This is a genomic window from Kutzneria buriramensis, assembly GCF_003387475.1.
Taxonomy (GTDB): Bacteria; Actinomycetota; Actinomycetes; order Mycobacteriales; family Pseudonocardiaceae; genus Kutzneria; species Kutzneria buriramensis.
The window spans coordinates 627,379-740,902 of record NZ_QUNO01000002.1 but is presented as its reverse complement, the minus strand read 5'-3'; the positions used below and the strand labels follow the sequence as shown (position 1 = coordinate 740,902).

Annotated in this window: 105 protein-coding genes (2 of these 105 running past the window's edge); 49 read left to right on the top strand and 56 right to left on the bottom strand. The window is 70.3% G+C overall.

Features of this window, described 5'->3' with window-relative positions; translation table 11 throughout:
* From BCF44_RS08025 to BCF44_RS54685, 3 genes are all read right to left on the bottom strand, one after another.
* A protein-coding gene (locus BCF44_RS08025; RefSeq protein WP_116173471.1) for a HelD family protein crosses the window boundary here: on the bottom strand, positions 1-1,924 show its 5' portion. Its footprint begins 56 nt before the window's first position; 1,924 of the gene's 1,980 nt are visible here — the first part of the coding sequence; its start codon is at positions 1,922-1,924; its stop codon lies beyond the left edge, outside the window.
* A gap of 205 nt (positions 1,925-2,129) precedes the next feature.
* Positions 2,130-2,681 (bottom strand): hypothetical protein, encoded by a 552-nt coding sequence (locus BCF44_RS08020; RefSeq protein ID WP_116173470.1) that lies wholly within the window; start codon positions 2,679-2,681, stop codon positions 2,130-2,132.
* A gap of 164 nt (positions 2,682-2,845) precedes the next feature.
* A complete protein-coding gene (locus BCF44_RS54685; RefSeq protein ID WP_170217390.1) occupies positions 2,846-3,418 on the bottom strand; it encodes a TetR/AcrR family transcriptional regulator in 573 nt (190 codons plus the stop codon).
* A gap of 61 nt (positions 3,419-3,479) precedes the next feature.
* Here BCF44_RS54685 and BCF44_RS08005 point away from each other — a divergent pair, with 61 nt between their 5' ends.
* From BCF44_RS08005 to BCF44_RS07990, 4 genes are all read left to right on the top strand, one after another.
* Complete coding sequence (locus BCF44_RS08005; RefSeq protein WP_116173469.1) at positions 3,480-4,622, top strand: MalY/PatB family protein; 1,143 nt, start codon at positions 3,480-3,482, stop codon at positions 4,620-4,622.
* Positions 4,612-5,514: an RNA polymerase sigma factor gene (locus BCF44_RS08000; RefSeq protein ID WP_211352929.1), complete on the top strand. Its 903-nt coding sequence runs from the start codon at positions 4,612-4,614 to the stop codon at positions 5,512-5,514. Before BCF44_RS08005 ends, BCF44_RS08000 begins: the two co-directional genes overlap by 11 nt.
* Before the next feature lie 54 nt (positions 5,515-5,568).
* Positions 5,569-6,375, top strand: coding sequence for an alpha/beta fold hydrolase (locus tag BCF44_RS07995; RefSeq protein WP_116173468.1), 807 nt, complete (start codon positions 5,569-5,571; stop codon positions 6,373-6,375).
* Positions 6,376-6,495: 120 nt separating this feature from the next.
* The gene (locus BCF44_RS07990) at positions 6,496-7,869 is read left to right on the top strand and encodes a PI-PLC domain-containing protein (RefSeq protein WP_116173467.1); all 1,374 of its coding nucleotides are present in this window, start codon (positions 6,496-6,498) and stop codon (positions 7,867-7,869) included.
* A gap of 133 nt (positions 7,870-8,002) precedes the next feature.
* Here BCF44_RS07990 and BCF44_RS07985 read toward each other — a convergent pair whose 3' ends face one another.
* From BCF44_RS07985 to BCF44_RS07970, 4 genes are all read right to left on the bottom strand, one after another.
* Positions 8,003-8,971, bottom strand: coding sequence for a hypothetical protein (locus BCF44_RS07985; RefSeq protein ID WP_147328428.1), 969 nt, complete (start codon positions 8,969-8,971; stop codon positions 8,003-8,005).
* A gap of 145 nt (positions 8,972-9,116) precedes the next feature.
* Positions 9,117-10,103, bottom strand: coding sequence for a non-homologous end-joining DNA ligase (ligD, locus tag BCF44_RS07980; RefSeq protein ID WP_116173465.1), 987 nt, complete (start codon positions 10,101-10,103; stop codon positions 9,117-9,119).
* The gene (locus BCF44_RS07975) at positions 10,100-11,167 is read right to left on the bottom strand and encodes an ATP-dependent DNA ligase (RefSeq protein ID WP_211352928.1); all 1,068 of its coding nucleotides are present in this window, start codon (positions 11,165-11,167) and stop codon (positions 10,100-10,102) included. Before BCF44_RS07975 ends, ligD begins: the two co-directional genes overlap by 4 nt.
* Positions 11,168-11,217: 50 nt before the next feature.
* The gene (locus BCF44_RS07970) at positions 11,218-12,771 is read right to left on the bottom strand and encodes a rhamnogalacturonidase (protein ID WP_116173464.1); all 1,554 of its coding nucleotides are present in this window, start codon (positions 12,769-12,771) and stop codon (positions 11,218-11,220) included.
* A 149-nt stretch (positions 12,772-12,920) separates the two neighbouring features.
* Between BCF44_RS07970 and BCF44_RS07965 the strand changes: the two genes are divergently transcribed.
* The 4 genes from BCF44_RS07965 (at position 12,921) to BCF44_RS07950 (ending at position 17,355) form a co-directional block, all read left to right on the top strand.
* A complete protein-coding gene (locus BCF44_RS07965) occupies positions 12,921-13,706 on the top strand; it encodes a polysaccharide lyase family 7 protein (RefSeq protein ID WP_170217389.1) in 786 nt (261 codons plus the stop codon).
* Positions 13,707-13,764: 58 nt separating this feature from the next.
* Positions 13,765-15,804, top strand: coding sequence for a WD40 repeat domain-containing protein (locus BCF44_RS07960; protein ID WP_170217388.1), 2,040 nt, complete (start codon positions 13,765-13,767; stop codon positions 15,802-15,804).
* On the top strand, positions 15,801-16,451 hold the full coding sequence (locus BCF44_RS07955; RefSeq protein ID WP_246014882.1) for a class I SAM-dependent methyltransferase: 651 nt from the start codon (positions 15,801-15,803) through the stop codon (positions 16,449-16,451). Before BCF44_RS07960 ends, BCF44_RS07955 begins: the two co-directional genes overlap by 4 nt.
* Before the next feature lie 154 nt (positions 16,452-16,605).
* Entirely contained in the window at positions 16,606-17,355 is a 750-nt protein-coding gene (locus tag BCF44_RS07950; protein ID WP_170217387.1) for a phosphotransferase, read from the top strand.
* On the opposite strand, the gene BCF44_RS07945 is transcribed toward BCF44_RS07950, so the two are convergent.
* Positions 17,322-18,479, bottom strand: coding sequence for a cytochrome P450 (locus BCF44_RS07945; RefSeq protein ID WP_116173460.1), 1,158 nt, complete (start codon positions 18,477-18,479; stop codon positions 17,322-17,324). The genes BCF44_RS07950 and BCF44_RS07945 overlap by 34 nt on opposite strands.
* A 103-nt stretch (positions 18,480-18,582) precedes the next feature.
* Between BCF44_RS07945 and BCF44_RS07940 the strand changes: the two genes are divergently transcribed.
* Positions 18,583-20,724, top strand: a complete 2,142-nt coding sequence (locus BCF44_RS07940; RefSeq protein WP_116173459.1) for an FUSC family protein — start codon at positions 18,583-18,585, stop codon at positions 20,722-20,724.
* 3 nt (positions 20,725-20,727) lie between these two features.
* Here BCF44_RS07940 and BCF44_RS07935 read toward each other — a convergent pair whose 3' ends face one another.
* Both BCF44_RS07935 and BCF44_RS07930 read right to left on the bottom strand, forming a co-directional pair.
* On the bottom strand, positions 20,728-22,533 hold the full coding sequence (locus tag BCF44_RS07935) for a transglycosylase domain-containing protein (protein WP_116173458.1): 1,806 nt from the start codon (positions 22,531-22,533) through the stop codon (positions 20,728-20,730).
* A gap of 39 nt (positions 22,534-22,572) precedes the next feature.
* The gene (locus BCF44_RS07930) at positions 22,573-23,550 is read right to left on the bottom strand and encodes a sigma-70 family RNA polymerase sigma factor (protein WP_116173457.1); all 978 of its coding nucleotides are present in this window, start codon (positions 23,548-23,550) and stop codon (positions 22,573-22,575) included.
* 66 nt (positions 23,551-23,616) lie between these two features.
* On the opposite strand from BCF44_RS07930, the gene BCF44_RS07925 reads away from it, so the two are divergent.
* On the top strand, positions 23,617-24,177 hold the full coding sequence (locus BCF44_RS07925; RefSeq protein ID WP_116173456.1) for a DinB family protein: 561 nt from the start codon (positions 23,617-23,619) through the stop codon (positions 24,175-24,177).
* A gap of 59 nt (positions 24,178-24,236) precedes the next feature.
* On the opposite strand, the gene BCF44_RS07920 is transcribed toward BCF44_RS07925, so the two are convergent.
* Both BCF44_RS07920 and BCF44_RS07915 read right to left on the bottom strand, forming a co-directional pair.
* Complete coding sequence (locus BCF44_RS07920; protein ID WP_170217386.1) at positions 24,237-24,977, bottom strand: S1 family peptidase; 741 nt, start codon at positions 24,975-24,977, stop codon at positions 24,237-24,239.
* A gap of 162 nt (positions 24,978-25,139) precedes the next feature.
* Positions 25,140-25,595, bottom strand: coding sequence for a group II truncated hemoglobin (locus tag BCF44_RS07915; protein WP_116173454.1), 456 nt, complete (start codon positions 25,593-25,595; stop codon positions 25,140-25,142).
* A gap of 162 nt (positions 25,596-25,757) precedes the next feature.
* Between BCF44_RS07915 and BCF44_RS07910 the strand changes: the two genes are divergently transcribed.
* Both BCF44_RS07910 and lpxA read left to right on the top strand, forming a co-directional pair.
* Positions 25,758-26,390, top strand: a complete 633-nt coding sequence (locus BCF44_RS07910; RefSeq protein ID WP_211352927.1) for a TetR/AcrR family transcriptional regulator — start codon at positions 25,758-25,760, stop codon at positions 26,388-26,390.
* Between the two features lie 53 nt (positions 26,391-26,443).
* Positions 26,444-27,154, top strand: coding sequence for an acyl-ACP--UDP-N-acetylglucosamine O-acyltransferase (gene lpxA / locus BCF44_RS07905; RefSeq protein ID WP_211352926.1), 711 nt, complete (start codon positions 26,444-26,446; stop codon positions 27,152-27,154).
* An 18-nt stretch (positions 27,155-27,172) separates the two neighbouring features.
* Here lpxA and BCF44_RS07900 read toward each other — a convergent pair whose 3' ends face one another.
* Complete coding sequence (locus tag BCF44_RS07900; RefSeq protein WP_116173610.1) at positions 27,173-29,065, bottom strand: Na+/H+ antiporter; 1,893 nt, start codon at positions 29,063-29,065, stop codon at positions 27,173-27,175.
* An 82-nt stretch (positions 29,066-29,147) separates the two neighbouring features.
* Here BCF44_RS07900 and BCF44_RS07895 point away from each other — a divergent pair, with 82 nt between their 5' ends.
* Entirely contained in the window at positions 29,148-29,915 is a 768-nt protein-coding gene (locus BCF44_RS07895) for an alpha/beta fold hydrolase (RefSeq protein ID WP_116173452.1), read from the top strand.
* Here the strand turns inward: BCF44_RS07895 and BCF44_RS07890 are convergent.
* Positions 29,912-30,370 carry a cupin domain-containing protein gene (locus tag BCF44_RS07890; protein WP_116173451.1) on the bottom strand — a complete coding sequence of 153 codons (459 nt, stop codon included), beginning with the start codon at positions 30,368-30,370 and terminating at the stop codon, positions 29,912-29,914. The genes BCF44_RS07895 and BCF44_RS07890 overlap by 4 nt on opposite strands.
* 93 nt (positions 30,371-30,463) lie before the next feature.
* On the opposite strand from BCF44_RS07890, the gene BCF44_RS07885 reads away from it, so the two are divergent.
* On the top strand, positions 30,464-31,054 hold the full coding sequence (locus tag BCF44_RS07885) for a TetR/AcrR family transcriptional regulator (RefSeq protein ID WP_116173450.1): 591 nt from the start codon (positions 30,464-30,466) through the stop codon (positions 31,052-31,054).
* Positions 31,055-31,190: 136 nt separating this feature from the next.
* Here the strand turns inward: BCF44_RS07885 and BCF44_RS07880 are convergent, their stop codons facing one another.
* Positions 31,191-31,703, bottom strand: coding sequence for a GNAT family N-acetyltransferase (locus BCF44_RS07880; protein ID WP_116173449.1), 513 nt, complete (start codon positions 31,701-31,703; stop codon positions 31,191-31,193).
* 175 nt (positions 31,704-31,878) lie between these two features.
* Between BCF44_RS07880 and BCF44_RS07875 the strand changes: the two genes are divergently transcribed.
* Positions 31,879-33,525, top strand: a complete 1,647-nt coding sequence (locus BCF44_RS07875; RefSeq protein WP_116173448.1) for a GMC oxidoreductase — start codon at positions 31,879-31,881, stop codon at positions 33,523-33,525.
* A 37-nt stretch (positions 33,526-33,562) separates the two neighbouring features.
* Here the strand turns inward: BCF44_RS07875 and BCF44_RS07870 are convergent, their stop codons facing one another.
* From BCF44_RS07870 to BCF44_RS07855, 4 genes are all read right to left on the bottom strand, one after another.
* Positions 33,563-34,042 carry a carboxymuconolactone decarboxylase family protein gene (locus BCF44_RS07870; protein ID WP_116173447.1) on the bottom strand — a complete coding sequence of 160 codons (480 nt, stop codon included), beginning with the start codon at positions 34,040-34,042 and terminating at the stop codon, positions 33,563-33,565.
* Positions 34,043-34,064: 22 nt separating this feature from the next.
* The gene (locus BCF44_RS07865) at positions 34,065-35,150 is read right to left on the bottom strand and encodes an NAD(P)H-dependent amine dehydrogenase family protein (RefSeq protein ID WP_116173446.1); all 1,086 of its coding nucleotides are present in this window, start codon (positions 35,148-35,150) and stop codon (positions 34,065-34,067) included.
* Positions 35,151-35,250: 100 nt separating this feature from the next.
* Complete coding sequence (locus tag BCF44_RS07860; protein WP_116173445.1) at positions 35,251-36,819, bottom strand: solute symporter family protein; 1,569 nt, start codon at positions 36,817-36,819, stop codon at positions 35,251-35,253.
* A 17-nt stretch (positions 36,820-36,836) separates the two neighbouring features.
* Entirely contained in the window at positions 36,837-37,235 is a 399-nt protein-coding gene (locus BCF44_RS07855) for a DUF485 domain-containing protein (RefSeq protein ID WP_116173444.1), read from the bottom strand.
* Positions 37,236-37,582: 347 nt separating this feature from the next.
* Here BCF44_RS07855 and BCF44_RS07850 point away from each other — a divergent pair, with 347 nt between their 5' ends.
* The 3 genes from BCF44_RS07850 to BCF44_RS07840 are packed head-to-tail and all read left to right on the top strand — an operon-like array spanning position 37,583 to position 41,453.
* On the top strand, positions 37,583-40,480 hold the full coding sequence (locus BCF44_RS07850; RefSeq protein ID WP_170217385.1) for a nitrate- and nitrite sensing domain-containing protein: 2,898 nt from the start codon (positions 37,583-37,585) through the stop codon (positions 40,478-40,480).
* On the top strand, positions 40,477-40,920 hold the full coding sequence (locus BCF44_RS07845) for a roadblock/LC7 domain-containing protein (RefSeq protein WP_116173442.1): 444 nt from the start codon (positions 40,477-40,479) through the stop codon (positions 40,918-40,920). The genes BCF44_RS07850 and BCF44_RS07845 overlap by 4 nt, the downstream gene beginning before the upstream one ends.
* An 8-nt stretch (positions 40,921-40,928) precedes the next feature.
* Complete coding sequence (locus tag BCF44_RS07840) at positions 40,929-41,453, top strand: DUF742 domain-containing protein (RefSeq protein WP_246014881.1); 525 nt, start codon at positions 40,929-40,931, stop codon at positions 41,451-41,453.
* Here BCF44_RS07840 and BCF44_RS07835 read toward each other — a convergent pair.
* The gene (locus BCF44_RS07835) at positions 41,431-42,126 is read right to left on the bottom strand and encodes a siderophore-interacting protein (protein WP_116173441.1); all 696 of its coding nucleotides are present in this window, start codon (positions 42,124-42,126) and stop codon (positions 41,431-41,433) included. The genes BCF44_RS07840 and BCF44_RS07835 overlap by 23 nt on opposite strands.
* A gap of 71 nt (positions 42,127-42,197) precedes the next feature.
* On the opposite strand from BCF44_RS07835, the gene BCF44_RS07830 reads away from it, so the two are divergent.
* Together BCF44_RS07830 and BCF44_RS07825 are read left to right on the top strand one after the other, a co-directional pair.
* Entirely contained in the window at positions 42,198-42,695 is a 498-nt protein-coding gene (locus BCF44_RS07830) for a phosphoribosyltransferase (protein ID WP_116173440.1), read from the top strand.
* Entirely contained in the window at positions 42,692-43,207 is a 516-nt protein-coding gene (locus BCF44_RS07825; RefSeq protein ID WP_116173439.1) for an O-acetyl-ADP-ribose deacetylase, read from the top strand. Before BCF44_RS07830 ends, BCF44_RS07825 begins: the two co-directional genes overlap by 4 nt.
* An 81-nt stretch (positions 43,208-43,288) precedes the next feature.
* On the opposite strand, the gene BCF44_RS07820 is transcribed toward BCF44_RS07825, so the two are convergent.
* A complete protein-coding gene (locus BCF44_RS07820; protein ID WP_246014880.1) occupies positions 43,289-44,878 on the bottom strand; it encodes a helix-turn-helix domain-containing protein in 1,590 nt (529 codons plus the stop codon).
* 90 nt (positions 44,879-44,968) lie between these two features.
* On the opposite strand from BCF44_RS07820, the gene pruA reads away from it, so the two are divergent.
* Both pruA and BCF44_RS07810 read left to right on the top strand, forming a co-directional pair.
* The gene (gene pruA / locus BCF44_RS07815; RefSeq protein ID WP_116173438.1) at positions 44,969-46,594 is read left to right on the top strand and encodes an L-glutamate gamma-semialdehyde dehydrogenase; all 1,626 of its coding nucleotides are present in this window, start codon (positions 44,969-44,971) and stop codon (positions 46,592-46,594) included.
* A 25-nt stretch (positions 46,595-46,619) separates the two neighbouring features.
* Complete coding sequence (locus BCF44_RS07810; RefSeq protein WP_116173437.1) at positions 46,620-47,543, top strand: proline dehydrogenase family protein; 924 nt, start codon at positions 46,620-46,622, stop codon at positions 47,541-47,543.
* A 44-nt stretch (positions 47,544-47,587) separates the two neighbouring features.
* Here the strand turns inward: BCF44_RS07810 and BCF44_RS07805 are convergent, their stop codons facing one another.
* Positions 47,588-48,565: an ArsR/SmtB family transcription factor gene (locus tag BCF44_RS07805; RefSeq protein ID WP_116173436.1), complete on the bottom strand. Its 978-nt coding sequence runs from the start codon at positions 48,563-48,565 to the stop codon at positions 47,588-47,590.
* A gap of 109 nt (positions 48,566-48,674) precedes the next feature.
* Between BCF44_RS07805 and BCF44_RS07800 the strand changes: the two genes are divergently transcribed.
* Complete coding sequence (locus tag BCF44_RS07800) at positions 48,675-49,076, top strand: hypothetical protein (RefSeq protein ID WP_147328427.1); 402 nt, start codon at positions 48,675-48,677, stop codon at positions 49,074-49,076.
* 67 nt (positions 49,077-49,143) lie between these two features.
* Here BCF44_RS07800 and BCF44_RS07795 read toward each other — a convergent pair whose 3' ends face one another.
* Positions 49,144-49,968 carry an oxidoreductase gene (locus tag BCF44_RS07795; RefSeq protein WP_116173434.1) on the bottom strand — a complete coding sequence of 275 codons (825 nt, stop codon included), beginning with the start codon at positions 49,966-49,968 and terminating at the stop codon, positions 49,144-49,146.
* A 109-nt stretch (positions 49,969-50,077) separates the two neighbouring features.
* On the opposite strand from BCF44_RS07795, the gene BCF44_RS07790 reads away from it, so the two are divergent.
* Entirely contained in the window at positions 50,078-51,493 is a 1,416-nt protein-coding gene (locus BCF44_RS07790; protein WP_116173433.1) for an ArnT family glycosyltransferase, read from the top strand.
* Positions 51,494-51,497: 4 nt separating this feature from the next.
* On the opposite strand, the gene BCF44_RS07785 is transcribed toward BCF44_RS07790, so the two are convergent.
* Positions 51,498-51,953: an Lrp/AsnC family transcriptional regulator gene (locus BCF44_RS07785; protein WP_211352925.1), complete on the bottom strand. Its 456-nt coding sequence runs from the start codon at positions 51,951-51,953 to the stop codon at positions 51,498-51,500.
* A 114-nt stretch (positions 51,954-52,067) separates the two neighbouring features.
* Between BCF44_RS07785 and BCF44_RS07780 the strand changes: the two genes are divergently transcribed.
* The 3 genes from BCF44_RS07780 to BCF44_RS07770 are packed head-to-tail and all read left to right on the top strand — an operon-like array spanning position 52,068 to position 54,698.
* Positions 52,068-52,877, top strand: a complete 810-nt coding sequence (locus BCF44_RS07780; RefSeq protein WP_116173432.1) for a tryptophan 2,3-dioxygenase — start codon at positions 52,068-52,070, stop codon at positions 52,875-52,877.
* The gene (kynU, locus tag BCF44_RS07775; protein WP_116173431.1) at positions 52,870-54,045 is read left to right on the top strand and encodes a kynureninase; all 1,176 of its coding nucleotides are present in this window, start codon (positions 52,870-52,872) and stop codon (positions 54,043-54,045) included. Before BCF44_RS07780 ends, kynU begins: the two co-directional genes overlap by 8 nt.
* On the top strand, positions 54,042-54,698 hold the full coding sequence (locus tag BCF44_RS07770; RefSeq protein WP_116173430.1) for an alpha/beta hydrolase family protein: 657 nt from the start codon (positions 54,042-54,044) through the stop codon (positions 54,696-54,698). Before kynU ends, BCF44_RS07770 begins: the two co-directional genes overlap by 4 nt.
* A 3-nt stretch (positions 54,699-54,701) precedes the next feature.
* Here BCF44_RS07770 and BCF44_RS07765 read toward each other — a convergent pair whose 3' ends face one another.
* On the bottom strand, positions 54,702-55,568 hold the full coding sequence (locus tag BCF44_RS07765; RefSeq protein ID WP_147328426.1) for a hypothetical protein: 867 nt from the start codon (positions 55,566-55,568) through the stop codon (positions 54,702-54,704).
* A gap of 329 nt (positions 55,569-55,897) precedes the next feature.
* On the opposite strand from BCF44_RS07765, the gene BCF44_RS07760 reads away from it, so the two are divergent.
* Both BCF44_RS07760 and BCF44_RS07755 read left to right on the top strand, forming a co-directional pair.
* Positions 55,898-58,732 carry an AfsR/SARP family transcriptional regulator gene (locus tag BCF44_RS07760; RefSeq protein ID WP_116173428.1) on the top strand — a complete coding sequence of 945 codons (2,835 nt, stop codon included), beginning with the start codon at positions 55,898-55,900 and terminating at the stop codon, positions 58,730-58,732.
* Positions 58,733-58,923: 191 nt separating this feature from the next.
* A complete protein-coding gene (locus BCF44_RS07755) occupies positions 58,924-59,307 on the top strand; it encodes a VOC family protein (protein WP_246014879.1) in 384 nt (127 codons plus the stop codon).
* A 111-nt stretch (positions 59,308-59,418) separates the two neighbouring features.
* Here the strand turns inward: BCF44_RS07755 and metH are convergent, their stop codons facing one another.
* Positions 59,419-63,021 (bottom strand): methionine synthase, encoded by a 3,603-nt coding sequence (metH, locus tag BCF44_RS07750; protein WP_116173426.1) that lies wholly within the window; start codon positions 63,019-63,021, stop codon positions 59,419-59,421.
* Between the two features lie 234 nt (positions 63,022-63,255).
* Positions 63,256-63,918, bottom strand: coding sequence for a GntR family transcriptional regulator (locus BCF44_RS07745; RefSeq protein ID WP_116173425.1), 663 nt, complete (start codon positions 63,916-63,918; stop codon positions 63,256-63,258).
* 39 nt (positions 63,919-63,957) lie between these two features.
* Between BCF44_RS07745 and BCF44_RS07740 the strand changes: the two genes are divergently transcribed.
* Both BCF44_RS07740 and BCF44_RS07735 read left to right on the top strand, forming a co-directional pair.
* Positions 63,958-64,974 (top strand): LLM class F420-dependent oxidoreductase, encoded by a 1,017-nt coding sequence (locus tag BCF44_RS07740; protein WP_116173424.1) that lies wholly within the window; start codon positions 63,958-63,960, stop codon positions 64,972-64,974.
* Between the two features lie 4 nt (positions 64,975-64,978).
* Positions 64,979-65,881, top strand: a complete 903-nt coding sequence (locus BCF44_RS07735; protein ID WP_116173423.1) for an oxygenase MpaB family protein — start codon at positions 64,979-64,981, stop codon at positions 65,879-65,881.
* On the opposite strand, the gene BCF44_RS07730 is transcribed toward BCF44_RS07735, so the two are convergent.
* From BCF44_RS07730 to BCF44_RS55360, 5 genes are all read right to left on the bottom strand, one after another.
* Positions 65,867-67,414 (bottom strand): AMP-binding protein, encoded by a 1,548-nt coding sequence (locus BCF44_RS07730; protein WP_116173422.1) that lies wholly within the window; start codon positions 67,412-67,414, stop codon positions 65,867-65,869. The two genes, BCF44_RS07735 and BCF44_RS07730, sit on opposite strands and share 15 nt — an antisense overlap.
* Positions 67,411-68,337 carry an NAD(P)H-dependent flavin oxidoreductase gene (locus tag BCF44_RS07725; RefSeq protein WP_246014878.1) on the bottom strand — a complete coding sequence of 309 codons (927 nt, stop codon included), beginning with the start codon at positions 68,335-68,337 and terminating at the stop codon, positions 67,411-67,413. Before BCF44_RS07725 ends, BCF44_RS07730 begins: the two co-directional genes overlap by 4 nt.
* Before the next feature lie 82 nt (positions 68,338-68,419).
* Positions 68,420-69,022: an ATP-dependent Clp protease proteolytic subunit gene (locus BCF44_RS07720; protein ID WP_116173421.1), complete on the bottom strand. Its 603-nt coding sequence runs from the start codon at positions 69,020-69,022 to the stop codon at positions 68,420-68,422.
* A 218-nt stretch (positions 69,023-69,240) separates the two neighbouring features.
* Entirely contained in the window at positions 69,241-70,101 is an 861-nt protein-coding gene (locus BCF44_RS55365) for a phosphotransferase family protein (RefSeq protein ID WP_170217384.1), read from the bottom strand.
* Positions 70,098-70,724: an SRPBCC family protein gene (locus BCF44_RS55360; protein WP_116173420.1), complete on the bottom strand. Its 627-nt coding sequence runs from the start codon at positions 70,722-70,724 to the stop codon at positions 70,098-70,100. The genes BCF44_RS55365 and BCF44_RS55360 overlap by 4 nt, the downstream gene beginning before the upstream one ends.
* Before the next feature lie 314 nt (positions 70,725-71,038).
* On the opposite strand from BCF44_RS55360, the gene BCF44_RS07705 reads away from it, so the two are divergent.
* From BCF44_RS07705 to BCF44_RS07695, 3 genes are all read left to right on the top strand, one after another.
* Positions 71,039-71,371 carry a transglycosylase family protein gene (locus tag BCF44_RS07705; RefSeq protein ID WP_116173419.1) on the top strand — a complete coding sequence of 111 codons (333 nt, stop codon included), beginning with the start codon at positions 71,039-71,041 and terminating at the stop codon, positions 71,369-71,371.
* A gap of 65 nt (positions 71,372-71,436) precedes the next feature.
* The gene (locus BCF44_RS07700) at positions 71,437-71,805 is read left to right on the top strand and encodes a DoxX family protein (protein ID WP_116173418.1); all 369 of its coding nucleotides are present in this window, start codon (positions 71,437-71,439) and stop codon (positions 71,803-71,805) included.
* Complete coding sequence (locus BCF44_RS07695; RefSeq protein WP_116173417.1) at positions 71,802-72,404, top strand: UdgX family uracil-DNA binding protein; 603 nt, start codon at positions 71,802-71,804, stop codon at positions 72,402-72,404. The genes BCF44_RS07700 and BCF44_RS07695 overlap by 4 nt, the downstream gene beginning before the upstream one ends.
* Here the strand turns inward: BCF44_RS07695 and BCF44_RS07690 are convergent.
* The 3 genes from BCF44_RS07690 to BCF44_RS07680 form a co-directional block, all read right to left on the bottom strand.
* Complete coding sequence (locus BCF44_RS07690) at positions 72,392-73,363, bottom strand: aldo/keto reductase (RefSeq protein ID WP_116173604.1); 972 nt, start codon at positions 73,361-73,363, stop codon at positions 72,392-72,394. The genes BCF44_RS07695 and BCF44_RS07690 overlap by 13 nt on opposite strands.
* A 1,213-nt stretch (positions 73,364-74,576) precedes the next feature.
* Entirely contained in the window at positions 74,577-75,743 is a 1,167-nt protein-coding gene (locus BCF44_RS07685; RefSeq protein WP_147328424.1) for an HNH endonuclease signature motif containing protein, read from the bottom strand.
* Between the two features lie 290 nt (positions 75,744-76,033).
* Positions 76,034-76,744: a FadR/GntR family transcriptional regulator gene (locus BCF44_RS07680; protein WP_116173415.1), complete on the bottom strand. Its 711-nt coding sequence runs from the start codon at positions 76,742-76,744 to the stop codon at positions 76,034-76,036.
* Positions 76,745-76,841: 97 nt separating this feature from the next.
* Here BCF44_RS07680 and BCF44_RS07675 point away from each other — a divergent pair, with 97 nt between their 5' ends.
* The 3 genes from BCF44_RS07675 to BCF44_RS07665 are packed head-to-tail and all read left to right on the top strand — an operon-like array spanning position 76,842 to position 79,528.
* Positions 76,842-77,696: a carbon-nitrogen hydrolase family protein gene (locus BCF44_RS07675; RefSeq protein ID WP_246014877.1), complete on the top strand. Its 855-nt coding sequence runs from the start codon at positions 76,842-76,844 to the stop codon at positions 77,694-77,696.
* On the top strand, positions 77,693-79,018 hold the full coding sequence (locus BCF44_RS07670) for an APC family permease (protein WP_116173414.1): 1,326 nt from the start codon (positions 77,693-77,695) through the stop codon (positions 79,016-79,018). The genes BCF44_RS07675 and BCF44_RS07670 overlap by 4 nt, the downstream gene beginning before the upstream one ends.
* A 45-nt stretch (positions 79,019-79,063) precedes the next feature.
* The gene (locus BCF44_RS07665; RefSeq protein WP_116173413.1) at positions 79,064-79,528 is read left to right on the top strand and encodes a GNAT family N-acetyltransferase; all 465 of its coding nucleotides are present in this window, start codon (positions 79,064-79,066) and stop codon (positions 79,526-79,528) included.
* Here BCF44_RS07665 and BCF44_RS07660 read toward each other — a convergent pair.
* Complete coding sequence (locus BCF44_RS07660) at positions 79,525-79,878, bottom strand: DUF488 domain-containing protein (protein ID WP_116173412.1); 354 nt, start codon at positions 79,876-79,878, stop codon at positions 79,525-79,527. The genes BCF44_RS07665 and BCF44_RS07660 overlap by 4 nt on opposite strands.
* Positions 79,879-79,971: 93 nt before the next feature.
* Here BCF44_RS07660 and BCF44_RS07655 point away from each other — a divergent pair, with 93 nt between their 5' ends.
* The 5 genes from BCF44_RS07655 to BCF44_RS07635 all read left to right on the top strand — a co-directional run bounded on the left by BCF44_RS07655 (position 79,972) and on the right by BCF44_RS07635 (position 86,737).
* Complete coding sequence (locus tag BCF44_RS07655) at positions 79,972-84,240, top strand: nSTAND1 domain-containing NTPase (RefSeq protein ID WP_116173411.1); 4,269 nt, start codon at positions 79,972-79,974, stop codon at positions 84,238-84,240.
* Positions 84,241-84,306: 66 nt separating this feature from the next.
* On the top strand, positions 84,307-85,383 hold the full coding sequence (locus BCF44_RS07650; protein ID WP_116173410.1) for an LLM class flavin-dependent oxidoreductase: 1,077 nt from the start codon (positions 84,307-84,309) through the stop codon (positions 85,381-85,383).
* A complete protein-coding gene (locus BCF44_RS07645) occupies positions 85,380-85,988 on the top strand; it encodes an FMN reductase (protein WP_116173409.1) in 609 nt (202 codons plus the stop codon). The genes BCF44_RS07650 and BCF44_RS07645 overlap by 4 nt, the downstream gene beginning before the upstream one ends.
* 4 nt (positions 85,989-85,992) lie before the next feature.
* Entirely contained in the window at positions 85,993-86,433 is a 441-nt protein-coding gene (locus tag BCF44_RS07640) for a GNAT family N-acetyltransferase (RefSeq protein ID WP_116173408.1), read from the top strand.
* A 61-nt stretch (positions 86,434-86,494) separates the two neighbouring features.
* Positions 86,495-86,737 carry a PLD nuclease N-terminal domain-containing protein gene (locus BCF44_RS07635; RefSeq protein ID WP_116173407.1) on the top strand — a complete coding sequence of 81 codons (243 nt, stop codon included), beginning with the start codon at positions 86,495-86,497 and terminating at the stop codon, positions 86,735-86,737.
* A 6-nt stretch (positions 86,738-86,743) separates the two neighbouring features.
* Here BCF44_RS07635 and BCF44_RS07630 read toward each other — a convergent pair whose 3' ends face one another.
* From BCF44_RS07630 to BCF44_RS07615, 4 genes are all read right to left on the bottom strand, one after another.
* Positions 86,744-87,076: a hypothetical protein gene (locus BCF44_RS07630; protein ID WP_116173406.1), complete on the bottom strand. Its 333-nt coding sequence runs from the start codon at positions 87,074-87,076 to the stop codon at positions 86,744-86,746.
* A gap of 24 nt (positions 87,077-87,100) precedes the next feature.
* The gene (locus tag BCF44_RS07625) at positions 87,101-88,045 is read right to left on the bottom strand and encodes an RIP homotypic interaction motif-containing protein (RefSeq protein WP_116173405.1); all 945 of its coding nucleotides are present in this window, start codon (positions 88,043-88,045) and stop codon (positions 87,101-87,103) included.
* Positions 88,046-88,154: 109 nt separating this feature from the next.
* Positions 88,155-89,696, bottom strand: coding sequence for an LCP family protein (locus BCF44_RS07620; RefSeq protein WP_116173404.1), 1,542 nt, complete (start codon positions 89,694-89,696; stop codon positions 88,155-88,157).
* A 176-nt stretch (positions 89,697-89,872) separates the two neighbouring features.
* Positions 89,873-90,583 (bottom strand): YqjF family protein, encoded by a 711-nt coding sequence (locus BCF44_RS07615; protein WP_116173403.1) that lies wholly within the window; start codon positions 90,581-90,583, stop codon positions 89,873-89,875.
* Between the two features lie 187 nt (positions 90,584-90,770).
* On the opposite strand from BCF44_RS07615, the gene BCF44_RS07610 reads away from it, so the two are divergent.
* The 3 genes from BCF44_RS07610 to BCF44_RS07600 all read left to right on the top strand — a co-directional run bounded on the left by BCF44_RS07610 (position 90,771) and on the right by BCF44_RS07600 (position 94,539).
* Positions 90,771-92,141, top strand: a complete 1,371-nt coding sequence (locus tag BCF44_RS07610; protein WP_170217383.1) for a radical SAM/SPASM domain-containing protein — start codon at positions 90,771-90,773, stop codon at positions 92,139-92,141.
* 158 nt (positions 92,142-92,299) lie between these two features.
* On the top strand, positions 92,300-93,184 hold the full coding sequence (locus BCF44_RS07605) for a proline iminopeptidase-family hydrolase (protein ID WP_116173401.1): 885 nt from the start codon (positions 92,300-92,302) through the stop codon (positions 93,182-93,184).
* Positions 93,181-94,539: an APC family permease gene (locus tag BCF44_RS07600; protein WP_116173400.1), complete on the top strand. Its 1,359-nt coding sequence runs from the start codon at positions 93,181-93,183 to the stop codon at positions 94,537-94,539. The genes BCF44_RS07605 and BCF44_RS07600 overlap by 4 nt, the downstream gene beginning before the upstream one ends.
* Here the strand turns inward: BCF44_RS07600 and BCF44_RS07595 are convergent.
* The 12 genes from BCF44_RS07595 to BCF44_RS07540 form a co-directional block, all read right to left on the bottom strand.
* Positions 94,536-94,856, bottom strand: coding sequence for a putative quinol monooxygenase (locus BCF44_RS07595; RefSeq protein ID WP_116173399.1), 321 nt, complete (start codon positions 94,854-94,856; stop codon positions 94,536-94,538). The genes BCF44_RS07600 and BCF44_RS07595 overlap by 4 nt on opposite strands.
* Entirely contained in the window at positions 94,853-95,056 is a 204-nt protein-coding gene (locus BCF44_RS07590) for a hypothetical protein (protein ID WP_116173398.1), read from the bottom strand. Before BCF44_RS07590 ends, BCF44_RS07595 begins: the two co-directional genes overlap by 4 nt.
* The gene (locus BCF44_RS07585) at positions 95,053-96,297 is read right to left on the bottom strand and encodes an Nramp family divalent metal transporter (protein WP_342775577.1); all 1,245 of its coding nucleotides are present in this window, start codon (positions 96,295-96,297) and stop codon (positions 95,053-95,055) included. Before BCF44_RS07585 ends, BCF44_RS07590 begins: the two co-directional genes overlap by 4 nt.
* A gap of 74 nt (positions 96,298-96,371) precedes the next feature.
* Positions 96,372-98,063, bottom strand: coding sequence for a chaperonin GroEL (gene groL / locus BCF44_RS07580; protein WP_116173397.1), 1,692 nt, complete (start codon positions 98,061-98,063; stop codon positions 96,372-96,374).
* Positions 98,064-98,078: 15 nt separating this feature from the next.
* Positions 98,079-99,104, bottom strand: a complete 1,026-nt coding sequence (locus BCF44_RS07575) for an NAD(P)-dependent alcohol dehydrogenase (RefSeq protein ID WP_116173396.1) — start codon at positions 99,102-99,104, stop codon at positions 98,079-98,081.
* On the bottom strand, positions 99,101-99,814 hold the full coding sequence (locus BCF44_RS07570; protein WP_116173395.1) for an iron-sulfur cluster assembly protein: 714 nt from the start codon (positions 99,812-99,814) through the stop codon (positions 99,101-99,103). The genes BCF44_RS07575 and BCF44_RS07570 overlap by 4 nt, the downstream gene beginning before the upstream one ends.
* Positions 99,811-100,845 (bottom strand): amidohydrolase family protein, encoded by a 1,035-nt coding sequence (locus BCF44_RS07565; protein ID WP_116173394.1) that lies wholly within the window; start codon positions 100,843-100,845, stop codon positions 99,811-99,813. Before BCF44_RS07565 ends, BCF44_RS07570 begins: the two co-directional genes overlap by 4 nt.
* An 8-nt stretch (positions 100,846-100,853) precedes the next feature.
* Positions 100,854-101,225, bottom strand: coding sequence for a propane 2-monooxygenase effector subunit MimD (gene mimD / locus BCF44_RS07560; protein ID WP_116173393.1), 372 nt, complete (start codon positions 101,223-101,225; stop codon positions 100,854-100,856).
* Positions 101,222-102,403 carry a ferritin family protein gene (locus BCF44_RS07555; RefSeq protein WP_116173392.1) on the bottom strand — a complete coding sequence of 394 codons (1,182 nt, stop codon included), beginning with the start codon at positions 102,401-102,403 and terminating at the stop codon, positions 101,222-101,224. The genes mimD and BCF44_RS07555 overlap by 4 nt, the downstream gene beginning before the upstream one ends.
* Before the next feature lie 12 nt (positions 102,404-102,415).
* The gene (locus BCF44_RS07550) at positions 102,416-103,444 is read right to left on the bottom strand and encodes an FAD-binding oxidoreductase (RefSeq protein ID WP_116173391.1); all 1,029 of its coding nucleotides are present in this window, start codon (positions 103,442-103,444) and stop codon (positions 102,416-102,418) included.
* A gap of 60 nt (positions 103,445-103,504) precedes the next feature.
* Positions 103,505-105,157, bottom strand: a complete 1,653-nt coding sequence (locus BCF44_RS07545) for a ferritin family protein (protein ID WP_116173601.1) — start codon at positions 105,155-105,157, stop codon at positions 103,505-103,507.
* A 65-nt stretch (positions 105,158-105,222) separates the two neighbouring features.
* The gene (locus BCF44_RS07540; RefSeq protein ID WP_116173390.1) at positions 105,223-105,504 is read right to left on the bottom strand and encodes a hypothetical protein; all 282 of its coding nucleotides are present in this window, start codon (positions 105,502-105,504) and stop codon (positions 105,223-105,225) included.
* Positions 105,505-105,676: 172 nt separating this feature from the next.
* Between BCF44_RS07540 and BCF44_RS07535 the strand changes: the two genes are divergently transcribed.
* Positions 105,677-107,446: a sigma-54-dependent Fis family transcriptional regulator gene (locus tag BCF44_RS07535; RefSeq protein ID WP_116173600.1), complete on the top strand. Its 1,770-nt coding sequence runs from the start codon at positions 105,677-105,679 to the stop codon at positions 107,444-107,446.
* On the opposite strand, the gene BCF44_RS07530 is transcribed toward BCF44_RS07535, so the two are convergent.
* Both BCF44_RS07530 and BCF44_RS07525 read right to left on the bottom strand, forming a co-directional pair.
* A complete protein-coding gene (locus BCF44_RS07530; RefSeq protein ID WP_116173389.1) occupies positions 107,443-107,778 on the bottom strand; it encodes a putative quinol monooxygenase in 336 nt (111 codons plus the stop codon). The two genes, BCF44_RS07535 and BCF44_RS07530, sit on opposite strands and share 4 nt — an antisense overlap.
* A gap of 28 nt (positions 107,779-107,806) precedes the next feature.
* Positions 107,807-108,463: a TetR/AcrR family transcriptional regulator gene (locus BCF44_RS07525; protein WP_246014876.1), complete on the bottom strand. Its 657-nt coding sequence runs from the start codon at positions 108,461-108,463 to the stop codon at positions 107,807-107,809.
* A 100-nt stretch (positions 108,464-108,563) separates the two neighbouring features.
* Between BCF44_RS07525 and BCF44_RS07520 the strand changes: the two genes are divergently transcribed.
* A complete protein-coding gene (locus BCF44_RS07520; protein ID WP_170217382.1) occupies positions 108,564-109,085 on the top strand; it encodes a dihydrofolate reductase family protein in 522 nt (173 codons plus the stop codon).
* Between the two features lie 60 nt (positions 109,086-109,145).
* Here the strand turns inward: BCF44_RS07520 and BCF44_RS07515 are convergent, their stop codons facing one another.
* Positions 109,146-110,210, bottom strand: coding sequence for a glycoside hydrolase family 18 protein (locus BCF44_RS07515; RefSeq protein ID WP_116173388.1), 1,065 nt, complete (start codon positions 110,208-110,210; stop codon positions 109,146-109,148).
* A 194-nt stretch (positions 110,211-110,404) separates the two neighbouring features.
* Here BCF44_RS07515 and BCF44_RS07510 point away from each other — a divergent pair, with 194 nt between their 5' ends.
* Positions 110,405-111,592, top strand: coding sequence for a glycoside hydrolase family 64 protein (locus BCF44_RS07510; RefSeq protein WP_116173387.1), 1,188 nt, complete (start codon positions 110,405-110,407; stop codon positions 111,590-111,592).
* A 4-nt stretch (positions 111,593-111,596) separates the two neighbouring features.
* Positions 111,597-112,151, top strand: a complete 555-nt coding sequence (gene mug, locus BCF44_RS07505) for a G/U mismatch-specific DNA glycosylase (protein WP_116173386.1) — start codon at positions 111,597-111,599, stop codon at positions 112,149-112,151.
* On the opposite strand, the gene BCF44_RS07500 is transcribed toward mug, so the two are convergent.
* A protein-coding gene (locus BCF44_RS07500) for a PEP/pyruvate-binding domain-containing protein (protein ID WP_116173385.1) crosses the window boundary here: on the bottom strand, positions 112,138-113,524 show its 3' portion. It continues 1,223 nt past the right edge of the window; 1,387 of the gene's 2,610 nt are visible here — the last part of the coding sequence; the start codon falls outside the window, past its right edge; its stop codon occupies positions 112,138-112,140. The two genes, mug and BCF44_RS07500, sit on opposite strands and share 14 nt — an antisense overlap.

Genomic DNA, 113,524 nt, shown 5'->3' with positions numbered 1-113,524 from the left:
TCGCCCGGGTCAGGGCGATGTAGAGCAGGCGCCGGCCGTCGGGGCCGGAGCCGGTGATCTCGGCCGGTTCGATCAGCACGACGTGGTCGAACTCGAGGCCCTTGGCGAGGCTGACGGGCACGAGGGAGATCTTGTGGTCGGAGCCGTCCTCGTGCGGTAGGCCGGTCTCGATGCCCTCCTTGGCCAGGTGCTTGCGGACGGCGGCGAAGCGGTCGTCGTCGAGCACGATGCCGACGCTGTCGGGATGGTGTTCCGTGGCGCGAAGGACGTGCACGAGTTCGGCGGGCACGTCGTCGCAGGCGACGGTGGTCAGGGCGCCCGGCACGTGCCGGCCGGAGACGGTCGGCGGCAGGTCGGGGGAGATGGTCGGCAGGAGGGCGTTGGCCACGGCGATGATCTCACGCGGCACCCGGAAGCTCGTGGTCAGCCGAACCAGATCGGTCGTCACGCCGAGATGCGCCGCCACCGCCTCCCAGCTGCCGGCCGCCCACGCCGTGGTCCGCTGGGCCATGTCGCCGAGCAGGGTGGCGGAGCCGGCGCAGCGGCGCATGATCGCCCGCAGCTGGATGGGGGAGAGGTCCTGCGCCTCGTCGATCACCACGTGGCCGTAGCGGTCGGGCGGGGCCATCAGGCCGGCGATCTCGTCGATCAGGAACCGGTCGGCCACCGACCACTTGGCCCGGCCGACCGACACCGGCGCCGTCGGCCACGACAGGATCGCCTGCTCGTCGGCGGTCAGGATGCCGTCGGCGGCGCGGCGCAGGACATCGGCGTCGGTGAGCAGGGCGAACAGCACCTGTGCCGGCGTGGCGTTGGGGAAGATGCCGCTTGCCAAGTCCCGCAACGACTTCGCGCGGATCAGCCGCCGGGCCTCGCCGTCGGTGAGGGCGTGGCCGCGTTCCTCCAGGTTGCGGCGGACGTGGCTGACCGCGCGTTCGATCAGGTGCTCGCGGGCCCTGGTCAGCGGCACCTGTCGGTCGACCAGGTCCGAGCAGAGCTCGGTTACGACGTCCGGCGTGATCCGCACGTACGGGCTGGTCTCGCGGACCACCACATCCTCGGTCGGCGGCCGGAGGCCGGACCAGACCGCCCGGCGCAGCACCTCGGCCATCCGTGCGTCGCCCTTCAAGGCCGCGACCTGCGGCTCTTCGGCGACTGGTTTCTTGCGGTCCGTGACCAGGCCGTCGACCGAGCTGTGCACGACCTGGCTCTCGCCGAGCGTCGGCAGCACGCGGCTGATGTAGCGGACGAAGAGGTCGTTCGGGCCTACGACCAGTACGCCCTCGCGGCGCAGGCGGCTGTGTTCGTAGAGCAGGTAGGCGGCTCGGTGCAGGCCGACCGCGGTCTTGCCGGTGCCGGGGCCGCCCTGCACGATCAGCGTGCTGGCCAGCTCGGTGCGGACGATCTCGTCCTGGTCGGGCTGGATGGTGGCGACGATGTCGCGCATCGGGCCGTAGTGCGAGCGCTCGATCTCGGCGATCACCAGCCGGCTCAGGCCGGTGTCGCCGGTGTCCTCGGTGAGCGATTCGTCGTCGAAGCTGGTCAGCGTGACGCCGTCGAAGCCGAAGCGCCGGCGGCGGGTCACCTCCATCCGTCGGGACGGCGTCGCCCGGTAGAACCGGGCCGCCATGTCCGTGCGCCAGTCGATCACCACCGGCTCGTCGCGCTCGTCGCTGACGTAGCGGCGGCCGATGTAGCACGGTTTCGGCTCCGGGCCGTCGATGCGGCCGAAGAACAGCGGCGACTCGTTGGCGTCGCGGAGCTGATCGGCCCGCCACTCCAGCCATTCCACCATCAACTCGTCGCCCGGACGCCTGCGCGCCCGCGCCGCCAGCTCCCGCAGCTGCTCGCGGCTGTGTTTCAGGCAGACGTGGGCGTGGTCCAGGTAGTCCCGTTCGGACAGCAGCTCTTGTTCGGCGGTCACGGCTTCCCCCTCGTCCGAATTCGCGGCGGACGAGGATAGTCGGCGGCGGACGTCCTGGGAAAGCGAATTTCGCAGCCCCCGAATCAATCCAAGCACGAGGCGCTGACAGTTCCTCGGATTCGGCCTCGACCAGGGCGTCCGTCACCCGGAACTGTCGGTGGCCCATGGTTGGATGGATTCGGGGGCTGCTCGGATCGCCCGGCACTCAGTCCGTGCAGCTCCATTTCAGGTCGCCGTCGAGGGTGGGGGCGTCCGCGTCGTAGATCGCCTGGGCGTGGGTGAATGTCAGTTCGCCGGATCCGTCGGCCGCGGTCTTGAGCACGGGTTGGGAGATCGCGCCGACCTGGTAGCCCTTGGAGTTGCCGCCGGTGTGCACGACGACGTCGCCGGAGAACTCGGACGGGTCATAGGCGCCGGGGCCGTGGTACTGCTTGATGCTGATGCTCACGTCGATCGTGGACCCGCCGCTGGTGATGGTCGCGACCGGCGGCAGCTGGTACTGGCCGGCGACGCCGAGGCCCTTGCCGCCGTTGCCCTTGGCGCCGACCTCCTGGCAGCTCCCGCCGAACACAGGCATGTCGGAGTCGCGCCAGTCGACGTCGGCGCTGGCGGCGCCGGTCAGGTGCAGGTGCCCGCTGTAGGACCGCTGGTGCTGGTCGCCGGTGTCCGGCGCTGGTGTGGAGGACCCGCCCGCCGCGGTGGCGCAGCCGGTCAGCAGGAGGGGAAGCGCCAACAGGGCGCGGAGGCGGGTCGTCACGGGATGACTCCATGGCTCGGGGGAACGCTGAGCCGCGAGCCTGACCACGTCGGACCGGCGCAGCATCGGGGAAATCCCTATCCGCGCCACTGTCGGCACCTTTGTCGGCCGGGCGGTCGAGCAGCGGGAACCGGCGTCGGCACTCCCGGCCGCCCGGAGGGGCATCAGACGAGCAGGCGCGTGAACACCGTGGTGAAGAAGTCGTCGAGGGGCTCGTCGGTCTTGACGGTCTTGGCCCGCAGCAGCGCGCCCTCCCAGGCGTCCAGCACGAACCGGGCGAGCATGTCGGTGTCGGCGTCGACGGTGAGCTCGCCGGCCTCCCTCGCGGCGCGAAGGGTGTCGGCGATGCCCTCGGCCCAACCGCCGAGGCTGGCTCGGACCTGGGCGCGCATGAGCTCGCTGTGGTCGGAGAGCTCCTCGCCCATGTTGCCGATCATGCAGCCGCGGGTGTAGCCGTTGCCCACGAGCACGTCGCCCATCACCCGGAACTGGGCGCGCAGCTTCGCCAGCGGCGTCAGCGCCGGATCGACGACGCCGTGCCATCCGGCCTCGGCGGTGTACTTGGCCACGACCTCGACCGCGAGCTCTTCCTTGCTCTTGAAATGGTTGTAGAACGACCCCTTGGGCACGCCGGCGGCGCGCGTGATGGTGTCGACCGAGCAGGCGGCGTAGCCGATGCGATGGAACTCGCCGAGCGCGGTCTCGACGATGACGTCGCGGACGCTGTGACGGGGCATGCCTCCAATATGACTAGTCGTCTTGGTCAAGTCAAACCCCGCGCCGGGTGAGAATGGCGGCATGACCGACCTGCTCCCCGTCGAACCCCTGCACCGGCTGCGCGAGCGTCGAAGCGCGAAGTGGCGCGCGTACGGCCCGGAGGTGCTGCCGCTGACCATCGCCGAGACGGACTTCGCCCTGGCCGACGCCGTCCGGGAAGCGCTTGCCGACGCGGTCGGGCGCTCCGACACCGGCTACGCGATGCCGACCGACGGCCTCGGCGAGGCGCTCGCGGGGTTCGCCGACCGGCGCTGGGGCTGGCAGATCGACCCGGAGGCGGTCACGGCCGCGACCGACGTCAGCACCGGCGTCGTCGAGGTGCTTCGGCTGGTCACCAAGCCCGGCGACCGGGTGGTGATCAACACACCGGTCTACCCGCCGTTCTTCGACTGGCTCGACGAGGCCCGCACCGAGCTGCACGACGTGCCGCTCACTCACACCGAGGAGGACGGCTGGCGGCTCGACCTGCCGGCCCTTGACCGGGCGTTCGCCACCGGGCCGGCGGCGTTCGTGCTGTGCAACCCGCACAATCCGGTCGGCCGGGTGCACTCGCCGGAGGACCTGGCCACGGTCGTCGAGCTGGCGACCAGGCACCAGGTCCCGGTGATCAGCGACGAGATCCACGCCCCGCTGGCGCTGCCCGGCGCGACCTTCACGCCGTTGCTCACCGTGCCCGGCGCCGCCGAGATCGGCGTCTCCGTGGTGTCCGCGAGCAAGGCGTTCAACCTCGCCGCGCTGAAGTGCGCCACCGTCGTCACGGGCTCGCCACGAATGCGGGACTTGGTTGCACAGATGCCACCAGACACGCGTTGGCGCACCGGCCACTTCGGCGTCCTCGCCACCATCGCGGCCTACACGCACGGCGACGCTTGGCTGGAGCGCCTCCTCGCCACCCTCGACGACCGCCGCACGCTGCTGACCAAACTGGTGCGGGACCGGCTGCCCGAGGTGAGCTGGCGGCCTCCGCAGGCGACGTACCTGGGCTGGCTGGACTGTCGCGGTTTGGGCAGCGGGACGGTGCCGCGTGACCGCTTTCTGGCCGCCGGAGTGGCGCTGGAGCCGGGTACGAGGTTCGGTGAGCACAGCGGCTACGTCCGGCTGAACTTCGGCACCAGCGCCGAGGTCCTGGAGCTGGCCGTCGACAGGATGGCGAGTGCTCTCTGACGTGGAACTGGTCCGGGCCGCCCGCGACGGCGACGTGGGCGCCCTCGGGCTGCTGCTGACCCGGCACGAGGCCGGCATGCGGGCGGTCGCGCTGGCGGTCCTCGGCTACGGCCCGGACGCCGAGGACGCGGTGCAGGACGCCTCGCTGACCGCCCTGCGCCGCATCGGCGACCTGCGCGAACCGGAATCGGTCGGCCCCTGGCTGCGGATGATCGTCCGCAACGAGTGCCGGATGCGGCTGCGCGCGGCTCGGTCGGTGGTGCCGGTGGCCGAGCCGCTGGCGCCGGCCGATCCGATGTCGCCGGAGCGGATCGTCGACGATCATGCCTCGCGGGACTGGATCTGGCACGCGATGGGCGAACTCACGCCTTCGCTGCGTCAGACGCTGCTGCTGCGCTACTTCACCACCGTCACCACGTACGACGAGATCGCCGAGGTCCTCGAGGTGCCGGTCGGCACCGTGCGCAGCCGCCTCAACCAGGCGCGCGGCAAGTTGGTGGAGTCGCTGCGGGCCACCGCCGACGTCGCGCACGCCGATGCCGGCGCGGCCAACACGGCCAGCACCCGCGAGGCCGTCGAGACGTTGGAGGTCGCCGAGCGCGGCGAGTTCCCGGCGCTCGTGCACGACCGGTGGCTGCCCGAGACGGAGATGATCGCCGGCAACGGCCTGCGCGGCGGCCGCGACCTGCTCGTCCACGGCATGGACAAGGACCTGACCGACGGCGTTCACCAGCGGCTGCGGTACGCCGTCACCAGCTGCGACGTGACGGTGTGGGAGATGGACCTGATCAGCCCGCCGGACGACCCCGAGCACTGCCCGCCCGGCGTGATCTGGGTGATGACCCGCCGGGAGGGCCGGTACGGCAAGCTCCGCCTGTACCATCCGCTATGACGGGGATCACTGGCAACCGGTCGAACTTTCCGATCGAGTTCGCATCTTGCCGGCATGACCATCACCACCCATTCCGTCACGCTCGACGGCGTCGAGCAGCGCTACCACGTCGCCGGCAACGGCCCGGTCTGCCTCGCCCACTCCGGCGGCCCCGGCATCGCCTGGGACTACCTGCGCATGCGACCGCTCGAAGAGCACCTGACCATGGTGTACGTCGAGCCGATTGGCACCGGCGAGTCAGGGCGGCTGGCCGCCGACACCGACTACACGCTCGACAACTACGTCCGCTACCTGCACGTCGTCGTCGAAGACCTGGCCGCCGGCCCGGTCGCGCTGCTGGGCCACTCCCACGGCGGCTTCGTCGTGCAGAAGTACGCCCTGGCGCACCCTGTCGACGCGCTGGTGCTCTACGACACCTCGGCCCGCACCGGCGCCGAGTTCTTCGGCGATGCGGTGGCCAACATCCAGCGCCACGGCCAGAAGATCCTCGCCGCGTTCACGTCCCAGCACGCCGAGATGACCAACGACGAGCTCACCGACGTGCTGCGGACGATCATGCCGGCCTACTTCGCCGACTGGCGCGTGGAGTTCGAGCCGCTGCGGGCGGCGATGCGCATCTGGAGCGGGCCCTCTCGCGGCCAGGACGTGCCGTTCGACGTCCGTGAGCAGTTGTCGGCGCTCGACGTGCCGGCGCTGGTCGTCGTCGGCGAGGACGACTTCATCTGCGGTCCGCGCTGGGCCCAGGAGCTGCACCGGGCGCTGCCGTCCTCGCGGCTGCGGGTGATCGAGCACTGCGGGCACATCGCGCACGTGGAGCGGCCGGACGTGTTCTATCCGGAGGTGCTCAAGTTCCTCTCGTGACCGGGGCGGCGGCGGGGCACTGCGGTGCCCCGCCCGTCACGAAATGTTCATGGCCTCGTCGGCCGGTCACGGGACAGGATGGGCTGCGCCCCGACCGTTTCGGCCCCGTGAGGACGCTGGATGAACCGCCTCGGCGCGTACCTGACCGCCCTGACCGCCGCCTCCGCCCTGGTCGCCGGCCCGCAGACCGGCCAGCCGTTCGTGGACTCGCTGTTCCTGGCGACGCACAACAGCTACTCCGGCAACGTGGACGGCGCCAAGAACTCGATCCCGTACCAGCTCGACCACGGCGTGCGGTTCGTCGAACTCGACGTGCACGACAACGGCTACGCCGCCAACCACGACTACTCGATCGGCCACAGCAGCCCCGGCGATCTGGTCGACCACAACGGCAATCCGGCGTCCAACCTGCTGCGCGACTGGCTGAACATGATCGCCGGCTGGTCGAACGCGCACCCGACGCACGCGCCGCTGGTGGTGATGCTCGACCTGAAGGACGACCTCACCGACAACCCGAACTTCGCCACCGGCAACCTGACCGCGCTGAACGCCGAGCTCCAGTCGGCGTTCGGGTCGAGCCTGCTGCACCCCGCCGACTACGTCGGCTCGCCGTCGGTCGACTCGCTGCGCGGCCGCGTTCTGACGCTGCTGTCCGGTGACAGCGGCACCCGTACCGAGTACAAGCGGGACGTCGGCTACCACCCGGCCGTCGCCGTCAACGGCCGTGGCCGGATCGTCGAGGTGCACGACTCCGGGGGCGGCGCTTTGTGGTACTGGACCGGGACTCTGGGCGCCGACGGCACCGTGACCTGGCTGCGGCACGGCAAGTACGACAGCGGTGTCACGCCGGCCGTCGCGCTGAACGACGCGGGGCAGCTGGTGGAGGTGCACCAGTCGCAGACGGCCACCACGCTCTGGTACCACGTAGGCCAGCTCGGCGCCGACGGCGAGATCACCTGGCAGGACAGCCATCAGTACGACAACGGCGTGACGCCGACCGTGGCGTTCACGGGTTCCGGTTCCCTGCTGGAGGTGCACAAGAGCCAGAGCAGCAGCCAGAACTGGACGTGGAACGGGGTTCTTTCCGGGGCAACGGTTTCGTGGAGCGGCAACGCCAAGACATCCAGCGCCCTGCTGCCGAAGTCGTCGGCTCGGGGTGTCACCGTCTACACGGGTGCTGACGGCCCGACCGAGGCATCGACCCTGCGGTACACGGATTCCGGTGTGACCGGCGGTCGGATCCGTTACCAGCAAACCGCTTTCGACGAGTTCCAGGACGGCGACAACGCCGTTCTCCAACAGGGGGCGCTGTTCTACGCCGCTCCCGCCACCGACTCGTCGTTCATCGTGGCCGGCCGCCAGTCCGGGCACCTCGTCCGCGGCTGGGACTTCGACTCCGCCGGCGACGCCACCACCCCCTTGGCCAACTACCCCGCCACCAACACCCCCTGGACCCCCTGGTACCAGTCCCTGGTATCCGCCGCCGTCCAGTGAACCCCCGCGAGTCGCGCTCACAGACACACCGAATGTAGGTTTCAGGCAGGTTCTGACGCAGGGAAGGACGCCTTACCCTCGTTCAACGCGGGTAAGGCGTCCTTCCCTGCATGAGGGGCCCAGCTCGAAGTGATCAGCTGCCGTTCGGTGACGACGCGTAGAAGAGGCGCTGGTCGGTGTCCCCGCCCTTCCATGCCGCGTAGAGCTGGCCGGCGAACGCGGTGGCCGACGGGCTGTCGCTGCTGCCACCGCCGAACTGTGCCTGAGCGGTCCAGTTCACGCCGTCGAACGACGAGGCCGTGTACAGGTGCTCGTCGCTGTCCGCGCCCTTCCACACCGCGTAGACCCGGCCGTTCAACGAGGCCAGCCCCGGCGACGTGCTGGATGCGCCAGGGATGATCGATTGACCGGTCCAGTTGGCGCCGTCGGACGAGGACGCCGTGTACAGCTGCTCATCGGTGCCCGCGCCCTTCCACGCGGCGTAAACCCGACCGCCGAGGGCGGTCAGACTCGGCGCCGCGCTGGTGCCGCCGCCGAACTGCGCCTGCCCGGACCAGTTCACGCCGTCAGCGGTCGAGGCCGTGAACAGTCGCGAGTCGCTGCCGGCGCCTTTCCAAGCGGCGTAAAGAATCCCGTTGGAGGACGCCAGTGCCGGGCTGTCGCTGCTGCCGCCGCCGAAGCCCGCCTGGGTGGTCCAGTTCACGCCGTCGCTGGTCGACGAGTAGAACAGCCGCTGGTCAGAGCCCGCGCCCTTCCACGCTGCGAACAGCCGGTTGCCGAACACCGCAAGCGTCGGGCTGGTGCTGCTGCCGCCACCGAAAGTCGCCTGCGTGGTCCAGTTCACGCCGTCGCCGGTGGACGAGTAGAACAGGCGCTGATCGCCGTCCGCGCCCTTCCACGCTGCATACAACCGACCGTTGAGCGACGCCAGGCTGGGCCCGGAACTGCTGCCGCCACCGAAGGTCGCCTGCGTGGTCCAGTGCGGGGCGACGACCGCCGCGGCGGCCGGCTGAACCGCCGCCGAGGCCGTCGCGGGGCCGATCAACGCGGCGACGGCGACGGCCGCGATGGGCACGGCTCCGAGGATTGTCTTCTTGCTCAACACGTGTCGCTTCTCCCCAGTGATCAGATCGCCGCGCTGAGTGCGCGGCCTGATCACAATGTTCAAGCGTCACAGGGAGTTGCGTCCACGGCCGCCGCCAGGGTCTGCCCCATCGAGCGAGAACCCGTTGGCAGGCAGGAGGTTCTCAGCTCTCGATCGGACGGGCCCGGCTCGGCGCAACCCTCGGCGGCTCGTTCGGCATCTTCGGGTACACCGGCGGCCACGGGGCATCCATCAGCCCGGCGGCCATGTCCCGTTCCGACCGCGCCAGCAGCGGCTCCAGGGACTGCGGCTCGGAGTTCATCCCCGCCCAGGCGTCGCCCTGCTCCGCCACCAGTGATGGCACCGTCTGGATGGTCAGGGCATCCGGATCGACGGTCTCCAGCCGGTCCCACCCGATCGGCATCGACACCTGCCCGCCGACCCGCGGCCGCGCGCACCAGGCGCCGAAGACGGTCTTGTGCGGGGCGTTCTGGTTGAAGTCGACGAACACCCGCTGCCCGCGCTCCTCCTTCCACCACTTGGCGGTGATCAGCGCGGGGTGCCGGCGCTCGAGTTCCCGGGCCAGCGCCACGGCGCCGGCCCGCACCTGGTAGCCGTCCCAGCGCTCCGCGAGCCGCACGTAGATGTGCAGGCCACGCGAACCGGTGGTCTTCACGTACGCCTTGATGCCGTCCTCTGCAAGGAAATCCCGCACCAGTAGCGCCGCCTCGACGATCTGCGGGAAGGCGATCCCCGGCGACGGATCGAGGTCGATGCGCAGCTCATCGGTCACCGACGGATTGGCGGCATGGATGGGCCACACGTGAAAGCCCAGGCAGCCCATGTTCACGGCCCACAGCACGTGCGCCAGGTCGGCGGCCACCAGGGCGTCGCTGGTGGTGCCGTTCGGCGTCGACACGACCGTCGTCTGGAGCCACGACGGCGCGGACTTGGGCACCCGCTTCTGGAAGAACGACTTCCCGCCGGCGCCCTCCGGATAGCGCTCCATCAGCAGCGGCCGCCCGCGCACGGTCGCCAGGAACGGCTCGGCGACGGCCTGGTAGTACCGCACCAGGTCCAGCTTGGTCGCCCCGATCTTGCCGAAGAACACCTTCTCCGGATGGGTGATCTCCACCCCCTCGACGATCATGACCCGAAGATCGCCTTCAGCTCCGCCGGCGCCACCTGGTCCAACTGCCCGTACGTGCACGACTCGGGCGTGCGGTCCGGCCGGAACCGCACGAGCCGCCCGCCGTGCCGCAGCCGCCCGGCCATCACGTGCTCGTACCGCACCTCGGCCACCAGCTCCGGCCGCAGCGGCTCCCAGCTCAGGTCCTTGCCCGCGCTCCACCGGCTCTGCCCGCCGGGCATCCGTCCGCCGGCATCGGCCTGCGCCTCCGCCCACCGCCGCCACGGATGCGTCTCCAAGGCGTTCTCCCGCAACGGCGCGAGCTCGTCCACCAGCTCCTTGCGTCGGGCGGCGGTCATGCTGCTGGCCACGCCGACGTGGTGCAGGGTGCCCTCGTCGTCGTACAGGCCGAGCAGCAGCGACCCGACGCCGTTGCCGTCCTTGTGCCAGCGGAAACCGGCCACCACGCAGTCGGCCGTCCGCTCGTGCTTGACCTTCCACATCACCCGCTTGTCCTGCTCGTACGGCAGGTCGCCGGGCTTGGCCATGACGCCGTCGAAGCCGGCGCCCTCGAACCGGGTGAACCAGTCGGCCGCCACGGCCGCGTCCCGCGTCAGCGGCGTGATGTGGATCCGGGCGAGGTCGCCGCCGATCACGCTCTCCAGCAGCTCCCGTCGCCGCGTGAACGGCTCGTCCATCAGGTTGTCGTCACCGAGCGCGAGCAGGTCGAAGGCGACAAAGCTGGCGGGCGTCTCCACCGCCAGCTTGCGCACGCGCGACGCCGCCGGGTGCAGCCGGTTCTGGAGCGTGTCGAAGTCCAGCCCGTCGCCGGTGACCACGATGATCTCGCCGTCCACCACGCACCGCGGCGGCAGCACCTCCAGCAGGAGGTCGACCAGCTCGGGAAAGTACCGGGTCAGCGGCCGGTCGTTGCGGGAGCCGAGCTCCACCTCGTCACCGTCGCGGAAGACGATGCACCGGAACCCGTCCCACTTCGGCTCGTACAGCAGTCCGTCGGCGACCGGCACCTCGTGCACGGCCTTGGCGAGCATCGGGCGCACCGGCGGCATCACTGGAAGGTCCACAGCCGGTCACGATAGGCCGTGACCGGCTGTATCGCCTGGTGACAGCGCTGTCAGAGCTCAGAGTGACCGGTCTGGTCGATCACCGTGTCCGCCACCGGTCGACTGGTGGTGACCCGGAAGTCGGTCACGTCGTCGAGCACGAACGTCGGCGCGGTCGGCGCCTTGTCCGCCTTGACGTGGTGGAAGTCGGCGTCGACGACGTCGCGCAGCGCGAACGCCGGCCGGGTGTCGACCTGCTCGTACCGCACCTCGACGTTGTCCAGCGTGAGGCCGTCGACGTGCCGGATGAAGAAGCCGTACGCCGGCAGCGTGCCGAACATGCTCGGCTCCGGGTAGGCGTTCTCGTTCTCCGGCGGGTTCTCCGGGACGCCGGTCATGGACAGCCCGCCGACCATGTGGTGGCGCACGTTGCTGATCCGCACGTCCTCGATCCGGTGGCCGGGAATGCCGGCGATCGCCGACGGGTAGCGCGGGTCGGCGTTGTGCGCGATGACGTTGGCGATGCTGACCCGGCGCAGCGTGCCGATGGGCAGCCCGGCCGGGCCGCGCATGCGGGAGCCGAGCCGGAAGAAGATCGGCATCTGCACGTTGCGCATGGTGATGTTGCTGACGGTGATGTCCTCGAGGCCGCCGCCGTCCACCGTCTCGAACGCCAGGCCCCGGCAGTACTCGAAGACGACGTTGGAGATGGCGATGTTCTTGAAGCCGCCGTTGGACTCGGTGCCGCACTTGATGCGCCCGGTGCGGCCGAAGGCGGCCGTCTTGAACGTGCCGTCCACCAGCGTGCCCAGGTCGTAGCCGCTGACCAGGCAGTTGTCGATGGTGACGTTCTCGGTGTCGCGGACCGTGCCCAGCGCGTAGGAGCTCTTGAGCACGATGGCGTCGTCGTTGGGCGAGTTGACCGTGGTGTTGGAGATCCGGACGTTCTTGCAGCAGTCGATGTCGATGCCGTCGCGGTTGGTGTCGATCACCACGTTGTCGATGCGGAAGTTGTCCACGCCGGTCGGCAGCACGCAGAAGTGCCCGCCGTTGACCATGGTGACGTCCCGGATCACCACGTTGCGGCACAGCTTGAGCGCGATGGCCTTGTTGCCCTGCAACGGCGCCGACTCCTGACTGCCGCCGCTGACCAGGCCCTTGCCGTCGATCGTGCCGGGGCCGCCGATGGTCACGTTGACCAGGTTCTCGCCCCAGATCAGGCTGTTGTGCCAGTGGCTGTGCCCGAAGTCCTGGTAGTTGTTGCCGGCGCCGGGCTGTTCGGCCGGGTCGTACCCCTGGCCGTTCGCCGGCGCCGCGGCCAGCAGTGTGGCGTTGAATCCCAGGTAGAGGGCCACGTTGCTCTTGAGGTGGACGGAGTAGCTGGCGTACGTGCCGGCCGGGAAGAACACCGTGCCGCCGTGCGCCGATGCCGCGTCGACGGCGCGGTTGATCGCCGCGGTGTCGATCGTGACCCCGTCGCCGCGGGCGCCGAACTCCTTGACGTCGAACAGCTTTCCCGACGGCCTGGCCGGTTCCGCGGATGCGGTGCCGGCCAGCGGCAGGGCCATCCCGGCCGCGCCGGCGGCCCCCAGCGTGACGATGCGACGACGACTCACCCGGTCCATGTGACGCAGGCTACAAACGTTTACATCGTGTTTCAATAGGCCGTTTGCAAGCGGTTGTTCATATCCGTGACAGGGCCTGAACCGGTTGCGGCCACAGCGCGTCGCACCTGCTCGTACCAGGGTGAAAGGCGGTTCACATGCTTGGACGAATGCCGGTCGGTCGTCGACGGGCGCTGATCGCGGCCGTGGCCGCGACGGCGGTGGTCGGGGCCGGCGCGTGGGGGATCTCGGCGGCGCAGGGCCCGGCTTCGGCGGCGGCCGGGGTGTCGCTGTCGGGTTTCACGCTGACGCTGCCGGTCGACTCCGCCGGCCAGCAGAGCGGCGCGGCGTCGACCGTCAGCCCGGCGAAGATCACCGCGCCGTGGCTGACGCGGAACGCCGACGGCAGCCTGACCTTCTTCGCGCCGACCAAGGGCGCGCACACGCCGCACTCGCCGCACCCGCGCACGGAACTGGTCAGCACCAACGACTTCAGCGCCGGCTCCGGCGCGCACACCATGACCGCCACCATGGTCATGCAGCAGCTGCCCAGCGCGCAGGACATCATCATCGGCCAGATCCACGGCGGCGGCCCGATCTCGTCCGTGCCGCTGCTGATGCTGCACTACCGGCACACCTCCGCCGACGCCGCCAATTCCGGCCGCGTCACGCTGACCGTACGCAAGAATCCGACCGTGCCCGGCAGCGACACCTCGACCGTGCTGACGAACGTGCCGATGAACGCGGCTTTCTCGTACACGATCACCGAGAACGCCGCCGGCTTCACCGTGACCGCCACCTCCGGCGGCCAGACCGGCAGGCAGACCGTGCCGCTGAACGCGTCGTTCAAGGGCAAGGACGTGCGGTTCCAGGTCGGTGACTACCAGCAGACGCCGGCCGACAACTCGCCCACCGACGGCGGGCGGCTGACCGTCAACGCGCTCACCGCCAACTGACGTCAACTACGCAGTTGTGCGTATGTCCCGGCCGCTGCGTCGCCGGGACAATGCCCGCGTGGCGTTGCACAGGATCGGTACGGCTCCAACGCCGCGACTGACGGAGACCTTCACCCTGCCGCTGCCCGACGGCGGCCTGCACAGCATCGTCGTGCTGCCCGACGGCGACACGTGCGTTGTGAGCGCCGAGAACGACGGCACGCTGTACCTGGTGTCGCTGGGGGAGGGGCGCGCCATCGACCGGCTGGTCGGACATTCCGGTCCCGTCAACAGTCTGGCGCTCGCCGACGCCGGTCGGCTGCTGCTGTCGGCGTCCGACGACGAGACGATTCGCGTGTGGGACACGAGGAGTTGGCGGACCGTCTTCGTGCTGGCCGGGCACAGTGGCTACGTTCGTGAGGTCGCCGGCCAGGGGCTGCGGGCGGTTTCCGGTGGCGAGGACCGGACCGTGCGGGTGTGGGACCTTTCGGACGGCACGTGCCTTGCGGTCTTCGACTCGCATGTGTCCAGTGTGGACCACGTGGCGGTCAGCCCGGACGGGATGACCGCCGCCTCCGCCGGCCGGGACAATCAGGTGCTGCTGTGGGATCTCGACGGTCTGCGCCTGTCCCGCGAGCTGTACGGGACCGACCAGTTCATTCGCGAGATGCCGGACCTCGAGTGGCTGGGCGACACGTGGATCCTTTGTGGTGCCAACGAAACCGGTCGAGGACACCAGGAGGCCCCGACCGCGCTGCACTTCGACGACTCGTCGCTGTACACCGCGGCCCACGAGATCATCCGGTGGGATCTTTCCTCCGGCTCCGAGGTGGCGCGTTTCCCCCGGCAGGGATACATCCGCACACTTGCCACCTTCCGCGACTTCGTTGCCGCCGGGTCGATGCACGGCGCTCGGGTCAGCCGTCCCGATGGGGAGTCCCTGGCCACCTTCGCCGTCGTCGACGGCAGCGTCGTCGACATGGCGTATCTGCCCGATGGGCAGTTGGTCACCGCCCACGAGCCCGGTTCGCTGAAGCTGTGGCCGGCCCTTGGCGGCGACGAACGGGATTCGGGGCGGCACAGGGGTTCCGTCACGGACCTCGTCGTGTCCGGCGACGGCACGCTGGCCGCGAGCGTCGGCCTCACCGGCGAGGTTCTGCTGTGGGACGTCGGATCCGGCACCCTGCTGGCCACCGTCGAGAGTCATGACGTGCCTTGTGAGCCCGTGTTCATGCCGTCGGGGCTGTTGGTCGTCGCCGAGCGTAGAAGGCTGCATCTGGTGTCCCGAAACGGGGATCAGCGCATTCTGGCTCCCGTCGACGGCATCGTCTCGCTGGCCGTGATCGACGACCAGTCGCTGCTCGTCGTGCTCTACGACAGCGCGCCCGAGGTCTGGTCCCTGGACGGTTCCCGGCGGCCGCTCGTCGGCGAGTTCGGCGGTGGCGGCAACTTCCACCCGTTGATCGCCGGCCGCTACGCCCTGGTGCCTTGTCTGTTACGGAAGGAGCATTCCCTCGTCGGCGGCGCCCCCGTCAGCGTCCTGGGCGTACGTGCCTTGCAGTGCTGGGATCTTGTCAGTGGCGAGCTCGTGTGGACCCTGCACGGCCGGATCACCGCCGAGCTCACGTGGGGCGTGTACGGCTGGGTCGTCCAGCTGGCCGACGGTGCCATCGTGACTACCCGCGAGGTCGGCGACGTCACCTCCCTCGCCGTGCTGGACGCCGCGACCGGCGAGACCCACCAGGAGTTGCCACTGCCGAAGGGCAGCGACCTCCCGTGCGTCGAGACCCTGGACGGCACCCTGTTGTTCGTCCACCACGACGAGCTGGTGAGCGGCGTCTGGGGCATCGACCCCGATGAGGACGTCCTCCTGCTCCGGCTCCAACTTCCGCGCTCGCGGGCGATTCGCCTCGTCCCGGACCGGAACCTGTTGATCCGGCTGGGTGACCGGGAGGTGTTCGCGCACCGGTTGAGCTCCGGCCGTGAGATCACTGCGGTTCGGCTGCCGGCGGACGGCCGGTGCCTCGCGGTCGCCGGCGACGGGGACGTTGTGGTGGTCGGCGATTCGGACGGCGGCATGCACTTCTTCCAGGCGCAGTGGGATAAAATCGACCAGTGAACCGGCTGCTCGACGACGCCGCGCTGGAACGATCGGCCGTGGTGGCCAACTGCGACATGAACCGCGAACGGCGGCTCGCCGCGTACGAGCGCGAACTGGGCATCGACATCGCCGGGCTGATCCAGGACCGGCTCGACCGCGGTATCGAGACCGTCAGGTGGCTGGATCTGTGCTGCGGCACCGGGTCGGCGCTGCTCGAATGCGCGCGGATGATCGACGACGAGCGGCTGCTCATCACCGGCGTCGACCTCGTGGACTTCTTCGCCGGGCCGGGACATCCCGGCGTACGGCTGGAAGTGGCGTCGGCGACCACCTGGACGCCGGCTGGCCAGTACGACCTGGTGACCTGTGTGCACGGTTTGCACTACGTGGGCGACAAGCTCGGGGTGCTGGCCGGCGCGGCGTCGTGGCTCGCCACCGACGGCCTGCTAGTGGCGAACCTGGACGTGGCCGGCGTACGGACGGGGCTCGGGCGCCGGCTGCCCACCGCTCTGCGTGCCAACGGGTTCGAGTACGACGGACGCCGGCGGCGGATCACGTGCCGAGGTCGGCGCGCGGTAAGACTGCCGTTTCGCTACCGCGGTGCGGACGATCGGGCGGGGCCGAACTACACCGGCCAGTCGGCGGTCAACTCGTACTACGTCTGATCTCAAGGAACGCGGTTCTGTCGGGCCGGTCGCCGCGGGTACCGAATATCATCGGCCGTTGCCGGTATGAGATGTTCGGGGGATCGCGTGGCGGAGGAGCAGCTGGTCGGCGGGGTCGACAACGCCGGACGGGTCGTCAGGGTGGGGGGACACGGTGCGTCGGCCCGGTGGACCGGCGGCGAGCCAGGTCCGACTGTTCCTGACGCACCTGGCCGAGGTCGGTTTCCATGGCTCGCCGCGCTTCCACCGCCTGGACGCGCAGGGCCGCGAGGTGCTCGACTTCCTCGACGGGGACGTGGCCGTCGAGCCGTATCCGGACTGGGTGGCCGACGCGGATCTGTTGCTCAGCATCGCTGCCCTGCAACGAGAACTGCACCACGCGTCGGCGGGGTTCGAACTGCCGCCGGGAATGCGGTGGCCGACGCGCCGGCTTCCGGCCGGCGCGCGGGGAAACCTCGTCTGCCACGCCGACCTGTGCCTGGAGAACGTCGTCGTCCGGGCCGGTCGTGCCGCCGCGTTCATCGACTTCGACCTCGCGACCCCGGCCAGCCCGCTGTTCGACATCGCCGTCGCCGCCCGTCACTGGATTCCGCTGCGCGACCCCGTGGACATCGCCGACGCCCGCGCCGACACCGACCTCGCCGGCCGGTTCCGTGCGTTCGCCGACGCCCACGACCTCGCCGCCGCGCAGCGCGAGCAGGTGATCGGGTTGCTGGCCGAGTTCCTGGACCAGGCGCTGGACAACACCCGCCGGCGGGCCACCCCGGCTTCGCGAAGATGTGGGCCGACGGGTACGAGAACCAGAACCGGCGGTCCCGGACCTGGCTGGACGGGAACCGGCGGCAGCTGGTCGGCCACGCCTGCTGAATGTCACCAGGCCACGGGCAGGGACTGGACGCCGTAGACGGGGCCGGTGGTGTGGAAGGGGATCTCCGCGGCGGGCACGGCCAGCCGCAGAGTGGGGAACCGCCGGAGCAGGGCGGGGAAGGCGATGGCCATCTCCAGCCGGGCCAGGGGTGCGCCGACGCAGTGGTGGATGCCGTGGCCGAACGCGAGGTGGGGGGTGGCGCGCCGGGTGAGGTCGAGGCGGTCGGGGTCGTCCACGACGGCGGCGTCGCGGTTGGCCAGGACGATGGAGCACACGACCAGTTCGCCGACGGAGAGGGTGTCGCCGCCGACGGTGACCTCGGCGACGACCTCCCGGGGCAGACCGAAGTGGACGACGGACAGGTAGCGGAGCAGCTCCTCGACGGCGCCCTCGACGGCGTCGGGGGAGTCGCGCATCACGGCCAGCTGCGCCGGATTCTCCAGCAGCAGCAGGGAACCCAGCCCGAGCATGTTGGACGTGGTCTCATGCCCGGCGATCAGCAGCATGTGGGAGACGCCGACGAGCTCGGCGAACGAGAGATCCGCGCCGTACAGGCGGATGAGTTCGCCGATGAGGTCGTCGCCGGGGGACGCCTGGTGCCGGGAGACGAGCTCGCGGAGGTACTCGGCCACCTCCTGGCCGACCTGGTTGCGCTCCTCCAGCGGCACGGCGAAGTCGAGCTGACGGGTGGTCAGCAGCTGGAACCGGTCCCGGTCCTCGTACGGCACGCCGAGCAGCTCGCAGATCACCAGCGACGGCACGGGCAGGGCGAAGGTGGACACGAGGTCCGCGCCGGGCCCGGCGGCGGCCAGGGCGTCGAGTGCGGAATCGACGATCGTGACGATCCGGGGCTGGATGGCGCGCATCCGCCGCAGGGTGAACTCGGGCGCGATCATGCGCCGCAGCCGGGTGTGCTCGGGCGGGTCGTAGCCGAGGATGAAGCCGACGTCGGCGGACTCGGTGCCCTGCAGCCGCGTCTGGGCGCCGTTGCTGAACTCGACCGAGTTGCCGTACACGGCCCGCACGTCCTCGTGCCGCACGGCGAGCCGGGCGGGCCCGAACACCGAGGTGAACCGGGGTAAGCCGGGTTGGCCGGCCAGCTCGCGCAGCGCGGGCGACGGGTCGAAGCGGTCGCGGCTCATCTCGACGGGAGTGGTCATCGGGCGGCCCCCAGGTGCGCGCAGGACGGTCGGCTCATCGATCATTCTCGCTGACCGGCCGCTTGGCATATCGCTGACGTGGAACGGCAAATATGCTCGCCCGATGAACAGCTTGTGGTCGACTCCGGCCGCGCTGCGGGCTCTCCGCGCGACCCTGGTGGTGCCGGGCCTGTTCGCCTTCAGCTACGAGGTGCTGGGCGACCTCCAGGTGGCCACCTTCGCGGCCTTCGGCGGCTTCGCCACGCTGGTGCTGGCGGCCTTCGGCGGCCGGGCCCGTGACAAGATCGTCGCGCACCTGGGCCTGGCGCTGGCCGGCAGCGCCTTGATCGTCATCGGCACGGCGGTGAACACCTCGGTGCTGCTGGCGACCCTGGTGACGCTGCCGGTGGTGTTCCTGGTGCTGTTCGCGGGCGTCGGCGGCCCGAACGCGGCCTCGGGCAGCACGGCGGCGCTGCTGGCCTACGTGCTGCCGGCGGCCTCGCCGGGCACGATGGACATGGTCCCGGCCCGGCTGGCCGGCTGGTGGCTGGCCTCGATCGTCGGCACGCTCGCGGTGCTGGCGCTGTCGCCGAAGCCGCCGGGCGCGGCGCTGCGGCGAGCGGTGGCGACGAGCGCCCGAGCGCTGGCCGACCAGCTCGGCGCGGCGCTCAAGGGCGACCGCGACCCGAAGTGGCGGGAGCACTCGATCGAGTGCAAGCACAACCTGCTCAGCACGTTCACCGCGACGCCGTACCGGCCGACCGGCCTCGCGGCGGCCGACCAGGCGCTGGACAGCCTGGTCGGGCTGCTGGAGTGGTGCACGTCGGTGATCTGCGACAGCCTCCGCGAGTACGACGACCTGACGCACATCGACGAGGTGGAGCGCCGTCTGCTCACGGACACGGCGACGGTGCTGCGGGACGTCGCGGCGGTGCTGGACGGCGAGCCGACCAAGCCGGAGCTGGACTGCCTGGAGCGCAGCCTCGCGGACAGCGTGGAGCACCTGCGCCGGCTGCGCAGCGACAGCGCCGGCTTCGGGGCGGCGGTGCACCTGTCGTTCCACGCGCGTACGGCGGCGGTCGCCGCGCACACCGCGCTCGCGGACGCCCTGATCGCCTCGCACCAGGCCGACCCGTCGATCGTGTCCCGCGGGCGGCGGCGCTGGTTCGGCACGGCCCCGGCCCAGAGCGAGAGCCGTCTCGCGGGCCTGACGACGGTCACCAACCTGGTGTCACGGCACGCCAACCTGCGGTCGGTGTGGTTCCTGAACAGCGCACGAGGCGCGATCGCGCTGGCGGTCGCGGTCGCGGTGGCGGACCTGACGGGCGTGGAGCACGGCTTCTGGGTGGTGCTCGGCACCCTCTCGGTGCTGCGCACGAACGCCGCGTCGACCGGGTCCACGGCGCTGCGGGCCCTGCTCGGCACGGTCGCCGGCTTCGTCATCGGCGCGGTGCTGCTGCTGGCCATCGGGTCCAGCACCGCCGCGCTGTGGACGGCGCTGCCGCTGGCGGTGCTGGTCGCGGCCTACGCTCCGGGCGTGCTGCCGTTTGCCGCCGGTCAGGCCGCCTTCACGGTGGTCGTGTCGGTGCTGTTCAACCTGCTGGTGCCGGCGGGCTGGCAGATCGGCGTGGTGCGGATCGAGGACGTGGCGATCGGCTGCGCGGTGAGCTTCCTGGTCGGCGTGCTGTTCTGGCCGCGCGGCGCGGGCTCGCTGGTCGCCGACGACCTCGCGGACGCCTTCCGCACCGGCGGCCTGTACCTGTCCGACGCGGCCCACTGGGCGCTGGGCCTGCGCCCGGAGTCGCCGCCGGCCTCGGCGGCGATCGCCGCCGGCATCCGCCTGGACGAGGCGCTGCGCGGATTCCTCGCCGAGCAGGGGGCCAAGCGGGTGCCCAAGGAGTACCTGTGGCGGCTGGTCGCCGGGGCGCTGCGGGTCCGGCTGACGGCGCACTCGCTGGCCGGGCTGCCCGCGGCGGCGGGCGACCCCGACCCGCTCAGGGTGACGCTGGGCGACCACGCGGGGCAGGTCGCGGCCTGGTTCGACCACCTCGCGTCCCGCCTGGACCGCACGGACCACGGCGACGTGCCGATGCTCGCGCCGCCGCAGCTGCGCGAGCCGGTGCTGCCCAACGGCACGACCGTCTCGGACCTGTCCACCGCGCTGTGGGTGCGCGAGCACCTGGAGCACGTGACGCCGCGGCTGACCGAGCTGGTGGAACCGGCCGGCGTGGTGGCGGCGCAGCGCCACCAGCCCTGGTGGCGCTGACCGCTAGAACTGGGTCGCCGGCTTGTCCCGCAGGTAGGAGTTCATGTACTGCTGCCAGATGCCGGTGGGCACGGCCACGCTCTCCTGCATGGAGGCGAGGTCCTTGCGATGACCCACCCACACGGCCGTGACCACCTGGGGCGTGTAGCCGACGGTCCACGCGTCGGAGTTGTTCGGCGTGTCGAGGAACTCGGTGACGCCCGCCTTGGACGCCACCGGGCGGCCGCCGTCCAGGCCGGGGCCGGTGAGCAGCGACTGGGTGATCAGCTGGGCCTGCGCCGGGTCGAAGGCCTGCTTGGGCTTGAACGAGTCGGCGGCGCGGGAGTCGAAGACCGTGCGGCCGCCGGCGGAGGCGATGTTGTTGATGAAGTGCGCCGGCGTGTACTTGCCGTTCGCGGCGAACGTGGCGTAGGCCTGCGCGACGTCCCGCGGCCGCACCGGGTAGGCGCCCGAGCCGACGGCGTCGGTCGGGCTCGAATTCGGGCCGGGCGAGACCAGCGCGGGGCCGGTCTTCCCGCCGATGGTCTGGGTGGTGGCGACCCCCGCGTCGAACGCGGCCTTGACGACGTTGGCCGGCCCGATGTCGTCGGTCATCTTGTAGAAGACGGGGTTGTTCGAGTTCTTCATGGCGTCGGCGACCGTGCACTGCGGCCCGCAGTCCGTGCCGCCGAAGTTCTTGATCACCACGCCGCCGATGGTCTGCGGGCTGGTGCCGTTGTACGGGGTGGCCAGCGTGACCTGCGGGTTGGAGGTGCGGATCGCGGCGGCCAGCACCAGCGGCTGGAACGTGGGGCCGGGCTGGGCGGCGGTGTCGGCGGTGTCCGGCATGGCCTGCTCGGGGTTGTCGCCGCCGAACCAGGAGATGATCGCGCCGGTGGCCGGGTTGATCGCCACCAGCGCGTCGCCGACGTCCGGGTCCGCCGACCGCAGTGACCCGGCGGCCTGCTCGGCCAGCGTCTGGGCCTTGCGGTCGATGGTGGTGTAGATCTGGGCGCCCTCGTGCCGCAGCGCGTCCTCGTCCAGGCCCTGCTGCTTGGCCTCGGCCAGCACCTGCCGAACGATGAACGACTGCGCCGGCGGCAGCGACCCGGTGACCGGCGCGATCGTCTTCGGCGGCGTCGGGTACTTGGCCCGCTCGTCCTGGCCGAGCCAGTCGTTGGCGACCATCCGGTCCAGCACGTGCGTCCACTGCTGCTTGGTCCAGGTCGCGTCCTCGTCCTTGGCCGGCTGGTCGATGCAGCCGGCCAGGAAGGCCGCCTCGGACGCGTCGAGCTGGTCGAGCTTCTTGCCGAAGTACTGCTGCGCGGCGGCCTGGATGCCGTACGCGCCGCGACCCATGTAGACCAGGCTCAGGTAGGCGGCGAGGATGTCGTCCTTGGACTGCTGCCGGCCCAGCTTGATCGACCGCACCAGCTGCGTCCACTGGTCGGGCAGCGACCGCGCGTCGTCGCCGGTGGCCAGCCGCACGAACTGGGTGGTGATGCCGCCCAGGCCGATGTTGGTCTCGAAGCCCTCGTCCTCGGCCGCCTCCACGGCGTGCCGGACGACCGGCGGGACCTGGGCGATCTGCACGACGGTGCGGTTGCCGCCGCCGCTCGGGCCGATGGTGGTCATCACCGAGCCGTCGGTGTAGAAGAGGGTCACGGTCTGCTGCATGTCGCTGACGGACTTGGGGTCCGGCGCGCTCACCACCGCGTAGGTGATGCCGAACGCGATGAGCGGGATGGCGACGACAACCGCGGCCACCACGTACCCGAACCGGCGCACCCGACGCCAGTTGATGTCGGAATGCGCGGCTTCCTCGTTCACGCCGGAGTACCCCCTCACGTTCAAACAGCGACATGTCTATCAGTTGGGTGTGAGACGGCCGTCAGGCGGTGGTTCCCCGGCCAGCGCGTTCGGCAGGCTGAACAGCGCGAAGTGCTCGGCGCCGAGGAACGAGGTCAGCGCGGCGATCCGGTCGTCGCGCAGCGTCAGCACCGTGACGGACCAGGCCAGATGGGGTCCGTCGCCGTCGCGCCGCAGGTAGAAGGCCACGGCCGGCTGCCCGTTGGCCGTCACGGCCAGGTGCCGCCAGCTGCCGCACGAGGCCAGCGGCACCCGCGTCGCGAAGTCCATCACCGCGTCGACGCCCGCGTACCACTCTCTCAGCGGCGGCATCGCCCAGGTCACGTCCTCGGTGAGCAGCGCCAGCAGCGCGTCGGCGTCGCCGCGTTCCAGCGCGCCCGCGTACTCGGCGACGATCTCGCGGACCCGCGCGTCCCCGATCTTCCGCAACGCCTGCTGCTGGCTGGGCTCCGGGATGTCGGCGGCCCGGGCCCGTTGCAGGGCGCTGTTCACCGACGCGGTGGAGGTGGCCATCACCTCGGCGATCTCCGCGGCGGAGAAGCCCAGCACCTCGAACAGCAGCAGCGCCGCCCGCTGGTTGCCGGGCAGGTGTTGCAGCGCCGCGACGAACGCCAGCTCCACGGCCTCGCGCTGCTCGTACCGCGCGTCCGGGTACGGCCCCAGCCACGCCGCCTCCTCGTCGAAGTCCATCGGCAGCGCGCGGCGGGCGCGGGCCTCCACCAGGTCCAGGCACGTGCGGGTGGCGACCTTGTACAGCCACGACCGCAGCGAGCTGCGGCCCTCGAAGCCGGACAGTCCCTTCCACGCCCGTAACAACGCGTCCTGGAGGGCGTCGTCGGCGTCGTGGGCCGAGCCCAGCATGCGGTAGCAGTGCGCGTGCAACTCCCCGCGCAGCGGCCGCACGAGTCGTGTGAACGCGGCGTCGTCGCCGGCCCTGGCGGCGGCCAGGTCGGGGTCCGGTGGAGAAATCTCGCTCACGCCGATGATTGTGCCGGAGCGCGGCGGTCTCTCTTGTCGAACGCGTTTCAAGGAGAGGAAACCGGCGTGAAAGACGATCTTCACCGCTATCTGAGGGACGCCCGCGAGGCGCTGCTGTGGAAGCTGGACGGCCTGGTCGAGCGGGATGTCCGCCGACCGCTCACGCCCACCGGAACGAACCTGCTGGGGCTTGTCAAGCACCTCACCACGGTCGAGCTGCTCTACCTCGGCATCGTGTTCGACCGGCACCCCGCGGACCCGGTTCCGTGGCTGCGACAGGGGTTGGAGCCGAACACCGACATGTGGGCGACGGCCGACGAGTCCCGGGACTACATCGTCGAGGCGTATCGCGCGGCCTGGCGGCACGCCGATGCCACCATCCACGCGCTGGACGCGGAAGATCTCGGCACGGTGGTGTGGTGGCCGGAGCAGCGGGCGACGCTGCACCGGGTGCTGACGCACGTTCTCGCCGAGACGCAACGCCACCTCGGGCACGCGGACATCGTGCGGGAGTTGGTGGACGGGACCGTGGGACTCAAGCCCGGCAACGATTTCATGCCGCCGTGGGACCAGCGGTGGTGGCGGGAGTACATCACGCGGCTGGAGACGGTGGCGGACAAGGCCTGATGCGGTGGAGGGGGCTTTCCCTGCGTTGAATGCAGGAAAGCCCCCTTCCCTGTGGAAAGTCAGCCCGAGATGGTCGACTTGATCCAGGACGAGATCGCCGGGGCGGTCGCGTCGCCGTAGATGGACTTGGTCTTGCCGCAGGTGTCGGCGCCGGGGCCGTCCGCGCCGCGGCTGTCCGAGCCGACGAGCATGCCGTTGACCACGGCGGGGCCGCCGGAGTCGCCGTAGCAGTCACTGGCCGACACGGTGGTGGAGAAGCACAGTTCGACGCTGCCGACGATGCCGCCGCAGCTGCTGTCGCTCGCGGTGGTGGTGGTCAGCGACCGCAGCGTGGAGCTCATCGGGCCGCAGCCCTGGGTGCCGCAGGTCTGGCCGAAGCCGTACAGCGTGACCTTGCTGCCGACGGCCGGCGAGCTGCTGGCGATCTGGATCGGCGTCTGGGTCACCGGCGCGGTCAGCTTGTACAGCGAGAAGTCGTAGCCGTCGCCGTTGTACTTGGGGTTCTTGACCCACTTCGAGACCTTGGCGAGGGTGCCGCCGCTGTTGAGGTTCTTCGAGCCGATGCGGATCTGCGTCGCGCCGTCGCAGTGCCCGGCGGTGAGGACCCACTGCTTGGCCACGAGTTCGCCGCTGCACCACATGCCGGAGCTGTCGCCGACCGCGGCCGCCCACGACGGGGCCGAGCTGACGGTGCCGCCGCCGACGATGTTCGGCGTGCTGGCGGCCTGCGCGGGGGCCGTGAGGCCGAGCAGCGCCAGCGCCAGGCCGGCGACGGTGGCGGAAAGCCTGCTGATCTTCAAGGGGCACGCCTCCAGGGACCGGTGGCGCCGGGCGGGTGTCAGGGATCCCGTGCGCCACAAGCGGATGGTGCGACCCAAGGTAGAAGTGGATCACCGTCGGCGGGCAGAGCCGAAAGTCGGGAATTTCGGACGTCTCCGACTACCGGTTGACGCGCCGGCGCGTCAACCCGCCGAAAGTCCGTCCCACGTCCAGTGCGGCATCGGGGCGTCGGCCGGCAGCACGCTGTCCATGGGCGCGTACACCAACACGTCGGCGACGGCCCATTCCATGTACGCCTTCATCGCCGCGCGGAACGCCGGATCATCGGGCATTCCGACGTCGTCCATCGCCGCGACGAAACACGCCACGAACCGCCGACCCAAGTCGTCCATCGGACCGTTGTGGGCGTGCATGCGCAGCACACCTAGATGATCGCCGGCGGTGGTCGAGTAGGTCGGCGGCCCGCCCAGCACCTCCGCCCAGTAGGCGGCCAGTCGCGCTACGTGCTGCGGGTGCTGGTCGGGGTGGGAGAAGGGATGGTTGAGCTCGGGATCCGTTAGGCAGCGCCGATGATGCGCATCGGCCAGCGCGAGGAAGGCCGCCTCGCCGCCGGCGAACTCGTAGAGGCTGGGACGCATCCGTCCAGCCTCGCACGGTCGGCCGGAGTCCGTAATGGAGTTCACTCGGCCAGTGTGGATCGGTACACCGGGTCACTTTCGACGGTTTCGTCTGCCCGGCCGGTCCCCCGAGGGCGATTCATGTGATTGCATCTGTGCCTCACCACCGGAAGGGAAACGGGGATGTCCATCGAGCAGCGGCGCCCGGTCCGGCGCACGATGCTGCTGCCGGCCGAGGCGGAGATCCTGCGCCGCGGCCTGGACGCGTTCGCCGAGCTGGGCTACGAGGCGACTTCCGTGCGGGAACTGGGCAATCGGCTCGGTGTCAGCCACAACTTCGTCAACGACCGCTACGGCTCCAAGGCCGCCTTCTGGCAGGCGGTGGTGGACTTCGCGCTGTCGGAGTCCCGGCGGCGGCTGGATCCCGTGCTGGTGCAGGAGGTCGGCGATCCGGCGGAGCGGCTCGCGGCGATCGTCCGGCGCTTCTACCAGATCGCGATCCGCAACCCGCAGTTGAGCCGATTGACGGCGTACGAAGGGACAAGGGATTCAGCCCGGTTGGACTATCTGTACGACCGGTTCCTGCACCCGATCCTGCTGATCTGCGAGCCCTCGGTGGACGAACTCGTTGCCGCCGGCCGGATGCGCCGCGTGCCGCTGTTCGAGCTGTACGCCCTGGTCGCCGGCCCGATCGCGATCCTCACCCAGGGGCCGCTGGGCCGCCGGTTCCGTGCCGAACCGGTGACCGAGCGGGAACTCACCGCGACCGCGGACTCCTTGGCCACCATGGTGATGTCCGGTCTGCTGCGCGACTGACCCGTGCGATGATGGCCGCCGGGGTGATGCTCGGCCGGGGGTGAGGTCAGTTGGTGCATGTCCATCCGTCGGCCGTCGTCGCGCCCGAGGCCGAGCTGGCCGACGACGTTGTCATCGGTCCCTACGCGGTGGTGCACGGCTGCGTGCGCCTGGCCGCGGGCGTGCGCGTGGACGCGCATGCCGTGCTGGGCGGGGATCCCCAGGACCTGACCTTCACCGGCGGCCCCACGACGCTGGAGGTCGGGGCGGACACGGTGATCCGCGAGGCCGCGATCGTGCACCGCTCAACCAGTTCGACGCCGACCCGGATCGGGGCCGGCTGCTTGATCATGGGGCAGGTGCATGTCGCGCACGACTGCCAGATCGGCGACGGCGTGATCGTGTCGCAGGCGGTGTCGCTGGGCGGGCACGTGACCGTGGACGACGGCGTGGTCGTCGGCAGCATGACCGCCGTGCACCAGCACGTGCGCATCGGCCGGCAGGCCGTGGTCGGCGCGATGTCCAAGGTGACGCGGGACGTGCTGCCGTTCTGCGGTGTGGAGGGCAATCCCGCGTCGCACCGCGCGCTGAACGTGGTGGGGCTGCGGCGTTCCGCCATGCCGCCGGAGGACTACCGCGCGCTGCGGCGCGTGTTCGAGCTGTTACGCGACGGGCATGAGCTGGACTCGTGGTCCGAGGGGCCGGTCGCGCAGGTGGTCGAGTTCCTCGCCGGTCCGTCGCGGCGCGGGATCAGCCCGTTCCGGCCGGCCGGCGAGGCCGTGTGAGATCCACTGCGGACGGTACTAACCGAGCTGCTTGTCCACGAAGCACCAGCGCCAGCTCTCGCCGGGCTCGTAGCTGCGCATCACCGGGTGCCGGGTGTCGCGGAAGTGCTTGTCGGAGTGCTTGCCCACCGACGAGTCGCAGCACGCGACGTTGCCGCACTTCAGGCACATGCGCAGGTGCACCCAGGTGAGGCCCTCCTCGACGCAGGCGGCGCAGCTGTCGCCGCTGCTCGGCTCGACGTCCTTCCATTCGTGGGCAAGGTGTTTGCACGCACCGGCCAGCGAGGCGGGGGCGCGCAGCTCGCGGTCGGTCTCGGCCGGCTCGTCGTCGTCCCGGTCCAGCATGGACTCCTCGATGTCGAGGCGCTCCAGCACGCGGCGCAGCACGACGTCGTCGGCCATGCCGTTGTCGCGGGCCTTGAGGCAGTGTTCCCGTTCCACAGCAAGGAGTTCCAGCCGCAGCCGGCGGTAGGCGTCGCTGGGCGTCTCGACGAGCGCGCTCTGCCGGCCCAGCTGCTCCCACGCGGCGTCGGTACGGCCCTGGAGCCGGTCGCGCAGCCGCTGCACAACCTCCGGCGGGTCGTCGTCGGTGCTGATCTCGTCCAACTTGACCAGGGCGACGCGGACCATGTCGTGCAGGAGTGCGGCTTCCTGCAAGGCATCCTGCGCCGGGTCGGGGCCGGGCAGGCCCATGCGGCGCACCAGCATCGGCAGCGTCGTGCCCTGAAGGATCAGGGTGCCGGCCACCACGACGAAGGCACAGAGCACCAGCACGACCCGCTGCGGTGTGCCGGGCTGCAGCACGAACGCGGCGGCCAGCGTCACGACGCCGCGCATGCCGGCCCAGCCGATGACCACGGAATACCGCCAGGGCCAGGCTTTCCGCTTCTTACGGAGGCCCAGCCGGGTGAGGATCCGCTTCTCGGCGGCTACGCCCATCAGCCACACCAGCCGCGTCACGATGGTCGCCGCCAGCACGGCCGCGCAGATCAACGTGAGCATGCCGACCGACAGGCCGCTGCGGCCGACCTCGGTGAGGATGCGGCGGAGCTGGAGGCCGATCAGCAGGAAGACGCTGTTCTCCAACAGGTATTGCACGGTCTGCCAGTTGTGCCGGCTGGCCGTGCGGGCCGATCCCGACAGCACGCGGGGCGACCGGTGGCCGAGCATCAGGCCGGCGATCACGACCGCCAGCACGCCCGAGCCGTGCACGGACTCGCCGAGCAGGTAGGCGGCGAACGGCACCGCGAACGACAGCGCGGTGTCGGCGACCGGCTCGGTCAGCTTGAGGCGGACGAACGAGGCGACGTAGCCGACGACCGCGCCGGCGACGGCGCCGCCCACCGCGGCGAGCACGAAGTCCAGGCCGACGTTCCACAGCGAGATCGCGCCGGTGATGGCCGCGACGCTGGTGCTCAGCGCCACCAGCGCGGCGGCGTCGTTGAACAGGCTCTCGCCCTCCAGCAGCCGCACCATCTTGCGGGGCATAGCGACCCGGCGGGCGACGGCGGTCGCGGCGACGGCGTCCGGGGGAGCGACGATGGCGCCCAGCGCGAAGCCCGCCGCCAGCGGCAGGCCGGGGATCACCAGCCAGGCGACGACGCCGACGCCGGCCGCGGTGAACAGGACGAGACCGACCGACAGCACGGCGATCGGGCCGCGCAGGCGGCGGAAGTCCACCAGGGACGTCTGGATCGCCGTCGAGTACAGCAGCGGCGGCAGCAGGCCGACCAGCACCACCTCGGGATCCAACTGGTAGTCGGGGACGCCCGGCACGAACGAGGCGACGACGCCGACCACGATCAGGCACAGCGGGGCCGACCAGTCCAACCTCCGGGCGACCGCCGTGACGGCCAGCACCGCCACCACCAGGCCCACAATCTCCGCCGCGATGTCCACGGCGGAAATCATCACACGGATGCCATCGTGAGAGGGGACTTGCATGACGTTGCTACTCTCGTGAGAGTCAACTCTTACGAAGGAGCTCCAGCGCATGACTTCACGGCTGTTCGACCTCGGCGACGACCTCACAGTGGCCGTCGACCAGCGCGAGGGCGCTGGCCGGCCCGCGCTCGTGCTGCACGGCGGCGCCGGGCCGCGCTCGGTCGCCGGCCTCACGCTGCCCGGCGACCCGACCGTGCTGACGCCGACCCACCCCGGCTTCGACGGGCAGCCCCGGCCGGCGTGGTTCGACACCATCGGCGACCTGGCCGTCGCCTACCTCGACCTGCTCGACGTGCTGGACCTCGACGAGGTGCTGGTCGTCGGCAGCTCCATCGGCGGCTGGATCGCCGCCGAGATGGCCCACCGCGACACCCGCGGCCGCATCGGCGGATTAGTGCTGCTCAACGCCGTCGGGGTCGACCCGGCGCGCGGCGAGCTGACCGACACCCGCAAGCTCAACCCCGCCCAGCTCGGCGAGCTCGCCTTCGTGAACCCGGCGCTGCGCCTCGACCCGTCCACGCTGACCGAGGAGCAGCGGGCGGTGGGGCTGGCCAACCAGCAGACGCTCGCCGTGTACGCCGGCGAGCCGTTCATGTACGACCCGAAGCTGCGGCACCGCCTGCGCCGGGCGCAGGCGCCGGCGCTGGTCGTGTGGGGCGAGCAGGACGGGATCGCCTCCGTCGACTACGGCCGTTCCTATGCGGAGGCCTTCCCTCAGGGGCGGTTCGTGCTCGCGCCCGGCGCCGGGCACTTCCCGCACATCGAGGCGGCCGCGCTGACCGCGGCCGCCATCGACGAGTTCCAGCGGGGGCTCTAGGCGAAGTCGGTGGCCGGGGTGGTGGCGTAGCGGCTCATCACCTCGGCCGTGGCCGCCGGCGTCAGCACGCCGTTGCGGGCGAGGGTTTCGCGTAAGTCGCGGAAGTACTGGACGTAGAGGTCCGGCGTGAAGGTGTTGAGCATGACGGCCGGTTCGTCGCCCGGGTTGGCGAAGGTGTGCGGGGCGCCCGGCGGCACCATCACGAGCGTGCCCTTCGGGGCGTCGTGGACCTGGTCGCCGACGGTGAAGCGGACCTGGCCGGAGACCACGTAGAAGCCCTCGTCGTGCTCGGCGTGCCGGTGCTGCGGCGGGCCGTCGCTGTGCGGGGCGAGGGTGATCTCGCCGATGCCGAGCCGGTGCGCGGTGACGCTGCCGTCCTCCAGGATGCGCATCCGGGCCGGGCCCAGCTCGATGACCTCGCCGCCGTCCGGGCCGGTGATCGCCACGTCGGTCATGTCCGCTCCTTCGTGAGAATTGACTCTCACAACGCTAGAGCAGTGTCGTCAGCTCGTACAAGTGGGCTCTCATCATCGGGGTAGGCTTCGCTCATGACGTCGGAGACCGGCCGGGTCAACCAGAAGCTGCGGACCCGCACCGCGATCGTGCAGGCCGCCGCGGAGCTCAGCCGCACCGGCCGCGAGGTGAGCATGCCCGAGGTCGCCCGGGCCGCGCTGGTGTCGGAGGCGACGGCGTACCGCTACTTCCCGGACCTGGCCAGCCTGCTGCGCGAGGCCATCGCCGGGCAGCTGCCCAGCCCCGAGGAGGCGCTGGCCCCCGTCGCCCACTCCGACGACCCGGTGGTCCGCGTGGCCGCCGCCACCGAGTTCCTGCTCCGACACGTCCTCGCCCGCCAGGGCGTGGTCCGGGCCATGATCGCCGCCACCATCACCCGGCCCGAGCAGGCCCAGGCCCGCCCCGGCATGCGCTTCGGCCTCATCGACTACGCCCTCGCCCCGCTCGCCGGCACCCTCGGCGGCCGCGACCCCGAGGCGCTGCGCCAGCTCAAGAACGACCTCGCCGTGGTCGTCGCCGCCGAGGCCCTGTTCTCCCTCACCGACCTGCACGGCATGCCCGCCGAAGCCGCTATCGCCAGCATCGTGCACACCGCCACCACCCTCACCCGCGCCGCCCTGACCTGACCCCCGCGAGTCGCGCTCTGGGACACACCGAAATCCGGTTTCCGGCACACGGCGACCACTTCACCGCCCCGAACTCCACGTCAGTGGTCTGCCCCAAACGCACATTCGGTGTGCCTGAGAGCGCGACTCGCGGGGGTCAGAAGGTGCGGTCGAAGGGGGTGGCGTAGGTGAAGGTGCCTCGGATCGTGGGGGAGTAGGCGGTCAGGGGCCGCACCTGGAAGTGTGGCTGCCACTCGGCGACCGGCGGCCGGATGCCGAACTCGTCGCTGAGGCGGAAGCCGAACCGGTGGTAGTAGGCGGGATTACCCAGTAGTGCCACCAACGGTTCGTCCAACGCGTCGGCGGCGCCGATCACGGCGTGCACGAGGGCGCTGCCGACGCCGCGGCGCTGGTGTGATGGATGAACGCTCAACGGACCCAATCCCAGCGCGGCGAATTCGCCGACCCGGGCGCGGGTGGCCACCACGTGGCCGACAATCGCGCCGCCATTGTCCGTGGCGACCAATGACAACGTCGGCAGCCAGCCCGGGTCGACACGCAACTCGTCCACCAATGGCGCCTCGATCCGGGCGCCGGTGTCGGGAAACGCGGCGGCGGTGACGGCGTGGACGGCCGCGATGTCATCAGGGGTCTCGCGTCGGATGAACATGCCGTCACGTGTAGCCGCCGAAGGCGGCCGCGGCAACCGAAATACACCGTCGCATTTGATCAGTCCGAAATGGACGACCATTCGCCCGACCGGAAGTTACTCGCCGGTACGGAGTGACTAACGGCGCGTCAAGAAGTATAACTTGTTCTAATCCCTCAACGGTGAGGAAGATCACATGAGCGATGAATCCCTGTATGGCAACGCTTCCAGCCGGTTCTCGCGTCGGTCCTTCATCGCTGGAACTGGTTCTATCTTAGGGGCCGTCGCCCTGGGCGGCCCCGCCCTCGCGGCGACCAGGACGGCCGCCACGGCGACGAGCGGTCCCATCCAGTCCGGCGCGCACGTGCCGGTGCTGGTCATCGGCACCGGATACGGCGGCTCGGTCGCGGCGCTGCGCCTCGCCCAGGCCGGCGTGGACGTGCAGATGGTCGAGATGGGCATGGCCTGGGACACCCCGGGCGCCGACGGCAAGATCTTCGCCAACACCACCAACCCGGACGGCCGCTCCTACTGGCTGCGCACCCACACCAAGCAGCCGCTGAGCAACTTCCTCGGCTTCCCCATCGACCGGGAGATCCCTCTGTACACGGGGATCCTGGACGCCGAGGAGTTCGCCGGCATCACCGTCTACCAGGGGCGGGGCGTCGGCGGCGGATCACTGGTCAACGGCGGCATGGCGGTCACGCCGAAGCGGGAGAATTTCCCTGCCATCCTCCCGTCCGTCAACGTCGACGAGATGTACAACACCTACTACCCGCGGGCCAACACCAACCTCGGCGTCGGTCTGATCGACCCGGCCTGGTTCGACACCACCGACTGCTACCAGTACGCCCGCGTCGGTCGCAAACAGGCCCAGCGCTCGGGTTTCCCGTTCGTGTTCGTGCCGGACGTGTACGACTGGGACTACATGAAACAGGAGGCGCTGGGCACCGTCCCGAAGTCGGCGCTGGCCGGAGAGATCCTGTACGGCAACAACTACGGCAAGAAATCCCTCCAGAAGACCTACATCGCGCAGATCCGCGCGACCGGCAAGGTGAACATCTCACCGCTGCACAAGGTCACGTCGGTCGCCCCGGCGGTCGGCGGCGGCTACACCGTGCAGATCGACCAGATCGACACCACCGGCAACACCACGACCACCAAGACCGTGCTGGCCGACAAGGTGTTCTTCGCCGCCGGCAGCGTCGGCACCAGCAAGCTGCTGACCATGTTGAAGGCCACCGGAAAGCTGCCCAACCTGAACGGCCAGATCGGCCAGGGCTGGGGCGACAACGGCAACGTCATGGTCGGCCGGGCCAACTGGTGGTGGGACGCGACGGGTTCGCTCCAGGCCTCGATTCCCTGCGGCGGCATCGACAACTGGGCCGCGGGCGGCGCGTTCGCCGAGGTCGCCCCGCTGCCCACCGGCATCGAGACGTACGCGTCGTTCTACCTGAGCATCACCAAGAATCCCAACCGCGCCCAGTTCTCCTGGAACGCGGCCACCAACAAGGTCGACCTGAGCTGGCAGCAGGCCTGGAAGCAGCCGGGCATCGACATGGCCCGGTCCATCTTCGACAAGATCAACGCCACCGAGGCGACCGTCTACCGCAGCGATCTGTTCGGCGTCAACAAGATCTGGGGCGACCTGCTCACCTACCACCCGCTGGGCGGCGCCGTGCTGAACAAGGCCACCGACAACTACGGGCGCCTGCAAGGGTATTCCGGCCTGTACGCGATCGACGGCTCGCTGATTCCCGGCAACACCAGCGTCAACCCGTTCGTCACCATCACGGCACTGGCGGAACGCAACATCGAGAACATCATCGCCCACGACCTGTGAGCGCGAGCCGGGGCCGTCGCCGACGACCCCGGCACCGTCAGTGGTTCGGCAGCACGCACACCGCGTCGATGCCCAGCACGTGGTTGAGCCGCCCGAACGCGAGCCACGCGCCCAGGCTCATGGTCAGCTCGACGATCTCCCTCTGACTGTAGTGCTCGGACATCCGTGTCCAGAACTCCTCGTCCAGGTTGTGGTGGTCCAGCGCGTACCGCTCGGCGTACTCGGCGGCCAGCCGGGTGCGCTCGTCGAACGCCTCGGTGGTGCGCCAGTTCGTGACCGCGTCGGGGAAGTCGTCCTCCACCTTGACGCCGTCCCGGTCGGTCCGCCAGTCCAGGCAGAACAGGCACCCGTTGATCTGGGCGATCCGCAGCCGCGCGGCCTCGAACTCCCGCAGCCCCAACGTGGTGTGCTGGTACACCGACAGCGAGAAGGCCGCGGCGGAGGTGCCGATGCCGGGCACCATCTCGCCCCACACGTAGCCGATCGCGTCCTTGCCCGCCGGGATGTCGATGTTCATCGCAGTGTCCTCTCGGGACGTGTCAGTCGACGGCGATCGCCTTGCCCAGCTTGCCGGCCGCCGGCCGCAGCGGCACGTCCAGCGCGTCGTACAGGCCGGGTTCGGCCGCCACGAGCCAGTCGATGGCGTTGACCAGGCGGCCCACCGCGGTCGCGTTGCCGCCGGCGGACCGGTTCTCGCTCTCGTCGGTCGCCTCCACGGTGACCTCGATGCGCGGCCGGCCCTCGATGATCACCCGGTGCGCGCCGTCGCCACTGGGCGGCATCGGCCAGTCCGGGGCGCAGGAGGGATGGATCCGGGTGACGTGCTCGATGACGATCCGCGTCTCGCCGTCGACGACGCCCTGCACCTCGAAGCGCACCGCGCCCTGGGTGCCGGCCTCGAAGTCGCCCATGGTGCGGGTGGTCACGGTCGTCTCCAGCGGCCGGCGCTCCAGCGTCTCGCGGATCTCGTCCAGTTCCACGCCGAGCGCGCGGGCCATCAGCCGGATCTGGCCGCCCCACACCATCGTCGGCACGGTGGGGTACAGCATCGGCGGCTGGTAGTCCATCGGATGGCCCATGCCGACCAGGTTGCGCACCGAGTCCGGCTGCTCGTACGTGGAGTAGTCGAAGATCTCCTGGCAGCGGATCACGTCCACCACGCTGCCCAGGCCGCTGATCAGCAGCGGCAGCACGTCGTTGCCCCAGCCCGGATCCACGCCCGAGACGAACAGCGAGCCGCCGCCGTCGGCGATCGCCGCCAGGATCGGGTCCCGGAACTCCGGCAGCGCGTTGCGGTGGTCGTAGAGCGGGTACAGGGCCGGCGTGACGACCACGGCGCCGGTGCGGACGGCGCGGGCGAGGTCGTCCAGCGCCTCCATGGGGCGGATGTCGCCGGAGGCCGCGTACACGACGGCCCGGTGCCCGACGGCCAGCACCGCGTCGACGTCGTCGGTCGCCGGCACGCCCAGGGCGCGGTCGAGCCCCGCGAGCTCGCCGGCGTCGCGGCCGACCTTGGCCGGGTCGTGCACCAGCACGGCCGCCAGTGTCAGGTCCGGGTGCGCGTCGACGGCCCGGATGGCCGCGCGCCCGATGTTGCCCGTGCCCCACACCACCGTGGCTGTCATGGGGCAAAACCTAGCAAACGCTTGGTTGAGTCACGAGCGACTGAACGAGTGAGGGCGCGGCCTCGACGGCCGCGCCCTCAGACGAAATTCTGCGAACTGGTCAGAGCTTGTAGCCGATGCCGGTCAGTGCCCGGACCTCCATCTCGGCCTGCTTGGCGGCGTTGTCCGCCTTGCGCCCGCCGACGAACGTGCCGACGATGCCACACAGGAACGAGAACGGGATCGACACGAGGCCCGGGTTGCTCAGCGGGAACCAGTGGAAGTCCGCCGACGGGATCAGTGAGGTCGGCGCGCCGGACAGCACCGGCGAGAAGATGATCAGCACCAGGCAGCAGCCGAGGCCGCCGTAGATGCTGAACAGGGTGCCGGTGGTGTTGAAGCGCTTCCAGAACAGCGAGTACAGCAGCGTCGACAGGTTCGCCGAGGCGGCCAGCGCGAGCGCCAGCGACACCAGGAACGCCACGTTCTGGCCGTTGGCCGCGATGCCGCCGATGATGGCGCAGAACCCGACCACCAGCGCGGTCATCCGGGCCACGCGGACCTCGCGCCGCGGATCGGCCTTGCCCCGCTTGATGATGTTGGCGTACACGTCGTGCGCGAACGACGCCGACGAAGCCAGCGTCAGGCCGGCGACCACGGCGAGGATGGTCGCGAACGCGGCCGCGGACACGACGCCGAGCAGCACCGTGCCGCCGATCCGGAACGCCAGCAGCGGCGCGGCCGAGTTCTCGCCACCGGGAGCGTGCAGGATCGCGTCCGTGCCGACCAGCGCGCTGGCGCCGTAGCCGATCACCAGCGTGCACAGGTAGAAGATGAACACCGTCCAGATCGCCCACACCAGCGAGCGTCGCGCCTGCTTGGCGTCCGGCACGGTGTAGAAGCGCATCAGCACGTGCGGCAGGCTGCAGATGCCCAGCACCAGTGTCAGCGCCAGGGACACGAAGTCCAACTCGTTCTTGCCGTACTGCGCGCCCGGCCCGAGGATCGAGGTGCCCAGCTTGTTGTTCTGGGTGGCCCGGTCCAGGATCGCGGAGAAGTCGAAGCCGAACTTGCCCAGCAGGAAGACGCTGATCAGGGTGCAGCACAACAGCAGGAACACGGCCTTGATGATCTGCACCCAGGTGGTGCCCTTCATGCCGCCGACGAGCACGTAGAAGATCATGATCACGCCGACGACCACGATCAGCAGCGACTGGCCGAGGCGGTCGTGGATGCCCAGCAGCAGCGCGACCAGACCACCCGCGCCGGCCATCTGCGCGAGCATGTAGAAGAACGAGATCACCAGCGTGGAGATCGCGGCGGCGGCGCGCACCGGGCGCTGCCGCATCCGGTAGGCCATCACGTCGCCGATGGTGAACCGGCCCGTGTTGCGCAGCATCTCGCCGATCAGCAGCAGCCCGACGAGCCAGGCGACGACCCAGCCGACCGAGTACAGGAAGCCGTCGTAGCCGTGCACCGCGATGCCGCCGGCGATGCCCAGGAACGACGCGGCCGACAGGAAGTCGCCGGACAGCGCGATGCCGTTCTGCGCCCCGGTGAACCCGCCGTCGGCCGCGTAGTAGTTCGAGGCCGTCACGTTGCCGCTGCTGACGCGGTAGACGATGTAGAGCGTCACGGCCGCGAACAGCACGAAGACGCTCAGGTTGATCAGCGGGTTGCCGGTGGCCATCCCGTCGGCGAGAACCCTCACTTGCTCTCCACTCCGGCGTGCGCGCGGATCAGGGCCACCTGCGGGTCGATCCGGCGGCGGGCGAATCGGTTGTAGGCCAATGTGATCAGCACGGTCGAGACGAATTGCGCCAAACCGAGCAGCAGGCCCACGTTGACCAGACCGAACACCTGGGTCGCCATGAACGCGTGGGCGTATGCCGACAACAGCACATAGGTGAGGTACCACACCAGGAAGAGCGCGGTCATCGGGAACACGAATCGGCGCAGCCGCCGGCGCAGTTCGGCGAACTCGGCGCTGTCCTGGATGGCCTCGAAGTCCGGTTTCTGCGGCGCGGTGGACGGCTGACCGCCGAACACCCGCCGGTCCGGTTCGGCGGCCGCGTGTCGACCCGACGTCGACGCAGCTGTGGTCACCCTGTCCTCCCGGACGAGCCGACACGGTTGAAGTCGGCCAACTCTAGCCGGGGTCACAGGGGAGTCAACCGCAGGCCGGGCGCGTCCACGTGGATCACTCGCGCGCAGGCCGGGCGCGTCCGCGTGGATCACTCGCGATGCGTAGTCGGCCCATTCCGCTGCGAGGTAATGGCTCCGTCTGACGTGTCGGCCTTGACAGTGCAATTCGTGCTGGAGTACACCCCACCAGCGGCCAGAAGTCCGTAACGCGTTTCCCGTATCGGCGGATAACCGTCTAAAGGGGAAGCCGGACGAACCCGGTGCGACTGCCGCGCCCGCTGCCAGTGATAACCGAGGAAGGACGCACAGTGGTTCAGCCCAGCCCGGGTCCGTGGTGGCACACGGTCGCCCGGTGGCGCAACTGGCCGGTGCTGGTGAAGCTCGCCGCGGTGCTGGTGGTTCCGGTCGTGGTGGCCGTGACTCTCGGCTTCCTCCAGGTGCGCAGCGAGATCGCGCAGGCCGACTCGTACACCACCATCCAGCGCGTGATCGCGCTGCGGGACACGATCGGCCCGCTCACCACCCAGTTGCAGCGCGAGCGCACCCTCGCCGCGCAGGTGCCGGCCCAGGGCGTGACCGCCTTCCACCAGCAGGGCAAGTCCGTGGACGCCGCGGCCGGCAAGCTCGCCGACGCCGCCCACCGCACCACCGGACTGACGCCGGCGGCGTCGGCGTGGTTCAACGACCTCGAATTGTCACTGGGCCAGTTGCCGGCCATCCGCCGCCCGGTGGAGCAGTCCCAGGACAACGACACCGACGCCGTCTCCGCCTACACGCAGATCATCACCACCGCCCTGAACTTCGACCAGGCGCTGGTGGTGCAGCTCGGCGACCCGCAGCTGTCCAGTCCGGCGACGGCGCTGCTGGACCTGGAGGGCGCGCAGGAGCAGATCCGGCTCCAGCAGGCGGTCGTGCTGGTCGGCATCGCCCGCGGCCACCTGGTGGACGCCGAGTCCAAGATGCTGGCCGCCTCCGAGACCCGGTTCGACGACAACGTCTCGAACTTCCAGGCCGTCGCCTCGCCCGAATGGCAGCAGGCGTACCAGCAAACGGTCGCCGGTGTGGACGTCGGCACGCGGCGGCAGCTGCTCGACTTCGCGTCGACCCAGCCCGTCGGGCAGGCGGCGCCGGTGCAGAACAACGTGGGCGCCAAGAAGACCACCGGGGTGCACCAGGCCCCGCCGCCCGCCGGCCTGACCATCCCGCAGGACGAGTGGAATCGGACCTCCGACGCCACCGTGGCGCTGGTGGACAAGGTCGCGAACAACATCGCGGCGCAGGTCCGCAACACCGCCACCGACCTCCAGGAGGGCAGCAGCGACCGGGCCGGCCTGGAGTCGGTCGTGCTGGTCGTGACCGTGCTGCTCGCCGGCGGCATCGGCCTGGTCGTCGGCCGCTACCTGCTCGGATCGCTGGGCGTGCTCCGCCGCACCGCCCTCGACGTCGCCTCGCGGCGACTGCCCGAGGCCGTGGCCAAGATCCGCGAGGGGCGCGGCGACGACGTCACCATCGACCCCGTGCCGGTGTACACGACTGAGGAGTTCGGGCAGGTGGCCCGGGCCTTCGACGAGGTGCACGGCCAGGCCGTCAAGTCCGCGGCCGAGCAGGCCAGTCTGCGCAGCAACCTCGGCAACATCTTCGTCAACCTGTCCCGGCGCAGCCAGGGTCTGGTGGAACGGCAGCTGCGCCTCATGGAGCAGCTGGAGCGGCACGAGGAGAACCCCGAGCAGCTGGCCAACCTGTTCAAGCTCGACCACCTCGCCACCCGCATGCGGCGCAACAACGAGAACCTGATGGTGCTGTCGGGCCTGGACCTGTCGCGCCGGTTCACCAAGCCGCTGCCGCTGGGCGACGTGCTGCGCGCCGCCGTCTCCGAGATCGAGCACTACCAGCGCGCGGTGGTCCGCTCCGCGCCGACCGCGACCATCGTCGGCTACGCCGCCGGCGACCTCGTCCGCCTGATCGCCGAGCTGCTGGACAACGCCACCGCGTTCTCCCGCCCGGACACGCAGGTCACCGTGGACAGCCACCGAGACGTCAACGGCGACATCGTGATCCAGGTCGTCGACCAGGGCATCGGCATGGGGGAGACGGAACTCGGCGAGGCCAACAACCGCGTCTCGGCCGGCGCCGCCGTCGAGGTGCCGGTGTCCCGGCAGATGGGTCTGTTCGTGGTCGGCCGGCTGGCCAGCCGGCACTCGTTCCTGGTCCGCTTCGAGCCGCGCCACGGCGGCGACGGTCTGTCCGCGGTCGTCACGGTGCCGGCCGAGCTGGTCGTCCGCGGCAGCGGTGGCGGCCGCGAGCGCCCGCTGGGCGGGCCGGCCGAGGCCGGCCTCAACGGGAACGGGGCGCCCGCCCCGCGCATCGCCCCCGACGACACCCGCCGCCTCGACCCGCTGGTGGAGGACGTCGTCTGGCCGAGCGACAGCGTCGAGGACGAGCCGTGGGACCCGCCGCAGCGCAACGCGCCGGTGGTGCCCGACACGCCGCCGCCGAACGTGGTCAAGGCCATCGACCCGTCGCCTACGCCGCTGCCCACCCGCCGGCCGCCGTCGCGGCCGGTGCAGCCGCCCACGCAGTCCCGCCCGGCATCTCCGAACGGTGCGCCGCCGAACGCCGTGCCGCCGAACGCGGGGCCGCCGGTCGTCGAGTCGACCGGGAGCATGCCCCGCCCCGCGTTCCAGCCGCCGCCCGCCGTCCAGCCGCCGGTCCCCGCCGAGGGGTCGACCTGGTTCGCCGCCAACACGCCCGCCAACGCGAGTCCGCCGCCGCGTCAGGGTCCTGCACCCGTCCGACGACCGGAGGTCTCGCTGGAACCGACCAGCTACGCTTGGTTCGAGCACCTGAATGGAGAGCCACCCAAGGGTTCCCCCGTTCAGGTGAACCCGTCGGGCACGAACGTGCCCGAACCGACCCCGGCAGCGCCGTCGGAGCCGGTCTGGCCGGCCGAGCCGCCGGCGGCGCGACCCGCGCCGACCGCCCGGCCGCAGGGCGAGCAGAACGGGGCTGGCCTGCCCAAACGGGTGCCGAAGGCGGGGCTGTTCAAGGCCGCCGGGGCCCCGGACGGCGGTCCGGCCACGGCCGCCGCCAACCGCGACCCGAACCGGACACGCGGGTTCCTTGCCAGTTACCAGTCTGGTATCCGTCAGGACCACACTGGTGCAGCAGCGTCGAGTGAGAACGAACGGGGGCAGGAGAGCCCATGACCGCACCCCAGTCGCGGCAGGTGAACCAGTTCGGGTGGTTGGTCAACAACTTCGCCGAGCACGTGCCGGGCGTAGCGCACGCGGTCGTCGTCTCCGTGGACGGGGTGCTGCTCACCTCGTCCGCGCGACTGCCCGCGGACCGGGCCGAGCAGGTCGCGGCCATCGCGGCCGGCGCGGTCAGCCTGACGCAGGGCGCCTCCCGCTGCTTCGACGGGGGACCGGTGCGCCGGACCGTCGTGGAGATGCAGGGCGGCATCCTGCTGCTGATGACGATCATGGACGGCTCGTGCCTCGCGGTGCTGGCGGCGCCCAACTGCGACGTCGGCCAGGTGGCCTACGAGATGACCGTGCTCGTCGACCAGGTCGGGCCGCTGCTCACGCCGGAGCTGCGCGCCGAACTGAAGGTCGCCAAGCAGGCAATGGACAGCCAGCCCGTCTGAGGGTGGAGATGAACACCGAGGACTGGGGCGAAGACCCCGCGGAGAGCACGTTCGCGGACGTGCTCAACGGCTTCACGCTCAACGGCGGCCGCGGTCGTCGCGGCCGGGCCGAGCCCGAGGGTCGGCACGCCGAGCACGAGCCGTCGGCGCCCACGCCGGCGGCCGCGCCGCAGGCGGCCGGCGAGCAGGACGAGCAGGCCGCGATCGTGCGCGCCTACGCCTGGACCGGTGGCCGAACACGGTCCGAGGTGCCCTTGCAGATCGAGACACTCGTCTCGACGAGCGAGCACGGCAGCACCACGACCGAGCCGTTGCAGGCCGAGTACCGGGCCATCGCCGACCTGTGCGTGCAGACCCGGTCGGTGGCCGAGATCGCCGCGCTGCTGGCGATCCCGCTCGGCGTGTCCAAGGTGCTCGTGGGCGACATGGCCGGCCTCGGGCTGGTCTTCGTGCACGCCGCCGACCAGGCGGGCGACGGCGTGCCGAACCTGGGGCTGATGGAGCGGGTGCTCAGCGGGCTGCGTCGGCTGTAGCGCGCTTCCACTCCTGGAACGCGCCCTCCTCCAGGCCGCGTCGCCAGTAGCCGGAGATCGACAACTGCTCGCGGGTCAGGCCGCGGTCGGCGGTCAGGTGCGCGCGCAGCTCCTTGACCATGCCCGCCTCGCCGTGCACGAAGGCGTGCACGCGCCCGGCCGGGAAGGTCAGGCCCTGTACCGTCGACACGACCTTGGCCGGCGACACCCAGGTGACGTCGTGGGGGAGCGGCTGCGGCTCCTCGCTGCCGACGACGGTGATCACCTTCGCGTCGGCCGGGAGGGCTTCCAGGGCGGCGCCGATGGCCGGCAGGGCACTCTCGTCGCCGATCAGCAGGTGCCAGTCGGCGGTCGGGTCCGGGGCGTAGGCGCCGCCCGGGCCGACGAACTCCAGCTCGTCGCCGGGCTTGGCGCTGGCCGCCCACGGGCCGGCCAGGCCGGTGTCGCCGTGGTGCACGAAGTCGATGGTCAGCTCGCCGGCGTCGTGGGCGCGGATCGTGTACGTGCGGCGGACCGGCTGCGGGTCGCCGGGGAACAGCAGCTTGACGTAGCGGTCGGTGAAGCCGTTGTCGACGGTGTCCGGGGCGCCGCCGAAGGTCACCCTGATCATGTGCGGCGTGATGCGCTCGGTGGCGCGGACCCGGAGGCGGTGCGGTGTGCGAGTCGGTGGCATTGGCTCAGCTTAGCCTAACCTTAGAACTGATTGTAAACCTATAACTGTCTCCGGTCGTTAGGCTACCCGTCATGAGCGACCCGCGCGAGGAGCTGACCTGGGAGCTGTTCGGCTCCGCGAGCCGTGAACTGGCCGAGATGGTCGCCGCCGACGGCTTCGAGCCCGACCTGCTGCTGTCCATCGCCCGCGGCGGCCTGTTCGTGGCCGGGGCGCTGGGCTACGCGCTGGACGTGAAGAACCTGCACGTCATGAACGTCGAGTTCTACACCGGCGTCGACCAGCGGCTCGACCTGCCGGTCATGCTGCCGCCCGTGCCCAACGCCGTCGACCTCCAGGGCGCCAAGGTGCTCGTGTGCGACGACGTCGCCGACACCGGGGCGACCCTGAAGCTGGTGCGGGACTTCTGCGCCGACAAGGTCGCCGACGTGCGCTGCGCCGTCGTGTACGAGAAGCCGCACTCCACCGTGAAGTGCGAGTACGTGTGGCGGCACACCGACCGCTGGATCAACTTCCCGTGGTCCACGCTGCCGCCGGTGGTGCAGCGCCGTGGGCAGGTGCTCGAGGCGTGACCATCGAGTTCGTCGAGGGCGACATCACCGCGCAGCAGGTGGACGTCATCGTCAACGCGGCCAACACGTCCCTGCTGGGCGGGGGTGGTGTGGACGGGGCCATCCACCGTCGGGGCGGCCCCGAGATCCTGGCCGAGTGCCGGAAGTTGCGGGCCGGGCACTACGGGCGGGGGTTGAAGGTCGGGCAGGCCGTCGCCACCACCGCCGGCCGGCTGCCCGCGCGCTGGGTCGTGCACACCGTCGGTCCCGTGTGGTCGGACACAGAGGACCGGTCGGCGCTGTTGGCCGACTGCCACCGGAACTCGCTGCGGGTGGCTGCGTCGTTGGGGGCCGTCAGCGTCGCGTTCCCGGCCATTTCGACGGGGATCTACCGCTGGCCGCTGGAATCCGCGGCTCGGATCGCGTTGGCGGCGGTGGAGGAGGAGCTGGCCGGGGACACGTCGGTGCAGCTGGTCCGCTTCGTGCTCTACGACCAGCTCGCCTACGACACCTTCCGCTCCCAGCTTCCCTGACGCCACTTTTTTGCCACATGCGCTTCCTACTTGGCACTGGGTGACACATGGGAAGCGCATGTGGCAAAAATGGCGGCTGGGCTACTTGGTGAGCCTAAGCTGGAGCTGGGCGACGAGGCGCTGGTCGGGGTCGGACAGGTCGAGGCCGCTGAGCTCACAGGCCCGGCGCACCCGGTAGCGCAGGGTGTTGGGGTGCACGTGGAGCCCGGCGGCGGCGCTGCGGACGTCGCCGAAGGCGTCGAGGTAGGCGAGCAGGGAACGGCCGATGTCGGTGCCGGCCAAGGGATCCAGCCGCGGGTCGCGGATCCGGGGATTGTCGGCGAGCAGGGTGAGGGTCTCGCTGAGCAGCACCTGGGTCCGGACGTCGGCCAGCGCGGCGACGTCGACCTCGGGGCGGCCGGCGATGGCGTCGAGGACCCGGTCGGCCTCCTGGCGTGACACGGGCACGTCGGCCAGCCCGGCGACGACGGAGCCGATGCCGGCCTGGGCGGAAACCCCGAGGTGGCTACGGGTGGCGGCGACGGCGTCGCGGGTCATGGCGGTGACGGTGGCGGCGTCGGTGACCTCGGGCAGCAGCACGTACACCCGGCCGCCGATGGGAGTGACCAAGGCGGACCGCCGGTACGAGGCGGCGTGCACGGAGATGATGCTGATCATCTCGGCCCGGTGCAGCTCGACCTCGGTACGGGTGCGATCGGTGCTGCGCAACAGGAACGCGACGACGGCGGCGGGCCGCAGGGGATCCGCGCCGATCTGACGGGCGACGGACTCGCCGGTGATCCGCCCGTCCAACACCCCGGCCAGCAGGTTCTCCCGCAGCCGCAGGCCGGCGCTGGTGGTGTTGCGGTGCTGCACGAGGTACAGCGCGGTGATCCGGGCCGCGCCGAGCAGCGCCCGGTCGGCGTGCTCGGCCAGCGGGTGGCTGCCCTCCTGCACCCACACGGTGCCCAGCGGCTGCGTCCCGGCGTGGATGCCGACCGCGATCCGCCGCTTGATGCCGAGCTCGGGGCGGGCGTCGATGTGCACGACGTCCTCGCCGGAGCGAAGCCGCTGGTAGACGCCCCATTCACGGAGCATCTTGAGGTACGGCTCGGGCCCCTGCCGGCCCAGGATGGACAGCCGGCGCAGCTCGTCGACCTCGTCGGACGACCGCGAGTACGCCAGCACGCGGTTGGCGGTGTCCTCGATGCTGACGCTGCCACCGGTCAGCGCCGCGATGGTCTGCGCCAACGAGAACAGGTCGCCGAGGACCTCGCCGGCATCGGCGTCGGCGGTGCCCCGGGCAGCGCTTACCACGTTGCGCGCCAACGATTCCAGCTGTTCCCAGCGGACCTCGGACCGGACGTCCAGCAGCGCGATGCCGGCGTCGGCGGCGGTCTGCCGCAGCGGTTCGGCATCCTTGACGGCGACGGCGGTCGCGCCGCGCTTGCCGGCGGCGCGCACGTGGCCGGCGGCGGCCTTGCCGCGGGCGCCGATCACCAGCACGAGATCGCCGGCGCGGGAGTCGGGGGCGTCGTCGGGGTCGAGGATGACCACGTCGCGCACCTCGGCGTCCAGGCCGTCGGGCGCGGTGAGCACCTCGACGAACGGCTCGCCGAGCGCGAGCAGCAACTGCTGGATGCTCGAGCCGCTGATGGCCGACTCCTTTTGTCCGTTCCGACAATCCCCCACGGCCAAGCTTAGCCGTCCGGACAACCTGGCGGAGGGGCCCGCTGCATAGCCTCATCGCAACTACGACGAGGTTGCCGAAGGAGCGCGCCAGTGGATGCCGTGACGCAGGTCCCGACCCCCGTGAACGAGCCGGTGCTCCAGTACGCCCCGGGCAGCCCGGAGCGGACCGAGCTGGAGGCGAAGCTGGTCGAGCTGGCCAAGGACCAGATCGAGCTGCCGCTGACCATCGGCGGCGAGCGCCGGATGGGCGGCGGCGAGCGCGTGGACGTCGTGCAGCCGCACAACCACCGCGCCGTGCTCGGCACGTTCGCCGGCGCCACCCAGGCCGACACCCGCGACGCGATCGCCGCCGCCAAGGCCGCCGCGCCGGCGTGGCAGGCGCTGCCGTTCGACGAGCGGGCCGCGATCCTGCTGCGCGCCGCCGACCTGCTGTCCGGCCCGTGGCGCGCGACGCTGAACGCGGCCACCATGCTCGGCCAGTCCAAGACCGCCATCCAGGCCGAGATCGACTCCGCCTGCGAGCTTGCCGACTTCTGGCGCTTCAACGTGGCCTTCGCCCGCGAGCTGCAGGCCAAGCAGCCGGAGTCCTCGAAGGGCGTGTGGAACCGCACCGACCACCGCCCGCTCGAGGGCTTCGTCTACGCGATCACGCCGTTCAACTTCACCGCCATCGCCGGCAACCTGCCGACCGCGCCGGCGCTGCTGGGCAACGTGGTGCTGTGGAAGCCTTCACCGACGCAGACGTTCGCCGCGCACCTGACCATGCGGCTGCTGGAGCAGGCCGGCATGCCGCCGGGCGTGATCAACCTGCTGACCGGCGACGGCCTGGCCGTCTCCGAGGTGGCGCTGGCCGACCCCGACCTGGCCGGCATCCACTTCACCGGTTCCACCAGGACGTTCCAGCACCTGTGGTCCACCGTCGGCGCCAACATCGCCAACTACCGCAGCTACCCGCGGCTGGTCGGCGAGACCGGCGGCAAGGACTTCGTGCTCGCGCACCCGTCGGCCGACCTGGACGTGCTGCGCACCGCGCTGGTCCGCGGCGCTTTCGAGTACCAGGGCCAGAAGTGCTCCGCCGCCTCCCGCGCGTACGTCCCGCGTTCGGTGTGGGCGCGGCTGCGTGACGACCTCGTCGCCGAGACCGAGGCGCTGACCATGGGCGACGTCACCGACCTGAGCAACTTCATGGGCGCGGTGATCGACCGCCGCTCGTACGACAAGCTCGCCGGCGTGCTGGACCGGGCCCGCTGCGACAGCAAGCTGGAGGTCATCGCCGGCGGCAGCGCCGACGACTCCGACGGTTACTTCGTGCGGCCGACCGTGCTCGTGGGCGAGGACCCCTCGCACGACGTGTTCCGGACCGAGTTCTTCGGGCCGGTGCTGGCCGTGCATGTGTACGAGGACAACGACTTCGACTCGGTTCTGTCCACTGTGGACTCCGCGTCGCCGTACGCGCTGACCGGCTCGATCATCGCCGACGACCGCTCCGCGGTGGTCAAGGCGTCCGAGGCGCTGCGCTTCGCCGCCGGCAACTTCTACGTCAACGACAAGCCCACCGGCGCGGTCGTCGGCCAGCAGCCGTTCGGCGGCGGCCGGGCGTCCGGCACCAACGACAAGGCCGGCTCCGTGCACAACCTGCTGCGCTGGGTCAGCCCGCGGTCGGTGAAGGAGACCTTCGTCGCGCCGACCGTCGTCCGCCACCCGCACCAGGGCTGAGATCTCAGGGAACAGGAGGAACGCCATGCTGCGCACCGCCTTGCTGGCCGCCGCCCGCTCGCCGCAGGCCCGGCAGCTCGTCGAGCGCACCCCGCTGGCCAAGCCGGTGGTGCGCAGGTTCGTGGCCGGTTCCTCGCTGCGTGAGGCGGTCGAGGTGACCTCGACGCTCGTCGCCGACGGGCGCAAGGTCACGCTCGACCACCTCGGCGAGGACACCACCGACGCCGCGCAGGCCGCCGCCACCGTGCACGCCTACGAGGGCCTGCTCGACGCGCTCGGCGCGGCGGATCTGGCCGGCAGCGCCGAGGTCTCGGTGAAGCTGTCCGCGGTCGGCCAGTCGCTGCCGAAGGACGGCGAGAAGATCGCCCTGGACAACGCGCGGCTGATCTGCGAGGCGGCCGCGGCCGTCGGCACCACCGTGACGCTGGACATGGAGGACCACACCACCACGGACTCCACCCTCGGCATCCTCTCCGACCTGCGGGTCGACTTCCCGTCCACCGGCGCGGTGCTCCAGGCGTACCTGCGGCGGACCGAGCAGGACTGCCGGGACCTGTCCGGCGCCGGGTCGCGGGTGCGGCTGTGCAAGGGCGCGTACAAGGAGCCGGAATCCGTTGCGTACCAGGACAAGTCGGAGGTCGACCGGTCGTACGTGCGGTGCCTGCGGATCCTGATGGACGGCGCCGGCTACCCGATGGTCGCCTCGCACGACCCGCGTCTGGTCGCCATCGCCGCCGACCTCGCCGCCGGCCGCCGCACCGACACCTACGAGCACCAGATGCTCTACGGCGTCCGCCCCGACGCCCAGCGCGCGATCGCCGCCGAGGGCAAGACGCTGCGGGTCTACGTCCCCTACGGCGACCAGTGGTACGGCTACTTCATGCGCCGCCTCGCCGAGCGCCCCGCCAACGTCGCCTTCTTCCTCCGCTCGCTGGCGACCCGTTCCTGAAGAACCCCCGCGAGTCGCGCTCTCAGACACACCGAATGTAGGTTTCAGGCAGATTGCTCACGGTGGTAGTACACGGTTCGGGAGCGCCGGACGCGGGTGACGAGTCCGGCGCGCAGCAGGCCCTGTAGGTGGTACGACACCGTGCTCGCGCTGAGTCCCAACCGCTCGGCGAGCTCGCCGGTGGACCGCGGCGTGGCGAGTTCGTCGAGCAACCGAGCCCGGGTGCGGCCGACCGCCCCGGCCAGATCCTCGCCCCGGCTCGGGGTCGCCGGCACGGCGGGGTAGAGCACCACCGGCGACCGGCGCACCGGCACCGGGCAGGGGTCGACGACGACGGTCGGCCGGTGGAACGCGGTGGGTACGAACACGACGCTGTCCGCGGTGACGTCCACCTCGTAGCGACTCGCGGCCGTCAGGACGCCGTCGGTCAGGTCGAGTGACGGGGCGAGCGAACCGACCGTGCCCGCGAGGCCCTCACGCGCCAGGGAATGCCCGCGCAGTGCGATGTCCTGCTCCAGGCGGGCCCGCATGCGCGGCCACTCCGGCGCGAGCACGGTCCGCCAGACGACGTCGAGCTCGCCGGCGACGCGCTCGGCGAAGTCCCGCTCACCGGTCTGGACGGCGTCGGACACCAGCCGCGGCAGCTCCCGCCCGACGATTCCGCTGTCGCCGCGGAGCCGCCGGCCGGCGGTGAGAATGTCCAGCTCGGCCCGCACCCGCGAGGTGTCGGTGGTGGCGACCGCGTGCAGCTCGGCCTCGACGCTGCCGCCGGGCGCGACCGGATCCGGGGTGAGGAAGTCCGGCACGTAGTGGCGGCTCGCGTGGTGCACGAGGGTGATCGACGCGAGCAGGTCCAGCCCGCCGCCGTCGATCGCCCGGCCGACGCGCGGACGCCGGCGCTCGGCGTCGAAACCGCCCCGGCGGGCGCGCAGCGCCATCAGCAGGCCCATCGTCTCGTACAGGGGAGAGACCGCGAATCTCGCGGCGGCGAGCCCCGTCGCCGACAGCCGGACCTGGATCACACCGCTTCCCCCGTGATCGTCTTCGACGTGGTTCGAATCAGTGGCCGCCCGGCGGCCGGCGCTGATGTGCTGCCGGACGTACCCGTCAGCCTAACGAGGGAAGCAGTCGATGTTCGGTCTTTCGAGGAAGGCACGATTCGTGGTGCCGGCGGTCGCGCTGGCTGCGGTCGCGCTGGCGCCCCAGGCGGCCGCCGCGCCGCAGGCCGTGTACAAGCTGGTCGCCCAGTGCGACGTGCCGCACCAGAACCAGCCGCCACGGCACGTGAACCTGTGGTGGAACATCAGCGCCGGGCTGTGGCACGCCCAGATCACCAACGGCTCGCCGGGGGACGTGGTCAAGATCTGGTGGCGCGACGACCTGCTCGGCGGCTGGCTCGGCAGCACCCAGGCGTCCATCAAGGCCGGCCAGACCTCCGCGAACACCCCGGACGTCGCCGGCTACAACTACGCGTCGGCCGCCGGCTACGTCGGCCACGACTCCTGCTCCACCGGGCGACAGCACCGGCCGTGAGCCGGCTGACCGGGCCGCACGCGTCGAGCAACGCCAAGGGGGAGACGCGTGCGGCCCGGTCGGCCCATCAGTCGAAATCGGTGCCGCGGCTGACCTTCTCCCACGCCGCGAGCTCACGCCGGAACCGGTCGGAGTGGGCGGCGAGCATGTCCACGGCGTCGTTGCCGAGCGGCAGCCGGAGCGGGGTGTTGTCGGCGTCCAGCGCGGCGATGATCGCGGCGGCGGCCTTGGCCGGGTCGCCGGGCTGCGCGCCGTCGGACGCGGCCGCCGCGGTGGCGGTCGCCCCGACGGTGTCCTCGTACGCCGGCATCGGCGTGGACCGGGCGAAGCCGTTCTGGAGGCCGGTCCGGAACGCGCCCGGCTCCACGATCATGACCTTGATGCCGAGCGGGTTCACCTCGTCGGCCAGCGCCTCGGACAGCCCCTCGAGCGCGAACTTGGCGGCGGAGTAGGCGGAGTAGCCGGCGAACGACAGCTGCCCGCCCAGGCTGCTGATCTGCACGATGGCCCCGGCGCCCTGGCCGCGCATGTGCGGCAGCACCGCGCGCGTCACCGCGGCCGCGCCGAAGAACATCACCTCCAGCATGCCGCGCAGCTCGGCGTCGGTGTTCTCCTCGACCGCGCCGACCAGCGCGTATCCGGCGTTGTTGACCAACACGTCGAGCCGGCCACGCCACTGCGCGGCCTCCGCCACCGCGGCGGGGATCCGCTCGGCGTCGGTGACGTCGAGTTCCAGCGCCAATACCCGGTCCGGGTATTCGGCCACCAGGTCCGCCAGCGCCGCCGGCCGCCGCGCGCTGGCCACGACGTGGTCGCCGGCGGCGAGCGCCGCCTCCGCGATGGACCGCCCGAATCCGGACGATGCGCCCGTGATCAGCCAAACCTTGTCCATACCCCCCCGCACCTTCCTTCTGGAGATCGTCTCGACAGTTCTACCGGGTCGGGGACTCCTTCCGCAGGGGCATGGTCAAGCGGCCGCTCGCGGGGCATGATCGGCGGCCATGCGGAACGTGGGGTGGCGTCCGGTCCTGATCGTCGCGGCCATCGCGGCGGTGGTGCATCTCGCCGTGGCGCTGCGCTACGGCTGGCACCGTGACGAGCTCTACTACGTGACCTCGGGCCAACACCCGGCGTTCGGCTATATCGACCAACCGCCGCTGACGCCGCTGCTGGCGGCGCTGGCCGGCAATCTGTTCGTGTTACGGATTCTGGCGATCGCCGCGCAGGTGGGATGCGTGCTGCTGACGGCGATGCTGGCGGCCGAACTGGGCGGAAACCGACGCGCGCAGGTGTTGGCGGCGGGGTGCATCGCGGCGTGCCCGGTGTTCGTGGGGGCGTCGCTGTTGTTCGGTACGACCGTGTTGGACCAGGTGGTCTGGATCGCGGTTTTCCTGACCACGGCCCGTGCGCTGCGGATCGGCACCGTCAAGGCCTGGCTGGTGCCGGGGCTGATCGCCGGTGTCGGCATGGAGAACAAGGACACGGTGGCCGTGCTGCTGGCCGGCATCGGCATCGGCCTCCTGCTGTACCGGCGGGACGTGCTCCGCACACGTGGGCCGTGGCTGGCGGCGAGCCTGGCGTTGCTGGTCGCGCTGCCGAACATCGTGTGGGACTTCGCCAACGGGTGGCCCGAATTCGAGATGGCGGCCGTGCTGTCGCACCGGACGGGCGGCACGCTCGGGTCGGTGGTTCAGCTGGTGGTGCTGGCGCTGCTCATCGCGGGGCCGCCGATCGTCGGGATCTGGGTGCTCGGCGCGCGGTGGCTGGCCAAGGGGGAGTACCGCTGGCTGCTGGTCGCCGCGATCGTCACGGCGGTCGTGTTCACCCTGGCCGGCGGCAAGTCCTACTACACCGCACCGGTTCTCGCGCCACTGTTCGCCGCCGGGGCAACCAGGATCGGCTCGTACGAGAAGCCGTCGAAGGGCTGGCCGCGGGCGATCGTCGTCTCCGGCGTCGTCGCCATCTTTCTCACGCTGCCGATCCTGCCGCCGTCCGTGCAGACCCACCTGCGCGCCGTCGATCCCGAGCCGGTCGAGACCTACGGCTGGCCCGAGTTCGTCGATCAGGTGGCGCAGGCGGAGAAGGCCATGCCGCCGGACACCCCGATCTTCACCAGCAACTACGGCGAGGCCGGCGCCCTCACGATGCTCGGCGGCTTCCAGAACGTCTACAGTGGACACAACGCGTACGGCGACTGGGGCCCGCCGCCGGGAACGTCGCCGACCGTGCTCTGCGTCGGCGAGTTCACCGCCGACGATCTCAAGCGGGCCTGGGGATACGTCGGGGTGATCAAGCAGATCTCGCTGCCGGACGGCATCCAGAACGAGGAGATCGTCAACCACGCCACCATCTACCGCTGCCAGCAGCCGCGCGGCACGTGGGCCCGGATGTGGCCGGAGCTCCGGCACCTGGACTGAGCCGTCACGCCCCCAGGGCCGCCCTCGTGACGGCACGCGGCGGCACGGGCCAGGAAAGGATCATGGCGCTGGAGGTCTCGCCGTAGCCCCACAGGCGTTCCAGCACGGCGGTGAGCTGCTGCACGTCCTTGGCGGCGATGTGCACGACGGAGCACACGTCGCCGGTGAGCCGCACGATGGACAGGATCTCGGCGAAGTCGGCGACCCGCTCGGGTTGCAGGGTGATGCAGCGCGGCCCGTAGCACCGCATGGACACCAGCGCCTGCACGCCGAGACCCACCGCCGAGACGTCGACGGTGGCGCGGTAGCCGGTGATCACGCCCGCCTCCTCCAGCCGGCGCACCCGCTGCGCGACCGTCGGGGCGGACACGCCGAGGCGGCGGGCGAGCTCGTTGAACGAGGTCCGGGCGTCGGACTGGAGCTCGGTGAGCAGGCCCCAGTCGAGGTTGTCCAGCTCCATCTCACGAGTGTAAGTCGGAACCGTTCCCGACTTTACGATCAGCATGGAAATGGCGGTTGACCTGCCGCGACGCCCATTCCGAACCTCACCCGATCGAGCGACGATGAACGGGTGATGACCGAGCCGAAGCTGGAGTTCGCGGAGGCGAGCCCGTACGACCAGTACGTGCACGCCTCGGTGCTGACGTCCCTGCAGCAACCCTGGTCGGACGACCCGGCCGAGATGGCGTTCCTGATCACCACCCAGGTGATGGAACTGTGGTTCACACTGCTCGTCCACGAGTGGCGCACCGCCCGCGACGCGCTGCGCCAGGACCGCCTCGGCGACGCGCTGGCGGCGCTCAGGCGCAGCCACCCGACGCTGCGGGCGCTCAACGCCTCCTGGCAGCCGATCGCGTCGCTGACGCCCGGCCAGTTCAACTCCTACCGCTCGGCGCTCGGCGAGGGCTCGGGCTTCCAGTCGGCGATGTTCCGCCAGCTGGAGTTCGTGCTCGGCGACAAGAGCGCCAGCCTGCTCCAGCCGCACAAGGCGGTCCCCGCCGTGCACGCGGAGCTGGAGAAGGCCCTGCACGAGCCCAGCCTGTACGACGAGGTGCTCGCCTACCTGCACCGCCGCGGCTTCGCCATCCCGGACGACGTGCTGCACCGGGACGTCTCCCAGCGCTACCAGGAGAATGCCGCCGTCGAGGCCGTCTGGGCTGAGATCTACCAGGATCCACGCCATGATGAGCTGGTGACACTGGGAGAAGCGTTGACGGACGTGGCGGAGCTGGTCGGCCGCTGGCGCACGGACCACCTGCTCGCCACCCGCCGCGCGATGGGGGCCAAGCCCGGCACCGGCGGCTCGGCCGGCGTGGCGTGGCTGGAGAAGCGGGCCGGCAAGGTCGTGTTCCCCGAGATCTGGACGGCACGCAGCCATGTCTGATCTCGCCGAGCGCGCCGCGAAACTCGACGCCGGCGACCCGTTGGCCGGCCGCCGCGACCTGTTCGACCTGGACGACGGCGTGATCTACCTGGACGGCAACTCGCTGGGCGCGCTGCCCCGGCACGTGCCGGCCAGGGTGGCGGACGTCCTGACCCGGCAGTGGGGCCGGCTGTGCATCCGCTCGTGGACCGAGGGCGGCTGGTGGGACGCGCCGGAACGGATCGGCGACCGCATCGCGCCGCTGATCGGCGCGGCCCCGGGCCATGTCGTGGTCGGCGACTCGACCAGCGTCAACGTCTTCCGGGCGGTGGTGTCGGCCGTCCGGATGAACCCGGGCCGCAGCGAGATCCTCGTCGACGCCACGACATTTCCCACCGACGGCTACATCGCCGAGTCGGCGGCACGCCTGACCGGGTGCTCGATCCGGCCGGTGAACCCCCAGCACGTGCCGGACACGCTGGACAGCCACACATCCGTGGTGCTGCTCAACCATGTGGACTACCGCTCGGGCCGCCTGCACGACATGGGGGTGTTGACCGCCGCCGCGCACGACGCCGGCGCGCGCGTGATCTGGGACCTGTCGCACAGCGCCGGCGCGCTGCCGGTGGACATCTCGTTGCACAACGTGGATTTCGCGGTCGGCTGCACGTACAAGTACCTCAACGGCGGCCCGGGCGCGCCGGCGTACTTCGCGATCCGGCCGGATCTGCTGCCGCTGCTGGACCAGCCCCTCGGCGGCTGGTGCTCGCACCGCGACCCGTTCGCGATGGACGCGGAATACGTTGCGGCGGAAGGCATCGCCAAGGCCCGCGCCGGCACGCCGGAGATCGTGTCGCTGCTGACCCTGGACGCGGCGCTGGACGTCTGGGACGGCGTCGACCTGCACCAGCTGCGGGCGAAGAGCCTGCAACTCACCGAGTTCTTCGTCGAGTGCGTGCAGGAGCTCGCGCCGGCGGCGACGAGCGTGACGCCGCAGGGCGACGAGCGTGGCAGCCAGGTGTCACTGTCCTGTGTGGACGCCTCGGATGTTATGGCCCAGCTGATCAGCCGGGGCGTGGTCGGCGACCACCGCCCGCCGGACCTGCTGCGCTTCGGCTTCACGCCGCTCTACACCAGGTTCGTGGACGCCTTGCGCGCGGCCGAGATCCTGGGTGAGATCATCGCATGAGAACGGTCAGCTACGGCGATCACCCGGACCAGGTCGTCGAGGTCCGGGACAACGACACCGACACTGTTGTGGTGCTCGTGCACGGCGGCTACTGGCGCGTCCGCTACGACCGGTCGTACCTGGCGCCGTTCGCCGAATACCTGCTGGCGCAGGGCTTGTCGGTGGCCTCGGTGGAGTTCCGGCGCATCGGCAACGGCGGCGAGTGGCCGGTGATCAGCCAGGACGTCAACGCCGGCGTGGACAAGGCGGTGGACCTGTTCCCGGGCAAGCGGATCGTGCTCGTCGGCCACTCGGCCGGCGGGCACCTCGCGCTGCTCGCCGCCGACCGTCCGGGCGTGGCGAAGGTGGTGTCCGTCGGCGGCCTGTGCGACCTCGCGCGGGCGCACGAGCTCGGGTTGAGCGACAACGCCGTGACGCTCCTGCTGGGCGGCGACCTCGGTCTGCTGGCGGAGGCGGACCCGATGAACCGCGTGCCGCCGCCCGTGCCCGTGACCCTGCTCCACGGCGACGCCGACACGCACGTCCCGCTGGAGCTTTCCCGGCGGTACAGCGACAAGAGCGGCGCGGAGCTGGTGGTGCTGCCCGGGATCGGCCATTTCGAACCGGTCGAACCCGGGGCAGCGGTCACGGTGGAAGCGATCCGACGTGACTAGCGGTCAGCGACGGAAGCGGTAGACCGTCACGTCGGTGTTGCACGGGCTCGGCGGCACGACCTCGACCCGCAGGTCACCGGTCACGACGTCGTAGTCCACTCCCTCGGCGGTGTAGGCGCCGACGCAGGTGCTGGACAGCGGCAGCTGGCCGAGCGAGGTGACGTGGGCCCGCACATCGTGGCCCCGCAACGGCTGCTGGAGGTCGATCTGCAGCATCGGCTTGCTGGTGGGGTAGATGTCGTTGTTGGAGTCGTCGGACGCGCAGATCAGCCGGGTCGACGCGACGAAGTCGCAGCCCTGGAGGTTGCGGACCGGCTTGTCCAGCAGCACCTTCGCCGTCAGCGGCAGGTTGCCGCCGCCCGCCGGCACCGACTTGTTCAGGATCGGCGCCGGGAACACCAGCAGCCGGTCGACCTGCGCCAGCTCGCTGGACACCAGCCACTGCCCGTCCGGCGTCACGGCCGTGTAGGCGTTGGCGTTCGGCACGATCTCGTCGCCGGCCAGCGTGTGCGTGTACTCGTAGCTCTGGCCCTCCGGCGTGGTCACCAGCATCATCTTCTGCGTGATGGTGGCCGTGGTCTGCTGGTACGGGTCGAAGATGTAGCCGTGCAGCGAGTCGGGGTCGCCGATGTGCCCCCAGCCCTCGGCCTTCAGGTTGGCGGGAATGGTCTGGCCCGCGGTGTAGCGCAGCTGCGCCGGCTGGCCGGGCAGTCTGACCGTGGCGACGCCCTCGCCGCCGACGGCGGCGCTCACGGTGGTCTTGTCCACCACGTGCCAGTCGTCGTGGTGGTTGTCGCCCGCCACCGCCGCGGGAGCGACGACGGCGGTGATCAGGGCCGCGAACAGCACGGCCGTAATGCCTCGAATCATCGAGCTGCCTCCTCGAAGCTTGATTCCGACCAGGAAAACTAGAGAGCGGTGGTGGGCGCGTCAATGAACCGTTTTCCGTGTTCACGTCGGTGAACAGAACGGGACCTTCTTCTTGGTTCACGATGACGTCAGTGTCGACTGAAGTTCGTATACGTGAATTGCATTGTCCGGAATTCGGGCTAAGAAATCGCGCGAATGAACGGCCGGTGTCCGCCGACCGACGGTGACGCGGCGGTGACGCCGCGCGCAGAGTGAATACCGTTCACTCACCCGACCGGGTATAGCGTGACGTCACCGGTACCGCTCTCACCACGCACGGAGTCCTCGCGTTGACCACCATCGAGGAGACCGCCCTCGGCCGGCTCCGCATCGGCCTGCTCGGGCCCGTCCGCGCGTGGCTGGACGACCACGAGGTGGCGGTCGGCCCGCCCCGGCAGCAGGCGCTGCTCGCGGTGCTGGCCACCAACCCCAACCAGGTGATCTCCCGGGCCGAGCTGATCGACGCCATCTGGGGCGCCGAGCCGCCGGCCAGCGCGGTCGGCAGCGTGCACACCTACGTCGCCGGCCTGCGCCGAGCGCTCGAGCCCGCCCGCAAGACGTTCCAGGTGCTGGTCAGCGCCGGTTCCGGCTACAGCCTGCGGGTCGGGCCCGAGGGCGTGGACGCGGAGCGCTTCGGCCGGCACCGGCAGGCCGCGCGGCGGCTGGTCGTCGCGGGCGACCACGAGGCGGGACTGGCCGAGCTGGACGAGGCGCTGGCGCTGTGGTCCGGCACGCCGCTGGGCGGCCTCGGCGGGCCGTTCGCGGACGTGGAGCGGCAGCGGCTGGCCGAGCTGCGGCTGGACGTCGTGGAGGAGCGCGCCGAGCTGCTGCTGGTGCTGCGCCGGCCGGCCGAGGTCGTCACCGAGCTCAAGAACGTGCTGGACGACCACCCGCTGCGCGAGTCGAGCCGGGCGCTGCTGATCCGGGCCCTGCACCAGCAGGGCCGGCTGGGCGAGGCGAAGTCCGTGTACCAGACCGGCGCGCGGCTGCTCGACGACCGGCTCGGCGTGCAGCCCGGGCCGGCGCTGCGCGGCGTGTACGAGGCGCTGGTCAACGCCGAGCCGGCCGAGGATCCGGCGCTGCCGCGGGTGGTGCCGTCCCAGCTGCCGCACGACACCCGGCGGTTCACCGGCCGCGGCGACGAGCTGCGGCGGCTCGACGCGCTGCTGCCCGCCGCCGGCGCGCTGCGTGGCGGCGGCACGGTGGTGATCACCACCATCGAGGGAACCGCCGGAATCGGCAAGACCTCGCTGGCCGTGCACTGGTCGCATTTGGTCCGGGACCTGTTTCCCGACGGCCAGCTCTATTTGAATCTGCGCGGATTCGACGTCGCCGACAAACCCCTGCCGCCGCACGACGCGCTTTACACGCTGTTGTCGGCGTTCCGCGTGCCGTCGGAGAAGATTCCGCAGACCACCGCCGAGCGCAGCGTCATGCTCCGCAACGTGGTCGCCGGCCGGCGGATGCTGATGGTGCTGGACAACGCCATGTCCACCGACCAGGTCACGCCGCTGCTGCCGGCCAACCAGAGCTGCGTGGTGCTGGTGACCAGCCGCAACCGCCTGGACGGCCTCGTCGCCACCGGCGACGGTCGGCAGCTCACGCTCGGCCTGTTCGACGAGATCGACTCGTCCGCGCTGCTGGCCAGCTACCTGAGCCCGGAGCGGATCGAGGAGGAGCGGGAGGCGTTCGACGAGCTGCTGGGGCTGTGCGCCGGGCTGCCGCTGGCGCTGAGCATCGTCGGCGCGCGGGCGTGGTGCAGCCCGAACCTGCCGCTGGCGCAGTTCGTGGACGAGCTGAGGGACGCCCACTTCCGGCTGGACGCCCTCGACACCGGCGACGACTCCGCCTCCAGCGTGCGGGCGGTGTTCTCGTGGTCGTACGACGCCCTGAGCCCGGCCGCCAAGCGCCTGTTCCGGCTGCTCGGCCTGCACGCCGGGCCCGACGTCAGCCGGCACGCCGCCGGCGCGCTCGCCGACGCGACCGAGGAGGACACCCGGGCGCAGCTCGACGAACTCGTGCGGGCGCACCTGCTGGAGCTGCGCACCGACGGCCGGTACCAGTTCCACGACCTGCTGCGGGTGTACGCGCTGGAGCGGGCCACCAGCGACGAGACTCCCGCCGAGCGGGATGCCGCCGCGCGACGGGGCGTGCGGTGGTACATGCACGCGGCCAACAAGGCCGACCGACAGATGCTGGCGTTCAAGCCCGTGCACAACATCATCGACCCGCCGGCGCACTGGACCTTCCCCGAGCAGCCCGATCCGGAGCACGCGCGGGCGTGGTTCATGGCCGAGGAGACCAATCTCGTCGAGGCCATCCGGCGGGCGGTGGAGATCTCCGAGCACGCCGTGGCGTGGCGGCTGCCGCAGACCATGTCGAGTTTCTGGTACGTGTACAACAAGCGATGGGAGCTGTGGAACGAGATGCTCCGGATCTCCCTGGAGCACGCCGTTCTGGACGGCGACGTGAACGGGCAGGCGTCCGCGTACTCGTCGCTGGGCATCGTGGCCAACGACCTGCGCCGCTACGACGAGGCGGTGGCGTACTACCACCAGGCCATCGAGCTCTTCCCGCAGACGGAGGAGAAGTGGCTCGTCGGCATCACGTACAACTCGCTCGGGCTCACCTACGTCAGCATGGGCAAGCTGCCGGAGGCGATGGCGGCGCTGCGGACCGCCGCCGAGGCGTACGAGGAGATCGGCAACACGTGGGGCCGGGCGTGGGCGTTGCAGGGCACCGCGTCGGCGTACAACGCCATGGGGGACCACGAGAAGGCGCTGGAGTACGGGCAGCTCACGTTGGCGGCGTGGCACGACGTCGGCTACCAGCACGGTGTCGGTTCCGGGCTGCACCTGTTGGGGGAGATCCATTTCGCCGCCGGGGACTACGTCGCCGCGATCGACTACTACGACCAGGCCGTGCAGGCCCGGCAGGGCATCAACGACCGCTTCGGCATCGCCAATGCGTTGCAGGGCAAGGCGTTGGCGGAGCTGCGGGCCGGTCGCCCCGCGGACGCCCGCGATTCCTACCGCCGCGCACTCCCCATCCTGACGGCCCTGGAGTCCCAGGACATCCCCGCCGTCGAGGAGGCCCTGGCCGCCCTCGACGCCGACCACCCCTGACCCCCGCGAGTCGCGCGCGAGGTCGCGCCGGCCTCTGGACCGCGGGCTCAGATCGATCGAGTCTGTTCATCGATCGATCCGAGACAAGGGAAGAGGCCGGCTTAGAGGCGACCTCGCCCCGCGCGGAACGCGCGGCACAAGCACAGACACACTGAAATACGGTTTCAGGCAGATCGTGCGAGGCTACCGCCATGAGATCGCGCACGGACGGCATGTGGTGGGGGACGACGATCGAGGCGCCGGACCCCAGTGGCCTGGCGAAGTTCTACGCCGAGCTCCTTGGGTGGCACGTCGGACACGAGGAGCCGGGAACGGCGATCGTCGCCGCCTCCCCGCAGGGACCGTTCTTCGTGTTCCAGCAGGCCGACGGCTATCGGGCGCCGGTGTGGCCGCCGGTCGACGGCGAGCAGCGCCCGATGATGCACCTCGACTTCCAGGTCGCCGACCTGGAGTCGGCGGTCGCAGAGGCGGTGGCCCTGGGCGCTGCCGTGGCCGAGCACCAGCCGCAGGACAACGTCCGGGTGATGTTCGACCCCGCCGGACACCCCTTCTGCCTCTGCTTCGACCAGGGATGACCGGCAGTCGCCATCTGCCCGAAGCCGCATTTCGGTGTGACGCTGACCGGGACTCGCGGGGGTCTGCCTCAGACCTGCATTCGCTCTGTCCCAGAGCGCGACTCGCCGGGGTTACGAGGGGTCGTAGGCGAGGTTGGGGCGGAGCCAGCGCTCGACCTCGGCCAGGGGGAGGTTGCGGCGGCGGGCGTAGTCCTCGACCTGGTCGCGGCCGAGGCGGCCGACGGTGAAGTACTTGGACTCGGGGTGGGCGAAGATGAGGCCGCTGACGCTGGCCGCCGGGGTCATGGCGTACGACTCGGTGAGCGCCATGCCGAACTCCGACGCCCCCAGCATCTGGAACAGGTCGGCCTTCTCGCTGTGGTCGGGGCTGGCGGGGTAGCCGAGCGCCGGCCGGATGCCGCGGAAGCGTTCGGCGTGCAGGTCGGCCAGCTCGGGCTGGGCGTCCGGCTCGAACCACTCGCGCCGCGCCTGGAGGTGGATGTACTCGGCGAACGCCTCGGCGAGCCGGTCGGCCAGCGCCTTGACCATGATCGACCGGTAGTCGTCGTTCAGGGCCTCGTACCTGGCCGCCAGCTCCTCGGCGCCGAGGATGGTCACGGCGAAGCCGCCGAGGTGGTCGCCGGCGGGCGCGATGTAGTCGGCCAGGCACCGGTTGGGCCGGCCGTCGGGCTTCTCGGTCTGCTGCCGCAGCATCGGGAAGTCCGGGGCGCCCTCGAGAATGATGTCGTCGCCGTCGGAGTGCGCCGGCCAGAAGCCGTACACGCCCTCGGCCCGCAGCGAGCCGTCGGCGATGATCTGGTCGAGCAGCGCGTTGGCGTCGTCGAACAGCTCCCGCGCCACCGGCTGCTCCAGGATCGCCGGGTACTTGCCCTTGAGCTCCCAGGCCAGGAACAGGAACGTCCAGTCGATCATCTCGCGCAGCGTGGCCAGGTCCGGGCTCACGCGGCGGGTGCCGGTGAACGGCGGCACCGGCAGGTCGTCGAAGGACACGACCTCGCGGTTGGCCCGCGCCTGCTCCACGGTGAGCAGCGGCCGCTGCTGGCGGTTGGCGTGCTGCTCCCGCAGCCGCTCCTGCTCGACGGCGTTGTTCTCGGCCAGCACCTCGGCCCGCTCGGGGTCGAGCAGGTCGGACACGACGCCGACGACCCGGGAGGCGTCGAGCACGTGCACGGTGGTCGACTCGTACGCCGGGGCGATCCGCACCGCGGTGTGCTGACGGGAGGTGGTCGCGCCGCCGATCAGCAGCGGCAGCTTCAGCCCCCGCCGCTGCATCTCCGAGGCCACCGACACCATCTCGTCCAGCGACGGCGTGATCAGCCCGGACAGGCCGATCGCGTCGGCGCCCTCGGCCACGGCGGTGTCCAGGATCTTGGCCGCCGGCACCATCACGCCGAGGTCGATCACGTCGTAGCTGTTGCAGCCCAGCACCACGCCGACGATGTTCTTGCCGATGTCGTGCACGTCGCCCTTGACGGTGGCGAGCACGACCTTTCCGTTGCCGCGCACCGCTTCCTGCACGCCGGACAGCCGCAGCTGCTCCTTCTCGTCCTCCATGAACGGCTCCAGGTAGGCCACCGCGCGCTTCATCACCCGCGCGCTCTTGACCACCTGCGGCAGGAACATCTTGCCGGAGCCGAACAGGTCGCCGACGATCTTCATGCCGTCCATCAGCGGACCCTCGATGACCTCCAGCGGCCGCGCGGCCTGCTGGCGGGCCTCCTCGGTGTCGTCCTCGATGAAGTCCACGATGCCGTGCACCAGCGCGTGCGACAGCCGCTCCCGGACCGGGCCCTCGCGCCAGGACAGGTCGACGACCCGCTTGGTGCCCTTGCCCCGCACCGTCTCGGCGAACTCCACCAGCCGGTCGGTGGCGTCCTCGCGCCGGTCGAACAGCACGTCCTCGACCAGTTCGAGCAGGTCGGCCGGGATGTCCTGGTACACCGCGAGCTGGCCGGCGTTGACGATGCCCATGTCCAGGCCGGCGGTCACGGCGTAGTACAGGAACGCCGAGTGCATGGCCTCGCGCACGACGTCGTTGCCGCGGAAGGAGAACGACAGGTTGGAGATGCCGCCACTGGTGCGCGCGCCGGGACAGCGCTGCTTGATCAGCGGCAGCGCGTCGATGAAGGCCTTGGCGTAGCCGTTGTGCTCGCTGATGCCGGTGGCCACGGCCAGCACGTTCGGGTCGAAGATGATGTCCTCGGCCGGGAAGCCGACCTCCTGGGTGAGCAGGTCGTAGGCGCGGGCGCAGATCTCGACCTTGCGCTCGGTGGTGTCGGCCTGGCCCTGCTCGTCGAAGGCCATCACGACCACGCCGGCGCCGTACTCGCGGATCTTGCGGGCCTGCCGCAGGAACGGCTCCTCGCCCTCCTTGAGCGAGATCGAGTTGACCACGCCCTTGCCCTGCACGCAGCGCAGGCCGGCCTCGAGCACGCTCCACCGGGAGCTGTCGATCATGATCGGGATCCGGGCCACCTCGGGCTCGGTGGCGATCAGGTTCAGGAAGGTGGTCATCGCCTGCTCGCTGTCGAGCAGGTCGGCGTCCATGTTGACGTCGAGCAGGTTGGCGCCGCCGCGCACCTGCTCCAGCGCCACGTCCACGGCGGCCTGGTGGTTGTCCGACTCGATGAGCCGGCGGAACTTGGCCGAGCCGGTGACGTTGGTGCGCTCGCCGATCATCACGAAGCCGGTGTCCGGGCCGATCGCGAACGGCTCCAGGCCGCTGAACCGGGTGGTCGGCTCGACGGTCGGCACCACCCGCGGCGTCAGGCCCTTGACCTTCTCGGCGATCTTCGCGATGTGCGCGGGCGTGGTGCCGCAGCAGCCGCCGACGATGTTGACCAGGTGCGACTCGGCGAACTCGCCCACCAGCGCGCTGGTCTCGGCCGGCGTCTCGTCGTAGCCGCCGAAGGCGTTGGGCAGGCCGGCGTTGGGGTGGCAGGCCACGTAGGTGTCGGCCAGCCGGGCCAGCTCGACGAGGTGCGGCCGCATCTCGGTGGCGCCCAGCGAGCAGTTCACGCCCACGGCCAGCGGCCTGGCGTGCTCGATGGACCGCCAGAACGCCTCCACGGTCTGGCCCGACAGGGTCCGGCCGGACAGGTCGACGATGGTCACCGAGATCCACAGCGGCAGGTGCGGGGCGACCTCCTGCGCGGCGGCGATGGCAGCCTTGCAGTTGAGGGTGTCGAAGATGGTCTCGATCAGCAGCAGGTCGACGCCGCCGTCGGCCAGCGCCTTGATCTGCTCGGCGTAGGCGTCCCGCACCTGGTCGAAGGTGACGGCCCGGTAGGCGGGGTCCTCGACCCGGGGCGACAGCGACAGCGTGACGTTGAGCGGGCCGATCGAGCCGGCCACGAACCGGCCGCCGAACTCGTCCGCGGCCTGGCGCGCCAGCCGGGCGGCCTCCAGGTTCATCTCGCGGACCAGGTGCTGCAGGTCGTAGTCGGCCTGTCCGATGCTGGTCGCGGTGAACGTGTTGGTGGTGGTGATGTCCGCGCCGGCCGCGAGGTACTGGCGGTGCACGTCCAGCACGATGTCGGGGCGGGTGAGGTTCAGCAGGTCCGGGTCGCCGGCGACGTCCTTGGTGTGGTCGTCGAAGCGGCCGGCGGTGTAGTCCTCGGGCTTCAGTCCCGCATTCTGGAACATGGTGCCCCAGGCGCCGTCCAGGACGACGACCCGGCTCTCGAGCAGTTCCTTCAGCGCGTCTGCGCCCACAGCAGCCTCCCGTCGCGGGAGGCGCCCTTGTCGTCGTGGAACAAAGCCGAGCGTGGCGGGCCCGGAGCCCGTTGCAGCGCCTCTCGACCTCGCCGACAAGGTTACCGGAGTCGGCTGGCGTGCGACCAGAAGGTCCGGCCACTCCCACTCGCGTCGCAAGGGTGCGGCGGCCCTACCACCGGAAAGGCCGGTCTCCCAGCATGTGGAACCGGTGTGTCGCGCCGCGAGGGTGGCTCACCTTGTCGGCCACATGCCGACCGCGTCCAGGTGCCGCAGCAAACGGCGTTCACCGTCCTTGACATGCCGGAACACCGCCTCGCGGGCCGCGCCGACGTCCCGGGCGCGCAGCGCGTCGAGGATGGCGGCGTGGTCGGCGACGACCTGGACCCGCCATTCCGGGTCGCCGGTGTACACCCGGGCCGGCGTGTAGCGGGTCGCCATGTCCAGGAACCGGGCCAGTTTGCGCGAGCCGGCGGCCTTGTTGATCAGGCGGTGGAACTCGTACTCCAGCGTGGACAGCTCCTGGTGGCCCGCGGCGGCGGCCAGCTCGGCGGCGACCCGCTCGACGTGCGCCAGCTGCTCGTCGGTGATCCGCTCGGCGGCCCGCCCGACCAGCTGGGCGGCCAGGTCGGCTTGGAGCCCGAACATGTCCTTGACGTCCCGGCGGGAGAGCGGGCTGACCACGAAGCCGCGCCGCGGCTCCAGCTCCACCATGTCCTCGCCGCGCAGCGCCAGCAGCGCCTCGCGGACCGGCGTGACGCTCACGCCCAGCTCGGCGGCGACGGCGTCGAGGCGGACGAACTGCCCGGGTTGCAGCGCGCCGGACATGATCGCCTCACGCAGGTGCGCGGCGACCTCGTCGGACAGCTGCGGACGGGACGACAGGGACCTGGCCATAAGATATATTATATGTCCGCCACCCCGAGGAGGTCGGACATGCGGCTCAGCGTGCCCCTGCAGTACGCCGGCGACGCCAGGCAGCTCATCGAGCAGGTGGTCGCCCTGGAGCAGGCCGGCCTGGACGCGGTGTGGGTGGCCGAGGCCTACGGCTTCGACTCGCCGACGCTGATGGGCTACCTCGCGGCGCGCACCGAGCGGCTGCTCATCGGCTCCGCGATCCTGCCGATCTACACCCGAACCCCGTCCCTGATCGCGCAGACCGCCGCCGGTCTGGACGCCGTGTCCGGCGGGCGTGCCCTGCTCGGGCTCGGTGCGTCCGGGCCGCAGGTGATCGAGGGCTGGCACGGCGTCCGCTACGACCGGCCGCTGGGCCGCACCCGCGAGGTCGTCGACCTGTGCCGGCGCATCTGGCGCCGCGAGGTGATCAGCCACGACGGCATCTACCGGCTGCCGCTGCCGGACGGCCTGGGCAAGCCGCTGAAGATGCTCACCAAGCCGGTGCGGGACTCGATCCCGATCTACCTGGCCTCGCTGGGCGACAAGAACGTGCAGCTCACGGCCGAGATCGCCGACGGCTGGCTGCCGACCCTGTTCCTGCCGGAGAAGGCCGCCGACGTGTGGGGTTCCGCGCTGGCCGCCGGCGCCGCCAAGCGCGACGCCGCCCTGCCGCCGCTGGACGTGGTCGCCGGCGGTCTGCTGGCGATCGGCGACGACGTGACGGCGATGCGCGAATGGGCCCGGCCGATGGTCGCGCTCTACGTCGGCGGTATGGGCGCGCGGGACCGCAATTTCTACAACGACCTCATGCGCCGGTACGGCTACGAGGACGAGGCGCGGACCATCCAGGACCTGTACCTGGCCGGGCGCAAGGACGAGGCCGCCGCCGCGGTGCCGGCCGAGTTCCTGGAGCTCAGCTCGCTGGTCGGGCCGGCCGGGCACGTCAAGGAGCGGGTCGAGGCGTACCGGGCGGCCGGCGTGACGATGCTGAACGTGACGCCCGTCGGGCCGGACCCGATCGGGGACGTGCGCACGCTGCGCGAGTGGCTGGGCTGACACCATGGATCTCGGGTCGGGCGGCCGCTGGGACAACCTCCGGCGCATCCTCGCGCTGGACCCCGAGCGTGACCACCAGGAGATCTACCGGATCTCCGCCGGGTTCGAGTTCCCGTGGGACTACCAGCGGTCGCTGGAGTTCGCCCTGTTCCGGACGTACTGCGTGCCGTCGATCTCGCGGCTGCTCGCCGCGACCCGGGAGTTCGAGCTGCGGCCGCAGCGCCGGTACGACGACACCGCGCTGCTCATGGCCGAGATGATGGAGCACGGCTACGACTCGCCGCGCGGCAAGGCCGCCCTGCGGTCGGTGAACCGGGCCCACGGGCGGTACCGGATCGCAGGCGAGGACATGCTGTACGTGCTGTCCACCTTCGTGTTCGAGCCGATCCGCTGGCTCGACCGCTTCGGCTGGCGGCGACTGTCCACACAGGAACGCCTGGCCGCCTTCCACTTCTACCGCGCGGTCGGCGCGCGGATGGCCATTCGCGACATTCCCGCCGACTATGCCGAGTTCGAACAGTTCAATGTGGACTACGAGCGGCAGAACTTCGTGTACACGGACGACAACGCGGCCATCGGCCGGTACACGCTGGAGCTGTTCTGCTCGTGGTACCCGCCCGCGCTGCGCCCCGCGATCCGGCCGGCGCTGCGGTCGCTGCTGGACCGCCCCCTGTTGGACGCCTTCGGTTTCGCCGCGGCGCCCGGCTGGCTGACCACCCTGTCCGAGGCCGGCGTCCGGGCCCGGTCCGCACTGGTCCGGGAGCTGCCGCCGCGGCGGCGTTCCGTGCTGGCCCGGGATCCCGGCAACCGTACCTACCCGGGGTATCCCGCCGGCTACGACCCGTCGGAGATGGGCGCCGGCGAGCCGCCCGCCGACATCGACCCGTCGCTGCTACGCCGAACCTGACGTGTCGGGCCACTCCCGCCTCAGCGCCCGTTTGTCGATCTTCCCGACGGCGGTCGCCGGGAAGCTGTCGTAGAACCGGACCGCCTTGGGGGCCTGGACGGCGCCCTTGCGGTCGCGGACGTGCTGGATGAGCTCCTCGGCGGTCGCGGTGGCTCCAGGGCGCAGCACCACCGCCGCCGTCACGGCCTCGCCCCACTTCTCGTCGGCGATGCCGAAGACCGCCGCGGTGGCGACGGCGCGGTGGCTGGTGAGGGCGTCCTCCACCTCGCGCGGGAAGACGTTGAAGCCGCCGCTGATGATCATGTCCTTGATCCGGTCGACGATGGTGAGATAGCCGCGGTCGTCGGCGCGGGCGACGTCGCCGGTGTGCAGCCAGCCGTACTCGGTGGCCTGGGCGGTGAGCTCGGGCCGCCGCCAGTACTCGGCCATGGCGGCGGGCCCGCGCGCGCAGATCTCGCCGGGTTCGCCGGTGGGCACGGGATTCCCGTCCGGATCGAGGAGGGTGACCTGGACGCCTGCGACGGGCGCGCCGCAGGAGCCGCGCAGGCTCGGGTCGAGGTGGTCCTGCCGGTGCAGGGCGGTGATCGGGTAGCACTCGGTCTGCCCATAGAGCTGGGAGAACACCGGACCCAGCCGCTCGAGACCCTCGTCGAGGCGGGACGGCGACATCGGCGCGGCGCCGTAGAGCAGCAGCTCCAGGGAGCTCAGGTCGGTGCGGTCGAAGTCCGGGTGGTCCAGCAGCGCGTAGATCATGGTGGGCACGGCGAGGATCATGGTGATCCGCTCCCGCGCGACGGCGGCCAGCAGCCGCGTGGGGTCGAAACCGTTGTGCAGGAACACGGTTCCGCCGCGTAGCAGCACCGGAAGCACCTTCGTGCCGGCGACGTGCGTGATCGGCGCGGCGGTGAGGTAGCGGGCCCCGAACGGGATCTCGAAGTCGGTGACGACACCGTGCGCGATGGCCACGGCGGCGGCGTTGTGGCGCAGGGCGCCCTTCGGACGGCCGGTGGTGCCGCCGGTGTAGCTGATCAACGCGGGATCGTCGCCGTCGGCCAGGTCCTTGGCGGTGACGGCACCCGCCGCGTGTGCCTCGGCCAGCAGGTCCGGCCCGCTTTCGTTGCCGCCCAAGGTGAACACCGGGACGCCGCTCGCGCCGAGGGCGGCGGCCCGCTCGGCGCGCCCACGAACGTCGACAATGCAGGCCGCCGCGTCCAGATCGGCGAGCTGGAACAGCTGGTCGTCGAGAGATCCCATGGGGTGCAAGGAAGACACGGCCATGCCGCCCGCCTGCGCCGCCGCCCCTACGCACCACGCCTCGGCGGAATTGCCGCCGAGTACGGCGATGCGGTCGCCCTTGCGCAGGCCGCGCGCGGCGAGCACGTGCTGGAAGCGTGCGATCAGGTCCTCGGTCGCGGCGTAGGTCAGGGCACCCGAGTCGCTGACGAAGGCGGTCTGCTCGGGGTGCCGCCGCAGCGCCCGCAGCGTCAGCCCGCCGAGCGACGGCCCCGACCAGCGCGGTCCGGTGAGCGTCATGAGAATCCCTTCCGTGCCTCGGCGAACTCGGTGGCGGTCTGCTCGACGAGCTCGGCCACCGACGGCGCGGCGGTCACCCCGGACACCGAGTGCCCGGCGCTCCAGACGTCCGACCAGCGGCGAGGGCCGATGCCGCCGTGCCCGTAGAGCTGGTCCGCGTCGGCGGGGGAGATGGACTCGTCGAGGGCGGCCGGATCCAGGCCGGCCGCGCGGATGGCGGGGGCGAGCATGCTGGTGGGCAGGCCGGTGAAGGCCCGCGTCAGCACGATGTCGTCCAGGTCGGCCTCGGCCACCATTCGTTTGTAGGCCGGATCGGCGCGACTCTCCCGGGTCGCGAGGAATTTCGTCCCCATGTACGCGAGATCGCACCCGAGTGCGCGCGCCGCGTGCAGGGCGTGGCCGTCGCTGATGCCGCCGGCGAGGACCACCGGACCGTCGAAGAAGGCCCGCACGGCCCGGACGAAGGCGAACGGGTTCAGCCAACCGGTCTGGCCGCCCGCCCCGGCGGTGAGCAGGATGAGTCCGTCGGCCCCGGCCGCGACCGCGCGCTCGGCGTGGTGGAGCGTGGCGACGTCGGCGAGGACCAACGCCCCGACCTCGTGCAAAGGGTCGATCACCGGCGCTGGCGAGCCGACGCTGGTGATCACCAGCTCGACCCGGTGCTCGACGAGTACGCGCAGGTCGGCGGCCAGACGCGGGGAGCGGATGATCAGGTTCGCGGCGTACGGCGCGCCGGTGGTCCCCTCGATCCGGGACAGCCAGTCGTCGAGCTCGGCGGCGGTGCGGGCGTTGGCGGTGGGGAACGCGCCGATCACACCCGCCGTGCACGCCGCCGTGACGAGTTCCGGGCCGGAGACCCGCAGCATCGGCGCGGCGATCAGGGGCAGGCGGAGGCGGTCGATTATCGCCGCGGGCAGGCTCACCTCGGCGACGGTACGGCCCCGAACGCACCGAAGGGGGCTTTCGCTGCGTCGAACGCAGCGAAAGCCCCCTTCGGCGCACTGCTCAGATGCGGTCGGGCGAGCGCTCGATCACGTGGTCGATGAAGCCGTAGGCCAGCGCGTCCTTGGCGGTGAACCAGCGGTCGCGGTCACCGTCGCGGATGATGGCCTCGACCGGCTGGCCGGTCTGCCGCGCGGTGATCTCGGCCAGCTCCTTCTTCCACAGCGCGTACACCTCGGCGCGGATCTTGATGTCGGAGGCGGTGCCGCCGACGCCGCCGGACGGCTGGTGCATCATGATCCGGGCGTAGGGCAGCGCGTAGCGCTTGCCGGGGGCGCCGGAGGAGAGCAGGAACTGCCCCATCGACGCGGCCAGGCCCATCGCGTAGGTCTGCACGTCGGGCTGCACGAACTGCATGGTGTCGTAGATCGCGAAGCCCGCGGTGACGGAGCCGCCGGGGGAGTTGATGTAGAGCTTGATGTCCTCTTCGGGGTTCTCCGCGGTCAGCAGCAGCAACTGAGCGACGATCCGGTTCGCCACGTCGTCGTCGACCTCGGAGCCGAGCACGATGATCCGGTCGCGGAGCAGGCGCTCGTAGACCGAGTCGGTGAGGTTCATCCCGGACGCGGCGCGCGCCACGAGGTCCGCGTTGGCGTGGTGTTCCACTTCTGTCCGCCTCTTCTTGAAAGCCAGGACTCCTGATTCCTGCTCGTCACTCTAGCCGAGCGGATCGCCGCGGAGTTCGGCGGCACGGCCGTGTTCGCCCACAGCAGTACGTGCGACCTTGTGAGCCGCGCTGACCTGCGGAAACGGGGTGCGCTCCGGACTGTGGCGCTATTGCCGAGTTCGCCAACGGCGGAATTGTTTTTCGAACCGGAAATGGTTCACGTGATCAGGGCCAGCGTCTGGGCGGCGTTGCGGGCGAGGTCGTCCCAGCGGCCGGTGTGGGCGCAGTAGGTCTGCGCGTCCAGGCCGATGTGCAGCTGGTAGGCCAGCAACGGCCCGCGGCCGGTCGCCGCGGCGATGTCGATGTCCCGCCAGGCGGGGTACCAGGGCCACCAGTAGAGCAGCCAGGCCAGGTCGTAGTCGGCGTCGCCGTAGAGGGAGTTGCCCCAGTCGAGGACGGCGGTGATGGCGCCGTCCCGCGTGAGCACGTTCCGGTAGAGCAGGTCGCCGTGGATGATCTGCCGCCGGTCGGGGCAGTCTTCGGCCAGCTCGCGGAGCGCGGCGGCGGCCTCGTCGAAGGGGCCGGCGCCGGTGGGCGAGGCCTCCAGCTTGGCCCGCCAGCCGGGGGTGCGGTCGTTCTCGGTGACGACGTCGAGCAGGGCCTCGGCCCAGGTGGCGAACGGGGCGTTGCCGTCGGGCCGCCAGGAGCCGTAGCCGGTGGTGTCGGAGATGTCGATCTTGCGGACCTCGTCGAGCACGGCGAGCGTCGCCGGCAGGGCCCTGCGCATGGCGTCACCGTCGAGCTCGTCGAGGAAGTCGCCGTGGGCTCGCCGCGTGATCGCGAAGTAGCCGTCCTCGGCGGGCCCGGAGTCGAGGAATTCGGGGATGGGCAAGGAGGTTGAGCGGTGCCGGGCCATGCGGCGGTCCTTGGCGTAGTCCTCGCCGTGCTGGCCGAAGCGGGCCACGACCTCGCGGCCGTCGAGGGTGAGGGCGTAGGCCGCGGACCACTCGCCGGCGCCGAGGAGGACCGGCGGGGTGGCGCGGTCCCCGTATCGGCGACGGAGGAAACCTTCGATCACGCGGCGCCAGTGTAGAAGCCGATGGTCCGGTCGCCGGTTTCCTGTGCCTTGGCCGGATCGGCGCCGGACGCGATGTCGGCCTCGATCCAGCTCTTGCCGCTGGCGGTGTAGAACGCCTTGGCCTCGTCGGTGGCCATCCAGGCGGCGGCCTCGGCCTGGCTCATGCCCTCGCCGGTGGCGAGGTGGTTGGCCAGGCCGAGCAGCATGCCGTCCCAGCCGATGCCGACCGCGCCGGGGCCGTAGGTGTCCCAGTGGTCGCCGACGACGGCGATGTGGTGGAGCTCGAACCGGGCGCCGTCGTCGACGGTGCTCAGCCGGACCTCGATCCAGCTGACCTGGTCGCCCATCTCCCAGGTGGCGTCGAACGCCGTCGGCCGCTGGCAGGCGGTGACAGTGCCGCCGGCGTTGCCGACGAGCTGGTAGCGGCCGCCGAGCTCGAGGTCGCCGGTGACGGGGAGGAACCAGCGCCCGATGCGCTCGGCGCTGGTCACGGCGTCCCACAGGTCGTCGATGTCGGTCTTGTAGGTCTGGCTGACGGTGACGGTCCTGGCCTCGCCCGCCTCCAGCGTGCGGCTGCCGACCTGGCGGCGCACGGCGTTGATCTGCTGCGTCACGTCGAACATGCCGGCAAAGTATCAGTACAGGCTTATATAAGCAACGGGGGCGTAGAGTGGCGGTGGGGCGGTCCTCTTCCGGGGAAGGGTGCCGCCCCGCCGGTGTGAAATCGGGGTTGTCGTCCCGGAGGCTCCGGCGCGCGGGTGGGCGGCGGCTCTGGTAGTGCGACGGGGATCCCGGTTTTGTGGTCGGAGCGAAAAACGATCTTGATTTCGGGGCCGCGGCGGGGATTTCGTCGGTAGCTGGACCGAGTGATCACGTGGCGTGACCGGGGTTTCGCACCGGTGGTGGGGTTCGGGGGCGGCTGCCTACGGTCCGGATCATGGCACCAGGACGAAGTTCGAGGATGGCCGTGCTGGCGGCGGCGGTGTGCGGGCTGCTGCTGCTCGTGGCGGGGCCGGCGTCGGCCGAGCCCAGCGGCGGCGACTGGCTGCGGCTGCGCACGTGCGAGTCCGGCAACCGCTACGACCTGAACACCGGCAACGGGGAGTACGGGGCCTACCAGTTCACCCTCCAGACGTGGCACGGCCTGGGCGGGGTGGGTTATCCGCACCGGGCGGCGCCGGCGGTGCAGGACGCGAAGGCGTTGGCGCTGTGGCGGCAGCGCGGCTGGCAGCCGTGGCGGGGCTGCGCGCGCCGGTGCGGGCTGCACTGAGCAGGCGCCGGTTTGTCGGGTCGCGGGCGGGCTACCCCGTCAGCGACCCGACAAGGAGACCGACGATGCTGAAATTGCTGGCCAGGCCCATGATGGCGGCGGTGTTCACGTCGAGCGCATGGGCGACGTTGAAGGATCCGGCGGCGGTTGCGAAGCACGCCGAGCCGGTGATCGAGCGGTATCGCAAGGTGCTGCCGGAGTGGCTGCCGACGGACGCGGTGACGGTGGTGCGGGCGGACGCGTGCCTGAAACTCGGCTGCGGGGCGATGCTCGCGCTCGGCCGGCTGCCGAGGGTGGCGGCGTTGCTGCTGGCCGTGGACATGGTGCCGACCACGTTGGTGGGACACCGGGTCTGGGAGTCCGGCGACCCGGACGAGCGGGTGCATTTCCTGAAGAACATCGCCGTGCTCGGCGGTTTGCTGGCGTCGATATGACAATCGAGGTGCCGACGCGCGGCGGGCTGACGGCGCTGCGCCGCGCGGCGGCCGAGTGTCAGGGCTGCGGGTTGTACCGGGACGCCACACAGACGGTGTTCGGCGCGGGGCCGGCCGACGCGCGGATGGTGCTGGTCGGGGAGCAGCCCGGTGATCGGGAGGACCTGGCCGGCGAGCCGTTCGTCGGGCCGGCGGGGATGCTGCTCGACCGTGCGCTCGGTGATGCCGGCATCGACCGTGACGAGGTTTATGTGACGAATGCCGTGAAGCACTTCAAGTTCACGTTGCCGGCACGGGGAAAGCGGCGGATTCACCAGAAGCCCAGCCAGGGTGAGGTTTCGGCGTGCCGGCCGTGGCTGCTGGCGGAGTTGGACCGGGTGCGGCCGGAACTGGTGGTGTGCCTGGGCGCGACGGCGGCGTCGGCGCTGCTGGGTCCCGACTTCCGGGTCAGCCAGCGGCGCGGGGAAATCGTTGCGGCACAGGGGATTCCGGCGATGGCGACCGTGCACCCGTCGGCGGTGCTGAGGGCGCCCGACCGTGAGGCGGCGTACCGGGGACTGGTCGCCGACCTCACGGTCGCCGCCCGTCACCAGGCGTAGTGCTCGGGTGCGGTGCGGTAGCCCGGGAAGATCTCGTCGAGCGCGGCCAGGTCGTCGTCGGAAAGCCTGATCTGCAAGGCTTTCAGCGCACCTTCGAGGTGCGCGGCCGTGCGCGGGCCGATGATCGGCGCGGTGACCGCCGGCTGGTGCAGCAGCCAGGCCAGCGCCAGATCGCCCGGCTCGTGGCCCAGCTTGTCGGCGAAGTCCTCGTACGTGCCGAGCTGGTCGCGGCGCTTGTTCAGCTCGGCGGTCGCCCGGTCGCTGTACCGGCGCTTGCCGTCCCGCTGCTTGCGGACCGCGCCGCCGAGCAGACCCGAGGCCAGCGGGCTCCAGGGGATGACGCCGATGCCGTGCGCCTGCGCCGAAGGCAGGACCTCCAGCTCGACCTCGCGAGAGATCAGGTTGTACAGCGACTGCTCGCTGACCAGTCCGAGGAAGTTGCGCTTCGCCGCCTCCGCCTGCGCGACCGCCAGATGCCAGCCCGCGAAGTTCGAGGAGCCGAAGTAGAGCACCTTGCCCTGCGCCACAAGGGTTTCGCAGGCCTGCCAGAGCTCTTCCCAGGGGGTGGCCCGGTCGATGTGGTGGAACTGGTAGAGATCGACGTAGTCCGTCTGGAGGCGCCGCAGCGAGGCGTCGATCGCGCGGCGGACGTTCAGCGCGGAGAGCTTGCCCTCGTTCGGCCAGTCACCGGTCGCGCCGTACAGCTTGGTGGCTAAGACGGTCCGTTCGCGCCGGTTGCCCCCTTTGGCCAGCCAGCTGCCGATGATCTCCTCCGTCCGGCCCTTGCCGGCCGCGCCGCCGTAGGTGTTGGCGGTGTCGAAGAAGTTGATGCCCTGGTCGAGGGCCTCGTCCATGATCGCGTGGCTGGCGGCCTCGTCGGTCTGGGAACCGAAGTTCATCGTGCCCAGGCAGAGGCGGGAGACGGAAAGCCCGGTCCGGCCGAGGTATGTGTACTCCATGTGGTCCATCTTGGCGCGTGGTGGGAAGGGGCGCGCGGCAGTTCCATGATCTGGGCGGTGGGGCGGTGGGGCGGTGCGGATGTGACGTGGGCAGTGCACGGCGGCGGACCGGCGGCGGGTGGTGTGGTGTGGGCGGTTTGGCGGTGGAGTGCGGCGCGGCGCGGTGTGGAGGTGGTGGGTCGGTGCGGTCTGGTGTGGCGCTGGTGCTGGCGCTGGCGGTGTAGCGGAGGTGGCGGTGCGGTCTCGTGTAGCGGTGGTGGACGGCGAGGTGCGGGCGGTTTGGCGGTGGAGTGCGGTTCGGGATGGTGTGAGTGGCGGGGTCGGGGTGTTGGGTTGCGGCTCCGACTGGTTTTGGTTCGGAGGCGGGGCGCTTTTGGTTGGAGCGGAACGGCTGGTTTGAAGCTGGGGGGTCACGCGTTTGGTGATGTGTCGGAGGGTGTTTGCGGTTTGGGAGTGCAGTGCTTTAAGGCGACGCGGTTTGGATCGTTCGAGGTGGTGGCGGTTTGGGTTTTTGGGCGTGTAGGTGGGGTTGTTTCAGGTTGCTGGTGGGGAGGCTTTTTGGCGATGTTGTTCGGGTTGTTTTGGGGTGGGTGGTGTGGGTTTTGTGGTGGCGGTGTTCGGGTCGATTTGGTGTGGAGCCTCTGGACGATGGCCTTCGAGGAGCCTTTCCGGGGCAGGCTTCGCCTGCCCCTCGCGCGGAAAGCTTAGGCCATCGTCCACCTCCACACAAAATCGACCCGAGGCGGTAGTTTCCGGTGGTGTGCTGGCGAACTTTTGGTTCGCTGTGGAATTGTCAAGGAACGTGGGGGTGGTATTGGGGGTGGTTGGGTGGTGGGAATGGGTCGTGGGGGTGGCCCGGTTTGGCGGTGGGGTGGCTTGGCGGGGCGGTGGTGGGGTGGTGCGGTCGTCCGGTGGTGCGGTGGTGCGGTGGTGCGGTGGTGCGGTGGTGCGGTGGTCCGGCGGGCTGGGGTGCGGCTGGCGGAGGTTGGGTGGTGCGGTGGTCCGGCGGGCTGGGGTGCGGCTGGGTGGGGTCCGGCTGGGCGGAGGTCGGGCGGGGTGGTGGCCCCCCGGTGGGGCGATAGGGCTGGTCCGAGGGGGCGGCTCCGATTGGGGTGGCTGGCCGGTGTGTGGGTCTGTGGCCCGGTGGGGCGGAGGTCTGGTGGGGCGATGGGGGTGACTGGCCGGTGTGCGGGTCTGCGGCTTTGCGAGGCGGTCAGTATTTGTGGGGTGTGGTGGTGTAGTTGCGGCCGTGTGGGGTGGTCCAGTGCAGGCTGCCGTCGTTGTCGACGGTGACCTTGTGGGTGTCGTGTTTGAGGTGGTGGTGGCGGGTGCAGAGGCCTTTGACGTTGGCGAGCGTGGTGTGGCCTTTGGGCCAGGGGGTGACGTGGTCGCCTTCTTGGATGGGTCGGGTGCAGCCGGGGGCGGAGCAGACGTTGCCGGCGCGGACGCCGACGAGTTCTTTGAGGCGGCGGCCGGGGCGGTAGGTGTGTTTGCCGATGGTGTCGGCGTGGTCGTGGTCGTCGAGGAGGATGGCCCGCCAGATGCCGTCCATGGCGAGTTCGCGGGCGGTGTCGGCGGTGATGGGGCCGTAGCCCTCGAGTAGGGCGGGGTCTTCGGTCAACCCCATCAAGGTCTCCATCGAGATGGTGACGTGGACCTGGACATCGCGCTTCCGAACGTTGCCCAGGAACCGGTCCAGGAAGGCATCCGCTCGTTTCTGGTCGGTGGTGCGGTCATCCTTCGGGAGGTCTTTGGCGTCGGCGCAGAGCAGGTCGTGGACCATGCGGGCCTCGACGGCGGGCAGGGTCGCGGTGAGGTGGGCCATGCCGTCCGGCAGCGGCCGGATCTCCACCCGACGCTCGGACTTGGCCTTCTGGTGGCGTTGTTCGTAGCCGGTGGGGTCGGCTTGCGCGACCAGGGCGGTGGTCCGGCGACCCAACTGGGAGTGGGTGAGTCCTGGGGCGATGTCGAGCAGGGCGTCTTCGACCTCGGCGATGAGCGCAACGGACGGCAGGTTCCGGACCCGATCACGGACCGCTTCGAGCCGCCGCAGGTCCAACCGACCCTCCCGCAACTGGTCCATCAGGCGGGGCAGGGTCCGCAGATCCTCGGTCAACTCCTTACGCCGGACTACGGTCTGCTCGGGTTCGGTGATGGCCATCGCCAACTCGGCGGTGTCCTCGACACCCCGCAGCACAGCCAACTCCACGTAGTCGGCGAAGGCCCTGATCTTACGAGCGAGAATGGTGACGGTAACCCGCTCGTCGGCGGAAAGGGCGTCCAGATCGAGCCCCGCGAGAAGATCGAGCAGGGCCCCGCAAGGCTCGACTCTCTCCAACTCCCGGGTGAGTTCCATACCTCTAAGAATACCGACCTGCAAGATCCAAATCGAATCCCTAACGGGTGAACTGTTTCATGCATAATCGAGCGATCGGTCGCGCAGAACCGGCAACAACACGATAAGCGTGGATTTTGCGTGGAGGGGGACGATGGCCTAAGCTTTCCTGCGTGAGGGGCAGGCGGAGCCTGCCCCGGAGATGCCCCTCATGGCCATCGTTCAGAGGCTCCACGCAAAATCCACGCGACATACAACTACACAACCATCCTCACCATAAGCCCCCACAACAGCCACCCTCACCATAAGCCCCCGACCCGCAAACACAACCACCCCTACGGCGAAACCCCGTGCCGGGCCAGCATCGTCGAATGCAGCGCCCCGACGTGCCGGCACACCACATCGACCGCCCTCACCGCGTCGCCCTTTCCCAACGCCTCCACCAGTTCCGCGTGCTCCCGGTTGGACTCCCGCAGATACTCCATCGGGTACGGCAGGTAATACCGATACAGCTCCCGCACCACATCCCCGAACCTGGCGACACCCGACGGCATCCCGCTCGCGCCGACCACCGCCAGATGGAACGCGGCATCCAGCTCGTGGAACTCGGCCCAGCCGGACGCCTTCTCCATGCGCCCCACCAGCTCCCACAGCTCGTCCACCGCAACGCCCCGCACCGCCGCCAGATGCACCAGCCCGCTCTCCAGCACCAACCGATGATCGATCAGCTCGTGCACCTCCGCCGCCGCGCCGGTGTACGCGGCGATCTCCGCCACCACTCCCCGGGCCGGGGACAGCGAAACCAACGTCCCCCCGCCACGGCCCCGCCGCCGCTCCAGCACGCCGTCCGAGCACAGCGACACCAACGCCCGCCGCACGGTGATCTCGGAAACCCCCAGCGCCACCGCGATCTCACCACCGGGCGGCAGCGCCTCGCCGGGCGCGAGCAGGCCCAGTTCCACGGCCAGCGCGATGCGCGCCCGCACGGTGTCCAATGCCGACAGCCGGCGGATCCCCGTCAGCGCCGGCACGCTCAAACGGTCCACCGCCTCACGATACGCCCAAAACTGATCACAATGAGCACTCTTGTGAAACTGTTCAGCCTGGACTATTTTTCGCCCTAGCCGACGGAAGGAGCCGCCCGTGCCGCCACTGCCCGTCGCACTCGTCCAGGCCGAACCGGTCCCGTACGACCGCCCGCTCGACACGTTCGCCGACGAGGTCACGACCCTGCTCGCCGACCACCCCGGCACCCGCCTGGTGATGTACCCCGAGCTGCACCTCTGCGGCGCCGAGAACCCCCGCGACACCGCCGAGCCACTGACGAGCGCCCGCACCGCGACCCTCGCCGAACTGGCCGCGGACCTGGACATCTGGCTAGTCCCTGGCACCGTCTGCGAGAGCGGTCCGAACGGCGAGGTGTTCAACACCGCCCTCGCCTTCTCCCCCGCCGGCGAACTCGTGGCGCACTACCGCAAGATCTTCCCCTGGCGGCCGTACGAGCCGTACGACCCCGGCGACAGGTTCGTCGTCTTCGACATCCCCGAGGCAGGCCGCGTCGGCTTCTCCATCTGCTACGACGCGTGGTTCCCCGAGCTGACCCGCCACCTCGCCTGGATGGGCGCCGACCTCGTGCTCAACCCCGTGCAGACGACCACCCCCGACCGCGCCCAGGAGCTGGTTCTCGCCCGGGCCAACGCGATCGTCAACCAGGTCTTCGTGGCCAGCGTCAATGTCGCCGGCCCGTTCGGCGTCGGCCGGAGCATCGTGGTCGGCCCCGAGGGCGACGTGCTCGCCGAGTCGCCCGACGCCGGTCCCACCACCTTCGCCCTGACGCTGGACCTCGACGACGTCGCACGGACACGTGAAACCGGCACCGCCGGCGTGAACCGGATGTGGGAGCAGTTCCGCGACACTGACTCCCCCATCGAGCTTCCCCTGTACCAGGGACGGATCGATCCCGGCCGCTGGCGGCCGCGAGGAGGTGGCCCGCGATGACCGACACCGCACCGACGACCACAACCCTTACCCCGCACCTGCATCTGCGCGGCGTCGTCCTCTTCGGACTCGCCTACATGGCGCCGCTGATCGTGCTCGGCACGTACGGCATCGTCGCCGACACCACCAGCGGAACCGTGCCCACCGCCTACATCCTGGCCACGGTGGCGATGCTGTTCACCGCCGCCAGCTACGGCCGGATGGCCGGCGTCTACCCGGTGGCCGGATCCGCGTACACCTACGTGCGCAAGGCGATCGACTCCCGCGCCGGCTTCCTCGTCGGCTGGGCCGTGCTGCTGGACTACTTCTTCCTGCCGATGGTGATCTGGCTGATCGGCGCCGCGTACATGTCCGCGCAGTTCCCGGACGTCCCCAGCTGGATCTGGGTGGTGGGCTTCATCGTGATCACCACCGTGCTGAACGTGCTGGGCATCCGGGTCGCGGTCGGCGTGAACTTCCTGCTGATGGCCTTCCAGCTGCTGGTGATCCTGTTCTTCGTGATCCTCTCGCTGCGCCAGGTGGCCGGCGGCGGCCACAGCCTGGTCAGCGGGGTTCCCTTCTACCACAACGGTTCCAGCTTCGGCGGCATCTCCGCCGGGGCCGCGCTGGCCGCCTACTCGTTCCTCGGCTTCGACGCCGTCACCACGCTGACCGAGGAGACCTTCGAGCCCCGCAGGACGATTCCCCGCGCGATCCTGCTCACCGCGCTGCTCGGCGGCGTCCTGTTCGTGATCCTGGCCTACGCCACGCAACTCGTGCACCCCGGCGCGCAGTTCCACGACGAGTCATCGGCCGCCTTCGAGATCGCCACCGACATCGGCGGCAACCTCTTCGCCGCCGTGTTCCTCGCCGGGCTGATGGTCGCGCAGTTCGCCTCCGGCATCGCCGCGCAGGCCGGCGCGTCGCGGCTGATGTTCGCGATGGGCCGCGACGGCGTGCTGCCCAAGCGGTTCTTCGGCTACCTGCAACCGAAACTGGAGACGCCGGTCTTCGGCATCGCCCTCATCGGCATCGTCGGCCTTGGAGCCCTCGCCCTGGACGTCACGACCTCGACCTCGTTCATCAACTTCGGCGCGTTCACCGCCTTCACGTTCGTCAACCTGTCGGTGATCGCCCTGTGGCTGCGGCAGCGCGAGGGCTCGATCCTGCGCAACCTCGTCGTGCCGGTGATCGGCGCCGTGGTCGACGTGTGGCTGCTGGTGCACCTGGACGGCATCGCGATCACCCTCGGCCTGTGCTGGCTGGCGCTGGGCGTCTGCTACCTGGCTTATTTGACCCGCGGCTTCCGCCGCCCGCCACCCGAAATGACTTTCGAAGAGTGACTAATTAAAATTTACAACTGAAATCAACGGAGATACCGTGGCGACATGGCCGAGACAATCGTTCACGTCACTCCGGAGCTGATTCCCGAGCTGGTGGCATCCGCGGGCGCGCTGTTCGCCGAGGACGGCGGGCGGCACGACCCGTGGATGGACACCGGCTGGCCGCGGCGCGAGGGCGCCGCCTACTACCAGGATCTCCTGGCCGGCGACAATCTGTGCCTGTTGGCCAGGTCAAACAGCACAACCGCCGGTCACCTGATCGGGCGGCTGAACACCAACGCGCTCCGGCCCGGCGCTCGAACGGCCGTGCTGCAAAGCCTGCTCGTGGCGGAGGAATACCGCCGCACCGGCCTCGGCTCCGCACTGGTCGCCGAATTCACCAGGTGGGCCGCCGAAAAGGAGGCCAACGAATTCAAGGTGACGGCGTTCGCCGCGAACGAGCGGGCGATCGCGTTCTACCGCAAGCACGGATTCGCCCCGTTCGAACTGACCCTGAGCCGCCCCGCCTAGCCCATCGCGCGGAGCACGTCGGCGAGCACCGCGGCGCCGCTGATGTCCAGCGACTTCGTCGCCGTCAGCAGCGTCACGGTGCCGTCGACACCGTGCAGGCCTTGCAGCGCCGCCTGCTGGTCGCCCCCGGCGAGCTCCTGGCGGTATCGCTTGGCGAACTCGTCGTACCGCGCCGGATCGTGGCCGTACCAGACCCGCAGCTCCGTCGACGGCGCGACCTGACGGCACCAGCTGTCCAGCTCGGCCGACTCCTTGCGCACGCCGCGCGGCCAGAGCCGGTCGACGAGCACCCGGACCCCGTCCTCGGGGCCGGGCTCGTCGTAGACGCGAGCCACCCGCACCCTCCGCATGTGCGGACGATAACTCCGAATGTCCCTCGACGCCGGGCAACGACACCCCGCGACCTTCGCCACCAGCAGTGATCGCGTGGATACACTCGCGCGATGCTGGCCGTGAAACTCCTGGGCGCCCTGCACGCGGAGATCGACGGACGCGAACTGGAGTTGGGGCCGCCCAAGCAGCGGGCCCTCTTCGCGCAGCTCGCGGTGCGCCGCAACCAGGTGGTGTCCCGCACCGAGCTCGTCGACGGCGTCTGGGGCGAGGAACCGCCGGACAGCGTCCGCGGCATCATCCACACGTACGTCTCCAAGCTGCGGCAGGCCCTGGCCGGCGAGCGCAAGGCACCGGCCCGGGACTCGGTGCTGACCAGCGTCGGCTCCGGATACCGGCTGGCGCTGGAGCCGCAGCACCTGGACGTCTGGCTGTTCGAACACGCCTTCCAGCAGGCCGCGCAGGCCCGTGACGGCGGCGACGTCGAGCGGGCGATCGAGCACTGGGACGAGGGCCTCGAGCTGTGGCAGGGCGAACCGCTGCCGGGCGTGCCCGGGCCGTTCGCGGAGAGCGAGCGCCAGCACCTGGCGGAGCTGCGGCTGGCGGCGGTCGAGGACCGCGCGGAGGCGCTGCTGTCCCTCGGCCAGGAATCCAAAGTGGTCGTCGACCTGCGGACGGTCGTCGAGGACCACCCGCTGCGGGAGCGGTTGCGGGCCCTGCACATGATCGCCCTCTACCGCGGCGGCCGGCAGGCCGAGGCGCTGGAGCACCACGACCGGCTGCGCAGGATGCTCGCCGCCGAGCTGGGCGTCGACCCCGGCGCCGAGGTGCAGGCCGTCTACCAGCAGATTCTCGCCAACGACCAGGCGCTGAGCCGGCCGAAGCAGCGCGTCACCGTCACGCTGCCGACGGAGGAGCCGCCGACGCCGACGCGCGAGGGCCGCAGCCCGTATCCGGGGCTGCTGGCGTTCTCCGTCGGCTACGCGCAGTACTTCTTCGGACGTGAGCAGCTGACGGCGACGCTCATCGACCGGCTCGGCGATCCGCGCCGGGACGGGCCGGTCGCGGTGGTCGGCGCGTCCGGTTCGGGCAAGTCGTCCCTGCTCAGGGCCGGACTGGTGCCGGCGATCGAGGGCATGGACCTGCCGCGCCGCTGGTCGTGGCTGTTGTTCACGCCGGGCAACAAGCCGGTGGAGGCGCTGGTCTCCTCGCTGGCGCAGGGCACCGGCCGGCCGCCGTCGGAGCTGCTGGGGATCATCCACGACGATCCGGGCGAACTGGCCGGCGTGCTGGACGGGTCCGAGCGGCTGGTGGTGGTGATCGACCAGTTCGAGGAGCTGTTCACGCTCTGCGAGGACGAGGCCGACCGGCGGGCGTTCGTCGAGGCGCTGACCGCCCTGAACGTGCCCGTGGTGTACGGCGTGCGGGCCGACTTCTACGGCCACTGCGCCCGCTTCCCGGAGCTCGTCGCGTCCCTGGAGCGAGCGGTGGTGGTCGGTCCGATGACGGCGTCCGCGCTGCGGGAGGCGATCGAGCGGCCGGCGGCGCTGGCCGGCCTGGAGCTGGAACCCGGGCTCGGCGACCTGCTGCTACGCGATCTCGGTGCCGAGGAGGACACCGGCGGCGTGCTGCCGCTGCTGGCGCACACGCTGCTCGCGACGTGGCAGGTCCGCGAGGGCAACCGGTTGACGTTGCAGGGATACGCCGAGGTCGGCGGCATCCACAAGGCTATCGCGACCACCGCCGACGCGACCTACGCCCGGTTCGACCCGGCCGGCCGAGACCTGGTGCGCCGGCTGCTGCTGCGGATGGTGCACGTCGGCGAGGGCATCGAGGTGACGCGGGCGCGGGCCGACCGGCAGAGCCTCATCGACGGCTCCAGCGACCCGGAGACGGCCGCCGCGGTGCTGGATTCCCTGGCCCGGGCCCGGTTGGTGACGCTGGACGAGGACACCGCCGAGATCAGCCACGAGGCGCTGCTGCGGTCCTGGCCCCGGCTGCGGCAGTGGATCGCCGACAACCGGGAGGGGCTGCGGCTACACCAGCAACTGGCGCAGGACGCCCGCTCGTGGCAGCGGGACGGTCGCGACGATTCGGGGCTGTACCGGGGCGCGAAGTTGGCGATCGCCCTCAACTGGTCGCCCGACGACGGCACGCTGGCGCCGATCGAGCGTGAGCTGCTGGACGCGAGCCGTGAGCGGGAGGCCTCCGAGCAGCAGGCGGCGGTGCGGCGGACCCGCCGCCTGCGGCAGCTCGTGGCGGCGCTGACGGCGCTGCTGCTGGTGGCGGTCGGCTCGATGGTTTTCGCCTTCGCGGAGCGGAACATCGCGTTGCAGGAGCGGGCCGAGGCGCTGTCCAGACAGGTGGCGCTGCGGGCGAATTCCATGCAGGCGGCCGATCCCGCGCTGGCGGCGCAGCTGAGCCTGGTGGCGTACCGGATCGCCCTGACCGCCGAAGCCCGCAGCAGCCTGCTGACCACGTCCGGCGGGCCGGCGACGACCCGTCTGCTCGGGCACACCGACGGCGTCACGGCGCTGTCGTACGGCGGGAATCTCCTTGCAAGCGCCAGCAAGGACAAGTCGGTACGGCTGTGGGACGCCACCACACGGACGGCGGTGGCAACGGTTCCGGTGCCGACCGCCGCGTACGGTGTGGCGTTGAGCCGGGACGGCAAACAACTGGCGGTCGGCGTAGCTGACGGGTCGGTGATTCTCTGGGACGTCAGCAATCCCGGTAGCCCCAGGCAGTTGGCCGTCGGCAAGGGCCACACCGACAGCGTGTTCGCGCTGGCCTTCAGCCCGGACGGGAAGCAGCTCGCGTCGGCCAGCGGGGACAAGACGGTCCGACTGTGGCAGGTGGACGGTCTAAGGCCCGAGACAACCCTTGCCGGGCACCAGAAGACGGTCACCTCCATCGCCTTCAGCCCGGACGGCAAGCTGGTCGCCAGCGGCAGCTACGACAACACCGTCCGGCTGTGGGATTCGACAACCGGCGCTCCCGCGGGCGTGTTGACCGGCCACACCAACGCCGTCACCGGCGTGGCGTTCAGCCCGGACGGCCATCGGCTGGCCAGCGCCAGCTACGACGAGACGGTCCGCGTCTGGGATCCGGCTACGGGCGCGGCGGTGGCGACGCTCAGCGGCGCCACCAGTTTCCTGGAGGCGGTGGCGTTCAGCCCCGACGGCCGCACGGTCGCCGCCGGCGGTGACGACCACATCACCCGGCTCTGGGACATTGCCGCCGGCACGCAGGTGGCGGCCTTCACCGCCCCGGCGACGATCCGCGCGGTCGCCTTCAGCCCGGACGGCTCGTCGGTGGCGACCGGCGCGGCCAACTGGAGCGTCTCCGTGTGGGATGTGCGGGCGGCGGAGGTCAACGGGCAGGCACAGTCCGGCTGGGGCCTGGCGTTCGACAAAACGGGCAAGGTGCTGGCCAGCGGCCACTACGACGGCACGGTCCGGCTGTGGGGAACCGCCGATCCGCACAAGCCGACCGCGCTGGCCACCTTGACCGGCCACACCGGCCCGGTGACGTCGGTGGCGTTCAGCCCGGACGGGAAGACGCTGGCCAGCGTGAGCTACGACCACACCGCCCGGCTCTGGGACGTCGCCACCGGCCGACCGCTGGCCACCATCCCGGCGTCCACCGGGCAGCTGGAGGCGGTCGTCTTCGATCCGTCCGGAAAAATGATAGTCACATCTGGTGACGATCACTTGATTAGACTATGGGACGTGACCGACCCTGGACACGTGACGCCGATCGGGCAGCCACTGGCCGAGCACACCGACGTGGTGAGCTCGCTGGCCTTCGCCGCCGACGGCAAGACGGTGGCCAGCGGCAGCTACGACGGCTCCGCACGGCTCTGGGACGTGTCGGATCCGGTGCATCCGGTCTCGAAGTACCGGATCGCCACCACCCGGCCGGCCCCGATCCGGTCCATCGCGCTGTCGGCGGACGGCACGCTGCTGGCCACCGGCGGCGAGGACCACGCGGTGGAACTCTGGGACGTCACCGGCGCTCCGACGCAGGTCGGGGTGCTGACGGACCACACCAACACGGTGACATCGGTGGCGCTGAGCGCCGACGGAAAGTCGCTGGCCAGCGCGAGCTGGGACCGCACCGTGTCCATCTGGAACATCGGCGATCCGCACGCGCCGACACACACGGCCACCCTGTCCGGGCCGACCGACAACGTCACGGCGGTGGCGTTCGATCCGCGTGGCGGCAGCGTCGCCGCGGGCGTCGCGAACGCGCCGAACTCGTTGTGGCAGACCGATCCCGACGCCGTCGCCCGCCAGGTGTGCGCGGTGCGGGGCACCCCGGTCAGCGACGCCGAGTGGCAGGCCTATGTGAGCGACGACTCGCCGACAGACCCCTGCTGACCGTGGAATACTGACGGGCGTCCGGTAGTTGAGAGTTCAAGTACCGGACGTTCGAGAGGAGCGGACATGCAGTTCGGAGTGTTCACGGTCGGCGACGTGACGACCGACCCCACCACCGGCGTGACGCCGACGGAGGCCGAGCGGATCAAGGCGATGGTCACGATCGCGCTGAAGGCCGAGGAGGTCGGGCTGGACGTGTTCGCCACCGGCGAGCACCACAACCCGCCGTTCGTGCCCTCCTCGCCGACCACCATGCTCGGCTACATCGCGGCCCGCACCGAGAAGCTGATCCTGTCCACGTCGACCACGCTGATCACCACGAACGACCCGGTGAAGATCGCCGAGGACTTCGCGATGCTCCAGCACCTGGCCGACGGCCGGGTCGACCTGATGATGGGCCGCGGCAACACCGGGCCGGTGTACCCGTGGTTCGGGCAGGACATCCGCCAGGGCATCCCGCTGGCCGTCGAGAACTACGCGCTGCTGCACAAGTTGTGGCGCGAGGACGTGGTCAACTGGTCCGGCAAGTTCCGGACCCCGCTGCAGGAGTTCACCTCCACGCCGCGGCCGCTGGACGGCGTGCCGCCGTTCGTCTGGCACGGCTCCATCCGCAGCCCGGAGATCGCCGAGCAGGCCGCCTACTACGGCGACGGCTTCTTCGCCAACCACATCTTCTGGCCCACCTACCACTTCCAGCAGCTGATCCAGCTGTACCGGCAGCGGTTCGAGCACTACGGCCACGGCTCCGCCGACCAGGCCATCGTCGGCCTGGGCGGGCAGGTGTTCATGCGCCGCAACTCGCAGGACGCGGTGCGCGAGTTCCGGCCGTACTTCGACAACGCGCCGGTGTACGGGCACGGGCCGTCGCTGGAGGACTTCACCTCGCAGACGCCGCTGACCGTCGGCAGCCCGCAGGAGGTCATCGACAAGACGCTGACCTTCCGCGAGCACTTCGGCGACTACCAGCGGCAGCTGTTCCTGATGGACCACGCCGGCCTGCCGCTCAAGACCGTGCTGGAGCAGCTGGACCTGCTCGGCGAGATCGTGCCCGTGCTGCGGCGCGAGCTGGACGCCAAGCGTCCCGCGCACGTGCCGGACGGTCCCACGCACCAGTCGTTGCTGGAGAAGAAGGTGTCCGCATGACCCGCATCGCCGTCGTCACCGCCGGGCTGAGCCAGCCCTCGTCGACGCGGCTGCTCGCCGACCAGCTCGCCGCCGCCACGCGGGACGCGCTGGCCAACGAGCCTCTGGCCAACGAGCCTCTGGGCGGCGACGCCGAGGTGACCGTGATCGAGCTGCGGGACATCGCCGTCGACGTCACCAACAACATGCTCACCGGTTTCCCGAGCCCTCGGCTGTCGGCGGCCATCGAGTCGGTGACCTCCGCCGACGCGCTGATCGCCGTGACGCCGGTGTTCACCGCGTCCTACAGCGGCCTGTTCAAGTCGTTCTTCGACGTTCTGGACAAGGAATCGCTGGTGGGCAAGCCGGTGCTGATCGCCGCGACCGGCGGCACCGAGCGGCACTCCCTGGTGCTGGACTACCAGCTGCGGCCGATGTTCGCGTACCTGCGGGCGGAGGTCACCCCGACCGGCGTGTACGCCGCGTCGTCCGACTTCGGCAGCCCGTCGCTGCACGACCGGGTGCGGCGCGCCGGCGCGGAGCTCGCCGACCGGGCCGTCGGCGGCCGGACAGTGGCGAAGCCGGCCGACACCTTCGTGCCGTTCGAGCAGCTGCTGGCACAGTGAGCCGGTGAGCATCGAGGTCGAGGTACTGACTGAGGTCACCGACGACGTGGCGGCCGCGTTCGCGCGGCTGCTGCCGCAGTTGTCGACGTCCGCCGCGCCGCTGTCCCCGGCGGCGCTGGCGGAGATCGTCGGACACCAGGCGAACACCGTGCTGGTCGCCCTTTCCGACGGCGTTGTCGTCGGCACCCTGACGTTGGTGATGTACCCGATTCCGACCGGTCTTCGGGCCCACATCGACGATGTCGTCGTGGATTCTCTTGCGCGCGGCAAGGGCGTCGGCGAGGCGTTGACCCTCGCGGCCATTCGCGTCGCCTCGGAGGCCGGCTGCCGGACCGTCGACCTCACCTCGCGACCCTCGCGCGACGCCGCCAACCGCCTCTACCAGCGCCTCGGCTTCCAGCTGCGCGACTCCAACGTCTACCGCTACGCCATCCACCAAAAGTAGTACGCGGCGATCACGCGCGGGATCGATGCCGGCTGAGGTCGGCCGCCTCTAGCGTGGTGTCATGTCACACCTCGCGCAGCTCAGCCAGGACGCCGTCGCCCACGGCCTCGGCGCCGGCCTCACCGTCGTGATCGTCGCGGCGGCCCTGTTCCACATCGTGTTCTTCCTGGCCGCGCTGTTCAGCATCCTCGGCGCGGACGTCGGCTGCGGCGGCAAGCTGCTGTGGCTCATCGTGATCTTCTGCCTGCCGTTCTTCGGCAGCCTGCTCTGGTTCGTCGCGGGCAGGCCGCGCCGGGGGTACTGACGCCCGTCAGTGGAACGTGTTGTGCTGGGTGGTGAAGTCTCCGACAACGACGCCCTTGTTGAACATGACGGAATTGGTGACGAGTTCGGAATCCCGTCCCGCGCCGATCGCGGCCAGCAGCTCGGTCAGCTCCCGCCGGGCACGTTCAGGGTCCTCGGCAGCGGTGGAGAGCGCCTCGGTCAACGCCTTCTCACTTCCCGCCGCATGGCGTTCCAGCAGCAACGCGACCCTGGATTTCAGGGCCGCGTACAGGTCTTTGACGGCTCCCGCCATCGTCTTGCTGAGCCCGGCGGACGTGCCCGCGACAAGTGCCGCGACAATGGCGTCGATCTCCTCCAAGATCCACCTCCAGGGATCGCGTGATTACAGGGAAAGACCTGGACCGCGGACGCCCTGTTGTTCACGTGCGGCCTCTCGCTTAAAATCCCGGACAAACGGATCCGCGTTCACACCGACGACATTCACACTGTCCTTGACCGTCAGCTTGTTCCGCTCACCAGCTTGGAGTCCGTCGACCCGCTCGTAGCGAGCCGGCCCGGCACTGACACTCAGGTCACGCGGCCGCACGGCGCGAAGCTTCAGGGCGTCAGGATCGGAATTCGCCGCCGCGGTGATCGTTCGGGACACCGCGGCGCGCACCGCCGACTTGCCATCCGCGATCTTGTCGGCGATTTCCCTCATCTGGGCGGGTGTGCAGAAAGCGCCGAGGTTTACGGTCGGCCTTCTGACATCGTGCACGAACTTGTTGCGCTGCGTACAGCGATCGCCGATCTGCACGCCTTGCGAGTTCTTGACGATCACGCGGTACCCGTGGTGGTCAGTGACGGACTCGGCCCTGTTGTCAGATCTGCTCGCTGGGGCATCGCCACCCATACCCCGGGCGAGGTAGCGCGCGATGGAACTGTCCATCGTCACCACAACGTCCCTCAGGTTGAAGCAGTGCTCATTGTGCTGGACGTTGTGGTCACCGATCTGGACCCCGCGGCAGTCGTCGACCACCAACGCGTTCTCGGCCACCGCGTCCGACAGGAGGCCGCGGGCCTTGAATGTCGACTCGAGGTCGACCTTGTGGAGCACGGTGTCCGCGGGTCGACGATCGGTGCCGTCGCCCCCCATGTCCTTGATCGTCGCCACCGAGCACTCAGCGGCCACACGACGAAGGAACTCGGGGTGGGCGACCAGCACGCAGCGCCCGCGCCAACGGGCCGCCAGCACTCCATCCCACAACGGCGTCAGATGCTCGAGTTGTGCCCATCGGACGACGGCCACCGGCAACGGGGTCGTCGGGTCGGTGTCCTCTTCGAACATCGGGCCTCCCAACGCGGCGAGTCCACACCAGGATCCGCCACGCACGTGCTTGATCGCCACGTGCCAAGAAGCTGGTTGAGTCGGATGGCTCAAGGGCTGACGGCCGTCGTCAGTTGATGCAGGGGACGCCGTCTGCGGTGATGGTCCCGGTTGAGGCGGTCGTCGTCGGCGCGGCGGCGGCGTAGCTGTTGAGCTGAAGTTGGGCGCCGCCGGTGAAGCCGTAGCTCTTGCTGTAGTCGCTGCCGACCATGACCCACACGTGCCCGGCGGGAATGGTGTCGTCGGAGAACAGCGGCAGGCCCCCGAGGGCGTCGGCGACGGCCTGCGCGGCAGCCTTGGCGCCGGGCGGGTAGTTCACCGTGGACGTCTTGCGGGCGCTGGCATTGCCGGTGGTGCCGCGGCCGAATCCCTTGGCCACGGCCTTGTCCAGCACGGTGGCGGCGAGGCCGCCGACGCCGGAGGCGTTGCGAACGTCCACAGTGGTCGACGAGTAGTCGGCGGTGTTCGGCTTGGCGGCGCCGGTGGTGGACGACGACGTGCCGGTGGCGCCGAAGGTCTGCTGCACGAACTGCTGCACCTGCTGCGGGTCCACCTGGACGGCGTCGCCGTCCTCGGGGGTCTGGAGCGTGATGCTGACGATGGGGATCGTCTGGAACTTGATGTTGCCTGCGCTCATGCCCTGCAACTGTCCGGCGAACTGGAGCACGTCCCAGCCCTGGTCGATGACCACGGCCTTCTTCACCGCGGCGATCAGGTCGTTGAGCTTGCCGGGGTTGGCCAGCGTGCCGGCGGACAGCACGGTCTTGGCCATGCTGGACATGAACGCCTGCTGGCGCCGGATCCGGTCCAGGTCGCCGTTGGGCAGCCCGTGCCGCTGCCGCACGAACTCCAGCGCGGCCGCGCCCTGCACGGTCTGCTCGCCGGCCGCGAAGTTGGCGCCGGAGAAGGAGTCCTTGACCGGCGCGACCAGGCACACCGGCACGCCGCCGACGGCCTGGCTGATGTAGTAGAAGCCGGCCAGGTTGACCGCGGCGTAGTGGGTGATCGACAGCCCGGTGAACTGCTCGACGGTCTGGATGGACTCCTTGGCGGCCGCCTCGGCGGACTTGGTCTCCAGGTCGGCGCCGGTCACGCCCTGCTTGGACAGCGTCGCGTAGGCGTCGTTCTTGGCGCGGCTGTAGGCCGAGTTGATCTTGTGCTTGCCGTAGTCGTTGGCGAGCTGCACGTACGAGTCGCGCGGGATGGAGATCGCGGACGCGGCGCCGCCGCCGGCCGGGATGTGGATCACGAGCATGGTGTCGGTGGTGTCGCCGCCGTCGTCCGCGCCGCCGGCGTGCAGCTGGTTGAGAACGTCCGGGGGCAGCGGGTTGCCCTGCGCGTCGGTCCGGGTGTCCAGGCCGACCATCAGGATGTTCTGCTCCTCCAGCGGAGAGGTGGCCTTGCCGGGGTCGATCACGTTCGCCGTCTGCAGGCCGTTGAGCTGGGCCAGCTTGGACCACGAGTACCAGGTGCCGCCGAACACGACCATCGACACCACGACCAGCAGGACCTGGACGGTCCGCAGGGCGGGGTTGGGGCGGCGCGCGGCGACCGGCCGGGGACCCCCGGCGGGACGCGGCGGCACCCTCCGCACGTCGAGGCGCTCCGGCATGGAGGCGACCCCCTCTTCCTGGTCAGCGGGGTCGCACGGGTTGGGCGACCCTTGTTCCTAGGACGTCCATAGTGCCTTGTCGTTGCACCCGGCCGGGCGGCGACCGCCCGACCGGGTGGCGGAAACGGGCAGCGCGGGCGCTATGGCACGAGTCGCCGACACGCCGAGTGACACCGTCACCCCACTGTGTCAGGAACGCCGAAACGGACGGCCACTCCGGGCGAGAACAGCACGCTGACCGGCGGTTCCACCGGCTTCGCGAGGCCGGCGGCGACGAGAAGCTCGTCCGAAATGTCCAGAAGTTCGGCCCGGCGCAGCGGCCAGGGCCCGTGCTCGTTGGGCAGGTGGAGGGTCCGGCCGCGGCGGACCACGTGCAGGCCCCATCGGGCGGTCAGGAAGTGCTCCAGCTCACTCGGCTCGGCAATCGGAGCGCCGGTCAGCACCCGCACGCGGCTCGCGGGGCCGCCGGCACGGCGTCGACACGTGTACGTGACGACCTCGCCCGCCCGGCTGATGCGCATCGACGACCAGAGGTACGGCAGGCCGACGCCGAGCCGGCCGACGAGCACCGGCAGCAGCCGGGCGGCGTCCAGCGAGCGGAACACCACGCCGCGCCGGCCGCGACCGTCCACTGAGTACAGTCGCACGTTCGTCTCCGGGAACGTCCCGAAGTACGGCGTGCGCAGCGCGTCGCACATTCGGAACGGGACAAGACCGACGTACGTGATCCCGTTCAGCGTGTCCGGCACGGTGCCGGGCGGCAGCAGCGGGGCGACACGGTCGGGATCGACCGGCCAATGAACGAAGGTGAGCTCACGCCAGGACTGCGTGAGCACCGCCCGGCGCACCGGCCGCGGCGTCGTCACGGTCACCGGTTCGACGTCCACACCCGCCAGCCTAGCCGACGGATTGCCCGAATCTACCCGGCCGCCGGTGACTCACGGGCAACCCTACGTCGGGAAAAGCCTTGCACGCCATGGGTTTCACCTCGTCCTACGTAGATGTGCGTATACGCAGGACCGCCCCGCGCGGACAGGATTGATGCCGTCAGTGAATCTGTCTGGGGGCTCGTCGATGTCGCAATCGTTACACAACAAGGCAAGCAGGTACCTGGTCGTCAGCGACGCGGTGTACACCGACCGCGGCGACAACCCGGTGCGGCTGGTGCTCAACACCCGCACCTCGCGGGTGAGCACCCTCGGCGACGAGCTGGCGCGGACGCTGCGCGGCGGCGATTGTGAGACGCTGTCCGCCACCGTCTCCGAGGAACTGGCCGATCTCGAGATCCTCGTGCCGGCCGACCGGGACGAGCTCACCGATGTGCTGGACGAGCAGCGCGCCCGGGCGCGGTCGCTGGCGTCGCTGAACTACCTGCTGGTGCCGACCGGGTACTGCAACATCGGCTGCGAGTACTGCGGCCAGGTCCACGTGCGGGGCAAGACGTCGGCCAACCACCGCGACGCCGTGCGGGACCGCGTGCTGCGCGGCATCAACCGGCCGACCACCGAGGAGGTGCGGATCGGCTGGTTCGGCGGCGAACCGCTGATGGCGTACGCGATCGTGCGCGACCTGGCGAGCCAGTTCGTGGCGGCCGCCGACGAGGCCGGCGTGCGCTACCGGTCCCGCATGACGACCAGCGGGTCGCTGCTGACCATGCGCAAACTCCGTGTGCTGTACGAGGAATGCCGCGTGGACTCGCTGTGCGTCACCCTGGACGGCGACAAGCGGCGGGCGCCCGGCGCCCGGTCCTACGACCACATCATGGGCGTGCTGTCCGAGCTGGCGGCCGCGGCCGAAGAGTTTCCGGGGCTGCGCATGACGATTCGCAGCAACCTGGACGTGATGAACATCGACCGGGTGGACGCCCTGATCGACGCCATGGTGGCGGCCGGGCTCAACCACCCGATGTTCGCGTTCGACCTGCACGAGGTGTACGCGTGGAGCAACGACCGGACGGCGGTGCGGCGGGCCAAGCAGCGGTTCGCGGCGGAGGAACCCCGGTGGCTGCGACGGATGCACGAGGCCGGGATGGTCACCCGGACGCTGATCCCGAAGCCGCTGAAGGCGCCGATCTGCCCGGCCGTCACCCGCTCGTCGGAGGTGATCAGCAGCAGTGGCGGGATCTTCTCGTGCGCTGAGCACCCGCTGGTGCCCGAGCACGAGCAGGGCGACGTGCTGGAGCTGGTGGAGCAGGCCGACCACAGCCGGCAGCGGCCGGCCGGGCGTTACGACGACTGGCACGACCGGGTCAACCGCGGCGAGCAGAACTGTTCCGGCTGCGTCTTCCTGCCGGTGTGCGGCGGCAGCTGCCCCAAGCACTGGGGCGACGGCGTTTCCCCCTGCCCCAGCTACAAGTTCAACATCCAGCAGCGCCTCGACCTGATAGCCGCCAGCACCGGCCTCGTCCCCCGGCGAGTCCCGCTCACAGACACATCGAACTGCTGAAGCTTTTTCACACATTCGGTGTGACGGTGGGCGGGACTCGCAGGGGTCCTCCGTCACGGCGGCGACAGTCGCCGGCCCGTTTCAAGGCCCCTACGTCCGGCCCTTGACGCACCCTTGCCCGCCTCGGTACTCCAGGAGGAGACGTCCGGGAGGGCAGCATGGCCACTGAGGGGCACGCGGCGTTCGGCGATCACCAGACCTGGTACCGGATCACGGGTGAGCTCGGATCGGGCGGCGTGCCGCTGGTCGCGCTGCACGGCGGGCCGGGATGCACCCACGACTACCTGCTCCGGCTGACGTCCCTGGCCGGCGACCGGGCCGTGGTGCACTACGACCAGCTGGGCAACGGGCGTTCCACACACCTGCCCGACGCCCCAGCGGACTTCTGGACCGTCGAACTCTTCCTCGCGGAACTGGACAACCTGCTGCGGACGCTGGGCATCGCCGACCGCTACGCGCTGCTCGGGCAGTCCTGGGGCGGCATGCTGGCCGCGGAACACGCCGTGCGCCGGCCGGCGGGCCTGCGTGGGCTGGTGATCGCCAACTCGCCGGCGTCCATGCGGCTGTGGTCGGCGGCCGCGGACCGGCTGCGCGCGGAACTTCCGCCGGACGTCGAGAAGACATTGCGCGCGCACGAGGCGGACGGCACCACCGACAGCCAGGAGTACAAGGACGCCGTGGACGTGTTCTACGAGCGGCACCTGTGCCGGGTGGTGCCGATGCCGGACGAGGTGGCCGCCACGTTCGAGGCGCTGGACGCGGATCCGACCGTCTACCACGCGATGAACGGGCCGAGCGAGTTCCACGTGATCGGCAGCCTGCAGGACTGGTCGATCATCGACCGGGTCGACGCGGTCGCGGTGCCGACGCTGCTGGTCAGCGGCCGTCACGACGAGGCGACGCCCGAGACCGTGCAGCCGTACGCCGACCGCATCCCGGACGTTCGGTGGGAGATCTTCGAGGAGTCGAGCCACATGCCGCACGTGGAGGAGCCCGAGCGGTTCACCGAGGTCGTCGGCGGCTTCCTGCGGACGCTGTCATGAGCGAACTCGCGGATTTCGGGTACGAGCAGGAACTCCGGCGCTCGCTGCGGCTGCGCGACCTGCTGGTGTACGGGCTCATCTTCATGGTGCCGATCGCCCCGTTCGCGATCTTCGGCGTGGTGTTCAACGCGTCCCGGGGCATGGTGCCGCTGACCTACGTCATCGGCCTGGTGGCGATGCTGTTCACCGCGCTGAGCTACCGGGAGATGAGCCGCGCGTTCCCGGTGGCCGGCTCGGTCTACGCCTACGCCGGCCGCGGCATCGCGCCGTGGGTCGGATTCCTTGCCGGGTGGGCGATCCTGCTCGACTACCTGCTGGTGCCGACGCTGCTCTACGTCACCGGCGCGGCCGCGCTGGGCACGGTGCTGCCGGGTGTCCCGCAGTGGCTGTGGGTGGTGCTGTTCGTCGTGCTGAACACCGCGGTCAACCTGGCCGGCATCGAGACGACGGCGCGGGTCAACCGCTGGTTCCTGACCGGCGAGATGATCGTGTTGGCGATCTTCGTGGTGGCCGCGGCGATCGCCGTCTCGGCGCGTGGCGGCTGGTCGTTCACGCCGTTCTTCAACGCCTCACAGTTCTCCCCCAGCCTGATCTTCGCGGCGCTGTCCGTCGCGGTGCTGTCCTTCCTCGGGTTCGACGCGATCTCCACCCAGTCCGAGGAGGTGCAGGGCGGGCCGCGGGTGGTGGGCCGGGCGACCGTGCTGTCGCTGTGCCTGGTGGCCGTGCTGTTCATCGTGCAGACCTGGCTGGCCGCGCTGCTGGTGCCCGGCACCACCGAGTTCGTCGGGCAGGACGCCACCAACCAGGCGTTCTACCAGGTCGCCGGCCTCGCCGCCGGACCGTGGCTGACCGTGCTGGTGGCGATCACCTCGGCGCTGGCCGCCGCGGTGGCCAACAGCCTGGTCGCCCAGAACGCCACCGCGCGGCTGCTGTTCTCGATGGCCCGGGACCGCACGCTGCCGTCGTTCCTGGCCCACGTCAACGAGAAGCGCCGGGTGCCGGAGCGGGCGGTGCTGCTGGTCGCGGTGGTCAGCCTGATCCTGGGCGTCTTCTTCGTCGGCCAGATCGAGTTCCTGTCCACGCTGGTCAACTTCGGCGCCCTGTTCGCATTCCTGATGCTGCACGTGTCGGTCGCCGCGTATTACCTGGTCAAGCGGCGGCAGCGGACGTACGGCATGCACCTGGCGGTGCCGGTGATCGGCTTCGTGATCATCGGGTACGTGCTGGTGAACGCCGACGTGGACGCCAAGATCGGCGGCCTGGTCTGGCTCGCGGTCGGCGTCGTGGTGATCGTCGTGCGCAAGCTGACCGGCCGGGAGATCAGCCTCAACCTGGACGAGAACGCCCGCGCCTAGCTGGGCTTCAGTTCGGCCATCTCCGACCAGCCGTCGCCGGGGATGGTGACGTTGATGATCTGCGGTGTGGTGGCGATGGCCTTGGGGAAGGCCGCCATGGCCGCCTTGAAGTGGTCGGAGGTGACGTGGGCCTCGGCGGCGTCGTTCCGGAAGCCCTCGGTCAGCACGTAGACGTGCGGGTCGTCGACGCTGCGGGACCACTCGAAGAACACGTTGCCCGGCTCCGCGCGGGTCGCGGCGGTGAAGTCGGCGACGAGGTCGAGCCAGCCGTCGGCGTACTCGGGGCGAACGGTGAACTTGACCACGATGAAGATCACGGCGAGCCTCCTGTCGGGTGGGCGATGCCCACGATACCGATGATCAACACGACCGCGCTGAGCGTGAGCAGGGTCGAGACGTGGGCGCACAGCCAGCCCACCCGCGCCCGCACGCACTCGGGCACGGACTGGAGCTCGGCGGAACGCAGCGCCAGGAACGACAGCGTGAGGGTGGCGCCGAGCACGGTCAGCGGAATCATCCGGTCACCTCCGCGACGACGAGGTACACGTTCAGCACGGTGATCAGCCCGGCGCAGCAGGCAGCGGCCACGGTCGTCAGGCGGCGGTTGACGAAGCTGCCCATCACATCGTCGCGCCGGGTCAGCAGCACCAGCGGGATCAGCGTGAACGGAATCCCGAACGACAGCGCCACCTGCGAGATGACCAGGCTGTCGGTAGTCGGCAGCCCCAGCGCCAGCACCGCCAGCCCGGGCAGCATGGTGATGCCGCGCCGCACGTACAGTGGAATGCTGCGGCGCACGAATCCACGCATCACCACCTGCCCCGCATACGTGCCGACGCTCGACGACGACACCCCCGACGCCAGCAGCGCCACCGCGAACGCCAGCGCCGCCCCGCCGCCGACGAGCCGCCCCAGCGAGTCGTGCGCGGCCAGGATCGGGTCGCCGGCGATCGGCAGCGACGCTGCCAGCGCCAGCATCGCCATGTTGATCAACCCTGCGGTGCCCAGCGCGATCAGCACGTCCACGGCCTGGGAGCGCAGCAACGTGTGCCTCGACAGCTCGCTGCGGTGATGCGCCCGCTTCTTGGTCAACGCCGAGTGTAGGTAGATCACGTGCGGCATCACCGTCGCGCCGATGATGCTCACGGCGAGCAGCACGCTGTCCGACCCCGCGAACCCCGGCACGAGCCCCTTAGCAGCCTCCTTGAACGGCGCGCCGACCGTCGCCAGGTCGTACGCGAAACCCAGGAACACCACCCCGAACATCGCGGTGATCGCCAGCTCGAACGGCCGCCGGCCGCGTTGCTCCAACGCCAGCACGCCGAACGCCACCACCGCCGTCAGCACGCCGGCGATCGGCAGCGGCACCCCGAACAGCAGGTTCAGGCCGACAGCCGCACCCACCAGCTCCGCGAGGTCGGTCGCCATCGCCACGAGTTCCGCCTGCACCCACAGGCCACGGGAGACCGGCCGCGGGAGGTGCCGACGGCACAGTTCCGGCAGGTCACGGCCGGTGGCGATACCCAGCTTGGCCGACAGGTACTGGACGAGCATCGCCGCCAGGTTGGCCACCAGGATCACCCAGAGCAGGCGGTAGCCGAAGAGGCCGCCGGCGGTGATGTTGGTGGCGAAGTTGCCGGGGTCGATGTAGGCGACGGCGGCGACGAAGGCCGGGCCCACCAGCTTGGCGGAGACGGCGGGCCGCAGCGTCGTCACGGTCGCCGGATCACGCTCGAGCACCGCCACCTCCAATTCCAAGATCAATTTGATGCGGGGAAGGGGGCTTTCCCTGCGTTGAATGCGGGGAAAGCCCCCTTCCCTGCCTTGACGGGTCAGGCGACTGAGGGGCCCATGCCCAGGGACTGGGGGGTGCTGGCGTCCGGGGACGGCTGGTGCAGGCCCTCGTCGAGGGGCCCGAACTCCGTCATGAGCGCCGGGCTGCCGCCCCACGGGGTCTGTTCCTCGGCGATCAGGGAGTTCGTGGTCAGCAGCAGGCCGGCGACGGAGGCGCCGTTCTGCAGCGCGGACCGGCAGACCCGCAGCGGGTCGACGATGCCCATCTCGACCATGTTCCCGTACCGCTCGTGCAGCGCGTCGAACCCCTCGTCGTCGGCGAGTTCCCTGGTGCGCTGGAGGATCTGCGCGGCTGGCAGACCGGCGTTGGCGGCGATCAGGAAAGCCGGCTCCGACAGAGCCCGCCGCACGATGTCGGCGCCGGTGGCGTAGTCGCCGGTCAGATCCAACCCGTCGAGCACCTGCTCGGCGTGCAGAAGTGCCGCTCCCCCACCGGGAACTATGCCCTCGGCCATGGCGGCCCGGGTCGCGGACAGGGCGTCCTCGACACGGTGCTGCAACTCCTTCAGCTCGGCCGGAGTCGCCGCGCCGACCCGGATCAGCGCCACCTTGCCGGTCAGAGCGCCGATACGTTCGGTCAGCACGTCCTCGTCGGTGCCGTTCTGAGCGCGTTCCAGCTCCGACCGCAGCTGCGTCACCCGGAACTCCACGTCCGCGGCGGTGCCGAAGCCGCCGACGATGGTCGTGGTGTTCTCGGTGATCCGGACCTGCCGCGCCCGTCCAAGGTGGGCCAAAGTCAGCGTCTCCAAGGAGAAACCGGACTGCCGCGAGAGGACTGCCCCGCCGACGACGGCGGCGAGGTCCTCCAGCTTGTGCAGACGACGGTCGCCGAATCCGGGCGCCCGCACGGCACAGGCCTTGAACGTGCCGTTGACGTGGTTGTGCACCAACATACTCAGTGCCGTGCCCTCGACGTTCTCGGCGATCAGCAGCAGCGGCCGGGGATCCCGCATCACCTTGTCCAGGATCGGCATCAGCTCCTGGACCTTGGTGATCTTCTCGCTGCACATCAGGATGTACGGGTCGTCGAGCACGGCCTCCAGCCGGCCGGGATCGGTGACCAGGTACGGCGACAGGTAGCCGTTGTCGAACTCGAAGCCCTCGACGAACTCCACCCGCATGCCGATCCGCGGCGACTCCTCGATGGTGACCACGCCGCCCTCGCCGACGGTGTGCAGCGCCTCGGCGATCACCGCGCCGACACGGTCGTCGTCGTTGGCGGAGATGGCCGCCACCCGGGCGAAGTCCTGCCGCGAGCTGACCGGGTGCGCCACCTTCTCCAGGTGCTCCACCAGTAATCCCACGGCGTGGTCGACACCCCGCTTGATCAGCACGGGGTTGCCGCCGGTGGCGATCACCCGCATGCCCTCGCGGATGATCGCCTGCGCCAGCACCGTCGCCGTGGTGGTGCCGTCGCCCACCACGTCGTTGGTCTTGATCGCGGCTTCCTTGACCAGCTGCGCGCCCATGTTCTCGAACTGGTTCTTGAGGTGGATCTCCCGCGCGATGGTGACGCCGTCGTTGGTGACCACCGGCGAGCCGGTGATCTTCTCGATGATCACGTTGCGGCCCTTGGGCCCCAGCGTCGACTTGACCGCCTCGGCCAGCTTGTCCACGCCCGCGAGCAGCAGGTCCCGGGCTTGCGCGCCGAAGCGCAGTTCCTTGGCCATGGTTCCTACGCCTCTCTACGGGGTGAGCACGGCCCGGCCGCGCACCCGGCCGGCGTCGAGGTCGGCCAGCGCGTCCAGCGCCGCGTCCAGCGGGTACTTGCGGGTGTGCAGCGTGACCTTCCCCTTCTGCGCCAACACCATCAGCTCGACGAGGTCGTTGTACGTGCCGACCAGGTTGCCGATCACGTTGCGCTCGGTGGAGATGATGTCGATGGTGGGGATGTCGAGATCGCTGCCATAGCCGATGACGAAGTGCGAGCCGTTGCGCCGGGTCATCGCGAACGCGTCCTGCTGGGCGCCCTGTTCCGCGACGAAGTCCAGCACCACCTCGGCCCCGTTGCCGCCGGTCAGGTCGAGCACCGCCTCGACGTGCTTGCCGTCGGCCGACACGGTGTGGTCGGCGCCGAGCTTTGCCGCCAGGTCAAGGGCTTCCGCGTTCCGGTCCACCACCACGATCGTCGTGGCGGTCAGAGCGGCCAGCGACTGGATGCCGATGTGTCCTAGGCCGCCGGCGCCGTTGACCACGCACACGGTCCCCGGATACAGCAACGGAACCGCCTTGCGCACGGCGTGATACGCGGTGATGCCGGCATCGGCCAGGGCCGCCACGTCCGACGGTTGCACGGCCGGATCCAGCTTGATGCAGGCCCGTGCCGACGTCAGCAGGTACTCGGCCATGCCGCCGTCGGCGTTGATGCCCGGGAACGTCGAGTTCACGCAGTGCATGTCGTCGCCGGCGCGGCAGGCGTGGCACAGCCCGCACGTCGGCGTCGGGTGCAGGATGACCGTGTCGCCAACGGCCACATTGGACACTCCGGAGCCGACTTCCTCGACCCAGCCGGCGTTCTCGTGCCCGATGGTGTACGGCAGGGTCACGCCGGACCGCGATGCCCACTGCTCCTCGATGATGTGCAGGTCGGTGCGGCAGACACCGGCCCCGCCGATGCGCACGACCACGTCGAACGGGTTCACCGCGCGCGGCTCCGGCACTTCCTCGACGACGGGCTGCTTGTGGTAGGAGTGCAGCCGAACGGCCCTCATCGCTCCTCCTTCATTCCGTAACGGCCGAGCAGCATTCCCCGACACACCCCGGAATTCGCCTCCTGGCTGACGCGAGTCAGCCGGGCGAGCCCGAGGTGCGTCCTGATGTCCGTGACCGCCTCCCCCGTCGCGGGATCCAGCACCAGCGGGGAGGAATCCCCACTGGGCAGACCGAGTTCCCTGCGGCGGGACCGCAACCGCTCCCGATCGGCGCCCTCCGGTGCGTCGCCGAGAGTCAGCGTGGCCAGGCTGAAGCGGTCGACGCCGGCGGCGATCATCGCCCGGCACACCCGGTCGGTGCCGGCGAGCACGGCCCGGCGCAGGAAGTCCGCGCGCAGGTCGTCCAGCTCGCCGACGGCTTCGCCGGGGAAGGAGCCCACGAAGCCGGACCGCCGCGCCACGCCGTCGTTGATCACATCGGCGGCGAAGTGGTCCTCCAGCCTCACGGACACCGACGTCACGCCGGGCACGGCGCTGACGGCGTCGAAGGAGTCCGCCACCATCAGGAAGGCGAAGTTCGGCGCGCAGAAGTACGTCGGCAGCCGCAGCCGCACGCGAACCTCCCCCTCCTCGGTGACCAGGCAGTGCGAGACGAAACCCAGCTGGGTCAACGGCTCGTCCAGCTCGGGGTCGAGCACGGTGCCCAGGGCCGACCAGACCGCCGCGAGCACCGCGGCGGCCTGGTCGGGGGTGCGAGTCACGGAGGTCATGACGCCGGCACGCCGACCGGCTCGACCTCGGGCGCGTCGACCTCGCACTCCGGGGGCACCTTCAGGTCGTACAGCCTGGCCGCGTTCAGGCCCAGGATCTTCTTCTTCGCGACCACCGAGAGCTTGCCGTAGTCGGAGAACTCCTCGCCGTCGGGCATCTGCCAGTCGACGAACCCCTCCACCTGCCACTTGGGCTCCCAGATGGCGTAGTCCGCGCCGAACACCAGCCGGTCCTCGCCGAGCCAGAACAGCAGCTCGCCCATGACCTTGGCGAAGAAGCGCGGCCGGGCGTGCATCAGGCCGCCGACCACCACGGACAGGCCGGCGTAGACGTTGGGCTCCTGCGTCGCCATGAAGCAGAAGTCCTCGATCCGCGGCAGGCCCACGTGCTCGACGATGAAGTTGAGCTCCGGGAAGTTGGTCGCCGCGTGGTCCACATCGGACACGTCGAAGGCGTCCTTGTCCAGGGGCCAGATCGTCGGCCCCTTGTGGACGTGGATGTTGCGGACGCCCAGTTCCTGGCACTTCTCCAGGTATCGGGCGGCCTCCGCGCTCTTCAGGCTCCAGCCCCGCGACTCGCCCTTCCACTCCGCGGTGTAGAGCTTGACGCCCTTGCATCCCCAGCGCTCGACCCGCTCCTCGAGCGCCTTCAGGCCGTCCTCGCCGTCGCGGGGATCCCAGTTGGTGTTCACCACGAACCGGCCGGGGTGCTTCTCGGCCACCGCCCCGTTGACCTCCGTGGTGTTGAACCCCGTCGTGTACCACTGGCGGAGGTTCGTCGGCTGGAAGATCGCGACGTCCACGTGGCCCTCGTCGAACAGATCGGTCATCATCTGCTCTTCGGAGTACTTCTGGAACTTCTCGATCGGCCAGTGCGTCTCGGCCGGGCCGAGACTCTGGTACGCGTGGAAGCACTCGATCCAGCCCTTGGCGAACTCCTCCTGGCCGGCCACCCAGTTGGCGGGGCTGGCGTCCCAGAAGTGGGTGTGGCCGTCGACCACGAAGTACTTCACGCCGTCCTTGACGTACACGCGTCCTCCTAGGACCGGGCCACGAGGTCGAAGTCGAGGTACTCGGCGGCGTCCTCGGGATTGGCGAACATGATCGTGCGGTCGTCCTCGTGGATCATGCGGCCGTAGTGGGTGGACATGCTCTCCTCGAACTCGGCCGCGTTGAACCAGCCCTCCTCCTCGCCGGCGGCCTCGTCGATCTCGGCGTACACCACGTCCATCCGGCCGACCGCGTCCACCCGGATCATCGACGGCAGCGGCAGCACGGTGACGTTGTCCTTGGTCGCCATCACCTCCGCGACGATCGCCCCGACCTGGTTGTTCATCAGGGTGAAGCCGCACATGTTGGAGGCGGTGTTGTTCTGCTTGTACGGGCTCTCGGCCGTCGTGAACGTGGTCACTGGCCCAACTCCTTCGGTGCGGTCAGTTCCAGCTCGGACAGGATCGCGCTGAACCGGCTCTTGGCCCGGTCCAGGCCGTCCTCGAAACGCGGCGGCTTGGCGTCCGGCTGCGACCACAGCGGTTGCAGCGTCCGCGCGGCGTGGACGCACCGCGGCACCCAGGTCTCCAGCCACTGCTGCATCAGCTTCCTGTTCTCCGCGCCGAACTGTTTGTCGGTGACCAGCAGGTGGAACATCGGCTTGGTGTAGCGCAGATCCCGCTCGGCGAAGTCGTACTCCTCGGCGCCGATCAGCGTCGGCGTGATGAAGTCCCCGTTGGACGGCGCCGCCTGCTGGACCAGGTTGCTGCGGAACAGCTCCCCGACCAGGGGCTCGAACACGACGTTGGCCGCGAAGATCGCCTCGCACCAGTCCCAGATGGACGTCAGCTGCTCGGCGGTCTCCCGCACGCCCTGCCAGGCCGGGTCGGAGTTCCAGGTCTGGATGTGCGCTCCGCCGTCGAAGCCCTCGATCTCCTCGCTCAGTGTGAGGTTGTACAGCGCCAGGTCCTGCGCGGCCCGGATCCGGTGCATGCTGTTCACGGAGATCGCGTTGTTGTGCATGTTCGTGGGGGCACGCCGGTTGGCGTTGGCGAACAGGTACAGGCCGAGGCCGTGGTCCACGTGCATCCACGCGCCCACGTGCTGGGCCACGAACTGCACCCAGTTGCGGTTCCACTGGTCGAACGCCTTGGCCTGGCGGGCCGCCTCGATGTTCTGGTTGAGCTGGCGGACCACGTTGGAGTTGTAGCGGTAGAGCGTGAGCTCCCACTCCTCGTTGGGGTCGCGGAACTCGTGCCAGCCGTGCGCCGGCCACTCGTAGCCCGCGCCGCCGGAGCCGGCGTAGCGCTCCGGCACGGGGCGGTCGCTGCCCCACGCCCGCAAAGCCGTCCACTCCAAGGGATAGCCGCCCTTGCCGTCGGCGAATCCGTACAGCCAGCCCTGCGACAGGTAGTGCCGGGGATCGGGCTGCACCTCGACGGTGACGTCCTCGTAGTGGCTCTGCTTGCGCTTGGCCGGCTTGAAGTAGTTGTAGCGGCGTGCGTCGGAGTCGGGGAACACCTTGGCGCCCGCCTCGGCGTCGGTGAACGCCGGCTTGGGCACGCTGCGTTCGGTGCTGGGCACTGCGGTTGTCGTCATCGGCTAACTCCTTCAGCCGCCGGTCGTGGTGAACTTGTCGTAGAAGACCCGCTTGTCGGCCACGCCCAGCGCGGGCAGCAGCTCGAGCGCCGCCTCCACCATGGGTGGCGGCCCGCACACGTAGGCGTCCGCGCCGGCCAGGTCCGACTCCCGGCGCCGCACCACGTCGGTGATCAGCCCGACCTCGCCGTCCCACGGCTCACCGTCCGGTTCGGACAGTGCGGGCACGAACTCGAAGCCCGGCAGCCGGGTGGCCAGTTCGGCGATCTCCTTCTCGAAACACAGATCCCGCCGCCGGCGGGCGCCGTAGTAGAAGACGGCCCGGCGGTCGATGCCGCGCTCGGCCATCGACCGCAGCAGCGCGAGGATCGGCGCGATGCCGGCGCCGCCGCCGAGGAACACCAGCGGCGCGGCGGAATCCCGCAGGGTGAACACCCCGAACGGCCCGGTCACACGCAACCGGTCGCCGACCGCGACCTCGCCGTCCAGGAAGCGCGAGAACAGGCCGTCGGGGTAGATCTTGATGACGAACTCCAGCAGCCCGCCGGCGGCCGAGGTGGTGGCCATCGAGAACGAGCGGGTGGCGTCCGTGCCGGGCACCTCGAAGTCCAGGTACTGGCCGGGAAAGAACTTCAGGTCGGCCGGCTCGACCAGCCGCACGACCAGCTGCGCCATGTCGTGCGTGACGCGGTCCTTGGACACCACCTCGACCGTGGCCTGCTGGATGGGCAGGCCGGAGCGGATCATGTCCTCGTCGTAGTTGATCAGCTCGATGGTCAGGTCCTCGTACGCGTGCGCCCGGCACAGCAGCGTGTAGCCCTCCTCCTTCTCGTAGTCCGGCAGCGCGAACGTGGAGTACCGGTCGTGCTCGACGTCGTCGCCGTCCAGGATGAACGACTTGCACGACGCGCACTGGCCCTCCTTGCAGCCGTGCATGAGCATCACGCCCTGCTCGGCGGCGGCGCGCAGAATGGTCTGGTCCTCGTCGGCCTCGATCTCGATGCCGACCGGCTCGAACCGGACGCGGTGCTTCTCGCCCATGGGACTGCCTTTCGAAGGGGTGAGGGAGGCGGCCGGAGGTCGCCTCCCTCCGACCGCGCCTCAGACCTGGGCGGGAGCCGGCCTGCCGGCAGGTCCCTGCCGGTTGTAGTCGGCCTGGAACGCGGCCCGCTCGTCGTCGGTCATCTGGTTGAGCAGCACGTTCGGGCTCTGCACCGCGGGCATCCGGCGAAGGTGGTCCAGTGTCCACATCTTCTTCGGGTCCAGGTCCAGGTGCGGCTGCGCGACCATGGTCCTGCCGTCGTCGCGCACGAAACCCATGTCCTTCACCACATCGGCCCAGTTCCAGCCGTGGTACAGGGTTTCCCACTCGCGGGCGCCGATCAGCTGGCCCATGTTCGGCGTGTTGCGGCCCTGGTAGGTGGGCCGGAACGCCTCGACGTCGGTCCACCGGCAGGCCTCGTGGCAGTAGGTCCGCCACTGGCCGTCCACCTTGTCCATCACCATGTCCTCGCGGACCAGGCACGGCACCATGCACGTCCAGCAGCGGTGCGGGTACACGTAGTCCACGTTCTCGGCGACGATCGGGTGGTGGCCGTTGGGCGTGGCCAGCCGGTTGTAGTTCTCCCACCACTTGCCGTACTTGTCGTACCAGCCCGGGTACTTGTACTCGAACCACTCGAAGTCGGCGTCGGTCATCGGGTCGATGCGCCAGTAGTTGGCCAGCCAGCCGGTGGCGAAGAACTGCGCGACCTCGTGCACGTAGCCCTTGTTCCAGATCTGGTTCCAGGACTCCTCGATGAGGTCGTGCGGAATCGTCAGGCCGTACTTCTCCAACGGCACGAGGTAGGACCGGTAGTAGTCGTCGTAGATCCAGCGGCGCCACATCTCCGCGTAGCTCTCGCGGTCCTTGCGGCGGTCCTTGGTGCCGTACTCGATGAACGTGCCGATCGCGGCGTCCACCACGCGGTGGTTGTTCCACCACGCGTAACGGAGATCGCGTTCGAGCAGCTGGTGGTTGGACTCGTCGGACAGCGCCATCAGCAGAGTCGCGTAGCCGTTGCTGATGTGCCGGGACTCGTCGGACTGCACCGAGTGGAACACCGTCGGCAGCAGATAGTCGCCGTTGGCCGCGGCTTCCGCCGGCATCGCGACGAACAGCGTGTTGGTGAACGCCGTCTCGGCCACGATGGTCAGATAGATGCTGGCCGCCGTGATGGCGTCGCCGGTGATGAATCCCTCGGCGAACTGCCGGCCGATGGTGCCGCAGTAGTCGTTCTGGAAGTTGCGCAGACTGGAGTTGAAGCCGGCGGGGTCGATGTAGTTGTTCATGTACAGGCGCTTGAGGTTCTGCTGGATCGTCGAGTGCCGGACCTCGTCGATCATCTGGATCGCCTGCCCGTTGTGCAGCTCCGGGTTGGGCACCGTGCGGAACAGCAGCGGCATCGCCCGGGCCGCGGAGATCTCCGGCAGCGGAATGATGGACAGGAACAGCTTCTGCCACTCCAGCCAGCGTTCCTGCACCTGCCGGAACATGTTGCCGCGGATCGCGCCGTCCTCGGCGCCGTACACGCGGTGGTCCTTCTCCTCCTGCATCGGGAAGTAGGACCGCAGCACCTGCTTGAGCGGGTCCTTCTTCTTCGCCTTGCGGAAGGTGTAGTCGGTGCCGTAGTGCGAGACCGGCTCGTGGTAGACCGGATCCCAGCTCAGCTCCTGGATCTTCTGGTGTGCTTTCGCCACGCTCTGGCGGCTCATGGTCACTCCTAACCCGCCGGTCGCCGGCGGTGAGCGCGTCGTCGTTGCGCCTGCTGCGGCATGAATTACAACCCGTGATCGGGGCCGCTCCCGGTCTCAAAATGAGACACTCGGCGGGGCCCGAACTCCCGCTCGAGCATTTCCGCGAGCGTCGCGCGGTTCTGCTCGGTCACCCGTTCGTCGGTACCGCCGACGACGGCGGTGATGCCCAGCGCGCGCAGCAGCTGGGCCGCCGGCTCCCCCGGATTGCCGGCCTCCCCGAGCACCGGGTGGTATCCCTGCTCGACCAGGTGGTGGAAGACGACGTTCACTATCGTCCACGGGTTGTAGGACTCGGCGTCGGCCATTGACAACCCACCTCCAAACGTCCATCAGACCGCCGCCCGGGCCGGCCGAGGTGTCTCAATTTGAGACACCCGCCGACGGCGCGAGGGGCCTACGCTGGGGCGCAGCGGGAGGCACCGCCCGGTGCCCGCGGCCAGGGCTGTCCGTGGGTAGGAGGTCCATGTGCAGGACGTGATGGCGGCCGAGGAGAGGCGACTGGCCCGCACCCGGGAGAAGTTCCTGACGTCGGAGGCGGTCACCGACGACGAGGCGGTGCGCAAGAGCATCCTCGACTCGTGGTGGCGGTCCCGCCGGCTGCGGGTGCCGGCCGACCGGATCGTGCTGCCCTACGTCCGCGAGCCCGACCTGGACTCGCCGCTGATCCGCGCGGCCACCCCCGTGCTGGAGCGGCTCGGCGACCAGCTCGACGGGCAGCCCATCAGCCTCATCTTGACCGATCCGACCGGCGTGGTGCTGACCCAGCGCACCGGCGACGCCGACCTGCACCGGAAGCTCGAACGGGTCGAGCTGGTGCCCGGTTTCAGCTACGGCGAGGAGTTCGTCGGCACCAACGGCATCGGCACCGCGCTGGAGGACGGCCGGCCCACGCACGTGTTCGGGCACGAGCACTACGCGGAGAACCTGGAGAACCTGGCCTGCGCCGGCGCGCCGATCCAGCACCCGATCACCGGCAAGACCGTCGGCGCGGTCGATCTGACGTGTTGGAGCCGGGACGCCGGCCGGCTGCTGGTGGCGCTGGCGCAGTCCACGGCCGCGCAGATCGGCCAGACACTGCTCACCCACAGCAATCCGCGCGAGCTGGCGCTGTTCGAGGCGTACCTGCGGGCCTGCCGGCGGACCACCGGCATCGTGCTGGCCTTCAACGACGGCATCGTGATGATGAACGACCACGCCCGCCAGCTGCTCGACCCGGCCGACCAGTCGGTGCTGCTCGGGCACGCCACGCAGGCCGTCGCCGAGCGGCGGACCAGCACCGCGGACGTGGCGCTGCCGACCGGCAGCAAGGTGCGGGCCCAGTGCCGCAAGGTGTTCGGGCAGCACCACACCGATGTCGCCGGCGTCGTGCTGTGCGGCAAGCTGATCGACTCCGAGCCGGAGGGGGCCGGTGTGCCCGAGCCTCGGCTGCCGATGTTCCTGCCGGGCGCGGTCGGCTCCGCGCCGCTGTGGCTGCGCTGCGCCCACGACGTGGATTCGGCGTACAGCACCGGCGAATGGCTGGTGCTCGGCGGCGACCCCGGCGTGGGCAAGACGACCCTGGCCCGGTGCGTGCACCAGCGCCGGCACCCGACCGGCCGCGTGCACGTGGTGGACGCCGCCGACGCCTCGTGGCACGACAACCTGCGCCGCGAGCTCGTCGAGGATCCGGTGGACGCGCTGGTGATCCGGCACGTGGACCGGCTCACCGGGCCGGCACTGGCGGCCACGGTCCGGTTGCTACGGCTGGCGTCCCGGGCGACGTGGGTCGCGGCGACCATGGCCGAGAACGCCGTCGGCCGGCCGGAGCTGGCCGAGCTGCTGGCGATGTTCCCCCGTACGGTCCGGGTGCCCCCGCTGCGTCGGCACGTCGCGGACCTGTCCGAGCTGGTGCCGCTGTTCCTCAACCGCCTCGGCCACGGCGGTCAGTTGACGTGCTCGCCGGCGGCGATGCACCTGCTGATGCGGTTCGACTGGCCCGGCAACGTCGCCGAGCTGCACCACGTGCTCAAGCTCGCGGTGCAGCACCGGCGGACGGGCACCATCCAGCCCGGCGACCTGCCGGCCGAGTTCCGCACCCTGACGCGGCGGCCGCTGAGCCGGCTGGAGTCGATCGAGCGGGACGCCATCGTGCAGGGCCTGGCCGACAGCGGCGGCAACAAGGTGCAGACCGCGCAGCTGCTCGGCATGTCCCGGGCGACGCTGTACCGCAAGATCCACGAGTACGGGATCGTGACGCCGGAGCGCTAGAACACCTGGCGGTGGATCGTCGCGGTCGGGATGGCCGCCGCGACCTGCTCGACGCCGTCGGCCTCGCCGCCGAAGATCTCGAACCGGGTGATCTCGCCGACCGCCCCGAGCTGGCCGAGCAGCTCCCGCGCGGCCTTGCCGTGCGCGGCGGACCCGGCCGCGTCGACGTACTCCTCGATGAACGTGTAGTTGCCCGGCGCGTCGCTGAACAGGCGGTAGGACAGCGTGCCCGGCTCGTCGGCGGTGCCCGCGACCAGCGCCTTCGCGACCTGCTCGAACTCGGCGATCTTGCCGTCGTTGGCCTTGACCTCGACCCGGAAGTAGATGCTCATGCCGTTGACAACAGCACGAGCGCGCGGATCATGCCTGGATCAGCAGTTCCAGCCCGTCGAAGATGCGGGCCAGCCCGAACTCCCAGCTGCTGTCGGGGTCGGCGTCCGCGGCGTCGTCGGTGGCCGCGACCAGCGCCGGGAACCGGTCCCCGTGCGCCGCGATCTGCTCGTTCAGCCGCTTGTCCCTGGTCCACGGCTGCGTGCCGGACGTGGCCTGGGTGTTGCGGATGTGCCCGCTGAGCAGGAACACCGCGTCCATGCGCTGGGCGCCGGTCAGCCCCGTGCCCCCCAGCGCCGCGACCGCCGCCTCCGTCCAGCCGATCTCGCGCGGGCCCATCGCGCGGCTGCCGACCGTGGCCTCCGGCAGCCAGGGGTGCCGCTGCCACGTCTCACGCATCAGGAGGGCCCATTGCGTCAGCTTCGCCCGCCAGCCGTCGGCGGTGAGCTCCGGCGGCGCTCCGACGGCGATCTCGATCATCACCGCGAGCAACTCGGCCTTGTTGACGACGTGCCGGTAGAGGGCCATTTTCGTCACGTCCAGCCGGCCGGCGACCTGCTGCATCGACACCGCCGCCAGGCCGGCCTCGTCGGCCAGCCCGATGCCGGCGGCCGCGATGCGCTGCACCGTGAGCGCGGGCCTGCCCTGCTCACCGAGCCCCCAGAGCAATCCGGCCGATTCTGTCAAGAGTGACCCCTTGCTGCCCTCCCCAGGCGTGTCTACCGTACACCGAAGTGTCCGGCGGACACAGGTGTGTCCACGGGATACCGATCGCGAAGGGGCCCGCATGCTGATCCGCACCCACGTCGGTGTGAGCCTCGACGGGTTCCTCGCGCAGGCCGACGGCGCCTCGGCGTGGGAGGCGCTGCCCGGATACGAGGACCAGTCGCACGGCATCGCCGAGGTGCTGGAGCACTGCGAAGCCGTGGTGATGGGGCGCACCACCTTCGACCGCGGGCTGGATCGCTGGTCGCAGGCGTGGCCGTGGACGGACAAACCCGTGCACGTGCTGACCTCCCGTCCGCTGCCTTCGGTGCCGTGGGATGTGCGGGCCGTCGCCGACCCCGCGGAGTGCTTGCGGCGACTGCGACTCGCCGGCCTCATGGGCGATGTGCACGTCATCGGTGGCGCCCAGACCATCCGCGCGTTCCTCGACCTCGGGGCGATCGACCGGCTCGGCGTGGTGATGCTGCCCATGCTGCTCGGTGGCGGCATTCCGCTGTTCGGGTCGCACAACCAGCAGCTTCGCCTGCAGTGCAAGCGAATGCACCCCGGCGGCGTGGTCGAGCTCGTCTACACCCCGGCCTGAGCTTCCGTCCGGAAAGGACCATTCCTCACGTTGAACGTCAGGAATGGCCTTTCACAGCGTCTAGTTGTGCGTGAAGGCGCCCATCGTCTTGGTGTACTGCCAGGCCGCCTGCTGCACGCCGGAGCAGCTGTCCGAGTGCTGGCCGACGCAGGTGCCGTTGTCGCGGCCAAGCGCCCAGAACGACAGCGAGCCGATGTTGTGCAGCCACGACCAGACCGTCACGTCGACGGCGTCCCTCGGCGTGAAGATCTCCAGCGGACCGGTCTCGCCGCCCGAGCCGTAGTCGTCCAGGCCGACCATCTCGATGATGCCGACCTGTTGCCACAGCTTGAAGTCCGGCGTGCTCGGGTGCAGCACACGCAGCTCGTCCAGCAGCTCGCCAGCCGCGGTCTTGGTGTCCGCCGCCATCTCGTGCGGCTTGTCGTCGTAGTAGTCGAAGGTCATGATGTTGACGATGTGGATGTCCGCGCCGTTGCTCACGGCGTTGGCCAGCATGTCCTTGGTTTCCTTGGTGATCCCGACGACGTCGGTGGGCACCGTGTAGTCGAACTGGATCGTCCGGCCGTGCGCCGCCGCCCACCTCTCCACCTGCGCGATCGCCTTGTTGCGGCGGTCCATGCCAGGCAGGTTCTTCGGCATCGGACCCTCGACGTCGAGGTCGATGCGGGTGATGCCGTAGGTGGTGATCACCTTCTCGAAGTTCTCGGCGATCTTGTCCACGTCGGCGCAGCTGTCCGCGATGTCGGTGCCGTGGCCGGAGGCGTCGCCGCCGCCGTAGGAGGCGATCACGTCGCCGCCCATGGCGCGCAGCCTGGCGATCGAGTCGCCGTACTGGGCCCAGGAGATCGGCCGGTTCGGGTCGCCGTCCCAGGTCGCCTCGCAGGAGCCGGCGACCGGCGTCTGGAGGAAGGCCATCGTCAGGTAGCGGGCGCCCGAGGCCGCCGCCTGCTCCGCCGGGTCGCCCGGGATGTACGTCTGGAAGTAGGGCGCGAACACGTGCGCCGGAATGGGGAGCTGGTGGTTCGCCTGCCCGGCAGCCGCCGCGCTGCCGGGTGTCGCCGTGACGGCCGCCGCGGCGAGCGCCGCCGCCACGGTCAGCCCACGGGCCAGTCTCGAGGTCAACATCCGCCCAGCCTCCCGTGCCCGCGGCCGCTAGGTCTAGACCTTTGACCGAACGGGACACAAAGTTCGGTACCGGTTTCGGGCTATTCGGCCATTGACACCACGGACCGCGCCACTTCACCATGAGAGCGCTCTCACAACCTGCCGCGAGAGCAAGGCCGCCTCGCCACCCTGCACCCGACGAGGGGAATTCACGTATGCGCACGACAAGGAAGTTGTGCACGCTGTTCGCCGCGGCGTCCGTCGCCGCGGCCGCGCTGGTGTCCGCCACGCCCGCGCAGGCCGCCGTGCCGGCGACCATCCCGTTGAAGATCACCAACAGCTCCGGCCGCGGGGACGCGGTCTACATCTACGACCTGGGCACCAATCTGGCCACCGGCCAGCAGGGTTGGGCCGACGCCGGCGGCACGTTCCACGCCTGGCCCGCCGGCGGCAACCCGCCGACACCCGCGCCGGACGCGTCCATCGCCGGTCCCGGCAACGGCTCGTCCGTCACGATCCGGATCCCCAAGTTCTCCGGCCGGATCTACTTCTCGTACGGTCAGAAGATCGTCTTCAAGCTGACCACCGGCGGACTCGTGCAGCCCGCCGTGCAGAACCCCAGTGACCCCAACCGGAACATCCTGTTCAACTGGTCGGAGTACACGCTCAACGACAGCGGCCTGTGGATCAACAGCACCCAGGTCGACATGTTCTCCGCACCGTACTCGGTGGGCGTCGTCAACACCGGTGGCGGCACGAAGAGCACCGGTGTCCTGAAATCCGGCGGCTACAACGCCGTGCTGAACGGGTTGAAGGCACAGTCCGGCGGTTGGGGCGGGTTGATCCAGACCGCGCCCAACGGGAGCGTGCTGCGGGCGCTGTCGCCCGGGCACGGCATCGAGACCGGCGCGCTGTCCAACAGCGCCATGAGCGACTACGTCGATCGCGTGTGGAGCAGGTACAGCGGCTCGACGCTGACCGTCACGCCGTTCGCCGACCAGCCCGGCACCAAGTACTTCGGGCGAGTGGCCGGGAACGTCATGAACTTCACCAACAGCGCCGGGCAGGTGGTCACGTCGTTCCAGAAACCCGACGCCTCCAGCATCTTCGGCTGCTTCAACCTGCTGGACGCGCCGAACGACCTGGTCCGCGGGCCGATCTCGCGGACGCTGTGCGCCGGGTACAACCGCGGGACGCTGCTGACCGCGGCCAACCAGCCCGATGTGAACTCCGGTGACTTCTACAAGGACAGCGTCACCAACCAGTACGCGCGGTTGATCCACAGCCAGATGGCCGACGGCAAGGCGTACGCGTTCGCGTTCGACGACGTGGGCAACTTCGAGTCGCTGGTCAACGACGGGAGCCCGTCGAGCGCCAGCATGACGTTGCAGCCGTTGAGCTGACAGAATCGGGTGCGTGCCCACGAAAGCTGAACTGGCCGCCGCCCATGGCCGACTGCTACCGGACGTGATCGCCGAGGACCTCGACGTCCTGTTCTGCGGCATCAACCCCGGGCTGTGGTCGGCGGCCACCGGGCATCACTTCGCCCGACCGGGCAACCGGTTCTGGCCCGCGCTGTGGCGTTCGGGCTTCACGCCGCGGCTGTTCGACCCGTCCGAGCAGGAGTCGTTGCCGGGGCTGGGTTTGGGGATCACCAATGTGGTGGCGCGGGCGACCGCTCGGGCGGACGAGCTCACCGACGAGGAGCTTGTGGACGGAGGTCGGCGGTTGAGATCTTCGGTTCTTCGGTGGCGGCCACGGTTCTTGGCGGTCGTCGGGTTGGGGGCGTTTCGGGTCGCGTTCGGGAAGCCTCGGGCCGGGGTGGGGTTGAGTGCGGAAACGGTTGGGGAGACACAGGTTTGGGTGCTGCCCAACCCGAGCGGTTTGAACGCGCACTGGCAGCTGCCGGAGTTGGCCGAGGAGTTCGGACGGTTGCGGAAGGCGGCGCTCAGGCCTGGGTGACGGTGCCGGCGGCGCCGTCGATGGTGATGACGTCTCCGGTGGAGATACGGCTGGTGGCGCGGGGAACGCCGACGACGGCGGGGATGCCGTACTCGCGGGCGACGACCGCGCCGTGGGAATTGGCGCCGCCCATCTCCATGACGAGGCCGCCGGCGGTGAGGAACAGCGGGGTCCAACCGGGGTCGGTGGACGGGGCGACAAGGATCTCGCCGGGTTCCAGGTGAGCGCCGACGGGATCCATGACCACGCGGGCGGTGCCGGTGAGGCGGCCGGTGGAGGCGGGGGTGCCGACAAGCGAGTCGGAGCCGACGGCGGCGGCGAACGCCACGGACTCGGGGTCGGTGCCGTCGGACAGCAGCACCTGGGGGACGGTGCGGCGGCGGAGCTCCTGGTCGTAGGAGGCGCGGCGGTCGGCCACGAGGGAACGGAAGTCGGTGCCGGACAAGGCCTCGCGGCACTCGGCGAGGGTCAGGAAGAAGACGTCGTCGGGGACGGAAATGCGGTGGGCGGCGGCGAGCTCGGCGCCGACGAACTGGAGCTGGTGGCGGAGCGCGGCGAGGGTCTGCACGAGGAAGAACTTGGGGGTCTCGCGAAGACCGGCCAGGCGGCGGGTGCGGCGCAGGGCCCAACGGACGACGCGGCCGCGAAGGCCACCGGACGCGGACAGCTGGGCGATCATGGCGGACGCCTCGGCGCTGCCGCGAGCGAACTGGACGTCGGGAGCGGACGGAGAGACGGCGACGGAATCCAGGTCGAGGATGGACTTGGCCTCGGGAGCCGCGTCCAGGCGGAGGTAGTTGGCCAGCACGCCCAGGATGTGGGTGGGGTCGTCGGACCAGCGGGGCATGCCGAGGTCGATCTCGGCGACGGCGCGGTGGCCGTAGCGGGCGAGGAAGCGGTGCAGAGCCTGCTGGACGTCCGAAGGCAGGGAACCGGCCAGGTAGCGGGAGGCGAGTTCGCCAGGGGTGGCAGACGCGAAAAGGGCGGCATGGGGGCGCAGTCCGACGGCCACGTCCCACAGTTCGAGGTCCATCTCGGTGGTGACGTTGTGAGGCAGCCCACGGAGGACGGTCTCCAGACCGGCGCCGCTGCCGAGGAGGCGACGGGCGAGCTCCAGGGTGAGGAAACCGGCCAGCGGCACGGGAAGGGCACGGGGCAGCATGGGCGGAATCTGGGGCACGGCACGGATGACGTGCTCCAGGCGGGTACGGGCGTCGGGTGAGCCGGGCAGGGTGGCGGCGGCGACCACACGCGCACCCAGAGCATCGAGGCGGCGGGCGGCCGATGCGGGGAAGAACAGGGCCTCCACCAAGCGGAGGGGGAAGCCGGCGCGCAACATCAACCGAAGAATGCGGCGGACGGTGCGGAAAGCG

Excerpts from the sequence above, each read along its gene's own strand:
- BCF44_RS54685 (WP_170217390.1), bottom strand. The coding sequence starts at position 3,418 with ATGCCCCGTCACAGCGTCCGCGACGTCATCGTCGAGACCGCGCTCGGC.
- BCF44_RS08005 (WP_116173469.1), top strand. The coding sequence starts at position 3,480 with ATGACCGACCTGCTCCCCGTCGAACCCCTGCACCGGCTGCGCGAGCGT.
- BCF44_RS07995 (WP_116173468.1), top strand. The coding sequence starts at position 5,569 with ATGACCATCACCACCCATTCCGTCACGCTCGACGGCGTCGAGCAGCGC.
- BCF44_RS07990 (WP_116173467.1), top strand. The coding sequence starts at position 6,496 with ATGAACCGCCTCGGCGCGTACCTGACCGCCCTGACCGCCGCCTCCGCC.
- ligD (WP_116173465.1), bottom strand. The coding sequence starts at position 10,103 with ATGATCGTCGAGGGGGTGGAGATCACCCATCCGGAGAAGGTGTTCTTC.
- BCF44_RS07970 (WP_116173464.1), bottom strand. The coding sequence starts at position 12,771 with ATGGACCGGGTGAGTCGTCGTCGCATCGTCACGCTGGGGGCCGCCGGC.
- BCF44_RS07965 (WP_170217389.1), top strand. The coding sequence starts at position 12,921 with ATGCCGGTCGGTCGTCGACGGGCGCTGATCGCGGCCGTGGCCGCGACG.
- BCF44_RS07945 (WP_116173460.1), bottom strand. The coding sequence starts at position 18,479 with ATGACCACTCCCGTCGAGATGAGCCGCGACCGCTTCGACCCGTCGCCC.
- BCF44_RS07940 (WP_116173459.1), top strand. The coding sequence starts at position 18,583 with ATGAACAGCTTGTGGTCGACTCCGGCCGCGCTGCGGGCTCTCCGCGCG.
- BCF44_RS07915 (WP_116173454.1), bottom strand. The coding sequence starts at position 25,595 with ATGCGTCCCAGCCTCTACGAGTTCGCCGGCGGCGAGGCGGCCTTCCTC.
- BCF44_RS07910 (WP_211352927.1), top strand. The coding sequence starts at position 25,758 with ATGTCCATCGAGCAGCGGCGCCCGGTCCGGCGCACGATGCTGCTGCCG.
- BCF44_RS07900 (WP_116173610.1), bottom strand. The coding sequence starts at position 29,065 with ATGATTTCCGCCGTGGACATCGCGGCGGAGATTGTGGGCCTGGTGGTG.
- BCF44_RS07895 (WP_116173452.1), top strand. The coding sequence starts at position 29,148 with ATGACTTCACGGCTGTTCGACCTCGGCGACGACCTCACAGTGGCCGTC.
- BCF44_RS07890 (WP_116173451.1), bottom strand. The coding sequence starts at position 30,370 with ATGACCGACGTGGCGATCACCGGCCCGGACGGCGGCGAGGTCATCGAG.
- BCF44_RS07885 (WP_116173450.1), top strand. The coding sequence starts at position 30,464 with ATGACGTCGGAGACCGGCCGGGTCAACCAGAAGCTGCGGACCCGCACC.
- BCF44_RS07880 (WP_116173449.1), bottom strand. The coding sequence starts at position 31,703 with ATGTTCATCCGACGCGAGACCCCTGATGACATCGCGGCCGTCCACGCC.
- BCF44_RS07875 (WP_116173448.1), top strand. The coding sequence starts at position 31,879 with ATGAGCGATGAATCCCTGTATGGCAACGCTTCCAGCCGGTTCTCGCGT.
- BCF44_RS07870 (WP_116173447.1), bottom strand. The coding sequence starts at position 34,042 with ATGAACATCGACATCCCGGCGGGCAAGGACGCGATCGGCTACGTGTGG.
- BCF44_RS07865 (WP_116173446.1), bottom strand. The coding sequence starts at position 35,150 with ATGACAGCCACGGTGGTGTGGGGCACGGGCAACATCGGGCGCGCGGCC.
- BCF44_RS07860 (WP_116173445.1), bottom strand. The coding sequence starts at position 36,819 with ATGGCCACCGGCAACCCGCTGATCAACCTGAGCGTCTTCGTGCTGTTC.
- BCF44_RS07845 (WP_116173442.1), top strand. The coding sequence starts at position 40,477 with ATGACCGCACCCCAGTCGCGGCAGGTGAACCAGTTCGGGTGGTTGGTC.
- BCF44_RS07840 (WP_246014881.1), top strand. The coding sequence starts at position 40,929 with ATGAACACCGAGGACTGGGGCGAAGACCCCGCGGAGAGCACGTTCGCG.
- BCF44_RS07835 (WP_116173441.1), bottom strand. The coding sequence starts at position 42,126 with ATGCCACCGACTCGCACACCGCACCGCCTCCGGGTCCGCGCCACCGAG.
- BCF44_RS07830 (WP_116173440.1), top strand. The coding sequence starts at position 42,198 with ATGAGCGACCCGCGCGAGGAGCTGACCTGGGAGCTGTTCGGCTCCGCG.
- BCF44_RS07810 (WP_116173437.1), top strand. The coding sequence starts at position 46,620 with ATGCTGCGCACCGCCTTGCTGGCCGCCGCCCGCTCGCCGCAGGCCCGG.
- BCF44_RS07800 (WP_147328427.1), top strand. The coding sequence starts at position 48,675 with ATGTTCGGTCTTTCGAGGAAGGCACGATTCGTGGTGCCGGCGGTCGCG.
- BCF44_RS07795 (WP_116173434.1), bottom strand. The coding sequence starts at position 49,968 with ATGGACAAGGTTTGGCTGATCACGGGCGCATCGTCCGGATTCGGGCGG.
- BCF44_RS07790 (WP_116173433.1), top strand. The coding sequence starts at position 50,078 with ATGCGGAACGTGGGGTGGCGTCCGGTCCTGATCGTCGCGGCCATCGCG.
- BCF44_RS07785 (WP_211352925.1), bottom strand. The coding sequence starts at position 51,953 with ATGGAGCTGGACAACCTCGACTGGGGCCTGCTCACCGAGCTCCAGTCC.
- BCF44_RS07780 (WP_116173432.1), top strand. The coding sequence starts at position 52,068 with ATGACCGAGCCGAAGCTGGAGTTCGCGGAGGCGAGCCCGTACGACCAG.
- kynU (WP_116173431.1), top strand. The coding sequence starts at position 52,870 with ATGTCTGATCTCGCCGAGCGCGCCGCGAAACTCGACGCCGGCGACCCG.
- BCF44_RS07770 (WP_116173430.1), top strand. The coding sequence starts at position 54,042 with ATGAGAACGGTCAGCTACGGCGATCACCCGGACCAGGTCGTCGAGGTC.
- BCF44_RS07765 (WP_147328426.1), bottom strand. The coding sequence starts at position 55,568 with ATGATTCGAGGCATTACGGCCGTGCTGTTCGCGGCCCTGATCACCGCC.
- BCF44_RS07755 (WP_246014879.1), top strand. The coding sequence starts at position 58,924 with ATGAGATCGCGCACGGACGGCATGTGGTGGGGGACGACGATCGAGGCG.
- BCF44_RS07745 (WP_116173425.1), bottom strand. The coding sequence starts at position 63,918 with ATGGCCAGGTCCCTGTCGTCCCGTCCGCAGCTGTCCGACGAGGTCGCC.
- BCF44_RS07740 (WP_116173424.1), top strand. The coding sequence starts at position 63,958 with ATGCGGCTCAGCGTGCCCCTGCAGTACGCCGGCGACGCCAGGCAGCTC.
- BCF44_RS07735 (WP_116173423.1), top strand. The coding sequence starts at position 64,979 with ATGGATCTCGGGTCGGGCGGCCGCTGGGACAACCTCCGGCGCATCCTC.
- BCF44_RS07730 (WP_116173422.1), bottom strand. The coding sequence starts at position 67,414 with ATGACGCTCACCGGACCGCGCTGGTCGGGGCCGTCGCTCGGCGGGCTG.
- BCF44_RS55360 (WP_116173420.1), bottom strand. The coding sequence starts at position 70,724 with ATGTTCGACGTGACGCAGCAGATCAACGCCGTGCGCCGCCAGGTCGGC.
- BCF44_RS07705 (WP_116173419.1), top strand. The coding sequence starts at position 71,039 with ATGGCACCAGGACGAAGTTCGAGGATGGCCGTGCTGGCGGCGGCGGTG.
- BCF44_RS07700 (WP_116173418.1), top strand. The coding sequence starts at position 71,437 with ATGCTGAAATTGCTGGCCAGGCCCATGATGGCGGCGGTGTTCACGTCG.
- BCF44_RS07695 (WP_116173417.1), top strand. The coding sequence starts at position 71,802 with ATGACAATCGAGGTGCCGACGCGCGGCGGGCTGACGGCGCTGCGCCGC.
- BCF44_RS07690 (WP_116173604.1), bottom strand. The coding sequence starts at position 73,363 with ATGGAGTACACATACCTCGGCCGGACCGGGCTTTCCGTCTCCCGCCTC.
- BCF44_RS07670 (WP_116173414.1), top strand. The coding sequence starts at position 77,693 with ATGACCGACACCGCACCGACGACCACAACCCTTACCCCGCACCTGCAT.
- BCF44_RS07665 (WP_116173413.1), top strand. The coding sequence starts at position 79,064 with ATGGCCGAGACAATCGTTCACGTCACTCCGGAGCTGATTCCCGAGCTG.
- BCF44_RS07660 (WP_116173412.1), bottom strand. The coding sequence starts at position 79,878 with ATGCGGAGGGTGCGGGTGGCTCGCGTCTACGACGAGCCCGGCCCCGAG.
- BCF44_RS07655 (WP_116173411.1), top strand. The coding sequence starts at position 79,972 with ATGCTGGCCGTGAAACTCCTGGGCGCCCTGCACGCGGAGATCGACGGA.
- BCF44_RS07650 (WP_116173410.1), top strand. The coding sequence starts at position 84,307 with ATGCAGTTCGGAGTGTTCACGGTCGGCGACGTGACGACCGACCCCACC.
- BCF44_RS07645 (WP_116173409.1), top strand. The coding sequence starts at position 85,380 with ATGACCCGCATCGCCGTCGTCACCGCCGGGCTGAGCCAGCCCTCGTCG.
- BCF44_RS07635 (WP_116173407.1), top strand. The coding sequence starts at position 86,495 with ATGTCACACCTCGCGCAGCTCAGCCAGGACGCCGTCGCCCACGGCCTC.
- BCF44_RS07625 (WP_116173405.1), bottom strand. The coding sequence starts at position 88,045 with ATGTTCGAAGAGGACACCGACCCGACGACCCCGTTGCCGGTGGCCGTC.
- BCF44_RS07620 (WP_116173404.1), bottom strand. The coding sequence starts at position 89,696 with ATGCCGGAGCGCCTCGACGTGCGGAGGGTGCCGCCGCGTCCCGCCGGG.
- BCF44_RS07610 (WP_170217383.1), top strand. The coding sequence starts at position 90,771 with ATGTCGCAATCGTTACACAACAAGGCAAGCAGGTACCTGGTCGTCAGC.
- BCF44_RS07605 (WP_116173401.1), top strand. The coding sequence starts at position 92,300 with ATGGCCACTGAGGGGCACGCGGCGTTCGGCGATCACCAGACCTGGTAC.
- BCF44_RS07600 (WP_116173400.1), top strand. The coding sequence starts at position 93,181 with ATGAGCGAACTCGCGGATTTCGGGTACGAGCAGGAACTCCGGCGCTCG.
- BCF44_RS07590 (WP_116173398.1), bottom strand. The coding sequence starts at position 95,056 with ATGATTCCGCTGACCGTGCTCGGCGCCACCCTCACGCTGTCGTTCCTG.
- groL (WP_116173397.1), bottom strand. The coding sequence starts at position 98,063 with ATGGCCAAGGAACTGCGCTTCGGCGCGCAAGCCCGGGACCTGCTGCTC.
- BCF44_RS07575 (WP_116173396.1), bottom strand. The coding sequence starts at position 99,104 with ATGAGGGCCGTTCGGCTGCACTCCTACCACAAGCAGCCCGTCGTCGAG.
- BCF44_RS07570 (WP_116173395.1), bottom strand. The coding sequence starts at position 99,814 with ATGACCTCCGTGACTCGCACCCCCGACCAGGCCGCCGCGGTGCTCGCG.
- BCF44_RS07555 (WP_116173392.1), bottom strand. The coding sequence starts at position 102,403 with ATGACGACAACCGCAGTGCCCAGCACCGAACGCAGCGTGCCCAAGCCG.
- BCF44_RS07550 (WP_116173391.1), bottom strand. The coding sequence starts at position 103,444 with ATGGGCGAGAAGCACCGCGTCCGGTTCGAGCCGGTCGGCATCGAGATC.
- BCF44_RS07545 (WP_116173601.1), bottom strand. The coding sequence starts at position 105,157 with ATGAGCCGCCAGAGCGTGGCGAAAGCACACCAGAAGATCCAGGAGCTG.
- BCF44_RS07540 (WP_116173390.1), bottom strand. The coding sequence starts at position 105,504 with ATGGCCGACGCCGAGTCCTACAACCCGTGGACGATAGTGAACGTCGTC.
- BCF44_RS07535 (WP_116173600.1), top strand. The coding sequence starts at position 105,677 with ATGGCGGCCGAGGAGAGGCGACTGGCCCGCACCCGGGAGAAGTTCCTG.
- BCF44_RS07530 (WP_116173389.1), bottom strand. The coding sequence starts at position 107,778 with ATGAGCATCTACTTCCGGGTCGAGGTCAAGGCCAACGACGGCAAGATC.
- BCF44_RS07520 (WP_170217382.1), top strand. The coding sequence starts at position 108,564 with ATGCTGATCCGCACCCACGTCGGTGTGAGCCTCGACGGGTTCCTCGCG.
- BCF44_RS07515 (WP_116173388.1), bottom strand. The coding sequence starts at position 110,210 with ATGTTGACCTCGAGACTGGCCCGTGGGCTGACCGTGGCGGCGGCGCTC.
- BCF44_RS07510 (WP_116173387.1), top strand. The coding sequence starts at position 110,405 with ATGCGCACGACAAGGAAGTTGTGCACGCTGTTCGCCGCGGCGTCCGTC.